113 protein-coding genes, 4 tRNA genes and 1 riboswitch (2 of these 118 running past the window's edge) are annotated in these 111,120 nt (G+C 70.5%); of the genes, 53 read left to right on the top strand and 64 right to left on the bottom strand.

Features of this window, described 5'->3' with window-relative positions; translation table 11 throughout:
• The 3 genes in view from ACQPZ4_RS49890 to cax are tightly spaced (at most 21 nt apart) and all read left to right on the top strand, a layout consistent with a single transcriptional unit that may run on beyond the window.
• Positions 1-42, top strand: partial view of a hypothetical protein gene (locus tag ACQPZ4_RS49890; RefSeq protein ID WP_433053487.1) — the 3' end only. 192 nt of this gene lie to the left of the window's left edge; 42 of the gene's 234 nt are visible here — the last part of the coding sequence; its start codon lies beyond the left edge, outside the window; it ends in the stop codon at positions 40-42.
• Positions 39-905, top strand: coding sequence for a reverse transcriptase family protein (locus tag ACQPZ4_RS49895; RefSeq protein ID WP_433053490.1), 867 nt, complete (start codon positions 39-41; stop codon positions 903-905). The genes ACQPZ4_RS49890 and ACQPZ4_RS49895 overlap by 4 nt, the downstream gene beginning before the upstream one ends.
• Positions 906-926: 21 nt before the next feature.
• Positions 927-2,006, top strand: coding sequence for a calcium/proton exchanger (gene cax / locus ACQPZ4_RS49900; protein WP_433053498.1), 1,080 nt, complete (start codon positions 927-929; stop codon positions 2,004-2,006).
• Between the two features lie 17 nt (positions 2,007-2,023).
• Here the strand turns inward: cax and ACQPZ4_RS49905 are convergent, their stop codons facing one another.
• The gene (locus ACQPZ4_RS49905) at positions 2,024-3,070 is read right to left on the bottom strand and encodes a glycoside hydrolase family 43 protein (protein WP_433053501.1); all 1,047 of its coding nucleotides are present in this window, start codon (positions 3,068-3,070) and stop codon (positions 2,024-2,026) included.
• A 181-nt stretch (positions 3,071-3,251) separates the two neighbouring features.
• On the opposite strand from ACQPZ4_RS49905, the gene ACQPZ4_RS49910 reads away from it, so the two are divergent.
• The gene (locus tag ACQPZ4_RS49910; RefSeq protein WP_433053504.1) at positions 3,252-5,279 is read left to right on the top strand and encodes a beta-propeller fold lactonase family protein; all 2,028 of its coding nucleotides are present in this window, start codon (positions 3,252-3,254) and stop codon (positions 5,277-5,279) included.
• Positions 5,280-5,328: 49 nt separating this feature from the next.
• On the opposite strand, the gene ACQPZ4_RS49915 is transcribed toward ACQPZ4_RS49910, so the two are convergent.
• Together ACQPZ4_RS49915 and ACQPZ4_RS49920 are read right to left on the bottom strand one after the other, a co-directional pair.
• Entirely contained in the window at positions 5,329-8,823 is a 3,495-nt protein-coding gene (locus ACQPZ4_RS49915; protein WP_433053507.1) for a beta strand repeat-containing protein, read from the bottom strand.
• Between the two features lie 126 nt (positions 8,824-8,949).
• A complete protein-coding gene (locus ACQPZ4_RS49920) occupies positions 8,950-9,345 on the bottom strand; it encodes a peptidoglycan-binding domain-containing protein (RefSeq protein ID WP_433053510.1) in 396 nt (131 codons plus the stop codon).
• A gap of 149 nt (positions 9,346-9,494) precedes the next feature.
• Between ACQPZ4_RS49920 and ACQPZ4_RS49925 the strand changes: the two genes are divergently transcribed.
• Complete coding sequence (locus ACQPZ4_RS49925; protein WP_433053514.1) at positions 9,495-10,040, top strand: AAA family ATPase; 546 nt, start codon at positions 9,495-9,497, stop codon at positions 10,038-10,040.
• A 231-nt stretch (positions 10,041-10,271) separates the two neighbouring features.
• On the opposite strand, the gene ACQPZ4_RS49930 is transcribed toward ACQPZ4_RS49925, so the two are convergent.
• Positions 10,272-11,882 carry an alpha/beta hydrolase gene (locus ACQPZ4_RS49930; RefSeq protein ID WP_433053517.1) on the bottom strand — a complete coding sequence of 537 codons (1,611 nt, stop codon included), beginning with the start codon at positions 11,880-11,882 and terminating at the stop codon, positions 10,272-10,274.
• Positions 11,883-12,052: 170 nt separating this feature from the next.
• Here ACQPZ4_RS49930 and ACQPZ4_RS49935 point away from each other — a divergent pair, with 170 nt between their 5' ends.
• On the top strand, positions 12,053-12,814 hold the full coding sequence (locus ACQPZ4_RS49935) for an RNA ligase family protein (protein ID WP_433053520.1): 762 nt from the start codon (positions 12,053-12,055) through the stop codon (positions 12,812-12,814).
• Positions 12,811-13,713, top strand: coding sequence for an AAA family ATPase (locus tag ACQPZ4_RS49940; protein WP_433053523.1), 903 nt, complete (start codon positions 12,811-12,813; stop codon positions 13,711-13,713). The genes ACQPZ4_RS49935 and ACQPZ4_RS49940 overlap by 4 nt, the downstream gene beginning before the upstream one ends.
• On the opposite strand, the gene ACQPZ4_RS49945 is transcribed toward ACQPZ4_RS49940, so the two are convergent.
• The 3 genes from ACQPZ4_RS49945 to ACQPZ4_RS49955 all read right to left on the bottom strand — a co-directional run bounded on the left by ACQPZ4_RS49945 (position 13,710) and on the right by ACQPZ4_RS49955 (position 15,097).
• The gene (locus ACQPZ4_RS49945) at positions 13,710-14,435 is read right to left on the bottom strand and encodes a hypothetical protein (RefSeq protein WP_433053525.1); all 726 of its coding nucleotides are present in this window, start codon (positions 14,433-14,435) and stop codon (positions 13,710-13,712) included. The two genes, ACQPZ4_RS49940 and ACQPZ4_RS49945, sit on opposite strands and share 4 nt — an antisense overlap.
• A gap of 68 nt (positions 14,436-14,503) precedes the next feature.
• Positions 14,504-14,776, bottom strand: coding sequence for a hypothetical protein (locus tag ACQPZ4_RS49950; protein ID WP_433053528.1), 273 nt, complete (start codon positions 14,774-14,776; stop codon positions 14,504-14,506).
• Positions 14,777-14,812: 36 nt separating this feature from the next.
• Positions 14,813-15,097 (bottom strand): hypothetical protein, encoded by a 285-nt coding sequence (locus ACQPZ4_RS49955; RefSeq protein ID WP_433053531.1) that lies wholly within the window; start codon positions 15,095-15,097, stop codon positions 14,813-14,815.
• Between the two features lie 171 nt (positions 15,098-15,268).
• Here ACQPZ4_RS49955 and ACQPZ4_RS49960 point away from each other — a divergent pair, with 171 nt between their 5' ends.
• Positions 15,269-16,342 (top strand): App1 family protein, encoded by a 1,074-nt coding sequence (locus ACQPZ4_RS49960; protein ID WP_433067089.1) that lies wholly within the window; start codon positions 15,269-15,271, stop codon positions 16,340-16,342.
• Here the strand turns inward: ACQPZ4_RS49960 and ACQPZ4_RS49965 are convergent.
• The 5 genes from ACQPZ4_RS49965 to ACQPZ4_RS49985 form a co-directional block, all read right to left on the bottom strand.
• Positions 16,339-17,115 carry an oxidoreductase gene (locus ACQPZ4_RS49965; protein ID WP_433053534.1) on the bottom strand — a complete coding sequence of 259 codons (777 nt, stop codon included), beginning with the start codon at positions 17,113-17,115 and terminating at the stop codon, positions 16,339-16,341. The two genes, ACQPZ4_RS49960 and ACQPZ4_RS49965, sit on opposite strands and share 4 nt — an antisense overlap.
• A complete protein-coding gene (locus ACQPZ4_RS49970) occupies positions 17,112-17,903 on the bottom strand; it encodes an alpha/beta hydrolase (RefSeq protein ID WP_433053537.1) in 792 nt (263 codons plus the stop codon). Before ACQPZ4_RS49970 ends, ACQPZ4_RS49965 begins: the two co-directional genes overlap by 4 nt.
• 57 nt (positions 17,904-17,960) lie before the next feature.
• Positions 17,961-20,693 carry an ATP-binding protein gene (locus ACQPZ4_RS49975; protein WP_433053540.1) on the bottom strand — a complete coding sequence of 911 codons (2,733 nt, stop codon included), beginning with the start codon at positions 20,691-20,693 and terminating at the stop codon, positions 17,961-17,963.
• A gap of 27 nt (positions 20,694-20,720) precedes the next feature.
• Positions 20,721-21,683 (bottom strand): exopolyphosphatase, encoded by a 963-nt coding sequence (locus tag ACQPZ4_RS49980; RefSeq protein ID WP_433053543.1) that lies wholly within the window; start codon positions 21,681-21,683, stop codon positions 20,721-20,723.
• Positions 21,684-21,757: 74 nt separating this feature from the next.
• On the bottom strand, positions 21,758-22,726 hold the full coding sequence (locus ACQPZ4_RS49985) for a coiled-coil domain-containing protein (protein WP_433053546.1): 969 nt from the start codon (positions 22,724-22,726) through the stop codon (positions 21,758-21,760).
• 63 nt (positions 22,727-22,789) lie between these two features.
• A riboswitch (cyclic di-AMP (ydaO/yuaA leader) is annotated at positions 22,790-22,936 on the bottom strand.
• A gap of 247 nt (positions 22,937-23,183) precedes the next feature.
• Here ACQPZ4_RS49985 and ACQPZ4_RS49990 point away from each other — a divergent pair.
• Both ACQPZ4_RS49990 and ACQPZ4_RS49995 read left to right on the top strand, forming a co-directional pair.
• Positions 23,184-24,287 (top strand): glycoside hydrolase family 19 protein, encoded by a 1,104-nt coding sequence (locus tag ACQPZ4_RS49990; RefSeq protein ID WP_433053549.1) that lies wholly within the window; start codon positions 23,184-23,186, stop codon positions 24,285-24,287.
• A 118-nt stretch (positions 24,288-24,405) separates the two neighbouring features.
• Positions 24,406-24,477: transfer RNA gene (locus tag ACQPZ4_RS49995), tRNA-Lys, on the top strand.
• A 182-nt stretch (positions 24,478-24,659) separates the two neighbouring features.
• On the opposite strand, the gene ACQPZ4_RS50000 is transcribed toward ACQPZ4_RS49995, so the two are convergent.
• The 3 genes from ACQPZ4_RS50000 to ACQPZ4_RS50010 form a co-directional block, all read right to left on the bottom strand.
• Positions 24,660-24,914 carry a Txe/YoeB family addiction module toxin gene (locus tag ACQPZ4_RS50000; RefSeq protein ID WP_433053552.1) on the bottom strand — a complete coding sequence of 85 codons (255 nt, stop codon included), beginning with the start codon at positions 24,912-24,914 and terminating at the stop codon, positions 24,660-24,662.
• Positions 24,911-25,186, bottom strand: a complete 276-nt coding sequence (locus ACQPZ4_RS50005) for a type II toxin-antitoxin system Phd/YefM family antitoxin (protein ID WP_433053555.1) — start codon at positions 25,184-25,186, stop codon at positions 24,911-24,913. The genes ACQPZ4_RS50000 and ACQPZ4_RS50005 overlap by 4 nt, the downstream gene beginning before the upstream one ends.
• Before the next feature lie 84 nt (positions 25,187-25,270).
• Positions 25,271-26,137 (bottom strand): LysR family transcriptional regulator, encoded by an 867-nt coding sequence (locus ACQPZ4_RS50010; RefSeq protein ID WP_433053558.1) that lies wholly within the window; start codon positions 26,135-26,137, stop codon positions 25,271-25,273.
• A 129-nt stretch (positions 26,138-26,266) separates the two neighbouring features.
• Here ACQPZ4_RS50010 and ACQPZ4_RS50015 point away from each other — a divergent pair, with 129 nt between their 5' ends.
• Complete coding sequence (locus tag ACQPZ4_RS50015; protein ID WP_433053561.1) at positions 26,267-27,466, top strand: serine hydrolase domain-containing protein; 1,200 nt, start codon at positions 26,267-26,269, stop codon at positions 27,464-27,466.
• 37 nt (positions 27,467-27,503) lie between these two features.
• Here ACQPZ4_RS50015 and ACQPZ4_RS50020 read toward each other — a convergent pair whose 3' ends face one another.
• Positions 27,504-28,580, bottom strand: a complete 1,077-nt coding sequence (locus tag ACQPZ4_RS50020; RefSeq protein WP_433053564.1) for an OmpA family protein — start codon at positions 28,578-28,580, stop codon at positions 27,504-27,506.
• Positions 28,580-29,899: a helix-hairpin-helix domain-containing protein gene (locus ACQPZ4_RS50025; protein WP_433053567.1), complete on the bottom strand. Its 1,320-nt coding sequence runs from the start codon at positions 29,897-29,899 to the stop codon at positions 28,580-28,582. Before ACQPZ4_RS50025 ends, ACQPZ4_RS50020 begins: the two co-directional genes overlap by 1 nt.
• A 267-nt stretch (positions 29,900-30,166) precedes the next feature.
• Between ACQPZ4_RS50025 and ACQPZ4_RS50030 the strand changes: the two genes are divergently transcribed.
• The 3 genes from ACQPZ4_RS50030 (at position 30,167) to ACQPZ4_RS50040 (ending at position 32,683) form a co-directional block, all read left to right on the top strand.
• Positions 30,167-31,279: an MBL fold metallo-hydrolase gene (locus ACQPZ4_RS50030; protein ID WP_433053570.1), complete on the top strand. Its 1,113-nt coding sequence runs from the start codon at positions 30,167-30,169 to the stop codon at positions 31,277-31,279.
• A 142-nt stretch (positions 31,280-31,421) separates the two neighbouring features.
• The gene (locus tag ACQPZ4_RS50035) at positions 31,422-32,492 is read left to right on the top strand and encodes a LacI family DNA-binding transcriptional regulator (RefSeq protein ID WP_433053573.1); all 1,071 of its coding nucleotides are present in this window, start codon (positions 31,422-31,424) and stop codon (positions 32,490-32,492) included.
• Positions 32,489-32,683 (top strand): hypothetical protein, encoded by a 195-nt coding sequence (locus ACQPZ4_RS50040; protein ID WP_433053576.1) that lies wholly within the window; start codon positions 32,489-32,491, stop codon positions 32,681-32,683. Before ACQPZ4_RS50035 ends, ACQPZ4_RS50040 begins: the two co-directional genes overlap by 4 nt.
• Positions 32,684-32,736: 53 nt before the next feature.
• On the opposite strand, the gene ACQPZ4_RS50045 is transcribed toward ACQPZ4_RS50040, so the two are convergent.
• From ACQPZ4_RS50045 to ACQPZ4_RS50075, 7 genes are all read right to left on the bottom strand, one after another.
• The gene (locus tag ACQPZ4_RS50045; RefSeq protein ID WP_433053579.1) at positions 32,737-34,245 is read right to left on the bottom strand and encodes an APC family permease; all 1,509 of its coding nucleotides are present in this window, start codon (positions 34,243-34,245) and stop codon (positions 32,737-32,739) included.
• Positions 34,246-34,304: 59 nt separating this feature from the next.
• On the bottom strand, positions 34,305-34,931 hold the full coding sequence (locus ACQPZ4_RS50050; protein ID WP_433053582.1) for a GOLPH3/VPS74 family protein: 627 nt from the start codon (positions 34,929-34,931) through the stop codon (positions 34,305-34,307).
• A gap of 368 nt (positions 34,932-35,299) precedes the next feature.
• Positions 35,300-35,881 (bottom strand): DsbA family protein, encoded by a 582-nt coding sequence (locus ACQPZ4_RS50055; protein ID WP_433053585.1) that lies wholly within the window; start codon positions 35,879-35,881, stop codon positions 35,300-35,302.
• Positions 35,882-35,915: 34 nt separating this feature from the next.
• Positions 35,916-36,329, bottom strand: coding sequence for a hypothetical protein (locus tag ACQPZ4_RS50060; protein WP_433053587.1), 414 nt, complete (start codon positions 36,327-36,329; stop codon positions 35,916-35,918).
• Between the two features lie 50 nt (positions 36,330-36,379).
• A complete protein-coding gene (locus ACQPZ4_RS50065; protein ID WP_433053590.1) occupies positions 36,380-38,743 on the bottom strand; it encodes an immune inhibitor A domain-containing protein in 2,364 nt (787 codons plus the stop codon).
• Between the two features lie 150 nt (positions 38,744-38,893).
• Positions 38,894-39,550 (bottom strand): Crp/Fnr family transcriptional regulator, encoded by a 657-nt coding sequence (locus ACQPZ4_RS50070; RefSeq protein ID WP_433053594.1) that lies wholly within the window; start codon positions 39,548-39,550, stop codon positions 38,894-38,896.
• Positions 39,547-41,451 carry an adenylate/guanylate cyclase domain-containing protein gene (locus ACQPZ4_RS50075; RefSeq protein WP_433053597.1) on the bottom strand — a complete coding sequence of 635 codons (1,905 nt, stop codon included), beginning with the start codon at positions 41,449-41,451 and terminating at the stop codon, positions 39,547-39,549. Before ACQPZ4_RS50075 ends, ACQPZ4_RS50070 begins: the two co-directional genes overlap by 4 nt.
• Positions 41,452-41,698: 247 nt before the next feature.
• Between ACQPZ4_RS50075 and ACQPZ4_RS50080 the strand changes: the two genes are divergently transcribed.
• From ACQPZ4_RS50080 to ACQPZ4_RS50090, 3 genes are all read left to right on the top strand, one after another.
• A complete protein-coding gene (locus tag ACQPZ4_RS50080; protein ID WP_433053600.1) occupies positions 41,699-42,385 on the top strand; it encodes a hypothetical protein in 687 nt (228 codons plus the stop codon).
• Between the two features lie 421 nt (positions 42,386-42,806).
• Positions 42,807-43,397: a DUF6529 family protein gene (locus ACQPZ4_RS50085; RefSeq protein WP_433053603.1), complete on the top strand. Its 591-nt coding sequence runs from the start codon at positions 42,807-42,809 to the stop codon at positions 43,395-43,397.
• Positions 43,398-43,414: 17 nt separating this feature from the next.
• Positions 43,415-43,843, top strand: coding sequence for a Rieske (2Fe-2S) protein (locus ACQPZ4_RS50090; protein ID WP_433053606.1), 429 nt, complete (start codon positions 43,415-43,417; stop codon positions 43,841-43,843).
• A 212-nt stretch (positions 43,844-44,055) separates the two neighbouring features.
• Here the strand turns inward: ACQPZ4_RS50090 and ACQPZ4_RS50095 are convergent, their stop codons facing one another.
• Positions 44,056-46,953, bottom strand: coding sequence for an FtsX-like permease family protein (locus ACQPZ4_RS50095; RefSeq protein WP_433053609.1), 2,898 nt, complete (start codon positions 46,951-46,953; stop codon positions 44,056-44,058).
• A gap of 505 nt (positions 46,954-47,458) precedes the next feature.
• Positions 47,459-48,196 (bottom strand): ABC transporter ATP-binding protein, encoded by a 738-nt coding sequence (locus ACQPZ4_RS50100; RefSeq protein ID WP_433053612.1) that lies wholly within the window; start codon positions 48,194-48,196, stop codon positions 47,459-47,461.
• A 169-nt stretch (positions 48,197-48,365) separates the two neighbouring features.
• On the opposite strand from ACQPZ4_RS50100, the gene ACQPZ4_RS50105 reads away from it, so the two are divergent.
• From ACQPZ4_RS50105 to ACQPZ4_RS50115, 3 genes are all read left to right on the top strand, one after another.
• The gene (locus tag ACQPZ4_RS50105) at positions 48,366-49,550 is read left to right on the top strand and encodes a sensor histidine kinase (protein ID WP_433053615.1); all 1,185 of its coding nucleotides are present in this window, start codon (positions 48,366-48,368) and stop codon (positions 49,548-49,550) included.
• A 314-nt stretch (positions 49,551-49,864) separates the two neighbouring features.
• Positions 49,865-50,476, top strand: coding sequence for a hypothetical protein (locus ACQPZ4_RS50110; protein ID WP_433053618.1), 612 nt, complete (start codon positions 49,865-49,867; stop codon positions 50,474-50,476).
• Positions 50,473-51,135: a response regulator gene (locus tag ACQPZ4_RS50115; protein ID WP_433053621.1), complete on the top strand. Its 663-nt coding sequence runs from the start codon at positions 50,473-50,475 to the stop codon at positions 51,133-51,135. Before ACQPZ4_RS50110 ends, ACQPZ4_RS50115 begins: the two co-directional genes overlap by 4 nt.
• A 31-nt stretch (positions 51,136-51,166) precedes the next feature.
• Here the strand turns inward: ACQPZ4_RS50115 and ACQPZ4_RS50120 are convergent, their stop codons facing one another.
• Genes ACQPZ4_RS50120 through ACQPZ4_RS50130 form a run of 3 tightly spaced genes read right to left on the bottom strand, consistent with a single transcriptional unit; the run spans position 51,167 to position 54,290 of the window.
• Entirely contained in the window at positions 51,167-52,609 is a 1,443-nt protein-coding gene (locus tag ACQPZ4_RS50120) for a sensor histidine kinase (RefSeq protein WP_433053625.1), read from the bottom strand.
• Between the two features lie 35 nt (positions 52,610-52,644).
• Positions 52,645-53,340, bottom strand: coding sequence for a response regulator transcription factor (locus ACQPZ4_RS50125; RefSeq protein ID WP_433053628.1), 696 nt, complete (start codon positions 53,338-53,340; stop codon positions 52,645-52,647).
• A gap of 50 nt (positions 53,341-53,390) precedes the next feature.
• Complete coding sequence (locus ACQPZ4_RS50130) at positions 53,391-54,290, bottom strand: hypothetical protein (protein WP_433053631.1); 900 nt, start codon at positions 54,288-54,290, stop codon at positions 53,391-53,393.
• A 24-nt stretch (positions 54,291-54,314) separates the two neighbouring features.
• On the opposite strand from ACQPZ4_RS50130, the gene ACQPZ4_RS50135 reads away from it, so the two are divergent.
• Positions 54,315-54,623: a hypothetical protein gene (locus ACQPZ4_RS50135; RefSeq protein ID WP_433053634.1), complete on the top strand. Its 309-nt coding sequence runs from the start codon at positions 54,315-54,317 to the stop codon at positions 54,621-54,623.
• Here ACQPZ4_RS50135 and ACQPZ4_RS50140 read toward each other — a convergent pair.
• The 6 genes from ACQPZ4_RS50140 to ACQPZ4_RS50165 all read right to left on the bottom strand — a co-directional run bounded on the left by ACQPZ4_RS50140 (position 54,601) and on the right by ACQPZ4_RS50165 (position 60,525).
• A complete protein-coding gene (locus ACQPZ4_RS50140) occupies positions 54,601-54,744 on the bottom strand; it encodes a hypothetical protein (protein WP_433053637.1) in 144 nt (47 codons plus the stop codon). The genes ACQPZ4_RS50135 and ACQPZ4_RS50140 overlap by 23 nt on opposite strands.
• A 36-nt stretch (positions 54,745-54,780) precedes the next feature.
• Positions 54,781-55,053: a hypothetical protein gene (locus ACQPZ4_RS50145; protein ID WP_433053640.1), complete on the bottom strand. Its 273-nt coding sequence runs from the start codon at positions 55,051-55,053 to the stop codon at positions 54,781-54,783.
• Between the two features lie 15 nt (positions 55,054-55,068).
• The gene (locus ACQPZ4_RS50150; RefSeq protein ID WP_433067091.1) at positions 55,069-56,706 is read right to left on the bottom strand and encodes a sodium:solute symporter family protein; all 1,638 of its coding nucleotides are present in this window, start codon (positions 56,704-56,706) and stop codon (positions 55,069-55,071) included.
• Positions 56,707-56,816: 110 nt separating this feature from the next.
• Positions 56,817-57,191, bottom strand: coding sequence for a response regulator (locus ACQPZ4_RS50155; protein WP_433053643.1), 375 nt, complete (start codon positions 57,189-57,191; stop codon positions 56,817-56,819).
• A complete protein-coding gene (locus tag ACQPZ4_RS50160) occupies positions 57,188-59,920 on the bottom strand; it encodes an ATP-binding response regulator (RefSeq protein WP_433053646.1) in 2,733 nt (910 codons plus the stop codon). The genes ACQPZ4_RS50155 and ACQPZ4_RS50160 overlap by 4 nt, the downstream gene beginning before the upstream one ends.
• A 239-nt stretch (positions 59,921-60,159) precedes the next feature.
• On the bottom strand, positions 60,160-60,525 hold the full coding sequence (locus ACQPZ4_RS50165) for a TraR/DksA family transcriptional regulator (protein WP_433053649.1): 366 nt from the start codon (positions 60,523-60,525) through the stop codon (positions 60,160-60,162).
• A gap of 108 nt (positions 60,526-60,633) precedes the next feature.
• On the opposite strand from ACQPZ4_RS50165, the gene ACQPZ4_RS50170 reads away from it, so the two are divergent.
• On the top strand, positions 60,634-61,017 hold the full coding sequence (locus ACQPZ4_RS50170; RefSeq protein WP_433053652.1) for an ATP-binding protein: 384 nt from the start codon (positions 60,634-60,636) through the stop codon (positions 61,015-61,017).
• Here ACQPZ4_RS50170 and ACQPZ4_RS50175 read toward each other — a convergent pair.
• From ACQPZ4_RS50175 to ACQPZ4_RS50185, 3 genes are all read right to left on the bottom strand, one after another.
• Positions 61,007-61,348 (bottom strand): STAS domain-containing protein, encoded by a 342-nt coding sequence (locus ACQPZ4_RS50175; RefSeq protein WP_433053655.1) that lies wholly within the window; start codon positions 61,346-61,348, stop codon positions 61,007-61,009. The two genes, ACQPZ4_RS50170 and ACQPZ4_RS50175, sit on opposite strands and share 11 nt — an antisense overlap.
• A gap of 114 nt (positions 61,349-61,462) precedes the next feature.
• Positions 61,463-61,795 carry a hypothetical protein gene (locus ACQPZ4_RS50180; protein WP_433053658.1) on the bottom strand — a complete coding sequence of 111 codons (333 nt, stop codon included), beginning with the start codon at positions 61,793-61,795 and terminating at the stop codon, positions 61,463-61,465.
• A 9-nt stretch (positions 61,796-61,804) separates the two neighbouring features.
• Positions 61,805-62,491 (bottom strand): HAD family hydrolase, encoded by a 687-nt coding sequence (locus tag ACQPZ4_RS50185; protein ID WP_433053661.1) that lies wholly within the window; start codon positions 62,489-62,491, stop codon positions 61,805-61,807.
• Between the two features lie 42 nt (positions 62,492-62,533).
• Here ACQPZ4_RS50185 and ACQPZ4_RS50190 point away from each other — a divergent pair, with 42 nt between their 5' ends.
• The 4 genes from ACQPZ4_RS50190 to ACQPZ4_RS50205 all read left to right on the top strand — a co-directional run bounded on the left by ACQPZ4_RS50190 (position 62,534) and on the right by ACQPZ4_RS50205 (position 67,706).
• Positions 62,534-62,713, top strand: coding sequence for a hypothetical protein (locus ACQPZ4_RS50190; protein WP_433053664.1), 180 nt, complete (start codon positions 62,534-62,536; stop codon positions 62,711-62,713).
• A gap of 31 nt (positions 62,714-62,744) precedes the next feature.
• Positions 62,745-63,683, top strand: coding sequence for a mechanosensitive ion channel family protein (locus tag ACQPZ4_RS50195; RefSeq protein WP_433053667.1), 939 nt, complete (start codon positions 62,745-62,747; stop codon positions 63,681-63,683).
• 334 nt (positions 63,684-64,017) lie between these two features.
• Positions 64,018-67,188 carry a S8 family serine peptidase gene (locus tag ACQPZ4_RS50200; RefSeq protein ID WP_433053670.1) on the top strand — a complete coding sequence of 1,057 codons (3,171 nt, stop codon included), beginning with the start codon at positions 64,018-64,020 and terminating at the stop codon, positions 67,186-67,188.
• A 62-nt stretch (positions 67,189-67,250) separates the two neighbouring features.
• Positions 67,251-67,706, top strand: coding sequence for a MaoC family dehydratase (locus ACQPZ4_RS50205; protein ID WP_433053673.1), 456 nt, complete (start codon positions 67,251-67,253; stop codon positions 67,704-67,706).
• On the opposite strand, the gene ACQPZ4_RS50210 is transcribed toward ACQPZ4_RS50205, so the two are convergent.
• Genes ACQPZ4_RS50210 through fabG form a run of 3 tightly spaced genes read right to left on the bottom strand, consistent with a single transcriptional unit; the run spans position 67,703 to position 70,678 of the window.
• Positions 67,703-68,752 (bottom strand): acyl-CoA dehydrogenase family protein, encoded by a 1,050-nt coding sequence (locus ACQPZ4_RS50210; RefSeq protein ID WP_433053676.1) that lies wholly within the window; start codon positions 68,750-68,752, stop codon positions 67,703-67,705. The two genes, ACQPZ4_RS50205 and ACQPZ4_RS50210, sit on opposite strands and share 4 nt — an antisense overlap.
• Positions 68,749-69,918, bottom strand: coding sequence for an acyl-CoA dehydrogenase family protein (locus ACQPZ4_RS50215; protein ID WP_433053679.1), 1,170 nt, complete (start codon positions 69,916-69,918; stop codon positions 68,749-68,751). The genes ACQPZ4_RS50210 and ACQPZ4_RS50215 overlap by 4 nt, the downstream gene beginning before the upstream one ends.
• Before the next feature lie 10 nt (positions 69,919-69,928).
• A complete protein-coding gene (fabG, locus tag ACQPZ4_RS50220) occupies positions 69,929-70,678 on the bottom strand; it encodes a 3-oxoacyl-ACP reductase FabG (protein ID WP_433067093.1) in 750 nt (249 codons plus the stop codon).
• A 196-nt stretch (positions 70,679-70,874) separates the two neighbouring features.
• On the opposite strand from fabG, the gene ACQPZ4_RS50225 reads away from it, so the two are divergent.
• From ACQPZ4_RS50225 to ACQPZ4_RS50240, 4 genes are all read left to right on the top strand, one after another.
• Complete coding sequence (locus ACQPZ4_RS50225; protein ID WP_433053682.1) at positions 70,875-71,825, top strand: TolB family protein; 951 nt, start codon at positions 70,875-70,877, stop codon at positions 71,823-71,825.
• Between the two features lie 349 nt (positions 71,826-72,174).
• Positions 72,175-72,807, top strand: coding sequence for a hypothetical protein (locus ACQPZ4_RS50230; RefSeq protein WP_433053685.1), 633 nt, complete (start codon positions 72,175-72,177; stop codon positions 72,805-72,807).
• 4 nt (positions 72,808-72,811) lie between these two features.
• Entirely contained in the window at positions 72,812-73,621 is an 810-nt protein-coding gene (locus tag ACQPZ4_RS50235; RefSeq protein WP_433053688.1) for an endonuclease/exonuclease/phosphatase family protein, read from the top strand.
• A 192-nt stretch (positions 73,622-73,813) separates the two neighbouring features.
• Positions 73,814-75,556 carry a VWA domain-containing protein gene (locus ACQPZ4_RS50240; RefSeq protein ID WP_433053691.1) on the top strand — a complete coding sequence of 581 codons (1,743 nt, stop codon included), beginning with the start codon at positions 73,814-73,816 and terminating at the stop codon, positions 75,554-75,556.
• On the opposite strand, the gene ACQPZ4_RS50245 is transcribed toward ACQPZ4_RS50240, so the two are convergent.
• From ACQPZ4_RS50245 to ACQPZ4_RS50255, 3 genes are read right to left on the bottom strand one after another with little or no spacing between them, the layout of a single operon-like run.
• The gene (locus tag ACQPZ4_RS50245; RefSeq protein ID WP_433067096.1) at positions 75,557-76,363 is read right to left on the bottom strand and encodes a TrmH family RNA methyltransferase; all 807 of its coding nucleotides are present in this window, start codon (positions 76,361-76,363) and stop codon (positions 75,557-75,559) included.
• Positions 76,363-78,849 carry a valine--tRNA ligase gene (valS, locus tag ACQPZ4_RS50250; protein WP_433053694.1) on the bottom strand — a complete coding sequence of 829 codons (2,487 nt, stop codon included), beginning with the start codon at positions 78,847-78,849 and terminating at the stop codon, positions 76,363-76,365. The genes ACQPZ4_RS50245 and valS overlap by 1 nt, the downstream gene beginning before the upstream one ends.
• 26 nt (positions 78,850-78,875) lie before the next feature.
• Complete coding sequence (locus ACQPZ4_RS50255; protein ID WP_433053697.1) at positions 78,876-79,667, bottom strand: SDR family oxidoreductase; 792 nt, start codon at positions 79,665-79,667, stop codon at positions 78,876-78,878.
• Between the two features lie 55 nt (positions 79,668-79,722).
• Here ACQPZ4_RS50255 and ACQPZ4_RS50260 point away from each other — a divergent pair, with 55 nt between their 5' ends.
• From ACQPZ4_RS50260 to ACQPZ4_RS50270, 3 genes are all read left to right on the top strand, one after another.
• Complete coding sequence (locus ACQPZ4_RS50260) at positions 79,723-80,004, top strand: hypothetical protein (RefSeq protein WP_433053700.1); 282 nt, start codon at positions 79,723-79,725, stop codon at positions 80,002-80,004.
• Positions 79,991-80,296: a CopG family transcriptional regulator gene (locus ACQPZ4_RS50265; protein ID WP_433053703.1), complete on the top strand. Its 306-nt coding sequence runs from the start codon at positions 79,991-79,993 to the stop codon at positions 80,294-80,296. The genes ACQPZ4_RS50260 and ACQPZ4_RS50265 overlap by 14 nt, the downstream gene beginning before the upstream one ends.
• 443 nt (positions 80,297-80,739) lie before the next feature.
• Positions 80,740-81,078: a hypothetical protein gene (locus tag ACQPZ4_RS50270; protein WP_433053706.1), complete on the top strand. Its 339-nt coding sequence runs from the start codon at positions 80,740-80,742 to the stop codon at positions 81,076-81,078.
• On the opposite strand, the gene ACQPZ4_RS50275 is transcribed toward ACQPZ4_RS50270, so the two are convergent.
• Positions 81,051-82,322 carry a cryptochrome/photolyase family protein gene (locus ACQPZ4_RS50275; protein WP_433053709.1) on the bottom strand — a complete coding sequence of 424 codons (1,272 nt, stop codon included), beginning with the start codon at positions 82,320-82,322 and terminating at the stop codon, positions 81,051-81,053. The two genes, ACQPZ4_RS50270 and ACQPZ4_RS50275, sit on opposite strands and share 28 nt — an antisense overlap.
• Positions 82,319-83,287 carry a phytoene/squalene synthase family protein gene (locus ACQPZ4_RS50280; RefSeq protein ID WP_433053713.1) on the bottom strand — a complete coding sequence of 323 codons (969 nt, stop codon included), beginning with the start codon at positions 83,285-83,287 and terminating at the stop codon, positions 82,319-82,321. The genes ACQPZ4_RS50275 and ACQPZ4_RS50280 overlap by 4 nt, the downstream gene beginning before the upstream one ends.
• Positions 83,288-83,388: 101 nt before the next feature.
• Between ACQPZ4_RS50280 and crtI the strand changes: the two genes are divergently transcribed.
• From crtI to ACQPZ4_RS50325, 9 genes are all read left to right on the top strand, one after another.
• A complete protein-coding gene (gene crtI, locus ACQPZ4_RS50285; protein WP_433053716.1) occupies positions 83,389-84,882 on the top strand; it encodes a phytoene desaturase family protein in 1,494 nt (497 codons plus the stop codon).
• 3 nt (positions 84,883-84,885) lie between these two features.
• Complete coding sequence (gene idi / locus ACQPZ4_RS50290) at positions 84,886-85,413, top strand: isopentenyl-diphosphate Delta-isomerase (protein WP_433053719.1); 528 nt, start codon at positions 84,886-84,888, stop codon at positions 85,411-85,413.
• Entirely contained in the window at positions 85,410-86,285 is an 876-nt protein-coding gene (locus ACQPZ4_RS50295) for a MerR family transcriptional regulator (RefSeq protein ID WP_433053722.1), read from the top strand. Before idi ends, ACQPZ4_RS50295 begins: the two co-directional genes overlap by 4 nt.
• Before the next feature lie 162 nt (positions 86,286-86,447).
• On the top strand, positions 86,448-87,272 hold the full coding sequence (locus tag ACQPZ4_RS50300; RefSeq protein WP_433053725.1) for a polysaccharide deacetylase family protein: 825 nt from the start codon (positions 86,448-86,450) through the stop codon (positions 87,270-87,272).
• Between the two features lie 132 nt (positions 87,273-87,404).
• Positions 87,405-87,477, top strand: a tRNA-Glu gene (locus tag ACQPZ4_RS50305).
• Between the two features lie 24 nt (positions 87,478-87,501).
• A tRNA-Asp gene (locus ACQPZ4_RS50310) sits at positions 87,502-87,575 on the top strand.
• A 26-nt stretch (positions 87,576-87,601) separates the two neighbouring features.
• A tRNA-Phe gene (locus tag ACQPZ4_RS50315) sits at positions 87,602-87,675 on the top strand.
• 156 nt (positions 87,676-87,831) lie between these two features.
• Positions 87,832-88,197, top strand: coding sequence for a type II toxin-antitoxin system RelE/ParE family toxin (locus ACQPZ4_RS50320; RefSeq protein WP_433053728.1), 366 nt, complete (start codon positions 87,832-87,834; stop codon positions 88,195-88,197).
• The gene (locus ACQPZ4_RS50325; RefSeq protein WP_433053732.1) at positions 88,194-88,511 is read left to right on the top strand and encodes a helix-turn-helix domain-containing protein; all 318 of its coding nucleotides are present in this window, start codon (positions 88,194-88,196) and stop codon (positions 88,509-88,511) included. Before ACQPZ4_RS50320 ends, ACQPZ4_RS50325 begins: the two co-directional genes overlap by 4 nt.
• A gap of 245 nt (positions 88,512-88,756) precedes the next feature.
• Here ACQPZ4_RS50325 and ACQPZ4_RS50330 read toward each other — a convergent pair whose 3' ends face one another.
• Positions 88,757-89,149 (bottom strand): hypothetical protein, encoded by a 393-nt coding sequence (locus tag ACQPZ4_RS50330; protein ID WP_433053735.1) that lies wholly within the window; start codon positions 89,147-89,149, stop codon positions 88,757-88,759.
• 173 nt (positions 89,150-89,322) lie between these two features.
• On the opposite strand from ACQPZ4_RS50330, the gene ACQPZ4_RS50335 reads away from it, so the two are divergent.
• Positions 89,323-89,616 (top strand): helix-turn-helix domain-containing protein, encoded by a 294-nt coding sequence (locus ACQPZ4_RS50335; RefSeq protein WP_433053738.1) that lies wholly within the window; start codon positions 89,323-89,325, stop codon positions 89,614-89,616.
• Between the two features lie 35 nt (positions 89,617-89,651).
• Positions 89,652-89,954: a hypothetical protein gene (locus tag ACQPZ4_RS50340; RefSeq protein ID WP_433053741.1), complete on the top strand. Its 303-nt coding sequence runs from the start codon at positions 89,652-89,654 to the stop codon at positions 89,952-89,954.
• A 110-nt stretch (positions 89,955-90,064) separates the two neighbouring features.
• Here ACQPZ4_RS50340 and ACQPZ4_RS50345 read toward each other — a convergent pair whose 3' ends face one another.
• On the bottom strand, positions 90,065-91,198 hold the full coding sequence (locus ACQPZ4_RS50345; RefSeq protein WP_433053744.1) for a PKD domain-containing protein: 1,134 nt from the start codon (positions 91,196-91,198) through the stop codon (positions 90,065-90,067).
• Positions 91,199-91,305: 107 nt separating this feature from the next.
• Between ACQPZ4_RS50345 and ACQPZ4_RS50350 the strand changes: the two genes are divergently transcribed.
• Positions 91,306-92,745 carry a hypothetical protein gene (locus ACQPZ4_RS50350; protein ID WP_433053747.1) on the top strand — a complete coding sequence of 480 codons (1,440 nt, stop codon included), beginning with the start codon at positions 91,306-91,308 and terminating at the stop codon, positions 92,743-92,745.
• Positions 92,746-92,779: 34 nt separating this feature from the next.
• Here ACQPZ4_RS50350 and ACQPZ4_RS50355 read toward each other — a convergent pair whose 3' ends face one another.
• Together ACQPZ4_RS50355 and ACQPZ4_RS50360 are read right to left on the bottom strand one after the other, a co-directional pair.
• Positions 92,780-93,028, bottom strand: a complete 249-nt coding sequence (locus ACQPZ4_RS50355; protein WP_433053750.1) for a hypothetical protein — start codon at positions 93,026-93,028, stop codon at positions 92,780-92,782.
• A 101-nt stretch (positions 93,029-93,129) separates the two neighbouring features.
• Positions 93,130-94,485: an ABC transporter substrate-binding protein gene (locus ACQPZ4_RS50360; RefSeq protein ID WP_433053753.1), complete on the bottom strand. Its 1,356-nt coding sequence runs from the start codon at positions 94,483-94,485 to the stop codon at positions 93,130-93,132.
• A 96-nt stretch (positions 94,486-94,581) separates the two neighbouring features.
• On the opposite strand from ACQPZ4_RS50360, the gene ACQPZ4_RS50365 reads away from it, so the two are divergent.
• Both ACQPZ4_RS50365 and ACQPZ4_RS50370 read left to right on the top strand, forming a co-directional pair.
• Complete coding sequence (locus tag ACQPZ4_RS50365; protein WP_433053756.1) at positions 94,582-95,007, top strand: PaaI family thioesterase; 426 nt, start codon at positions 94,582-94,584, stop codon at positions 95,005-95,007.
• A 69-nt stretch (positions 95,008-95,076) separates the two neighbouring features.
• Positions 95,077-95,469: a hypothetical protein gene (locus ACQPZ4_RS50370; protein WP_433053759.1), complete on the top strand. Its 393-nt coding sequence runs from the start codon at positions 95,077-95,079 to the stop codon at positions 95,467-95,469.
• 3 nt (positions 95,470-95,472) lie between these two features.
• Here ACQPZ4_RS50370 and ACQPZ4_RS50375 read toward each other — a convergent pair whose 3' ends face one another.
• Positions 95,473-96,684, bottom strand: coding sequence for an ABC transporter substrate-binding protein (locus ACQPZ4_RS50375; protein WP_433053762.1), 1,212 nt, complete (start codon positions 96,682-96,684; stop codon positions 95,473-95,475).
• A gap of 109 nt (positions 96,685-96,793) precedes the next feature.
• On the bottom strand, positions 96,794-97,612 hold the full coding sequence (locus ACQPZ4_RS50380) for an alpha/beta hydrolase family protein (protein ID WP_433053765.1): 819 nt from the start codon (positions 97,610-97,612) through the stop codon (positions 96,794-96,796).
• A gap of 95 nt (positions 97,613-97,707) precedes the next feature.
• On the opposite strand from ACQPZ4_RS50380, the gene ACQPZ4_RS50385 reads away from it, so the two are divergent.
• A complete protein-coding gene (locus ACQPZ4_RS50385) occupies positions 97,708-98,247 on the top strand; it encodes a bacterial proteasome activator family protein (protein ID WP_433053768.1) in 540 nt (179 codons plus the stop codon).
• Between the two features lie 40 nt (positions 98,248-98,287).
• Here ACQPZ4_RS50385 and ACQPZ4_RS50390 read toward each other — a convergent pair whose 3' ends face one another.
• From ACQPZ4_RS50390 to ACQPZ4_RS50405, 4 genes are all read right to left on the bottom strand, one after another.
• Positions 98,288-99,088 (bottom strand): HAD family hydrolase, encoded by an 801-nt coding sequence (locus ACQPZ4_RS50390; protein ID WP_433053773.1) that lies wholly within the window; start codon positions 99,086-99,088, stop codon positions 98,288-98,290.
• Positions 99,085-99,903 (bottom strand): HAD family hydrolase, encoded by an 819-nt coding sequence (locus ACQPZ4_RS50395; RefSeq protein ID WP_433053777.1) that lies wholly within the window; start codon positions 99,901-99,903, stop codon positions 99,085-99,087. Before ACQPZ4_RS50395 ends, ACQPZ4_RS50390 begins: the two co-directional genes overlap by 4 nt.
• Before the next feature lie 90 nt (positions 99,904-99,993).
• Positions 99,994-100,680 (bottom strand): hypothetical protein, encoded by a 687-nt coding sequence (locus ACQPZ4_RS50400; protein WP_433053780.1) that lies wholly within the window; start codon positions 100,678-100,680, stop codon positions 99,994-99,996.
• Positions 100,673-101,092, bottom strand: coding sequence for a hypothetical protein (locus ACQPZ4_RS50405; protein ID WP_433053782.1), 420 nt, complete (start codon positions 101,090-101,092; stop codon positions 100,673-100,675). The genes ACQPZ4_RS50400 and ACQPZ4_RS50405 overlap by 8 nt, the downstream gene beginning before the upstream one ends.
• A 62-nt stretch (positions 101,093-101,154) precedes the next feature.
• Between ACQPZ4_RS50405 and ACQPZ4_RS50410 the strand changes: the two genes are divergently transcribed.
• The 4 genes from ACQPZ4_RS50410 to ACQPZ4_RS50425 all read left to right on the top strand — a co-directional run bounded on the left by ACQPZ4_RS50410 (position 101,155) and on the right by ACQPZ4_RS50425 (position 103,602).
• On the top strand, positions 101,155-101,580 hold the full coding sequence (locus ACQPZ4_RS50410; protein WP_433053785.1) for an OsmC family protein: 426 nt from the start codon (positions 101,155-101,157) through the stop codon (positions 101,578-101,580).
• A gap of 66 nt (positions 101,581-101,646) precedes the next feature.
• Complete coding sequence (locus ACQPZ4_RS50415) at positions 101,647-101,994, top strand: metallopeptidase family protein (RefSeq protein ID WP_433067099.1); 348 nt, start codon at positions 101,647-101,649, stop codon at positions 101,992-101,994.
• 103 nt (positions 101,995-102,097) lie between these two features.
• Positions 102,098-102,823: an AIM24 family protein gene (locus ACQPZ4_RS50420; protein ID WP_433053788.1), complete on the top strand. Its 726-nt coding sequence runs from the start codon at positions 102,098-102,100 to the stop codon at positions 102,821-102,823.
• Positions 102,824-102,891: 68 nt separating this feature from the next.
• Positions 102,892-103,602, top strand: a complete 711-nt coding sequence (locus ACQPZ4_RS50425) for an AIM24 family protein (protein WP_433053791.1) — start codon at positions 102,892-102,894, stop codon at positions 103,600-103,602.
• A 53-nt stretch (positions 103,603-103,655) separates the two neighbouring features.
• Here ACQPZ4_RS50425 and pheA read toward each other — a convergent pair whose 3' ends face one another.
• From pheA to ACQPZ4_RS50450, 5 genes are all read right to left on the bottom strand, one after another.
• Positions 103,656-104,600, bottom strand: coding sequence for a prephenate dehydratase (gene pheA, locus ACQPZ4_RS50430; RefSeq protein ID WP_433053794.1), 945 nt, complete (start codon positions 104,598-104,600; stop codon positions 103,656-103,658).
• Positions 104,601-104,635: 35 nt separating this feature from the next.
• Positions 104,636-105,148, bottom strand: coding sequence for a hypothetical protein (locus ACQPZ4_RS50435; protein ID WP_433053797.1), 513 nt, complete (start codon positions 105,146-105,148; stop codon positions 104,636-104,638).
• 36 nt (positions 105,149-105,184) lie between these two features.
• Positions 105,185-105,577 (bottom strand): ACT domain-containing protein, encoded by a 393-nt coding sequence (locus ACQPZ4_RS50440; protein WP_433053800.1) that lies wholly within the window; start codon positions 105,575-105,577, stop codon positions 105,185-105,187.
• Positions 105,578-105,661: 84 nt separating this feature from the next.
• Positions 105,662-106,090, bottom strand: coding sequence for a hypothetical protein (locus ACQPZ4_RS50445; RefSeq protein ID WP_433053803.1), 429 nt, complete (start codon positions 106,088-106,090; stop codon positions 105,662-105,664).
• A gap of 79 nt (positions 106,091-106,169) precedes the next feature.
• Positions 106,170-106,871: a hypothetical protein gene (locus tag ACQPZ4_RS50450; protein ID WP_433053806.1), complete on the bottom strand. Its 702-nt coding sequence runs from the start codon at positions 106,869-106,871 to the stop codon at positions 106,170-106,172.
• Positions 106,872-107,063: 192 nt separating this feature from the next.
• On the opposite strand from ACQPZ4_RS50450, the gene ACQPZ4_RS50455 reads away from it, so the two are divergent.
• On the top strand, positions 107,064-108,236 hold the full coding sequence (locus tag ACQPZ4_RS50455; protein WP_433053809.1) for an arginine deiminase: 1,173 nt from the start codon (positions 107,064-107,066) through the stop codon (positions 108,234-108,236).
• Here the strand turns inward: ACQPZ4_RS50455 and ACQPZ4_RS50460 are convergent.
• The 3 genes from ACQPZ4_RS50460 to ACQPZ4_RS50470 all read right to left on the bottom strand — a co-directional run.
• Complete coding sequence (locus ACQPZ4_RS50460; protein ID WP_433053811.1) at positions 108,233-109,117, bottom strand: DUF5926 family protein; 885 nt, start codon at positions 109,115-109,117, stop codon at positions 108,233-108,235. The two genes, ACQPZ4_RS50455 and ACQPZ4_RS50460, sit on opposite strands and share 4 nt — an antisense overlap.
• A 142-nt stretch (positions 109,118-109,259) precedes the next feature.
• On the bottom strand, positions 109,260-109,661 hold the full coding sequence (locus tag ACQPZ4_RS50465) for an ATP-binding protein (protein ID WP_433053813.1): 402 nt from the start codon (positions 109,659-109,661) through the stop codon (positions 109,260-109,262).
• 4 nt (positions 109,662-109,665) lie between these two features.
• A protein-coding gene (locus ACQPZ4_RS50470; protein ID WP_433053816.1) for an ATP-binding protein crosses the window boundary here: on the bottom strand, positions 109,666-111,120 show its 3' portion. The gene runs 36 nt beyond the window's last position; the window shows 1,455 of its 1,491 coding nt (coding positions 37-1,491); its start codon lies off the right edge, out of view; it ends in the stop codon at positions 109,666-109,668.

The raw sequence follows: 111,120 nt of genomic DNA on the forward strand, positions 1-111,120 counted from the left end.
GACATCGACCGGCTCGACTGGTTCGCGGACCGGCGGGAATGAACAGGAAGAGCACGGGCGAACGGCTGCGGCACTACCGGTACACGTGGATCGGTGCGCGTTTGATCGAAGCGCCCAAACCCGCGCTGCGCGCTTTGCAACGGCGGCTGCTCGACGAGGTGCTCGGGCGCGTTCCGGTGCACGAGAACGCGCACGGATTCGTGCCCGGTCGCTCGGTGCACACGTTCGCGGCGCCGCACGCGGGCCGGGCCGTCGTCGTGCGCATCGACCTCGCCGCGTTCTTTCCGAGCATTTCGGTGCAGCGGGTGTACGGCCTGTTCCGCGCGATGGGCTACCCCGAGCCCGTCGCGCACACGCTCACCGCGTTGTGCACGACGAGCACACCGTTCGCCGTCGCGCGCAGTCCGGTGTTGCGCGCTCCGCACCTGCCGCAGGGTGCGCCGACGTCGCCCGCGCTGGCGAATCTGTGCACGTTTCGGCTCGATCGGCGGCTTCACGGGCTGGCTCGTTCGTTTGGCGCGCGGTACACGCGCTACGCCGATGATTTGGCGTTCTCTGGTTCATTCGCTCCGGCTGGATTGCTCGATGCCGCGCGCCGGGTGATCGCCGACGAGGGTTTCCGCGTGAATGCGGCCAAGACCCGGGTGCGCGGCCGCGGCGACCGCCAGCACCTGGCCGGCCTCGTGGTGAACGAATCGCCGGCCGCGGCGCGCGCCGAGTACGACCGTTTGCGCGCGATCCTGCACGGCGCCGCGCACACCGGACTGCACGCGGCGAACAGAACCGGACATCCGGACTTCGCGGCGCATCTGCGCGGCCGGATCGAGTGGGTCGGCGCCGGTCGCCCGGCCCGGGCCGCGAAACTGCGGGAACTGTACAGGGCGGCTGTCGCGACAGACTTGTGATCGGGTGCGATATTCGATCTCGTGACTGTGGACGCCGCTCCCGCCCGGATGTTCATCCGCTCCGACTTCACCGTGTTCGGCCTGTGCGCCGTGGCCGTCGGGCTGGCGGCGGTGACCCGATATGCCGGCGTGTCGTCCGTGCTCGCCTTCGTCGTCGCCGGAGCCGCCGTGGCCTGCCTGGCCTCGTTGGTCGGCCGCAGCGTCGAGCAACTCGGCGACCGCTTCGGCGCGGGCGCGACCGGCGTGCTGCAGGGCGCGCTGGGCAACCTGCCCGAGCTGTTCATCGGCTTCTTCGCGCTCAAGGCCGGCCTGGTCTCGGTCGTCCAGTCGGCCATCATCGGCTCGATCCTGTCGAACATCCTGCTCGTGCTCGGGCTGGCGTTCGTGGCGGGCGGGCTGAAGCACGGTACGCAGAAGTTCAACTCCGAGCGCGCCCGCACGACGATGGTGCTCATGGTGCTCGCCACGGGCGCCCTGGTGCTGCCCAGCCTGGCGTCCTATGTGCACACGCCGGCCGAGCCGCACGAGAAGACGCTGTCCATTTTCGTGGCCGTCATCCTGCTCATCGTGTTCGCGCTGTCGCTCCCGGCCAGCCTGAAGCGCTCGGCCTCGGCCGGCCCGGACGTGCACATGGAGCCGCCGCGCTGGCCGATCTGGGTCGCCGTCGGCCTGCTCGCGGTGGCCAGCGGCTGCGCGGCCCTGGTCTCGGACTGGTTCGTCTACGCGCTCGAACCGGCCATCGACGCGCTGGGCATCTCGCAGGCGTTCGCCGGCCTGGTCATCGTGGCCATCGCCGGCAACGCGATCGAGAACGTGATCGGCATCAAGCTGGCCTGGAAGAACCAGTCCGACTACGCGCTGAGTGTGATCATCAACAGCCCGCTGCAGATTGCGCTGGTCCTGGCCCCGGCCCTGGTCCTGCTCTCGCTGCTCACCGCGACCACGCTCACGCTGGTGTTCGCCCCGATGCTCATCATGGCCGTGGCGATCACGGTGATCGCCGTGGCCTTCATCGTCTTCGACGGCGAGTCGACCTGGCTGGAGGGCGCCTGCCTGGTCGCCCTCTACGCCATCATCGGTGCCGTCTTCTGGTGGGGCTGAGCTCTACTCTTCTGGGGTCACTCGAAGAACTTCAGCCCGAATCCCGTGTCGGCGGTAGGACCGGGGACATTCGCCCGCCGGTACGTCACGTTCCCCCACCACACCGCCGAGCCGATGTACCAGTAGCGGGCCGACCACGAGTACGGCGTCCCCTTCGCGACCGCGTGGAACATCGTCGGGAACCGGTTGCCCGACGGCGGGCTGGTCGCGATGTCGCCCCGCTCGAGCACGAACGTGTGGTGCCCCGGCCCGTCGACGTACAGCGTGGCGTCCCACCCGGCCATCATGTTCGGCTGGTACGACCCGAACAGGCAGCCGTTGCTCTTGTACCAGTCCCACACGTACGTCGGATCGCCGCCGGCCCGCAGCCGCAGGTCGGCGATGCAGTACTTGCTGCTCCAGCTGCCGTTCGCGGAGTACGTGATGTGCAACTGCCCGTTCGGGTCGAGCACCGGCTCGGGCCCCTCGTTGATGAACGGGTTCCCGACCGTCCGCTCCCACGCCTCGCGCGGCTGCGAGATGACGAACCGCGCACCCGTGGCCGCGGTCGGACTGCTCATGCGCGCGATGTACAGGTTCTGCTCGACGTTCGTGTCACCCGCCCACCCGGACCAGACGAACCACCGCTGCCCCTGGAACGTGAACGGCGCCCCGTCGATGGCCCACTTGTCGTTGGGCAGCGCGACCTTCGCGGCCGCCGAATAGCCGGTGTCCGGACTGGTCGAGCTGATGTGGTACATCCTGTGCGCGGCCCCGGTCCCCGCCGAGAAATACACCCGGTAGCGCCCGTCGTAGTACACGATCTCGGGCGCCCAGACCTCGCCGAGCCCGGTGTCCTTCCAGACCTGCTTCTTGGGCGCACTCGCGATGCCGGCGAGCGTCGTGGCCGTACGGATGGCGATGCCCCCGTCGACGGACTTGGCCGCGACGTAGAGCCCGTTCACCTTGATCACGCTGGGATCGGCCCCACCGAGCGCGGTCGCGCCGGCATTGGCGGTGCCAACCGCGGCAAGCGATCCAACCAGGACGAGGGCGGCCAGCCCATAACGCCAGAAGCGACCCATACCCCCGAGTTGACCCGGAGGCACAGGCCGCTGTCAATAGACTCTCACCAATTAGTAAGGACTGCTTAAAGTTCTAGTACAACTATGGGAAATCGTTGTCCCGCCGGGCAAACGGGGTCGCGGGGACCAAGACCGCGGACGATAATCGCGAGCGCCATTTCCCCTCGTTCTAAGGAAGAGTGTGCGCAAGTCCCTCTTGGGCGGCATCACGGCGGCGGCGGTCGGGGCGGCCTCGGCCCTCGCCATGGTGAGCAGCCCGGCGGCCGCCGCGAGCACGACCCGGCAGGTCGTCTACTTCGCCTCAGCCGGTGATACCACCATGGGCGTGTTCGATCCGAACACCCTGCAGTACCTCACCTTCGCCGTCCTCGACGCCGGCCCGAAGGCGATGGTGGCGTCGCCGGACGGCAGCCGGCTCTACATCTCCTCCAGCGTCAGCGTTTCGATGTCCATTTTCGACACCGCAACCAGCACGGTCACGGGGCATGTGCCGGTCGGGATCGGTGCCGGGGGCATCGGTGTCAGGCCGGACGGCCGGTACGTGTACGTCGCGGCCGGCGCCACCAACCAGGTGAAGGTCGTCGACACGATGTCGAACGCGGTCATCGCGACCGTCGGCGTCGGCTCGGCGCCGGACGGGCTGGCCGTCAGCCGCGACGGCGGCCACGTGTACGTGCTCAACACCGGCTCGAACAGTCTGTCGGTGATCGAAACCGGCACCAACACCGTCACGGCGACCGTCGCCGTGGGTGAGGCTCCGCAGGCCGTCGCGGTGGCGCCGGACGGGCGGCGGGCGTACGTGCTGAACGCGGCCAGTACCGGCGGCTCGGTCTCGGTCGTGGACACGGTGAACAACGCGGTCACGGCGACGATCCCGGTCGGCGGGCACCCGTCCGGCATCGCGATCACGCCGAACGGCGCTCGTGCGTACGTCACCAACAGCGCCGACGACACGGTGTCGGTGATCGCCACCGCCAAGAACAAGGTGGAGGCGACGATCCCGGTCGGCGACGCTCCCCGTGCGGTCGGCGTGACGCCGGACGGCACGCACGTCATCGTCAGCAACGCCGGCGACGAGGACAACGCGAGCCTGATCGACGTCGCGACCAACACGGTCACCGTGAACTCGGACAGTGTCGCCTGGGACCCGAGCTTTCTGGCGATCGCCACCGTCCACCCGGCGCCACCCAAGGCGGACTTCACGGTCACCACGCAGTCCGACTACGGCTCCGTCCAGGTCAATTCCAGGGACCACAGCACGCACGGGTTCGCGTGGATCAGCCGCTACACCGTCAACTGGGGCGACGGGAGCCCGGTCACCGACCTTCCGTACGACGGCAACCACACCTACCAGCGCGCCGGCAACTACACCATCACCGTGACGGCGGTCGACGAGATCGGGAACACGGGCAGCGCGACCAAGCAGGTCGCGGTGTACCCGCGCACCAACACGTTCGGGCTGCTGTCGCGCAGCAACCTGCGGTACGCCACGACGGACAGCACCGGCGCCGGCCCGCTGGTCGCCAACCGCACCGCGATCGACTACCCGGACATGTTCGATCAGCTGGACCTCGGCAACGGCGAGATCGCCCTGCGGTCGCGCATCACCCAGCGGTACTTCACGATCGACTCCGCCAACCGCCTGGTCGCCTCGGGAGCAACGGTTGCCGACGCGGCTCACTTCCGGATCGTCCAGGGCGCCGACGGCGTCCTCAGCCTGCTGGCCGTCGCGACGAACCGGTACGTCAGCAGCAACGCCGGCACAGGCGCCCTCACCGCCGACCGTACCGAGATCGGCCCGTGGGAGCAGTTCTACGCCACCGTCCTCGTGAACCGGCACATCACCGCCAAGGTCAACAACCGGTACGTCACCGCGGACAACGGCGGTAATTCGCCGCTGATCGCCAACCGCACGACCGTCGGCCAGTGGGAGACCTTCGACGAGATCGACGCCGGCAACGGCTACGTCGCGCTGTTCTCGCACGCCGACAACCGCTTCGTCACGGCCGAGAACGGCGGCAACGCGGCCCTGATCGCCAACCGCACCACCGTCGGTTCCTGGGAGAAGTTCAAGTTCTCCGACACTTTCGGCGGCTCCATCCAGGCGAACGCCAACGGCCGCTTCGTCACGGCCGAGAACGGTGGCAACGCGCCGCTCATCGCCAACCGCACCGCGGTCGGCGCCTGGGAACAGTTCGACGTGTACTGACGCTCGCCCGCCCGCCCTCGTCGAACGTGAGGGCGGGCGAGCAACCGCGTTACCGAGTTCGCGGCCGGCGGGCGCCGAAGGCGACCAGCCCGACGCCTGCCGCCGTGACCAGCCCGGCCCAGATCGCCAGGATCGCCACCGGCGCCCCCGTGACCGGCAGCCCACCGCTCCCGCCGGACGACGTGGCGGCCGCCGTGGTGACGGGCATGCGGATCTGGTGCGTGTTGCCGCTGCTGTCCACCCCGGACGCCACCAGGTTGTGCGAACCCGCCGGAATCGAGGCCGGAATCGTCACCTGCTTCGTGAAGGAGCCGTTCGCGTCGGTCGTGGCCGTGCCGAGCACCACCGGCGAGCTGTACAGCACGACGGTCGCGGTCGAGTAGGGCGCGAATCCCGTACCGACGACCGTGATCTGCTGGGACGGCGCGACCTTCGACAGCGTCCCCTCCGTCGTGGTCAGCGTGGTCGGCGCCGCAGCCGGGGCGGCCGCCGGCACGTCCGGGGACGCGGCGGTGACCGGGCCGGACGCGAGCGAATCGGCCGAGTCGCCCGACGGGCTGTGGGCCACCACGGTGTACGTGTACGACGAACCGCTCACCGCCCCGATCACGCACGACGTCGCGGTGCGCGCGTTCGTGGTGCACGTGGCCGGCCCGGGATGCGCGTAAACCGTGTACCCGGTGACCGTGCTGCTGGCCGCCTGCGTCCAGGTGACCGTCACCGACGCCGTCCCCGCGGTGGCCGTTGGCGCCGCCGGGGCGACGGGAACCGTGCTCAGTGCGGCGCTGGTGCTCGCCGGACCGGTACCGACGGCGTTGATGGCTCTGACCTGCACCTGATAGGACGTCTCCGCGATCAGGCCCGGGATCGTGCGGTTCGCGTCGAGCGGGTTCCAGGTCTGTCCGCCGTCGGTCGAGACCTCGTAGCCCGTGATGGGCGAGCCGCCGTTCGCCGGGTCGGCGAAGGAGACGACCGCCGAGGTGGCCGCCGGGGTGAAGGCCAGCGTGGCCGGAGCGGACGGCACGGTCGCCGGGGTGATCGCCGTGGACGCGCTCGATTCGGCCGAGTCGCCCGTGCCGTTCGTGGCGTGCACCGTGAACGTGTACGCCGTGCCGTTCGTCAAGCCGCTGATCGTGCACGGGCTGGACGCGCAGGTCGCGGTCAGGCCGCCCGGGGTCGACGTCACGGTGTACGACGTGATCGAGGCGCCGCCCGTGCTGCCCGGCGCGGTGAACGTCACCGAGGCCGAGGCGTTGCCGCGCGTGGCGCTCACGGCCGTCGGCGCACCGGGCACGGCGGCCGGGGTGATGGACTGGTTGGTGGACGGATGGCCGTCGCCCTTGGCGTTGACCGCGCGAACGCGCACGCCGTACTGCGTGCCGTTGGTCAGGCCGGTGACCGTCCCGCTCAACGTGGCGCCGGTGACCGTGGTCGGCAGCGTCGCCCAGTTGGTGCCGCCGTCGGTCGAGATCTCGTACCGCGTGATCGCCGAGCCCTCGTTGCTCGGCGCGGCGAACTGGACGCGCACGCCGCCGTCGAGGGCCGTGGCGGTGACCGCCGGCGCGGCGGGAACGTCCGACGGGGTGACCGCGTTGGACGCGGCGGACTCACCCGAGCTGCCGATCGCGTTCGTGGCGTGCACCGTGAACGTGTAGGCCGTGCCGTTCACGAGCGACGAAACCGTGCACGGGCTGGACGCGCAGGTGTTGCTGATGCCGCCGGGATTCGAGGTCACGGTGTACCCCGTGATGCTCGAACCGCCATCGCTCCCCGGCGCCGTGAACGTCACCGACGCCTGTCCCGCGCCGGCCGTGGCCGTGCCGATCGTCGGCGTGCCCGGTAGCGAGGCCGGCGTGACGGCGCTCGATGCGGACGAGGCGGCCGAGTCGCCGATCGCGTTGGTGGCGCGAACCGTGAACTGATAGGCCGTACCGTTGGAAAGCCCTGTCACCGTGCACGGACTCGCCGCGCAGGTCTTGACGATCGCGCCCGGGCTCGACGTGACCGTGTAACCGGTGATCGCCGAGCCGCCGTTGCTGACGGGCGCGGTGAACGACACCGCCGCCTGCGTGTCGCCCGGCGCCGCCGACACCTGCGTGGGCGCACCCGGAACGTCGGCCGGCGTGACCGAGTTGGACGCGCCGGACTCGCCGGAACTGCCCGCGGCGTTCGTGGCGTGCACCGTGAACGTGTAGGCCGTGCCGTTCGCCAGTCCCGTGACCGTGCACGGGCTGGACGGGCAGTTCTTGGTGATCGCGCCGGGATTCGAGGTCACCGTGTACCCCGTGATCGTCGAACCGCCGTCGCTTCCGGGCGCGGTGAACGTGACCGACGCCTGTCCCGCCCCGCGCGTGGCCGTGCCGATCGTGGGGATGCCCGGCGGAAGGGCCGGCGTCACGCTCACCGACGGGTCGGACTCCGGCGAGTCGCCGTTGGCGTTCGTGGCGTGGACGGTGAACGTGTAGCCCGTACCGTTCGTCAGTCCGGTCACGACGCACGGGCTGGACGCGCAGCTCTTGACGATCGCGCCCGGATTCGAGGTCACCGTGTACCCGGTGATCGCCGAGCCGCCGTCGCTGCTCGAAGCCGTCCACGACACCGTCGCCTGCGTGTCCCCGGGCGTCGCGGCCACCTGCGTGGGCGCGCTCGGCACCGCCGGCCCGTTGAACGTCAGCGTGACCGAGCCGTTCAGGCCGTCGCCGGCGACCAGCCCGGGCAGTTGGACGCCGCCAGTACCGCTCTTCACCCCGATGACGCCCGCTGGCAGATAGGTCGGGTGCGCGTACGAGGAGCCGCCCCCGCCACCGGCCTCGTAGATGTTCAGGATGCCCTGGTTGCCGGTGGCGCCGCCGCCACCGCCCGCGTAGCCGCCACCGCCGGTGCCGCCAGCGCTCTGGTTGGGGTACGTGCCGCCCGTGCCACCGGCGGCCAGCGTCGGCAAGGCCGGGTTGTCGCTGCCGCCGGTGCCACCGGCGCTGTAGTTCCCGGCCCCGCCCGCGCCCCCGGTGGCCCCGTTGCCGGCCGCGCCGGGTGCCGCGAGGCCCGAGTTCTCCGACGTGCCGGGCGAGCCCGCGTCGCCGCCGTCGCCGTTGTACGAGCCGCCCCCGCCGGCTCCCGCGACCGCGATCTTCGCCAGCAGCGCGCTGCCGGCCCCGAGCGCGAACACGCCCGAACCGGTGCCGCCGTAGCCGTAGCCGTGGTTGTCGCCGCTGCCGCCGGTACCGACGAGGACGTAAACCGACGTCGTGCCCGGTGGAAGCGTCGCGGTGCCGGTGACCTCGGCCCCGTGCCCGCCGATGTGCTGCCGCGCGGGATAGCCGGCCCCGCCCCCGGCCCCGACGACGTCGAGGTCGATCGACGTCGTCCCGGCCGGCACCGCGAGCGTGAACGCGCCCGCCGTCGTGCACGAGACCGTGCTGCGCGCCGCCGGCGCCGAGGCGTCCGTGCACGGCGAGGTCACCGCCCACGCCCCGGTGGCGGGCACCAGCACCGATCCCGCCACCGCCATCAGCCCACCGATCGCCGCCGCGACCCGCCGCCCCATCGACCCCATGTGATTCCCCGGCTTCCGAGCCCCAGCCGCCCGAAATGCGGCATATCAGCAGATTGTGCCGAGGGTATCACTAAGCGTGACGGAACGCTCACCACCACTTCATGTGCACGGGCCGCGCTACAACTTCGAGCACCCGCCCGAGCTGACGTCCGGGTGGAAGATGTTCAGCGCCGTCTGCGGCCCGTACGACCCGTCGGCGGAGATGTGCTCCCGCCCCTGCGCGCGCACCAGCGCCGCCTTCGTCTTGTCGCCGAAGATGCCGTCCTGCTTCACGCCGGTCTCGCTGTAGCAGTGCACGAGCGTCCACTGCAGCTGAATGACGTCGTCGCCGCGGTCGCCGTAGTAGACGCCGCAGAGCACCGTGTCGCTCGACCCGGTCCGGTACACCGGCAGGTCGAGCAGGCCGCCCTTGAGGTTCGGGATGAGCCCCACCGCATTGCACTTGGGCGTCGCCGCCTGCGCCGCCGTACCGGTGGCGACAACCCCGACCCCGGCCGCGACCAGCGCGGCCACCGCACCAACGGCACCGCGGACCAACGCCCTCTTCAGGCTGAGCACAGTCAATACCCCCGTCTCGCACACATCAGCGTCCGTCGACGCCGTGGGCGGGCAGTCTAACAACTTTCGATCTTTTGTCCCGTCCCCGTAGTAAGAAGGGTGATGTGCCCCAACCGACCCTGTTCCTGACCGTTGGCCTCCCCTGCACCGGCAAGACCACCGCGGCCCGGCGCCTCGAGACCGAGCACCGGGCCCTGCGCCTCACCAAGGACGAGTGGGTCAAGGCGCTGTACGGCGACGAGAACCCGCCCGCGGCCCAGGACGTCATCGAGGGCCGGCTCATCGCGATCGGCCTGCGCACCCTGGAGCTCGGCACCAACGTCATCGTCGACTACGGCCTGTGGAGCCGCGACGAGCGCTCGTCCCTCCGCCAGGCCGCGGCGGACCTCGGCGCGGCGGTGGACATGCGGTACTTCACGCTGGAACCGGCCGAGCAGCGGCGCCGCCTCGACCGGCGGCAGGCCGAGGCGCCCCACACGACGTGGCCCATGTCCGACGCGGAGCTCAGCGAGTGGGCGGCCTTCTTCCAAACCCCGACCCCGGGCGAGCTCGACGGCAGCGAACCCATCGACGCCCCACCGCCCGGCTTCGCCACCTGGACCGCCTGGCGCACCCACCGCTGGCCGCCGACGGTCTCCGGCACCAGCTAGCAGTCGGCGGGAAGTGCGTCCTCACCAACGGCGCGCCCCGGAAGCGACCTGACCGCTGACACCGGCAGCCCGTGAGGCACGTGCTGGGGCCGCAGCTCAGCCCCATGCGGCCCCGCGCTCGAGCCGTAGCTCGTGAGGGGGTTCGGGTGGAGGCGAAGCCTCCCCCGGCCTTTCGGAAACACAGCGGGGCGCGGCCGCAATGGCCGCGCCCCGCCTGCGTTGCTGACGTGCTTAGTGGTGCACCGGGTACAGCGGCTCGCGGGCGGCCGTCACGCTGCTGTCGGCGCGGAGGGTCTGCGCCTTGGCGAGCGAAGCGGTCGGGTCCGGCTGCGGCAGGGCGTCGCAGCTCTTGTCGGGGCGGTCGCCCGACTTGCGCTGCGGGAGCTTGCCGGTGGCCAGGTAGTCCGCGATCGTGTTGTCCACGCACTCGTTGCCGTTGAGCGAGTTGGCGTGCGTGGTCTGGCCGACCTCGGCGAGGAGCGCGCCGTGCGGGAAGCGGCGGCGGGCCTCCAGGCTGCCCTCGAACGGGGTGGCCGCGTCGAGGGTGGTGCCGACGAACAGGACGCTCTTGACCTTCGAGCCGTCGACCTTGACCGGCTTCTGGGCCTTGCCGGGCCAGTAGAGGCACGGGGCGTTGAACCAGGCGTTCGACCAGGTCATGAACGGGGCCTTCAGGAACGTGAGCCAGTTGTCGCGCTCCCACTGGTTCCAGCTCTGCGGCCACTGGACGTCGGTGCACTGCACCGCGTTGTAGACCGCGAAGCCGTTGTCGTCGCCGGGGCCGATGTAGTTCTCGTAGGCCGCGACGATGATGTCGGTGTCGTGGTTGTTGGCCCAGCCCGCGAACGCGTCGGCCAGCTCCGTCCACGTCGACTGGTAGTAGCCGGCGTACAGGAAGATGTCCGTCCACTCGCTCGCGCCGACCACGCCGCCGGCCGGGGCCGCGCGGAGTTTCTGCTGCTCGGCGTACCAGCGGAGTTCGACCTGCTTGGCGGTCTTGCCCAGGTGGTAGACGCTGTCGTACTTGGCCAGCCAGCCGAACCAGATTTCCTCGTTGCGCTGGAAGTTGGTGTCCTGGTCCAGGTTGGCCTGGTACCACACCTTGCGCACGTCGACGTTGCCGTCGAGGACCATGCGGCGCACCTTGTCCGGGTGCAGGGTGCCGTAGACCTGGCCGAGGTACGTGCCGTACGAGAAGCCGTAGTAGTTGATCTGCTTGGCGCCGAGCGCCTTGCGGATCGACTCCATGTCGTTGACCGAGTCCACCGTGGTCATGTGGTTGAGCAGCTCGCCGCCGGCCTTGCCGCAGGCCTTGGCGTAGCCCTTGGACTTGTCGAGCCAGAGGTTCTCGAGGTTCTTGTTCCACGGGATGTACTCGGGGCGCGGCCCGGCGAAGTAGTCGTCGTCGCAGTGCAGCGCCGGAACGCTGGAGCCCACGCCGCGGGGGTCGAAGCCGATCCAGTCGTAGGCCTCGCCCGCGCCGTTCGGCACGTACTCGCCCAGGACCGACAGGGTCAGGCCGGAGCCGCCGGGGCCGCCCGGGTTGACCAGCATGACGCCCTGGTAGTCCTTGTCGGCGACCTTGTGCTTGATGCGCGAGACGGCGATCTGGATCTTCTTGCCGTTGGGCTTGTTGTAGTCCAGGGGCACGTCGAGCAGGCCGCACTCGGCGCCGCGGGAGCGCAGGCCGGCGCTCGCGCACTGGCCCCAGGGAACCGAGGCCGAGTAGCCGTCCGCGTTCGGCGCGGCGGGAGCGGCCAGGGCGCTCGCCGCCGGCGCGAGGGCCACGGCCATCGCCGTGGCGGTGAAGAGGACCAGCCCCTTCACGGTTCTGTTCGTCAAGACAACCCTCCCAAATCTGCCCAAATCTGTGCAGTGGCCAGCTGATTCGGGTCAAACAATGTCACGCCGATGCTTTCGGCCCGGCCCGCCGCGCGGAACCCGTAGCACCCTTTCCTCCACCCGCGAAAAACCGATGTCGGGCGGCAATCGCACTCCGGTACAACGGTGGGATGCTGCGCAAGTACCCTCGGACACCGCACCTGCAGGGCTCGCGCCTGCAGCCCGGGGACCACGACCTCGCCCAGGTCCCGTTCGCCGAGCTGGCCGGGCGGACGCTGGTCGTGGAGGAGAAGCTCGACGGGGCCAACGCCGCCATCAGCTTCGATGAAGACGGCACGCTGCGGCTGCAGTCGCGCGGTCACTATCTGGCGGGCGGCCCGCGCGAGAAACAGTTCGCCCCGTTCAAGGCGTGGGCCGCCGGGCTTCAATACCAGATGTGGCCCGTGTTGCGCGAGCGATTCATCCTGTACGGCGAATGGCTGTACGCGAAGCACACCGTCTTCTACGATGCGCTGCCCCATCACTTCTGCGAGTTCGACGTGTACGACCGTCAATCAGAAACATTTCTGTCGACGCCGCGCCGGCGCGAGCTGCTCGACGGGCTCGGCATCGCGACCGTGCCGGTGCTGGCGGAGGAGGCGTTCCCGGATCTGGCCGCGCTGACCAAGCTCGTCGGCCCGTCGACCTGCCGCACGAGCGGCTGGCGGGGCGCGCTGCGCGAGGCCGCGCTCGCCGGGGGCGCCGACCCGGACCAGGTCGCGCGCGAGACCGACCTGGCCGAGGAGATGGAGGGCCTCTACCTCAAGCTCGAGGACACCGGCACGGTGCTGGGCCGCTACAAGTGGGTCCGGCCGAGCTTCCACACCGCGATCCTGGACTCCGGCAGCCACTGGCAGGACCGGCCCATCGTGGCCAACCGGGTCCGCCCGTGAGCGAGCTCGCGGCGGCGCTGGCGGGCCTCGAGGGGTTCCGGCTGCGGCCTTCAGAGGAACAGCAGCGGGTGTACTCCGCAGCCCTGCTCCTCCCGGAGGGCGAGCTCGGGGCGCGGCGCATCCTGTGGGAGCGCGGGGTGCCGATCGCCTGGCGGGAGCACGTGGCCGCGCTGGTCCGCCACCACCGCCTGCCCTTCGGCGCGCTGGACCGCCCCGACCTCGACCGGGTCGCGTTCCGGGTCGGCCTGCTCGCCCGCAACGACGACCTGGCGCTGCTGGCGGAGGCGGACGCGGCGGCCGCCGGGGACGAGGACCTTCGGGCGGAGGTTGCGCTCTTCAGGCAGTACACGAGCGAAATGGGTTGTTTGGACAAGGCCCGGGAGTTCGCCTCGGATCATGCGCGGTTCGAGTATTTCCGGACGCCGGGGCGGGATCCGGGCTATGCCGCGTTCGACGCGACGACCTTCACCGTGACCGTGATGTCCGGGCTCCCGGGCGCCGGCAAGGACCACTGGATCGCGGCCAACCGGCCGGGGGTGCCCGTGGTCAGCCTCGACGGCCTGCGCGCGGAGCTGAAGGTCCGCCCGACCGACGACCAGGGCCCGGTGATCGCGGCGGCCTATGCGCGGGCGCGCGAGCTGCTGCGCGCGGGCACGGCCTACGTCTGGAACGCCACGAACACGACCCGCGCGCTGCGGTCGCGGTCCATCGGGCTGGCCGCGGACTACGGCGCGCGGGTCGAGGTGGTGAGCGTGGAGGCCCCGCCGGACGTGGTGCACCGGCGCAACCGCGAGCGGGCGCGCACCGTGCCGCCGGCCGTCATCGACCGGATGGCCCGGCGCTGGGAGCCGCCGGACCCGACCGAGGCGCACGCGGTGCGCTGGGTGTCGAACGCCTAGCGGGCGGAGGTCGTGATGCGCTGGCGCTGCATCGCGAGCGCCTGCAGGGCTGACGAGCGGATCAGCAGCAGCGGGCTGAGCGGCTCGTTGGCCGCGATCGGCCGCGCGTACGGGCGGTTGTCGCAGGCCCAGCCGTTGTGGATGTCGTACTCGACGGACAGCGAGCCGTTGTTGGTCATCTGGTAGTCCAGCAGCACGCCGGGGCCGAGCGAGCGGGTGGCGATCTCACCGGCCATGTGCGGGATCGGCGAGAAGAAGAACGCCACCTTGGGCACCGGCTGGAACAGGTCGACGTCGATCAGGTCGAAGACGCCCATCGGCTGGTACATCCCGTGGGCATCGTGGATGCACATCCCGGCGCCGAGCTCGGTCCGGCCGGTGTTGTCGATCTCCATGTGGCCGGCCGGGCCGCCCGGTGTGACGATGCCGGCGCCGTCGTTGCCGGAGACGGTCAGCACGCTGCCCAGCGGGGCCGGGTAGTTGTGCGTGGCCACCACCTTGGTGCTGGGCGCGTGCGCGGTGTGGCGGGTGGTGAACATCGAGTACGTCTCGGTCCACGCGATCTCCATGTGGCGCTCGAGATAGTGGGCCGAGAGCCAGATCGTCGGAGCGCCGCTCGCCGAGGTCGCGATCGCGTGGAGGCCGAAGAGCGCGAAGTGGTGGTCGCGCAGCTGGTCGATCGTGGCGTCGTTCATGTCGATCGTGAGTTTGTGCTGCTCCACGCTGTCCTCCAGGGTTCGTGCGGGCTCTGGGGAACAGTGTGGAGCGGGCAGGTTGCACGACCGGGCAATCAGTGAAAATCGTTCACGATCGCCTCGGCGGCCTGGCGCAGCTCGTGTTCGTCGGGCAGCCAGGCGTTGGCGATGTCCGGGTGGAGGCTCTCCCGGGCGAGCTCGATGAGCCGGTGGCTCACCTCGTCCACGGACTCGCCGTGGTAGTCGTGGGCGATGACCTCCGCGGCGCGCTGCAGCGCGGAGGTCAGCTGGGCCTCCAGCGGCTCCTGGAGTCGCTGGACGGCGGGGTCGGCGTGGTCGGCGTCAATCGAGACGTGCAGCTCCTGCATGGCCCTGATGATGCCCGCTCGGGCGAGGTTTCATGCTTAGGCGGCGACGGAGCGGCGCGCCCTGATTGCCTGAATTGTCCGGGAGGCCCCGGGGTAGGTCGCGCGGACCTGGGCCAGCGCCCACGCCATGCGCGCCACCGCGGTCTCCGGGTGGTCGCCGAACTCGCCGGCGACCCGCGCCGCGCAGCCCCGCACGCCCATCCGCCGCAGCGTGGCCGCGACGGCCGCGCGGATCTCGCCGCGGGCCGGGGACTGCGAGCACTGCAGGTCCGAGGCGAACAGCGCCTCGGCCCGAACGGCCTCGAAAGTGGTGGTAGCCATCTCGCACCTCCTGTGCGCCTCGTTTTGAGGTTCCCTGATGACAATCACGCTAAGGACACGCGGACGGTTCGGGCTCACGGTTTCATGCCAGCGTCGTCTGTTGGTCACCATGGGTTGATCCACTAGCAGGGTGCATGGGTGGCGGGGCTGTGGCAGGGTGAGACAGTGTCCCTGACGCCCAGCACTCCACCTGGGACGCCCACCAGCGCGCCGCTGCCGCTGCACCGGGCGGCCCGCATCGAGGACGCGTTCCACGCGGTGCTGGAGCGTCGCCTGCGCCGGCGGGGCTGGAGCGTGGCCGTCACGGCGTACACGGGCTACGGCTCGGCGGCGACGCCCGACCGGCCCGGCTGGGTCCGCGTGCTCGGCCGGGTGCTGCTGGCCCGGCTGGACCCGAAGCCCGGCAAGCGGCTCAAGAAGCTGCGCGGCTGGCGCTCCTTCACCGCCGTGTCGGTCAGCAACGCGCTGGTGAAGATCGAGGCGGGCGGCCGTACCTCCGAGGTGCGCTGCGACCGCGGCGGCTTCATCGACGTCGTGGTCGAGGCCGACCTGGCCCCCGGCTGGGGCACGGTCACGCTGCAGTGCGAGAACAGCGAGCCGGTCGAGGCGCCGATCCGGATCATCGACCCGACTGCCACCCGGCTCGGCATCATCTCCGACGTCGACGACACGGTCATGATCACCACGCTGCCGCGGCCGCTGCTGGCCGCCTGGAACACCTTCGTCCTCGACGAACATGCCCGCGCTTCGGTACCGGGAATGGCCGTGCTCTACGAGCGCCTGGTCAACGCCAACCCGGGCGCGCCGGTGTTCTACCTCTCGACCGGCGCCTGGAACGTGGCCGCGACGCTGACCCGGTTCCTGTCCCGCCACCTGTACCCGGCCGGGCCGCTGCTGCTCACCGACTGGGGCCCGCAGCCGGACCGGTTCTTCCGCAGCGGCCAGGCCCACAAGCGGGCCTCGCTGTCCCGGCTGGCCCAGGAGTTCCCGGACATCCGCTGGCTGCTCATCGGCGACGACGGCCAGCACGACCCGGAGATCTACGCCGAGTTCGCGGCCGAGCACCCGGACAGCATCGCCGCCGTGGCCATCCGCCACCTGTCCCCCGCCCAGGCGGTCCTGGCCGGCGCGTTCCCGGGTGTGGCGGGGAGCCCAAGGCGCTTCCCGCCCAACGACCGCAGATGGCTCAGCGCCCCGGACGGCGCCGGCCTGTGGCGCCTGCTCCGGGACACTGAGATCCTCTAGATCGTGGTGACGAGGCCGCCGTCGATCACGATGTCGGCGCCGGTGATGTTGCCGGCCGTCTCCGCGGCGAGCAGCAGGACGACCTGAGCCACCTCGCTCGGGCGGCTGAACCGGCCGGTCGGGGTGCCGGCGACCGCGGCCGCCTGGACCGCGGCCGGGTCCAGGCCCTGCGCCTGCGCGATGGTCTCGGCCACGCCGCCGGCCCCCAGCCACAGCGGGGTCTCCACCGGGCCCGGGCTGACCGTGTTGACCCGGACCCCGGCCGGGCCGAGCTCCTTCGACAGCGACTTGCAGAAGCTGCGCAGCGCCGCCTTGGCCGCGCTGTAGTCGATCACCCCGGGGTCCGGCAGCGCGGCGTTGACCGAGCAGACGGTGACGATCGCCGACGGGGCGCTCCGCAGCAGGTGGGGCACGGCGGCCCGGGTCGCGCGGATGGCCGAGAACAGGTTGGCCTCCAGCGCCCCCTGCCAGTCCTCGTCGGTGACCGACAGGAAGCCGCCGGTCCGCGGCCGGACCGCGCCGACGTTGTTGACGAGCACGTCGATGCCGCCGAAGCGGTCCACCGCCGCGTCGGCGAGGGCCTGGCAGCCGGCCGCCGTCGTCAGATCCCCGAGGACCACGTGCGCGCCGAGGGCGTCGAGCTCGGGCGAGCCATGGCGGGCACCGGCGGTGACGTGGGCACCCTCCTGTACAAGCGCGCTCGCAATCGCGAGACCGATGCCCTTGCCGGCGCCCGTCACCACCGCGCGGCGGCCCGCGAGGCCGAGGTTCACAGCGACTGTTCCTTGAGCCAGGTCAGGCAGGTGTCGGCCACCTCGCGCCAGCCGGAGTCGATGGTCAGCGAGTGGGCCCGGTCCGGGAACGTGATGATGTCGGTGACCGCCTCCGAGTGCCGGTACTGCTTCAGCGTCGCCCGGGTCACCGACTCCGGCACGGTGTGGTCCTTGCCGCTGGCGATGAGCAGCAGCGGCCCGCGGTTCTGGTTGTCGGTGGCCACCTTGGCCGGCGAGTGCGGGTCGAAGTTCGCGGTCGCCGCCTCGAACAGCGGCTTGCCCGGCGCGGGGATCGTCCAGCGCTCGAACAGCTCCTCCGACTCCTGCTCCGAGACCTCGTTGGTGAACGCGAACCGGAACTGCTCCGGGGTCAGCGAGACCGCGCGGTGCCGGTTGGCCGGGTTCTTGAACACCGGGAGGGTGGCGCGGAGGGCCGAGAGGGGCACGGGGAGTACCCCCTTGATCTGGGCGGCGTCGATGGCGATGGCGGCCAGCGCGCGGTCCTGGCCGAGCAGCTTCTGCGCGATCATGCCGCCGAACGAGTGCCCGATCAGGATCGGGGCGCTCGGGAGCCGCTCGATGATGCCGGCGAAATGGGCCACCACGTCGTCGATGCCGTGGTCGCCGATCGCGTCGGGGTTCGCGCGCGAGGCCTCGACCGTCTCGCCGTCGCCGGGCCAGCCGGGGGCCATCGGCTCGTAGCCGGCCTCCCGGAACAGCTGGACCCACGGGTCCCACGAGGTGGCGTGCAGCCAGAGGCCATGGATGAAGAGCACGGGGGTTGTCACAGGAGTTCTCCGCTCGTCGGGCGCCGTCATTGGCACCGTAGGAGCGCTTCCACGGGGTCAGCTAGCGTCAGGTGACTGCATCAGGACGGCGGCCAGCTGGGCGCGGGACGTGATGCCGAGCTTGGGGAACATGCGGTACAGGTGCGAGCTGACCGTCCGGTGCGAGAGGAACAGCCGCTGGCCGATCTCGCGGTTGGACAGGCCCTGCGCGGCGAGCTCGGCGATCTGCGCCTCCTGCGGGGAGAGCCGCTCCCGCGGGTTCGACGTCGGCTGCCACCCGCGCTCGCCGGTCGCGCTCAGCTCCTGGTCGGCCCGCTGGGCCCAGGTCCGCGCGCCGACCGCCTCGAACGTGGCCCGGGCCGCCCGCAGCGGCTCGCGCGACTCGACGACCCGGCGCCGGCGGCGCAGCCAGGAGCCGAACGCGAGCTCGGCCCGCGCCCGGTGCCAGGGCAGCCCGCTGCTGGCGCCGTGCATGGCCGCCTTGAACAGCGGCTCGGCCGACTCGTCGTCGGCGAGCACGGCCCGGGTGTACTCCAGCGCGATGATCGACCCGGTCGCCGGTGAGCCGCCCGCGATCCGCTCGATGCCCGCCAGCAGCGCGCGGCCCTCGTCCCGCCGCCCGGTGCGCACGGCCGCCTCGGCCAGGTAGCCGAGCGTCCAGACCTGCTGAATGCGCTGGTACGCCGGGTCCGTCGGCTCGAACACCCGGCGCATCTCGCCATAGGCCTGCTCGTGCCGGTTCGCGCCGAGCTCGGCGATCCCGCGGGCCAGCTGCACGCCGGCCAGAAGCGAAGAGGCGGCGTTCGGGGTGCGCACCGCCGTGTGCTCGGCCTCCGCCAGCAGGTCGTGCCGGGTGTCCCAGCCCCGCCCGACGCCGTCGATCAGCGCCACCGCGATGCGCGCGGTCGCGGCCCACAGCGACTGCCCGGTCTCGTCGGCCAGCCGCATCGCCTCGTCGGCCGAGCTCGCCGCGTCGAACGTGCCCAGGTAGATCTCGCCCCAGGAGCGGATCGCCAGCGCCTCCGCGAGCAGGCTCATCCGGCCCTGCGCGCGCAGCTCCTGGATCGGCGTGGACAGGAACGCGACCGCGCGGCGGAAGTCGCCGGTGCAGAACGCCGCGATGCCCAGCAGGCCCGCCGCGTCCGGCTGCCCGCCGGCGTCCGCGGGCCAGTGCGCGAGCTGCTCGATCACCGCCGGCCCCTGCTCGAGCGGCTCGGACAGCGCGTTGATGGCCAGCAGCCGCGGGTCGTCGGCGGCCACCCCCAGGTGGTGCGCGGCCAGCACGATCTCGTGGCGCAGCGCCGCGCCCGGGTCGCGCCACCAGACCCGCCGGGCCGCGCCGACCAGCAGCTGCATGGCGAGCTCGACATCCGTGCCCTCGATGGCCTGGCGGGCGAGGTGGACCAGGTGGCGTACCTCGGCCGGCTCGCCCGTGGACCCGTCGTGGAAGACGCCCTCCAGCCAGATCAGCCGCGAGCGGTCGCGCGGGCGCAGCGACACCCCGGCGACCTGGGCCTTGATCTGCTCGACCTGCCCGAACCGGCCCAGCTGGAAGCCGAGCTCGGCCGCGCTGAGCAGCCGGCCGGCCTGGGCCTGCGGGTCGGGGCTGAGCGCGGCCGCCCGCTCCAGCCACGCCACGGCGGAGGCGATCGCGCCGCGGCGCTGGGCGTTGCCGGCCGCCCGCTCCAGCTCGGCCGCGATCCCCTCGTCCCGCCCGGACATGGCCGACGCCCGGTGCCACACCGCGCGGTCCGGGTGGGTCTCCAGGACGCGGGCCAGCGCCTCGTGGGCCTGCTGCCGCGTCGCGGGCGGCATGGCCCGCAGCAGCGCCGATCCGATGAGGGGATGCGCCATCTGGTACCGCTCACCGCTCGCCGTCAGCAGCCCGTTGTCGAAGGCCGGCTGCGCGGCCCCGCGGTCGAGCGGCGCGCCGTGCAGCAGCTGCGCGGCCGCGAGCACGTCCCCGAGGTCGTCGCCGTCGTCGACCGCCGCGACCGTCAGGATGGCGCCCACCGCCGGCCCGAGGTGCTCGGCCCGGGCCGCGAACGCCTGCTCCAGCCGCGTGGTCATCGGCAGGTCGTCGTCGATTTCCGCGTACCGCCCCGGCTCCAGCGCGATCGCGAACTCCCGGAGGGCGAGCGGGTTGCCCCGGGCCTGGTGCAGGACGCGCTCGCGCACCGCGGGCGGCAGGCCGGGCGCCCGGGCGTCGAGCAGCGCGGCCGCCGCGGCCCCGTCGATGCCGCGAAGTTCCACCCACTCGACCGTGTGCGCGTCGGTGAACGGCAGCGGCGCCGGCCGCGAGGTGCACAGCACCACCACCCGCTCGCTCTCGATCCGCCGCGCCACGAAGGCCAGCGCGTCGATCGAGGGCTGGTCCATCCAGTGCAGGTCGTCGAGGCAGACGAGCACCGGTGTACGCCGGGCCAGGTCGACGAGCAGCTCCAGCACCGCGAGGAACGCGAAGAACGGGTTCACCTCGACCGAGTCGCCCATCGCGAAGCAGGCGAGCAGGGCGTCGCGCTGCATGGCCGGAAGCCGGTCGGCCCTCGGCAGCAGCGGGCGCAGGACCTGGTGCAGGCAGGCGAACGGCAGGTGCGTCTCGGACTGGCTGCCGCGCGCGCTGAGCACGGTGAAGCCCTTGCCGCGCGCGTGCTCCACGGCCTCGGCCAGCAGCGCGCTCTTGCCGACGCCGGGCTCGCCGCGCAGGCCGATCGCGCTGCCGCGGTCGTCGACGTCGTCGAGGTGGCCGGAGAGGGAACGCAGCTCGTCGTCACGCCCCAGGAGTCGCACGCCTACGAGCATGCCACCCGGGGATCATCAGTGTCGCGGGGCCGCCGTCGAGGTCATCGGGGCGCCGACCTTGGCGATCAACTGGTGCAGCACGCGGTCGGACTGGTCGTGCGGGACCTGGCAGGTGCCGGCGGCGAGGTGGCCGCCGCCGCCGTACTGCAGCATCACCTGTCCGATGTCCGTGGGCGACGTGCGGTCGAGGATCGACTTGCCCACCGCGAAGACCGTGTTGAGCTTCTGCTTGCCCCAGATCACGTGGATCGAGACGCGGGCTTCGGGGAACAGGGCGTACACCATGAAGCGGTTTCCGGCGTAGATCGTCTCCTCGTCGCGCAGGTCGACCACGACCACGTCGCCGTGCATGGTCGACACCCGCCGCAACTGCTCGACGAACAGGTCCTGCTGCTCCCGGAACAGCTCGGCGCGCTCGGCCACGTCGGGCAGGCCGAGGATCTCCTCGACGTCCTGGTGGTCGATGCAGGCGTCGATGAGCTGCATCATGAGCTGGTAGTTGGAGATCCGGAACTGCCGGAAACGGCCCAGCCCGGTGCGGCTGTCCATGAGGAAGTTCAGCAGCGTCCAGCCCGTCGGCTGCAGGATTTCGGTGATGTCGTACTGCGCCGAATCCGCCCGGTCCACCGCCACCATCAACTCGTCGGAGACGTGCGGGAAGCGCTCGGCCCCGCCGAAGTGGTCATAGATGACCCGGGCCGCCGACGGGGCATCCGCGTCGATGACGTGATTCGTCGCCTGGCCCTGGTTGTTCTTGGCGGCCCGCAGGGTCTCCGAGTGATGGTGGTCGAAGACCATGTGGGCCCCGGGCGCGTACGGCAGGTTGGTGAGAATGTCCGTCGGCCCGACCTCGACCTGGCCGTCCTGCACGTCCTTGGGGTGCACGAACGTGATGTCACCGATGAGGTCGAGATGGCGCAGCAGCACCGCGCAGACCAGTCCGTCGAAGTCGCTGCGGGTCACGAGACGGTACTTCACTGCACATCCCCTAAGCGCGAAACGGCCGGTCGACGGTTTCCCCATCGGCCGGCCGCCCGCGTTTGTGAGGCTTTTTAGAGAATCGAGAGGTGCACGTGGTTCGTGTGATCACTGGAGGGATCACCGGCGACGCCGCTGTAATGGTGCCAGCCGACCGCGGGTGTCCAGATCTCCTTGAACCAGATCACGTACATCACGCCGAGTTGCTGGGCGTTCTTGACGAAGTACGCGGCCAGCGTGCTGCCGTAGACGAAGTCACCGCCTGAGGCGACCCCGCCGAATCCGGACTTCGTCTGCACCGAGAAGTCACACGCGCGCCCCTTGGGGTGCTCGTACGGCCCGCTCGGCCGGAAGCAGGACACGAACCGCTTGAAGCCGTCCTTCTGCGCCTGCTGCATGGCGTGGAGCATGCGCGGGGTGATGCAGCCGGTGGTCGTGGGGTCGTTGACGTTGCACGACTCCTTCGGCAGCCCCCCGCTGGCCGTGCGCGGGACGGCCTCGGCGGTGGGCAGGTTCGCGGAGACGAAGCCCTTGCTCGGCCCGCCGGCCAGCTTCAGGGCGTTCTCCGCGTCCTTCTTCTTCTGTTCCATGGTCTGGACCTGCTGCTGCTGCGCGGCGACCTCGTCCTCGAGGGCCTTCTTCTGCGCGGCCTGGCTCTCCTTGAGCTGCTTGAGCTCGTGCAGCAGGTTGTCGTTGTGGTGGGCGATCTGGTTGATCGACCCGGCCCGCTCGGCGAAGCTGTCCGGGCTGCCCGAGTCCATCAGCGCGGCGAACGTGGTGAGGGGCCCGGTGCGGTACGCCGCGACGGCGATCGCGGCCACCTGCTCCTGGACCGTGGCCAGCTGGGCCTCGGTCTTCTGCAGCTGCGCGGTGAGCTCGCCCTGGCGCTTGACCGAGGCGTCGAACTTCTCCTTGGCCTCGGACCAGGCGCGGGTGCTGTCCTCGAGCACTGAGCCGAGGGTCGGGTTCGCGCTGGAACCCTCGTCGCCGGTGTCCCCGCCCGGCTCGGCCGCGGCGGGCGTGGCGGCGAGCCCCCCGAGCACGAATGCCGCCAGTAGCGCTACGATTACACGCCGGTAGGGATGTCGCGATGACATCTGGTTCGTTGTTCCTTCCGTCGGCCGCCGACCGAGTTAGCTGACGGGTTCGGGACGGAACGACCCCTACCACCCTCCCGGGAGAGGGTTGGATTCACCCCAACGTTACGGTGGGTCCCCGGCTCGCCACGGGTGGCGATTGGGCGGCAGCCACGCCCGGCACCGGGGGCGGTGCCCGCATGGACGTGACCGTGGGTCACTGTACCCAGGGCGCCTCCTTTGCGCACCGCACCGTTTGTGCGGAGATCGCTCGACCTTGGGTTGAGTGACTCACATCACTCCGTTTGGGCCTGCCTCAACGCAACCGTAAATATTCTTCATAAAACGATGACGTTCGCTCTCCTCCGCGTCGCGGGCTGGTCCTATGGGCCGGTCAGACGACGTGCGAAGGAGTTGATCGACGGTGTCGAGAGTGCGGGTGCTGGCCATGCTCGCCGCGGTGACCCTGGTGGGCGGGGTGGTCGCGGTCTTCAACATGCTGCCCGCGTCGGCCGCCTCATGCTCACCCGCGTGGTCCGCAACAGCGGTCTACACCGGGGGCGCCACGGTCTCCCGCAATGGCCACAACTACCTCGCCAAGTGGTGGACCCAGAACGAGGCCCCGCCCGGCAACACCGGCGTGTGGCAGGACCAGGGCTCGTGCGGCGGCTCCTCGCCCCAGCCCCCGACCCAGACGGGTTCCGCGGGCGGCTGCAGCTTCCCGGCGTGGGTCCAGGGCCGCAACTACGTGACGGGCGACATCGTCAAGTTCACGGACGGCAAGTTCTACATCGCCGAGCACGAGAACCCCGGATACAGCCCGGTCATCTCCACTTGGTACTGGGACCCGTACACCTGCTCCGGCTCCGGCTCCGGTGGTGGGACCACGCCTCCGCCCTCCAGCGGCTCCTTCGTGGTGAGCGAGGCGCAGTTCAACCAGATGTTCCCGGGCCGGAACTCGTTCTACACGTACTCGGGCCTGGTGGCGGCGCTCTCGGCGTACCCCGGCTTCGCCAAGACCGGCTCGGACGACCAGCGCAAGCAGGAGGCCGCGGCGTTCCTGGCCAACGTGAACCACGAGACCGGCGGCCTGGTCTACGTCGTGGAGCAGAACACGGCCAACTACCCCCACTACTGCGACACGAGCCAGTCCTACGGCTGCCCGGCCGGCCAGGCGGCGTACTACGGCCGCGGCCCGATCCAGCTGTCGTGGAACTTCAACTACAAGGCCGCGGGCGACGCGCTGGGCATCGACCTGCTGCACAACCCGAACCTGGTCCAGACCGATTCCGCCGTGGCCTGGAAGACCGCCCTCTGGTACTGGAATACCCAGAGCGGCCCGGGCACCATGACCCCGCACAACGCCATGGTCAACGGCGCCGGCTTCGGCGAGACCATCCGCAGCATCAACGGCAGCCTGGAGTGCGGCGGCCGCAACCCGGCCCAGGTCCAGAGCCGCGTGCAGGCTTACCAGCGCTTCGTGGGCATCCTCGGCACCGGCGTGGGGGCAGGCTCGCTGTCCTGCTGATGCTCACCTGTTCGTTTTCCTTGGCGGCGGCCTCCCTGGGGTGTGGGGGGCCGCCGCCGCATGTCGCGGGGAAACACGCGCGAGTTGGCGGGGCGGGACAGGGTACCCTGTTGGGCGCGGGCTGCTAGCTCAATGGCAGAGCTGCGGACTTTTAATCCGTAGGTTCAGGGTTCGAGTCCCTGGCGGCCCACTGGTTCCCTGGAAAGGCGGGGGAGGCTTCGCCTCCACCCGCACCCCCTCACGATCTGCGACTTGAGCGCCGGGCCGCGCGGGGCTGAGCAGCCCGGGCAGATCGCCGATCGAGAGCCCGTCGTCCAGGCAACGCCAACAGGCGAATGGACGACGGCATACGGAGGGCCCGAAGGGGTCGAGCTACTCGTAGTGGTAGCGGCACTGCGCGATCTGGACTACATCGTCAACGATGCGATAGACCAGCCGGTGTTCCTGGTCGATGCGCCGGGACCAGAAGCCGGCCCAGTTGCCGCGCAGCTGCTCGGGCTTGCCGATGCCCTCGTGGCCGTTGCGGCGGATGTCCTCGATCAGCTGGTTGACCCGGCGGAGCATCTGGCGGTTCTGCTGCCAGCTCACATAGTCCTCCCAGCCACGGGAGGCGAACTGGACCTTCACGCCGCTTCCGTGCTGCCGTCCGGATCGACCAGGTCGCGGATCTCGCCGCCGCCGGCGCGGAGCTCCTCGACGGCCTCGTTGAGGCGGCGGGCGTTCGCGGGGCTCGCCATCAGGTACGCCGTCGCCTTCAGGGACTCGTACTCGCGCAAGGAGATGATGACCGCAGCCTCATGCCCGGAGCGGGTCACCACGACCTCTTCGGCGTCGTCGACGACCTGGTCGAGGACCTTGGCCAGGTTCTGCCGGACCTCTGAATAACTGACGGTGCGCATGAGCCCCCCAAATCGAACGTACAAGAAATTGTACAACCGATCGCGCCGGACGGCGCGGGACTGAGCGGACCCGGAGCGCGCGCGTCAGGCGGCGGCTGCGGCCAGGGCCTGGATCGCGGGGGAATCCTTCGCGGTGCGCCACGCCAGGGTCCACTCGCACGGGGCGGCGTCGCGGATCGGCAGGTACGCGATGCCCGGCCACGGATAGAAGCGCTCGGCCTCCGCAACCACGGCGCACACGAACCGCCCGTCGGCCACCGTGGTGAGCTGCTCATGCCACCCCGAGACCGCCGGCCCCCGGGCGATCGGGCGCCCGGCCGGGGTACGGCGCGGGTGGAAGGTCTCCTCCATCGAGGGCGGCACGGAAGTTCCGCTCAGCACCGTGCAGTCGCCCAGGTCCTCCCAGCCGATCGTCGCTCGGCCGGCCAGCGGGTGAGTCGCGCCGACCATCAGGACGATCGAAGAGGTGTGGGTGACCGGGCCGACCGTGATGTCCGGCTCGCGCACGGGGCGCCACACCAGCGCCACGTCCACCGCGTCCGCGCGGAGCTCGGCCAAGGGAGCGGTGGCCTGGATGTCGCGGACCCGCAGTTCCAGCGCCGGGTGGCGGGACTGCAGCAGCGCGCGGACGGGGCGGAGGCGCAGTGCCTGGGGGCCCATGGCGCCGATGGTCAGAACGCCGTGCACGCCGGCGACCGAGGCGGTCACGGTGCGGATGCCGTCGATGATCTGGCGGTACCCGGGAGCCAGCTCCTCCAGCAGCCGCCGGCCCGCCGGAGTCAGGCGCACGGTGCGGGTGGTGCGTTCGAAGAGCGGGGCGCCGATGTACCGCTCCTGCTTCTTCACGGCCTGGCTCACCCTGGCCGGGGTGACGTGGAGCTTCTCCGCCGTGCGACCGAAGTGGAGTTCCTCGGCCAGGGTCAGGAAGATCTCGATGTCCCGGAGCTCCACGCAGCGGCCCCCATTCTTCATCGCTGGGTTAACAGACTCTACCGATCTTGCTCCTTGGTCCCGTCGCTGGTGGCGGCCATGCTCGTGGGCAGCTCGGCGGAGGTCGGGCGGTACCCGAGGGGGTTGGGCATGGTGGGACGCGGGCTGCGCGAGGTGCTTGGGCGGCATGTCGAGTCGGGACGGATTCCAGGGCTGGTCGCGCTGGTGAGCCGGGGGGACGAGACGCACGTCGAGGTGCTCGGGACCATGGCGCACGGCGGGGGTGCGCCGATGCGGCGGGACGCGATCTTCCGGATGGCGTCCACGTCCAAGCCGGTCACGGTGGCGGCGGCGATGGTGTTGCTCGACGAGTGCCGGCTGCGGCTGGACGACACGGTCGAGCGGTGGCTGCCGGAGCTGGCCGGGCGGCGGGTGCTGAGCCGGATCGACGCTCCGCTGGACGACACGGTGCCGGCGCGGCGGCCGATCACCGTGCGGGACGTGCTGACGTCGACGTTCGGGCTCGGGATGGACATGACGGCGCTCGGTACGCCGATCATGGGGGCCGTGTTCGAGCAGGGGCTCACGCCGAACCTGCCGACGCCGATGCCCGCGCCGGACGAGTGGATGCGGCGGCTCGGGGAGTTGCCGCTGATGTATCAGCCGGGGGAGCGGTGGCAGTACCACATCGCCAGTGATCTGCTCGGGGTGCTGGTGGCCCGGGTGTCGGGGCGGCCGTTCGAGACGTTCCTGCGGGAGCGCGTCTTCGAGCCGCTGGGGATGCGGGACACCGGGTTCGACGTGCCGGGCGACAAGATGGATCGGCTGCCGCCGCTGTACGCGCCCGATCCGCAGAGCGGGGAGTTTCACGTGTGGGATCCGGCCGAGGGCGGGCGGCACAGCGCTCCCCCGGCGTTTCCGGGCGGCGGCGGGGGGCTGGTGTCGACCGCCGACGACTATCTCGCGTACTTCCGGATGCTGCTCAACCACGGCCGGCACGGCGGCGAGCGGATCCTGTCGCGGGCGGCGGTCGAGCTGATGACCACCAACCGGCTGGCGCCCGGTCCGCAGGCCGCGCGGGACGAGCTGGCCCGCGACAACGTGCACATCTCGTTCGGGCAGGGGCAGCACGGGGGCTGGGGCTTCGGCATGGCGGTGCGCACGTACCGCGGCGACTACGCGCCCGTCGGACAGTTCGGCTGGGACGGCGGCAGCGGGACCTCGACCTACGCCGATCCCGCGAACCAGCTCGTCGGCATCCTGTTGACGCAGGTGGGAGCCTCGGTGCCGGACTCGATCCAGGCGATGCACGACTTCTGGACGACGGTGTACCGCAGCCTCGACGACTGAAGCAGGGCCCGGTCGCGAAGGACCGGGCCCCACTCGTCTACTGCTGGACGATGAACTCGACCCGGCGGTTCACGGCGTTGGCGGTGGCGTCGGTGCCCTGGACCTTCGGGCGGCTCTCGCCGAAGCCCTTCGAGGACAGCCGGTCCGCCGAGATGCCGAGCGAGACCAGCGTGTCCAGGACGGTGCGCGCGCGGTTCTCGCTCAGCGTCTGGTTGCGCTCGGCCGTGCCGGTGAGGTCGGTGTGGCCCTCGATGCTCACCTTGATGTTCGGGTTGGCCTTCAGGATCGAGGCCGCGTTCTCGACCACGGCCCGGCCCTGTGCGGTGAGCGTCGCGCTGTTGTTCTCGAACTCGACCGTCGGCAGCGCGACCAGCTGGGTCTGCACCTGCTCCGGCGCGGCCGCCTGGCCCACGACCAGCTCGTTGCGCACGGTGCCCGACTTGGCCGCCGCCTTCGCAGCGGTTTCGGCCTTGTCCTTGACTTCCTGAGACGCGACGGTACCCGTAAGCGTGACCACATGATCGGTCAAGTCCACGACGCCCGCCTTGGCGTCCTTGCCCAACGCCGCCGCCACCGCGCCGAGGCCGGCCAGGTCGGTGTCGTCGGCCGCCCGCGCGGCGTCGACGGTCAGGTTGTCCTGCACGTTCTCGGCCCCGAAGGCCTGCTTGGCCGCGTCGCCGAGCTTGGCCCGGTCGCCCTCGGCCGGCACGGTGCCGGTGAGCGTCACCTTGCCGTTGTCGACGAGCAGCTTCACCGAGATCGACTGCTGCTGGACGACCGCCGGGGTCTCGACCTTGGGCGGGGCCTGGACCTCGACCACGCGGACGCCCTCGACGCCCAGCGCGACGTCGCGGGCCTTGTCCTTCTCGTCGGCCGAGCCCACCTTGACGGTGCCGTCCCGCCCGACGAACTTCACCTCGGCATCGATCCCGGCGTCGCTGAGCGCGACCTTGGTGCGGTCGGTCAGCTTGTCCTCGACCGCATGCCGATGTGGTACCTCGAACGTCACCACCAGCGCCGCCAGCCCCACGACGGCGACGCCGATCGGGATCCACGGGCTGCGCTTGCGGATCTCCCAGCCACTCGTCGATGTCGTACGGGTGGTGCCCGCCATCACGCCCGCCCGGTGTCGCGGCCGGCGACGAGGCGGCGCGTCAGATCGGCGAAGCCCTCCTCGTCCCCGTCGGCGAGGTGGGCGGCCTGGCGGGCCCAGGTGAAGATGCTGGGCGCGAAGCGGAGGCCGGCCGCCTCGATCGCGGTGCGGAGGGTGTCGACATCCGCGTCCGCCAGCTGCCGGTACGTCCTGATGCCCGCCGCGATCAGCGCCTTCGACATCTTGGGCCCGATGCCCTCGATGCGCTGCAGGTTGTCGGGCTCGACGTCCTCGACCGGCTCGGCCTGCGCGGGAACGGCCACGACGGGCTCTTCCACGACGGGCTCGGGCTCGGCCGCGACCGGCTCTTCCACGACGGGCTCGGGCTCCACCGCGACGGGCTCTTCGACGACCGGCTCAGGCTCGGCCGCGATGGGCTCGGCCGCGATGGGCTCGGCCGCGATGGGCTCCTCGACCACGACGGCCGCCGGCTCCTCGACGACCGGCTCCTCGACGGCGACGGCCGCGGGCTCCTCGACGAGCGGCTCGGTCTTCGCGGTGACCTCGCGGCCCGCGATCAGGCGGTCGGTGAGGGCCTTGAAGCCGGCCTCGTCCCCGTCGGCGAGCAGCCGGGCCTGCTGCGACCACGTCCCGAGGCTCGGCGCGAACCGCAGGTTGGCCTTGTCCAGCGCGTCTTCCACAGTGGACCGGTCGGCCGCCGCGAGCTGCTCGTACGTCGAGATGCCGGCCGCCCGCAGCGCCGCCGCGATCTTCGGGCCGATGCCCTCGATCCGCTCGAGCTCGTCCTGGGGCGACGGCGGCGCCGCGAACGCGGACTCCACGTCGGCCACGAGGTCCGCGTCGACGGCCTCCGGCTCCTCAGCCGCGACAGGCTCCTCGACAGCCGGGTCCTCAGTCACGACGACCGGCTCGGGCTCGGCGAGAGGCTCGGCGAGCGGCTCGGCGAGCGGCTCGGCGAGCGGCTCGGCGAGCGGCTCGGCCGTGGCGGAGGGCTCTACAGTGGCGACGGGCTCGGACTGGAAGGCGGCGACCGGTTCGGGTTGCGCGGTGGGTGCGGGCTCAGCCGGTACCGGCGAAGGGGCTGGTTCTGCGATGGGCTCCGGATCGGCCACCGCCGCCGCGATGGGCGCGGCCGAAGCCGGTGCCGGGGATTCGGACGAGACGGCGCGCGCGGGCGGCGCCGCTGTGGTGGACTCGGTGACGGATTCGGACGACCGGACCCGGCGCAGGCGCAGGCCCCACCAGAGGTAGCCGACCAGCAGACCGAGCAGGAACGCGAGCAGGATCAACAGGAGTGACTGGTTGGTGTACCAGACCACGACAGGCCTCCGGGGGAAAGTGACCTACGCGTGCATGCGCGCGAAGTGGGAGTTCGCGGGCAGCCTTGCACACCTGGACATCTGGCAACAGGGCCAAGCGGATGCCGTACACCCGCCCGTTATCACCGCTCAAGGGCCTGTTGATCGACGTTTCCGCAGATCGGGGGCTTTCGAAGGGGCTCTGCCGGTGCCCGGCCGACCGGAGGGCCGAGAGAAAATCGAAACGGACGGGTGCTGAACCTCACCACAACTGGAGGCGACGGAGCAATGGGGAAGACGACTCGGGTGCTCGCCTGGGCCGCGGTGGCAGCGGCCGCCGGCGGCGTCGCGTGGGCGCTGCGTGATCTCCCGGCGCAGCTCGGAGCGGTTCCGGGCGGGACGCGGGCGGACCGGATGCGGCGCTCACCGCAGTACGGCGGCGACCGGTTCGTGAACACGGTGCCGCCCGACATCCTGCCGCCGCACGCGATGCGGGACGCGTTCGTCGAGCTGGTCACGGGCAAGCAGCGGCGCAAGCCGCTCGGGGTGATCCCGGTGCGGCGGCCGGACCTCGGCGGCCGGCTGGCCCCGGACGGGCTGCACGTGACCTGGCTGGGCCACTCGACCGCGCTGGTGGAGATCGAGGGCGTGCGGGTGCTGTTCGACCCGGTGTGGAGCGAGCGCTGCTCGCCGACCTCGTTCCTCGGGCCGAAGCGGCTGCACCCGATGCCGCTGCCGATCGAGGAGCTGCCGCGCATCGACGCCGTGGTCATCTCGCACGACCACTACGACCACCTCGACCTGGCCTCGATCCGGGCGTTGCAGCGCACCCAGCAGGCGCCGTTCCTGGTGCCGCTGGGCGTGGGTGCACATCTGGAGCGGTGGGGCGTACCGGAGGATCGCCTGGTCGAACTGGACTGGGACGAGCAGGTGGACATCCGCGGGGTCACGCTGACCGCGACCGCCGCGCGGCACTTCTCGGGCCGCCGGTTCACCCGCGACGGCACGCTCTGGGCGTCGTGGGCGGTCAAGGGGGCGCACCGGAGCCTGTTCTACACGGGCGATTCCGGCTATTTCGACGGGTACAAGCGGATCGGTGAAAACCTCGGCCCGTTCGACGTCTCGCTGATCCAGGTCGGCGCCTACAACGACGCCTGGCCGGACATCCACATGAAGCCGGAGGACGGCGCCAGCGCCCACCTGGACGTGCGCGCGGGGGTGCTCATCCCGCTGCACTGGTGCACGTTCAACCTCGCGCTGCACGCGTGGTCGGAGCCGGTCGACCGGCTGGCCGAGGAGGCCCGCGCGCGGGACATCGAGCTCGTGGTGCCCCGCCCAGGTGACCGGATCGACATCGACGCGTTACCGGCTCTTGAACCGTGGTGGCGCTCTGTTGCGTGAGCTTTAAAAGCCCAGCTCAGAGCACGTGTTGCGGCCCACATGCCAGGACCCGGCAAACCCCTGGCAGGCCCCGGGCCGACCGGCGTACTGTATCGATACAGAAGGTTCTGGATCGATACAGCGGAGGGGAGGGATCCCGATCGTGGCGGCCACCTTGCAGACCATCGCCGACGAGCTGGGCGTGTCGCGGAGCACCGTCTCCAACGCGTACAGCCGGCCGGATCAGCTCTCCCCCGACCTGCGATCCCGCATCCTCGCGGCGGCCGAGCGGCTGGGCTACTCGGGTCCCAACCCGACGGCCCGGTCGCTGCGCCGCGGCAAGGTCAACGCGATCGGGGTGCTGCTCACCGACAACCTGTCGATGGCGTTCACCGACCCCTACGCGGTGGCCTACCTGCGCGGGCTGGCCGAGGCGGCCTCGGCCCGGGAGACGTCGCTGCTGCTGCTGAACCTGCCCAAGGACCCCGAGGCGGGCCGCCGGGTGATCAGCAACGCGGCGGTCGACGCCTTCTGCCTGTACTGCGTGCCGGACTGGCACATCGCGCTGGAGCTGATCCGCGCCCGCAACGTGCCGATCGTGATCGGCGAGGACCCGGACGCGTTCGGCCCCGACGCCGGCTACGTCGGCATCGACGAGCGCGCGGCCGCGCACCGGCTGGGCGAGCACATCGCCCGGCTGGGGCACCGGGACATCGCGGTGGTCGCGCACTGGATCGTCGACGCGGGCGTGACCGGGCCGGTGGACGCCGATCCGGACGCGCTGCGCTACTACGTCACCGGCCAGCGGGTCCGCGGCTTCCGCGACGCGTTCGCCGAGGCCGGGATCGCCTGGGGCCGGGTGCTGCTCATCAACGCGGCGGACAACAGCCGCGACGAGGGGGCGGCCGCGGCGGCCCAGGCGCTGGACCGGCTCGACCGGGCCACGGCCATCCTGACCACGTCCGACGTCCTGGCGCTCGGCGTGCTCGACGCGCTGCGCGTGCGGGGCCTGCGGCCCGGCCGGGACGTCTCGGTCACCGGCTTCGACGACATCGACGAGGCCGAGCCGGCCGGGCTCACCACCATCCGCCAGCCCAGCGTCGAGCGCGGGCGGCTCGCGGGCGAGCTCCTGCTCGACCCGCCCGAGGACCCGGCGCGGCGTCGCCTGACGCTGCCCGTATCGCTGGTGGTCAGGGCGACCACCGGTCCCAATACCACCAAGGAGCAGTCATGATCCCGATCGCCATGATCATCTCACTCGAGGCCGTGCACTCGGAGGCCCGCTCGGCCCTGCCGAACGCCCCGGTCGTCGACGACCGCCGCCCCGAGTCGGTCACGATGCAGAAGGTGCGCGGCTTCGCGGCCCGCACGCTGCGCGCGGCGGCCGACCGAGTCGAGCCCACGCCGGCGCTGACGTACGGCTAACGCGGTTGAAAAAAGGGGGCAGGCCACGCGGCCTGCCCCCTCCTTTTTGGTGCTTAACGAACCTCGACCGACTCCGTGGACTCGACCCGGGCCGTGTTGGCCCGGGCGCCGAGCCCGATGGCGTCGTAGTCGGCCTTGTTGAGGCCGCGCAGGATGAGCGCCCAGATGATGCCGATGACCGCGGCCACGCCGTACGCCGTCGGGAACGCCCAGACGGCGACGTTGTCCGTGCCCGGCGGGATGCCGAGCAACAGGCCGAAGTTGTCGAACACCTGCCACATCACATAGCCGAGGGCGATGGTGGCCAGGATCGGGGCGATCAGCCGCGACCACGGGTTCTCACCGCGGCCGTCCCGCGCGAAGTAGAAGATCACCGAGAGGGACGTGGCCGCGACGAGCAGCAGCACGCCGACGCCGCCCGAGGTGCCCAGCCAGAAGAACAGGTTCACCATCGGGTCCCAGCCGGCCACCGCGAACAGCACGATGGTGGCCGCGGCGATGATCGTCTGGAACAGCGAGCCGGCCATCGGGGCGCCCGAGCGGGCCCGGGTGCGGCCGAAGAACGACGGGAGGACCCGCTCACGGCCCAGCGCGAAGGCGTACCGCGCGGTCGTGTTGTGGTAGCTCAGGGCGGCCGCCGCGATGCTCGTGATGAGCAGGACGGTGCCGACGTCGCCGGTCCAGTCGCCGCCCTTCTCCACCAGCGTGATGAAGAACGGACCGCCCTGGTCGAGGGTCTGCTGGGCCTTGGTCACGGTGTCGCCGACGCCCATGCTGGCGGAGGCGGCCCAGCTCGTCAGGGAGTACGACAGCAGCATGACCCCGAGGCCCAGGAAGGTGGCCACGGCGACCGTGCGGTTCTTGCTGCGGGCCTCCTCGGAGAAGACCGGCGCGGCCTCGAAGCCGACGAACGCCGTGGTCGCGACCGCGAAGGCCGGGCCGGCGGAGTCCTTCAGCGCGCCCCAGGTCCACGGCTCGAAGCTCAGCGAGCCGCCGGCCGGGTGGCTGAAGAAGATCACGTCGAAGATGGTCACCACGATCAGCTCGGCGCCGAGCAGGATCATGAGGACCTTGCTGTTGACGTCGACCCGCAGCAGGCCCAGGACCGCGATGAACAGCCACAGGACCAGGGCCAGGATCCACCAGTCGACCTTGAGGTCCGCCTTCTGCTCGAGCAGGCCCGAGAGGAAGAAGCCGAACGCGCCGTACAGGCCGACCTGCAGCAGGTTGTAGGCGACCAGGGCCACCATGGCCCCGCCGACGCCCAGCGGCCGGCCGAGGCCCTGCGCGATGTACGAGTAGAACGCGCCCGCGTTGGTGATGTGCCGCGACATCGCGACGTAGCCGAAGCTGAACAGCGCGAGGATCACCGCGATGATCAGGAAGGCGAGGGGGAAGCCGGTCGTGCCGACGACGCCCCAGCCGGTCGAGACGAGTGCGCCCACGACCATCAGCGGCGCTGCCGCGGTCAGGGCGAACATGATGACGGACGGCACGCCCAGCCGGTCGCGGGCGAGTGCCTGTGATACCACGCTCGGTCGCGTAGGCGACGTTGCGGACATCGGTCCTCCAGGGGGTTTTGTGAGGGGGGAAGGGGAGAGGAAAGTCCGAAACCGCGCCGTCACCCGCGTTGCGACAGCACCGCGTCGCCGACCGCCGACTCGACCTGGAGGATCAGGTCGCGCAGCGGTGGCGGCAGGGCGCCGATCGCGTATTGAATCCGTCGTCCGCCCGCCGGGTCGCCGTCCCAGAGGATGTGACCGGTCAGCCCGGTCGCCTCGGCGAGGCCGGCGAGCGTCGTGTCCGCCACCCGCATGGGCTCGAAGCCGGTGAGCAGGCGGCGCAGGCGCACCACCCGCCCGGCCGGAAGGTTCACGTCGGTGGGCAGCCAGCGGGTCGAGGACCGCAGCAGCCGCCGCACCTGGGTCTGCTCCACCAGTCCGGCCCGGGCCAGGCGGGTGCCGACGTCGTCGACCGCCGTGCGCCCGAGGAACTGCAGCCAGGTGCGCACTTCGCGGTGCTGCACCTCGGCGATCATGGTGGCCAGGTTGGTGTGGGCCAGGGGGTCGCCCGGCGGCTCGCCGCTGAGCACCCGCATGCGCGGCCCCTCGACGGTGATCCGCTGCTCGAGCACCAGCTCGCCGAGCAGCGCACCGGCCAGCCCGAGCTCCATCGCGCGCGCGGAAATGCGGGACCGTCCGTCCCGGTCGTCGTGCGCTATCAAGAAGAAGTCATCGGCCAGCAGCATCGGAGCGCGTACCCGTCACCCATCGTCGCCCTCGCCGACGGGGCCCGCACCCCGTTCGGCTCACGGTCCCCAAAACCCGTGATCAGAACACTTAGGGCCCGAAAGACCGTGCGACCCAACGCGAAAGCATGCACTGTGCATTGACCGACCGCAACCGTACGGGCGCAAAATCGGATTAACGCGGTCCACCAATGCCGAATAGACGGATGTCGCCCGCCGCTATTTCACACACCGTGATGTCCGTAATTTCCACAGTCGAGCGCGGTCGATTACCGTACGAATTCGCCGGGCAATGCCGGCACACGTCTGATCGGCGGGCGGTGATGTCACCGCCCGCCGAACGAATGCGCTGCGTAATGTGCGACGAACTACGTTCGGTAGTCGCCCCGGCGCTCGGCGGACTCGGCCGCCTGGTCCACCGCCTCGAGAAGATCGTCCAGCGCGTAGCCGCCGTCGTGGCGGATGCCGTTGACGAAGAACGTGGGGGTGCCGGCCACGCCGCTGCGCACCCCGCCGACCAGGTCGCGGCGGACCCGGTCCAGGTAGAGGTGGGCCCCGACCTCGTCGCCGACCTCGGCCGAGGGCAGGCCGAGCCGCTCGACGCCGACCATGAGGCGCCGCGGGTTGATCCCCGACTGGTTGGCGAACAGCCAGTCCCGCATCGGCCAGAAGGCCTCACGCACGGCGGCGGCCTCGGCGACCTCCGCGGCGAGATCGGCATAGGGATGCACGTTCGTCAGAGGAAAGTGCCGCCACGTGTACCGCACGGTCTCCCGCCGAAGCCGCATGAGGTCCTGCAGGATCGCGTGGGCCATTCCGCAGTACGGGCACTGGAAGTCGCCGTATTCGACCAGCGACACGGGGGCGTTCGCCGGGCCGGCGGTGTGGTCGTCGGCGGTCACCGGCACCGTGAGCCGGGGCACCGAGACCTGGAAGGGAGTGGTGGTCATTCTTCAACGGTTCGCCCGCGCCGCCGCGGGCACATCACCCCGGCTGGACGGCGGAGACCAGCAGCGGGCTGCCGTTGCACCCGGTCTCGCGGTTCGGGTTCGGCACGCCGGTGACCTTGACCTGCTGGCCGTCGCGGAGTTGCGCCACCGGGGGGCCGATGAGGACCCAGTGCAGTTGGTCGGTGATCAGCTCGATGCACGTACCGGCGACCCTGATTTTGCCTGTTGCGACCACTTGCTGGAAATCGTCGGTCGGGGGCTCGACCTTGGTCGTTTTCGGCGCGCCGGGCGGAATGCTGATCGTATCTTCGGCGGCGCTCGGCGCGGTGCTCGGCGCATTGCTCGTTGCCGCGCTCGGCGGCGATGCGGGCTCGGCGGCGTTCTGTCCGGATTTATCGGATCCATCAGCACAACTCGCCAACATCAAAACCGCCAAGAGGAGGCCCAAGGGAGCTTTCATACCCACTTGGACCTCCTCCCGGTTCAATCGGTTCCCGCTCAGCCGGTGACGAGGACCGCCATCGACGTGCCGTTCTCCAGCAGCGCGAAGATCTTCACGCCGTTCTTCGGAACCTTCACGCCGTAGTAGGTGCTGGTCGCCGGGTCCTCACGGTAGTAGCTCCTGCTGTCGTCGAACAGCGGGTTGCCCCACTGGCCGCCGAGCCGGCTCGGCGCGTTGTTCGCGCCCGAGTGCAGGGTGAACGAGTCCGTCTTCGCGAACGAGAACGGCGCGTCGAAGCCCTGGACCCGCGGGCGCCACGGCGTCCCGTCGGCCTTGAGCATGAGGTCGGGGTGCGAGTCGATCGGCAGGATCAGACCCTCACCGTGGTGCTGGCTGGTGTTGTTGTCGCTGTACGAGGTGTCCCAGTAGGTGACCAGGAGACCCTGCTCGTACGGGAAGTGCTCGACGTACTGCGGCCGGTCGGCGAAGCCGAAGTTGTACGGGCCGGTCTTCATGTACTTGTCGAACGACTCGTACGTGCGGTGCGAGGCGATGTAGTAGTTGTCGTACTCCGTCGTCAGCGAGTTGCCGACGGCGGAGAAGCCGACCGCGGTCCAGCCGTTGAGGCCGTTCTCGGCCCCGTCGGCGAACACCGTGGAACCGCCGTTGGTGATGGCGATGTTGTCGGCGAAGAAGCCCTGGCCGCCCGCGGCCGGGTCGGTGAAGTACCGGAAGCGCAGCCCGACCGTCTTGCCGGCGAACGCCGACAGGTCGAACGTCGCCGGCACCCAGCCGGCACTGGTGCCGTCGATGCCGTTGCCCTCGGCCGCGGTGGTGATCGAGCCGGGGATGGCCTTGAAGCCGGTGCCGTCGTCGACCTCGACGTACGCGTAGTCACACGCGTCCGGGCCGCAGTCCTCGATGTCCCAGTTGGCCTGCAGCGACAGCGTCGTGGTGCCGGCCGGAATCGAGACGTTGCGGGTCAGCGAGTTGTCGAGGTCGTTGCCCGAGCCGCTCCACCAGGACTTGGTGCCCTCCGGTGGGGTCGGCAGCGGGGTGGAGACCTTCTTCTTCGGCAGGACGACGACGACCGCCTGCGGCTTCTTGCTGTTGTACTCGTGCGGGCCGAGGTCGATCAGCTTCGTCTTGCCGGCGTTGACCGACGTGTAGTCCAGCCAGCCGAGCTGCAGCTTGTCCCAGGCGCCGAGGTCGGCCGCGCGGGCCGCGATCCCGTTGTCGCTGGGCAGGCTCACCCGGCTCTGCGCCATGATCGTCCACCAGCTCACCGGGTTTTCGGCGTTGCCGCCGGCGCCCGAGGTGTCGTAGTGGTCCGGCAGGCCGAGGTCGTGGCCGTACTCGTGCGCGAACACGCTCAGGCCGCCGTTCTCCGGCTGGATCGTGTAGTCGCGCACCCACAGGCCGGTGTTGCCGATCTGGGTGCCACCGAGCTTGTTGAAGTCCGGCCCGCTGGTGAAGTTCTGGAACGCCGCCCAGCGGTGGCTCCAGATCGCGTCCTCGCCCTGCTGGAGGTCACCGTCGGCCTGGTCGCCGCCCGAGTGCACGATCTGGAAGTGGTCGATGTAGCCGTCGGGCTCGTTGAAGTTGCCGTCGCCGTCGTAGTCGAAGCGGTCCCACTGGTCGTAGGAGGCCAGCGTCGCCTTGATGTCGGCGTCGGACTTGCCCTGGGCCTGCTGCCCGGCGACCCAGGCGTTGATCGCGTCCTGGATCAGGTTCCAGGTGTTGCTGCAGACGTTGCCGGCGCACGGGTAGCCGTTGCTGCGGCCGTACCGGGCCTCGTTGTACGGCACCTTCACCCAGTCGGTGACCATGCCCTCGACGCTGTACCGGCCGGAGGACTGCTTCTCGTAGTACGTCTTGAGCGACTCCGCCCCGTTGCCGGAGGCGAAGTACATGTTCTCGAAGTACTGCTTGCTGAAGTCCTGCTTCCAGATGGTCGAGTTGTCGCGGCTGCGGTCCGGCTGCGGGATCGCGTTGTGCAGCGGGCCGTTGAACGTCGCCGGGCCGGCGATGGCCGGGGCCGTGTCCTGGTCCGGGTAGTTCGGGTGGCGCTGGTCGCCGAACTCGGCGAGCACCACGAAGATCTTGTCGGTCTTCTCGCGGCTCAGCTCGACGTACTTGTCGACGTGCCCCTTGCCCTTGTTGCCGTTGCCGATCTTCACGACCGTGCTCGCGCCGCGCTTCTCGGTCTGCGCCTGGCCGTTGAGGACCTGCGAGAGAGCGACCTCACGAGAGTCGCGCCGCTTGTCCTCCAACGGGTTGGGCAACTCGTCGGACGGGGCCGCGGCGTCGACGGAGGGCGACTGCTGCGCCGGCACGGCAAAGGCCGCGCCACCTCCGACGAACACCCCCATCCCCGACGCGAGCGTGAGACTGAGCAGTCCCACGGTCAACTTACGCACAGGTACCTCCCTGGTGGGGCTTCAGCACCGAGGCCCTGTGTCGATGCCTCGATGCACCTGACGCGGAAGACTAGGTGCTCACCGAGGCCCTCGAAGATCAACAGCGGGGTATGCGCATAGTTGCAAGGGTCAAAACAAGGGTCCGCCCGTCTATTGAGCCCGGTCTCTGAGCGCATCGAGATCATGGACGATCACGTGGAGTCGTCCGGTCTGGATGAGCCCCTCCTCACGCAGCGTGCGCAGGGCCTTCGTGACCGCCTCGCGCGACGAGCCGGTCCAGCCGGCCAGCTCGTCCTGTGACAGCGGCAGGCTGATCCGCAGCCCCTCCGGGGTCCGCTCGCCGAACCGCTCGGACAGCTCGACGAGCCGCGCCGCGACCCGGCCCGTGGTGTCGTACGCGCCGAACTCGATGCGCTTGCGGTCGGCGTCGCGCAGCCGGCGGGTCAGCTCGCGCATCAGCAGGAACGACACGCGCGCGTGCCCGAGCAGGTAGCGCTCGAAGTCCGGCGACGGCACCGACAGCGCGGTCACCGGCTCCAGCGCGGTCACGGTCGCCGACATGAGGCCGCCGTCGATCGCCGAGAGCTCGCCGAGCAGCGCGCCCGGGCCGCGCACGGCCAGTACAACCTCGGTCCCTGAAGCGGTGTCGGAGGAGACCTTGACCCGCCCGGAGCGCAGGATGACCACCGCCTCGGACGGGCTCGCCTCGCGGAAGATCACCGCCGCCCGCCGCCACTGCTTGCGATGCCCGGCGGCCTCCAGTGCGGCCTGCTCGTCGGCGTGCAGAAGATCGAAGAACTCGGTCACGCCAAAGTCTCCACCACATATGCCCGGACTGTCTGTCGGCGACCTTTCACTTCCAGCTCGCCCAGCGGCGTCGCGGCGACCCGTTCGGCGATCGCGTCGAACGTGACCCCGCCGATCACCACCTGCCCGGGCTCGGCGACCGTCTGCAGCCGCGCGGCCACGTTCACCGCGTCGCCCATCGCGTTGAACCCGCGCAGCAACTCGCTGCCGATGTTGCCCACCAGCGCGGGCCCGGTGTTCGCCCCGACGCGGAACCGCGGCCAGTCGGGGTGCCCCTCGGCGATCCCGCGCACCGCCTCCTGCATCTGCAGCGCCGCCCGCACCGCGCGCGCCTCGTGGTCCTCCTGCCGCGCGGGCGCGTTGAACAGCGCCAGCAGCGCGTCCCCGACGAACTGCACAATGGTCCCGCCGTTGTCGAGAATGCAAGGAACCGCGACGCCGTGGTACCGGTTGAGCATCTCCACGATGTCGCCCGGCTCGACGGCCTCGGAGAACGTCGTGAAGCCGCGCAGATCCGCGAACAGTGCGGTCACGTCGACCAGCCGTCCGCCCAGCGCCGCCTGATCCGGATCGGCGAGCAGCGCGGCGGCGACGTCCGGGGACATGTACTGGCGGAACAGGGTGGAGAGTTCGCCGTACAAGCGCGCGTTTTCCAGTCCGATCGACAGTTGATGCGCGAGCGTCTGGCGCAGCTCATCCCGCGTGGTCGTCGGAATCGCGACGGCACCGGCCTTGATGTTCTTCACCGTCAGTGGCAAGGCGTCTGGCTGGTCCTCGATCTTGCCGTCAGCGATCAGGTTCACTTTGACCTCGCCGAATGACCCGCGCACCGCCGCGACAGCATTTTCGAGGAACTCCTGCTCGCCGGCCCCGACCCGCGCCTGCTCGCCCACCGCGACCAGGGCGCCGAGCCGCTCCGACAGTTCCCGCTCGGCCACCAGCGCCGCGGCCGCCCGGTCCAGCACCTCGGCCTGCTTCTCGGTCAGCCCGAACCGCTCGGCCATCCGCGCCGCCAGCCGCTCGGGCGCCGCACCCTGCTCGGACTCCTGCAGCGCGGCCACCAGCTCTTCCAGCGCGGCCGCATACTGCTCGCGGATCCGCCGGTTGGTCGCGGCCATCGCGATCCCGTCGAAGAGCCCCGATGCCGTTCCTTCGCGGCGGTACTGCACGTAGGCGCTGTACGCCACGAACAGGAACGCCGCCGTCAGGATGAGGTGCCACTCCCACCACGACAGCCGCCACTTGTCGGCCAGCGTGACGGTGACCATCGCCTCGGCCAGCAGCGCGAACGCGGTCACGACCGAAATCAGCACGGCCCCGGGATTTCTCCGGTACAGCAGGAAGAAGCGCACCGCCGCCCCCACGTACAGCGCCACGGCGACCCACGACACCCAGACCAGCGGCCCCTCGACGTCGCGAATCTGGTCCTGCCGGGACAGCGGCGGCAGGTCCGACAGCGACCACACGATCCAGACGAACAACAGGATTCCGAGCGCGACCCGCAGCGCGAGCTGCCAGCCGGTGATGCCCGCCTTCAACGGCAGCGACGACAACACCGCGAGCACCGACCCGACGATGAGCCCGACGGCCATCGACTGATCGAACCCGGCGTTGGGATGCCCGATCAGCACGCCCGGCGTGGCCAGCGCATGCGCGAAGAGAAACCCGGCCGCGGCGAGAAACACCAGCGAGACCAGGAACAGCCGCCCGTCGGCCCGCCGCTTCGCCGCGATGCTCATGGCCACCCCGACGACGACATTGATCGCCGCCACGATGAGCACGAGCCAGAAATGCGCCTCGTGATGCTGCCAGATCACGTCGGTGCCGGGCCGGCTGAGCAGGAGCCAGAGCCCGGCGAGCGGCAGCGCGAGATGCGCCGCCCAAACGATGACGCGTGGCATCTGCGCCTCCTTGGGTTTTTGTTGCGCTGTTGGGTTTTGGTGCGCTCTTGGGTTTGGTGCGCTGCTGGGTTTTTTGTTGCGCCGTGGCAGCGATAAGGGTCGCACCTTCCGGGCGGATCCGGCCCGTCTCGTTCTGGACATTCGCGGCGTCTCCGTTGTGCGTCTTTCGACGCAGACAGGCCCGGCGATCCTCGGTTCCATAAGTCACCGGCACCTTTGCGGGTGCCGCCAACCTGTGGGAGTCATCATGAAATTCAAGGCACCGCTTCTGACCTTGGGCGCCGGCGTCCTGGTGGCCGGCGTGCTGTACGGCATGAATGTCAGCGTCGGCAACGACTTGTCGCGCAACAACGCCGCGGAGACCCAGCCCCCGCCGGCCGCTTCGGCTGCTCCTTCGCCCACCCCGACCCCCGCCGCGGCCTCATCGGCCCCGGGCGACGGCTCCGGGAAGGCGGCGCAGACCGGCACCATCACATACGCGGGCGCCGTGGACGGCGGCGCGGCGTCGCTCGGCGTGGTCGTCCACAACGGCAAGGCGATCGCCTACGTCTGCGACGGCAAGGCCGCCGAGTCCTGGATGGACGGCGACATGGCCAACGGCGAGGCGCAGCTCAACAGCGCCAAGCTCACCGGGAAGCTCGTCGCCACCTACACCCCGGGCCAGATCAAGGGCACCGTGACCGCGGGCGCGAAGACCTACACCTTCACGCTCAAGGCGGTCGCTCCTCCCTCCGGCCTGTACCGCTCGCAGACCAGCCTCCGCAAGAAGCTCGACGCGAGCTGGATCGTCCTGCCGGACGGCACCCAGGTGGGCGTGCAGAACCGCAACGGCGTCCTCCAGCCGGCCCCGCCCTTCGACGTGAACAACAAGACTGCCGTGGTCGACGGCACGAACGTGACCATCGAGCCGACCAGCCCCGCGTCCGGATACTGAGCCCAGGAGCCCCGACATGTCCGCCCCGACCAACCCTCCGGACGACTCGCCACGCAAGCGGGTGGAGTTCCCTCCCATCCCCGACCCGTCCCCGCTCCCCCCGTCGTCGGGGCAGGCACCTTTCGCCCTGCCACCGCAGTCCTTCACGGTCGACCCGTTGCCCTCCTTGGGCGCACAGCCCTACTCGGCGCCGACGGGTCTGCCTTCCTACACCGGCCCGATCCCGTCTCCTGTCCCCTCTTCTCCCATCTCCCCTTTCCCGGTCTCCTCTCCTCCGGTCTCCACTTCGGCCGTCTCCCCCGCGTCGGCGCCTGCTGACCGCGTGGTGGCTTCGGCATCGGTCTTCGCTCCGGCCCCGGCGCCCGCTTCTTCTTTGCCGGTCTCCCCTTCCGCTGCCCCTCCTTCTTTCCCGGCCACCGCTTTGCCTGCCCCTGGCGCTTCGGCGGACACGCCGGCGGCGGTCTTTGCCCCGACGAGCCCGAAAACCGCGGCCACTCTGATCGTCCCGTTCCTGGTCGCCTGCCTGATCGCCGCCGGCATCGGCGTCTACGGCAAGCTCCACGAACCAACGGGCGTAGCCGTCAACCTCGCCGGCTTCTCAAGCCCGGCAACGGTCAAGGTCTGGCTGGCTACCCTCGCCTTCCTGCTGGCCCTGGTCCAGCTGTTCACCGCCCTCGTCATGTACGGCAAGCTCCACCTCTTCAAGGACGCCCCCTGGCTGGGCCCCGTCCACCGCTGGTCGGGTCGCCTGGCCTTCATCGCCTCCATTCCCGTGGCCCTGCACTGCCTGTACGCGCTCGGCTTCGACGACTACAACACCCGCGTCCTCCTGCACTCCCTCCTCGGCTGCTTCTTCTACGGCGCCTTCGCGGCCAAGATGCTGATCCTCACCAGGAAGGGCGTCCCCGGCTGGGCCCTCCCGGTCCTGGGCGGCCTCGTCTTCACCGCGCTGTCCGGCCTGTTCGTCACCTCCGCCCTGTGGTTCTTCACCACCTTCGGCGTCAAGCTCTGAAAGGGACTGGAAGAACCATGCGCACCTCCACCCGCCGCACCCTGCTGGCCGGCGCCGGCGCGATCGGCGTAGCGACCACCCTCTCGGGCTGCGCCGCGTACGGCCTGGACACCGCCAACGCCCAACCCGCCACTCCCACGAAGTCGGATCCCCAGCCAGGCACCCCCTTGGCCAAACCCACCGACATCCCGGTAGGCGGCGGCAAGATCTTCCCGGACCAAGAACTCGTCATAACCCAACCCACCGCCGGCACCTTCCGCTGCTTCACCGCCATCTGCACCCACGCCGGCTGCGTAGTCGGCGAAGTCGCGGAAGGCACCATCAACTGCCCCTGCCACGGCAGCCGCTTCAAGCTCACCGACGGCGCGGTAGCCGCCGGCCCCGCCAAGAAGCCCCTGGCCACCATCCCCATCAAGGTGACGGACGACGCCATCTCCAAAGCCTGACTCCCACAGGATCGAGCGCCCGCCAACCGTCCACACAGGACCTTTGGCGGGCGCTCGCCTGTCGTCGCCCACCCACCCACTGACTCCGAGCCGCCCCGCCACACATCCGCCCCGGCATCCGAGTTCCTCCACTCCTCAGCAACTTTTCCGACCTTCCCGCACGCGCCCCAGCCACCCCGCGCCTTCTGCCGCCGAGCCCTGACGCCCGGGACTCACGACGACATCCGAATCGCCCGCTCTCGCAACATCCGCCGAGTCGGCAGCACCCCGGCCAGCAGCGCGAGCACCAGGCAAAGCCCAACGACCCCCGCGATCACCGACCACGGCACCACCAGCGCGACCGCCGCCCCCACCTGCTGACTGAGCCCGGCCCGAATGCTGATCAGCGCCCCGAACGCCACCGCCCCGCCGAGCACCGCCCCGATCAGCACCACCAACGCCGACTCCGCCGCGACATACCCCGCCACCTGCCGCCGCGTAGCCCCGGCCAGCCGCATCACCCGCAGGTCAGCCGCGCGCCCCTGCGCCGCCATCAGCAGCGTGTTCGCGACCGCGATCGCCCCGTACCCGCCCGACACCCCGATCAGCATCAGCGTGAACAGCCACACCAGCCGATCCTCGGCACTGTCGGCCTCCGCGGCCCACGTCGCCACGTCAATAACCCGGGCCCCAGCCCCGACCGGCACAACGACCCGCGCCTCCGCCCCAGGCGACGCACCCGACCCCGCTCCGGGCGACGCACCCGCCCCCGTTCCGGGCGACGCACCCGACCCCGTTCCGGGCGACGCACTCGCCCCCGAATCCTTCACGCCGGGCAGATAAACGGCCGAAGTCAACGCCGACGGATCATGCCGCCGAACCACTACGCGACTCAGCAACAGATCCGCTCGTACCGATCGATCCGCGACCACCGCCACCACCCGCAACGAAACCCGCTCGCCGTCGGCAAACACCACCGGATACACGTCCCCAACGCCACGCCGCACCGACTCGGTAACCACCACCGGGTACTCGTCCCCCACCCCACGCCGCTCCGGCCCTGTCTCCGCCGCAGGGTCCTCACCACCGACGCCGGGCTGCCCCGCCGCAGCGTCCTCACCACCGATACCAGGCGGCCCCGCCGCAGCGTCCTCACCACCGACACCGGGCTGCCCCGCCGCAGCGTCCTCACCACCGATACCAGGCGGCCCCGCCCCAGCGTCCTCACCACCGACACCGGGCTGCCCCGCCGCAGCGTCCTCACCACCGATACCAGGCGGCCCCGCCCCAGCGTCCTCACCACCGACACCGGGCTGCCCCGCCCCAGGCACCCCCACCGCGCCGTCGCCTTCCGCACCGCTCTGGTTTGCCCCCGTCTCCGCTGGCGAGTCCTGACCCTGGAGGTCCCCGAGCGAGCCAGCCAGCACCCTCGCCCCCCGATCGACCTCGGCAAACGCGGCCGGGTCGACGCCGAGCACGTTCCACGCCCGCCGATCGGCTCCCGCGGCGTCGTCCCGCCCGAACGCCGTGGTCGGCAGCATCGCCGAACCGGGGACCGCGGCCACCGCGGCGTCGGACAACCCCGGCGTACGGTCCGGTACCATCACCTGCCCGGCATCGACATCCGCAGCCCGCCCCGCCGCATAGGCCGCCGTCGTCGTCTGCACCATCCCCGCCACCAGCACGGCGAACGCCACGGTCAGCAGCACGGGCGCGGCCGTGGAGGCCGTCCGTCGCGCCGCGGTCAGCGCGCCCTCCCGCACCAGCAGCCCGATCGCACCGCCACCTCGCCGGAACGGCAGGCGCCACAGCCCCACGATCGGCGGTACGGCCGCCGGTGCCAGCCCCACCATCCCGGTCACCAGGGCCATCGCGCTGTACAAGGCAAGCGTGGCCCCATCCTGCGCGTCATCCGCCGTCGCGGTGCCGATGGCGAACCCGACGCCGAGCAACACCAGCGAGCCGCCGACGATCCAGCGCAGCCGCCCCATCGGCCGCCGCTCGACGGCCGCCTCGCGCAGTGCCTCCAGCGGCCGCACCCGTGCCGCCCGCCGCGCCGCCGACCAGGCCCCGAGCAGCGCGACCACCGGCCCCAGCGCAAGCGCGACCAGGAAGGGCACCGGCCCGTACCGCACCTCGTACGTCGCCGGCTCCAGCCCCGCCCCGATCAGCGCTCGCCCAACCAGCGGAGCCAGCGCTGCCCCGACGACCACCCCGAGGACCGCGCCGGTGCATCCGACGAGAAGCGCCTCGCCGTACACCATGCGCCGCACTTGCCGAGGTGTCGCCCCGACCGCTCGCAGCAGCCCGAGCTCACGCCGCCGCTGAGCAACGGTGAACGCAAACGTGGACGCGACCACGAACACCGTGACGAACCCGGCCAGCGTCGCCACCCCGGTGAGCGCCTGCATGCCGATCCACCGGGCCCGCGCATCGTCCCGCGGCTCCAGCGCGCCCCGCTCGTCCCCGGTCAGCACCCGGCCGTCGCTCCCGACCACCCCGCGCGCGGCCGCCGCCACCGTCCCCGGGTCCGCGTCGGGCTCGAGCACCAGCCCGATCGCCCGAACTCCCGGCGCCAGTCGGGCCGCAACGTCATCCGCCACCAGATAGCCGGGCGCATCGACCAGCCCCGTCACGGTGTACGGCACGGGCCCCGTCGCCATCAACAACGTCACCGCACTCCCGGGCCGCAACCCGAGCGCCCGATCGACGACAACCTCACCCGCACGGCGCGGCGGCTCACCGGCCACGAGCGCCAGCCCTCCGAGCCGGGCCGACGACCACCCATGCCCCTCGTACGTGTCCTGCCGCTGCCCCTCCACCGCAGGCGGCCGCCCACCGACGAGCGCCTGCACGTAGAAGGTTCGATCGGCGACGACGGCTTCGACGCCGGGCAGCCCCCCGAGGTCCCGGCTCAACTCCTCCGCCCTCGCCGAGGACCACGGCACCGTAGGCGTGAACGACTCGGCCGGACTGTGGCTGTCGAGCGCATCGACAACTACCGCGGCCGCCGCAAGCCGCTCGGGGACGATCGGCCGCCCCGCGAGGAGCAACAGCAGGGCCAGCATCACCAGCGCGATCCCGATCGCCACGGCAACGAGCGCGCCCACCATCCGTCGGAGCTTCACCATGACGTCCCCTCCAACCGTCGGAGCTTCACCACGAAGCTCCCTCCAACCGCACCACCAGGCCCGCGACGAGCACGACGACACACTCCGCCCGCAATCCGTCGGAGCCTCACCGTGATGTCCGCTCCAACCGCACCACCCAGCCCGCGGCCACCACGGCCACACCCGCCGACCACCCGCCGAAGCCTCACCACGACGTCCGCACCACCCAGCCCGCGGCCACCACGGCCCAACCCGCCAACCACCCGTCGGAGCTTCACCACGACGCCCCCTCCAACCGCACCGTCCGACCCGCAGCCACCACGACGACCACCCGCCGGAGCGTCAACATGGCGCCCCCTTTCAGCTGCACCACTCGGCCCACGGCCACCGCGACGACGAACCCGCCCGCCATCCGCCGACGGCGCAACATGACCCGTCCGGCCGAGTCGTGCGGGCCGCGATCTCCTTCGCCGCAAGCGGAACCCGGACGTCGCTGGCAACCCGGCCGGCGGCCCGAAACCGGCGCTCACGATGCCTTCTCCAACTGCGTCGTGCGGGCCGCGATCTCCTCCGCGGCAAGCGGTCCCCGGATGTCGTCGACGATTCGGCCGTCGGCCAGGAACACGATGCGATCGGCGCGGGCAGCGGCGACCGGATCGTGGGTCACCATCACCACGGTCTGCGCGTGCTCGTCGACCAGCGTCCGCAGGAGGTCGAGGACGTGACGCGAGGTCACGCTGTCCAGCGCGCCCGTCGGCTCGTCCGCGAACACGACCGCCGGCCGGCTGATCAGCGCCCGGGCGACGGCGACCCGCTGCTGCTCGCCGCCGGAGAGCTCGCTGGGACGATGTCGGAGCCGGTCCGCGAGCCCGACTGCGGTCAACGCCGCCACCACGTCCGCGGGCGGTGGGCGGTGTCCGGCTAGGCGCATCGGCAGCGACACGTTCTGCTCCGCGGTGAGCGCCGAGACCAGGTTGAAGGCCTGGAACACGAACCCGATCCGGTCGCGCCGCAGCCGGGTGAGGTCGTCCTCCGAGAGCTCGTCGAGCACGACCCCGTCGACGGTGACCGAACCGCCGATCGGGCGGTCGAGGCCGGCCGCACAATGCAGCAGTGTCGACTTGCCCGAGCCGCTCGGGCCCATCACCGCCGTGAACGTGCCGCGCTCGAATGCCACCGAGACGCCGTCAAGCGCGATGAGCTGCCGAGGTCCGTCACCGTAGGCGGCTCTGACGTTCTCCAGGATCACCGTTTGCGTCGTCATGGGCGGTAACGATGCCGCCTCGGGGCGTGATCGCGCATCGGACCGTGATGGACACTTTTCGTTCGGCCCAGGGTCGTACGCCGGGCCGTAAATCGCCCGATTCTCATACCTGGGTATGACGGCTCCCAGGCCGACGCGCAAACCCCCGCCGACCGCTACGGTCGAGCCCATGGAGCTACCACCAGTCCTAACCCGGAGGCTCGGTCCAAGAGGTCTGTACATGCTCGACGCGTTCTCCGCGGCGGGCACCACACTGGTGTGCTTCTTCGCGGCGCTCGCGGTGCCGCAAGGCGGTTGGAGTGAGCCGCTCTGGCTCTCGGCCCTGGTGGCTTTGGCGCTCGGAGTGCCCGTCGCCTTCAGACGGCGCTGGCCCTTCCGCTCCGCATTCGTCGTCGTCGCCGCATCAATGCTCGCCCTGGGCGCGCAGATCGTCCCGACCTTCGCGGCCGCCGGCCCGGCCATCGCACTCGCGCTCGTCTACTACACCTTCGGCACGGTCGCGCGCGACTGGAAGGGCATCGCCGGCGTCGTGGTCGGCGGCCTGCTGATCAGCGCATGCATGGTCATCCCGATGCTCATGTCGGACAAGCCGCCGTCGGGCGACAGCCCCTCGCTGATCATGGCCAGCTTCTTCGGCCTCTTCGCCACCTCCCCGGCGCAGACCCTCGGCTTCGCGATCGGCGAGCGCCGGGCCCAGACCGCCGCACGCAACGAACAGGCGATCCAGAAGGCGGCGGTCGAGGAGCGCCTCCGGGTGGCCCGCGAGCTGCACGACGTCATCGCCCACACGATGACGCTCATCGTGGTGAAGGCCGCGGTCGGCAACCACGTCGCCGACGCCAGCCCCGCCGAGGCACGCGACGCGCTCCAGGTGATCGAGAAGACGGGCCGCGCGGCGATGCTCGAGGTGCGCCGAGTGCTCGACATGCTTCGCGAGGACACGCCGTACGCGCCGACACCCGGCCTGAACGACCTGCCCGGCCTGGTCGAGATGGCCTCGTTCGGCGGCGTCCGCGTCCAGCTCGACGTGGCCCCACCGGACAAGACCACAATCGAGGAAGTGCCCGAGTCGGTGGGCTTGGCGGTGTACCGCATCGTGCAGGAAGCCATCACCAACGTCGTCAAGCACGCGGCGCCGGCCGAGTGCCGGGTCAGCATCGTCGTCAACCCGGCCGAGATCCGCATCGAGGTGAACGACGACGGCAAACGCCCACCGCGCCCCAACGCCACCGGCCACGGCCTGATCGGCATGCGCGAACGCGTCGCCCTCCACGGCGGCACCTTCACCGCCGGCCCCCGAGCCGAGGGCGGCTTCTCCGTCCGCGCCCTACTCCCAGCCGGCGGCATCGCATGACCCGCCCACTGCACGCAGACGTCCGCGCCCAGGCAGACGTCCGCGCCCAGGCAGACGTCCGCGCCCAGGCAGACGTCCGCGCCCAGGCAGACGTCCGCGCCCAGGCAGACGTCCGCGCCCAGGCAGACGTCCGCGCCCAGGCAGACGTCCGCGCCCAGGCAGACGTCCGCGCACACAGAGACGGCCGCACGCACGGGCAGTCCGGAGCGGGGCAGCCAGCGGACGGCAGCGGATGGCCAAACCCAGAGAAACCAGCGACCGATAGCAGGCGATCCCGGGCCGGGCAAAGGACAACAGACAGCGAACAGGACCAGATGGAGCACGCGACTGCCGACAGCAAGCGGACTGAGGCGGGACACGCGACAGCCGACAGCAAGCGAACCGAGGCGGCACACGCCACTGCCGACAGCAAGCGAACCGAGGCGGCACACGCGACTGCCGACAGCAAGCGAACCGAGGCGGCACACGCCACTGCCGACAGCAAGCGAACCGAGGCGGCACACGCCACTGCCGACAGCAAGCGGACTGAGGCGGCACACGCGACTGCCGACAGCAAGCGAACCGAGGCGGCACACGCCACTGCCGACAGCAAGCGAACCGAGGCGGCACACGCGACTGCCGACAGCAAGCGAACCGAGGCGGCACACGCGACTGCCGACAGCAAGCGAACCGAGGCGGCACACGCGACTGCCGACAGCAAGCGAACCGAGGCGGCACACGCGACTGCCGACAGCAAGCGAACCGAGGCGGCACACGCGACTGCCGACAGCAAGCGAACCGAGGCGGCACACGCGACTGCCGACAGCAAGCGAACCGAGGCGGCACACGCGACTGCCGACAGCAAGCGAACCGAGGCGGCACACGCGACTGCCGACGGCGGGCGAGGGATGGCGGGGCGAGTGGTGGTCGGAGGTGGGGCGGCGTGATTCGGGTGTTGATTGCTGACGATCAGGCTTTGCTGCGGGGAAGTTTCCGGGCGCTGCTTGATTTGAGTGGGGATTGCAGCACGGTTGGGGAGGCCGGTACCGGCGATGAGGCGGTGCGGCTGGCGGGTGAGTTGCGGCCGGATGTGGTGCTCATGGATGTGCGGATGCCGTCGATGGACGGGATTGAGGCCACGCGGCGGATTTGTGAAGATGCGGAGTTGGGTGGGGTTCGGGTGTTGATGTTGACGACGTTTGACTTGGATGAGTACGTGTATGGGGCGCTGCGGGCTGGGGCCAGTGGGTTCCTGCTCAAGGACACGCCACCGGCGGAGTTGCTTCATGGGGTTCGGGTTGTGGCCGGTGGGGAGGCGTTGCTGTCGCCTTCGGTCACTCGGAGGCTGATTTTTGAGTTTGTTCGGCGGCCGCAGCCTGAGCGGGCTATTCCGCGGGAGCTTGAGGGCGTTACCGAGCGGGAGCGGGAGGTGCTCGTGCTGGTGGCGCGGGGGTTGTCGAACACCGAGATTGCTCGACATCTTGGGCTGAGTCTGGCCACGGTGAAGACGCACGTCGGGCGGATTTTGGCGAAGCTTGAGGTGCGGGATCGGGCGCAGATGGTGATTGTTGCGTACGAGACTGGGTTGATTTCGGTCGCCCGCTAAGGAGGGAACCTCAGTGGTTAAGTAGGGAACCTCAGTGGTCGGGGTGCAGCAGGGGGATCGTCACGCGGAAGGTGGCGCCCTCGCCTGGGGAGGTCTTTAGGGTTACCTCGCCGTTGTGGGCCTTGACCAAAGCGGCCACGATTGACAGGCCCAGGCCGCTGCCGCCCAGGGCTCGGGTTCGGCTTGGGTCGGTGCGGTAGAAGCGTTCGAAGACTCTTGCGGCGTCGTCCGCGCTCATGCCGGGGCCGTTGTCCGCGACCTCCAGGATGGCCTTGTCCGCATCTGTGCCTACGAAGACGGTTACCTCTGTGCCGGCCGGCGTGTGGTTCAGGGCGTTGGACAGGAGGTTTTGCAGGACTTGGCGCAGGCGGGCCTCGTCGCCCAGGACGATGGGGGCATCGGTGTCGGCGTCGTCGTCCTCGCTGTTCGGGGTGCGCAGGCGTAGGCGGTGGTCCGTGGCCGTTACCCGGGCGTCGATCAGCGCGTCCGTGGCCAAGGAGAGCAAGTCCACCGGGCGCTTTTCGAGTGGGCGTTGTTGGTCCATTCGGGCCAGCAGCAACAGGTCGTCGACCAGGAGGCCCATGCGCGTGGCGTGGTGTTCGATTCGGCGGATGTTGTCCTCGGTGTTGCCGGACTGGCGGTACAGCTCGGCGAAGCCTCGGATCGAAGTGAGCGGCGTGCGCAGTTCGTGGGAGGCGTCCGCTACGAAGCGGCGCATTCGGCCTTCCGACGCCAGGGCGGCTTCCTCTGAGGCTCGGCGTTCGTCGAAGGCGGTCTCAATCTGGCCCAGCATGGTGTTCAGGGCCTGCGCCAGGCCGCCTACCTCGGTGCGTGGGTCGGACTCGGGGACGCGGCGGCTCAGGTCGCCGGCGGCGATGGCCTCGGCCGTCTGTTCCACCTCTACCAGGGGGCGGAGGCTTGAGCGGACCATGACGTACGCGACCACTGCCAGGACCAGCAGGACGAAACCGCCGATGGTGGCGCTCATGACGATTTGGCGCGTGACGGTGTTGTCCACCTCGTCGAGGCTGATGGCGATCACCAGCGACGAGTGCAGGCCCCGCCCGTCGGCCTTGCGGGCGTAGAGGACGCGCCAATCGTGGCCTTGGCCGCTCACGGGTTCGACGGTGGTGTACAGGCCGAAGGTGGTCCCGGACAGGCGCGGGATTTCGCCGATCGCGCTGGCGGTGGAGGGCAGCTTCGGGCGGCTTTGGTTGGCGTCGCTGGGGTTCGGGTTGAACGTCTTCTCGACCAGGCTGCCGTCCGCCTGGTTGATGCAGGCCACGTAGTACCCGCTGCGCTGCACCGGGGCACCGCCGGGGCCGTACTTGTCGCCGGGGTGGTCGCACGACGGCGTCTCTTGGTCGACCGTCTCGAGGAGTTGGGCGTCGACCCGGTCCAAGAGGTAGTCGCGCGTGCTGACGACGCCGGCTATGCCGGTTGTCGTGAGGGCCGCCGCGAGCAGGACGAGCATGAGTACGACTAGCTTGACGCGGAGCGGCCAGGATTTCATGTCCGGGGCAACCGCAGGGAGTATCCGACGCCGCGCAGGGTGTGGAGCAGGCGGGGCTCGGACGTGTCGATCTTCTTGCGCAGGTAGGAGACGTAGGACTCCACGACGCCCGCGTCGCCGCCGAAGTCGTACTGCCACACGTGGTCCAGGATCTGGGCCTTGGACAGGACTCGGCCGGGGTTCGTCATGAAGTACCGCAGCAGCTTGAACTCGGTCGGCGAGAGCTGGACCTCCTGGCCCGCCTTGAACACCTCGTGCGTGTCCTCGTCGAGCTCGATGTCGGCGAAGGTCAGGCGCGAGGTCTGGGCCGCGGAGCCGCCGGCCGGGTCGGCGACGCGCCGGAGGACGGCCTGGATGCGGGCCAGGATCTCGGACAGGCTGAAGGGCTTCGTGACGTAGTCGTCGCCGCCCAGGGTGAGGCCCTTGATCTTGTCCTCGGTGGCGTCGCGGGCGGTCAGGAAGAGCACGGGCACACGGGTGCCCTCGCCGCGGAGTTTGCGCAGGACCTCGAAGCCGTCGAGCTCGGGCATCATGACGTCGAGCAGGATCATGTCGGGCCGGAAGCGGCGGGCCTCCTCCATCGCCTGGCGGCCACTGGTGGCGCTGGCGACGTCGTAGCCGTGGTACTTCAGGCTCGCGGAGAGCAGTTCGACGATGTCGGGCTCGTCGTCGACCACAAGCAGCCGCGTCATGATTCGCTCCAAGTTGCGTCAGGGTTCCCTGGTCTGTTCCCTTGTCACCATCAGACTGCCGCCGGTACCTGACGGTCCGATGCGGTTTCCCTGAAAACGAGCTGTGAACCGCCTGCGACGGCCGCGAGCAGCACCGGGAACTCCAGGTACGCGTGGTACGAGGCGAACGCGGCGTACAGCGCGCGCCCGCTGGCGAAGTCGATGGCGAACGGAATCGCGAGCAGCGCCGCCAGTCCGAGCCCGAGCAGCCAGGCGCGCCGGCCGAGCAGGAACTTGGGCGCCTCCGGGGCGTACCGCGGCAGGAAATAGACCCACACGAAATAGTGCATGGTCTGCAGGAAGGCGAACACGACCAGGAATCGCGTCCCGATGAGCTCGTTGGAGCCGGGCGGCGCGATGCCGAAGCGCGCAAAGGCGCCGGACGACGACAGCGCGAAATCGAACGCGCCGAGCAGCACGAGCACCGGCACCACGAGAATCCACGCGACCTGCGTCCACCGAAACAGCCCCGGCCGCCGCAGCCGCCCCGCCCATTCCCACAGGAAAAACAGCGGGACGAGATTATGCAAATGCGCCAAAATCACGAAATGGTACTGTGAAAACGTCAACGACCCCGCTAGCGCCACGAACACGGTGAAAAGCGCCGCAGCCAACCGCCACCCGCGAAGTCCATGGACACAGGCGGCCGCAAGCACCCCGTAGCCGATGACGATCTCCGCGTACCGCGCCGGATTCCCCACCACGAGCGCCGCCAGCCGGCACAGCACGATCGCCGTGATCAGCCCGAGCAGCACGGCCAGAAACCGCCCGGTGAGCAGCGACGAGAACCGCCCCGCCACGTACCGCAGCTCGAGCACATTGTGCAGCGCCCCGAACGCGATCAGCCCGCCCACGGTCACGACCAACGGCGAGCGCAAGGCGAGACCGAGCGCGGCGGTCGCGGCCAGCACGAACAGCAGGCTTATCTTCATCCCGTGCTCCGCGCCCTGCTGCTGACCCTGGCGGTCGAGGTCCCGCTGTACACGGCCGCGCTGGTCGCCCTCAAGCTCGCAAAACCGGCAAAAGCCGCGGCGCTCGGCGTGGCCGTCAACCTCGCCACCCATCCGGCCCTCTGGCTGTACCTCAGCAGGAACCCGGACCAACTGTGGCCCGCGGAAGCAATGGCAACCGCGGTGGAAGCGCTCATCCTGATAATCGCCATAAAAACCGACAAAATGGCAATCATCGCCATGGCAATAGGAGCCAACGCAGCGTCGCTGCTCATCGGGATCGCCGCCGGATGAGCCAGACGATCAGCACCACCAGAGCGGCCAGAAACAGCAGACAGCCAAGCCCGATGACAACCAGAGCCGAGCCAGGAGCAACAGACGGCTGCGGCGCCACATCCGCCAGCACGATTTCCATGCCGAGCAGTCTGCAGCGCCGCATCGTCAAGAAGTACTAGTCAACCGGAGGAGAATCCGGGGAAGAGGGAGCCTCGGCCGGCCGCAGCCACTGCCACAACAGGAACAGCAGCCCCAGCACGAGCATCCCCAACCCGATCCACAGGTTGATCCGCACCCCCGCCGCCTTGTCGATCTCCTCCTGCGAGTCGAAGATCCCCAGGATCGTCACGATCACGCCATAGACGGTGAAGAGCCCGCCGATCACCCGCCGGACGTCGAACAGCCGAGCCGCCCGAGCGGTGTCCACCTTCTGCTCTTGGTCACTCATGAGAACCTCCAGGGCCTACAGGAACGGCAGGTAGAAAGCGAAGGCCAGCACGAGCGCCCCCGTGCCCAGCAGCACCGGCGAGCGGTACCAGGCGGTGTCCCCGGCGATCGCGTCCGCGCGCAGATCGTGCTTGCCCACGCCGAACACCAGCCCGTCGAGCTCGGCGTCCTCCTTGGGCCGGGTCAGCGGCGTCACGACGATCGCCACGATCATGACGGTGACGAAGGCGATGCCGGCGCCCCAGAAGGACTCGTCGAGGTCCGAGCCGAAGGTGAACCAGCCGAACCACTTGTACCCGGCGTACGTGATGAACGCGGCCAGCGTCCCCAGCAGCAGCCCCCAGAAGCCCGCCCAGGCCGACATCCGCTTCCAGAACATGCCGATGATGAAGGCGGCGAACAGCGGCGCGTTGAACAGGGCGAACAGCGCCTGGATGTAGTCCATGATGTTGCTGTAGCCCGAGGCGATGAACGCGGTGCCGATGCCGATCACGACGCCGACGACCGTGATGAGCCGCCCGACCCGCAGGTAGTAGCCGTCGGGCTTGTCCTTGGCGACGTACTCCTGCCAGATGTCGTACGTGAACACCGTGTTGAAGCCGGACACGTTGGCCGCCATTCCCGCCATGAACGACGCCAGCAGACCGGTGACGGCGATGCCGAGCACGCCGTTGGGCAGGAACTCGCGCATGAGCAGCGGGACCGCGTTGTTGTACTGCAGATCGCCCGTGTCCGCGCCCAGTCCCTTGACGGTGACGAGGGCGACCAGGCCGGGGATGACGGTGACGAACGGGATGAGCAGCTTCGGGTACGCCGCGATGATCGGCGTCCGCCGCGCCGCGCTCATGTTGCGGGCCGACAGACCGCGCTGCACCTCGGCGAAGTTGGTCGTCCAGTAGCCGAAGGAGAGCACGAACCCGAGCCCGAAGACGATGCCCCACCAGGCGGCCCCCAGCGGGTTGTCGGTGCCGCCGGTGTTGGACCAGGTGTGCAGGCCGGCGTCGCCGAGCTTGGTGCTGTTGCGCACCGCGTCGAAGAGCCCGTCGATGCCGCCCAGCTTGACCAGGCCGACGATGGCGATGGGCAGCAGGCCCGCGATGATCACGAAGAACTGCAGCACCTCGTTGTAGATGGCGCTGGAGAGGCCGCCCAGCGTGATGTACACGAGGACGATCGCGGCTCCCACGACGATCGCGACCCACAGCGGCCAGCCGAGCAGGGCCTGCATGATGAGCGCGAGGGCGTACAGGTTGACGCCCGCGATCAGCACCTGGGCCAGCGCGAACGACAGCGCGTTGAGCAGGTGGGCGGGGCGGTTGAAGCGCCGGCGCATGTACTCCGGGACGCTGCGCACCTTCGAGCCGTAGTAGAAGGGCATCATCACGATGCCCAGGAAGACCATGGCCGGCACGGCGCCGATCCAGTAGTAGTGCAAGGTCATCAGCCCGTACTTGGCGCCGTTGGCGGCCATGCCCAGGATCTCCAGGGCGCCCAGGTTGGCCGAGACGAACGCGAGGCCGGTCACCCAGGCGGGGAGTGAGCGGCCGGACAGGAAGAAGTCCTCGCTGTTGCGGATGGATCGGCGGGCGGCGAGGCCCACCCCCAGGACGGTGATGAAATAGAGCGCCAGCAGGACGTAGTCCAATGCGTCCATCTGCAGGCGCAGCCCATCGGCGAGAGTCTGCACCCGTTCCTCCCCTTTGCCGGTACGAGTGGAGCGTCGAGGCTCCTACCCAGCGAAGGCCGAGGATCAAACCACCGATGTCAACTTAGGCGACTTGCCAGCATTTGCACCAGATCGGCGGCGGCGTACGGTTTGTCCAGGAAGGCATCGCACCCCGCCTCGATCGCCGCCGCCCGCTCGTGGGGCAGCACCGAAGCGGTCAGGGCGATGACGGTCGGGTGCTCGGGCACGTCCCGCAGCTCGGCCGCAAGCTCCAGGCCGTTGCCGTCGGGCAGGTTGACGTCCAGCAGCACCAGGTCGACGTCGTTGGCGGCGAGCGCGACCCGGGCGTCGGCGAGGGAGCCGGCTTCAAGAAGATCCGCATCTCGTACTGCCGGTGCGTCCGCCCGCGCCAGAATCGCCCGCACCAGGACCCGGTTGAGCTCCTCGTCCTCCACCAGCAGCACGCGGCTCATCCCGGCACCCCCTCCGGCCGGACCCCGGCACGCGAGTCCGCGCGAACCCCGGCGCGCGAATCGGCGCCCGAGTCAGTGCGCGAGTCGGCGCGCGAGTCAGCGCGGACTTCGCCGCGGGAACCAGCGCGGGAATCGGCGTCGGAGTCGATGCGCGAATCGCCGATGGCGGCCAGGTCGATCCACTCGCGCACGCCGTCGGCGGCCGAACCCCGCGGTACCGTGCCGATGACCTTCCCGGTCAGGCGCAGGCGATCGGCGTCGGAGAGATCCGGCTCGGTGAGCGCGAGCACCGGAATGCCCTGCGTGGACGGCTCCCGCTCGAGCCCGGCGAGCAGCGCGAACCCGTCCACGCCCGGCATCTGCAGGTCGCAGATGATCAGGTCGAAGTGCCGGTCCCGGGACAGCCGCAGCCCCTCCGCGCCGTCGTCACAGGTCACGACGTCGATCCCGGCGTCGGTGAGGCGCCGCTCGACCACCGCGCGGGTGGTGTCGTCGCGGTCGACGACCAGTACCGATGCGGGCTCTGTCGTGGGCGCGATGTGCCGGGCCAGCTGGGCCAGGAGGGCGTCGTGGTCGACCGGCTTGACGAAGAAGTCGGCCGCGCCGAGGGCCAGGCCGGCCCGCTTGTCGTCGACGATCGTGGCGAAGAAGACCGGGATGCCGCGCAGCGCCTCGTCGTGCTTGAGCAGCCGGATCACATCCCAGCCGTCGAGGCCCGGCATGATCACGTCGAGCAGGATCGCGTCCGGGCGCCACTCGCCGGCCACGGCCAGCCCGGCCTCCCCGCTGGGCGCGGTGCGGACCTGGTAGCCGGCCCCGGCCAGGTAGGCCTCGAGCAGCTCGGCGGCCCGCGCGTCGTCGTCGATCACGAGCACCCGCCCGCGGCCCGGGCCGTGCGCGGCCTCCGCGGCGGTCTCGGGCCCGGGAAGCTCGGCGGCGGGCAGCCGCACCGTGAACCGGCTCCCGATCCCGAGCTCGGACTCCACCGCGATCTCCCCGCCGTGCGCCTCGACGAGCCGGCGGGTGAGCGCGAGGCCCAGCCCGGTGCCGGCCTTGCGCTGGGCCGCGGTGCCGAGCTGCTGAAACTCCTCGAAGACCCGCTCCTGGTCCTCGGGGGCGATGCCGATCCCGCTGTCGGCGACCGTGATCGCCACCGTGTCGATCGCGGGCGAGACGGTGATCGCGATCAGCCCGCCGTCCGGGGTGAACTTGATCGCGTTGGACAGCAGGTTGTCGAGGATCTGGCGCAGGCGCAGCGGGTCGGCGGACACCGCGGCGGACGGGGGCACATCGAGGTACACCTGCAGGCCCTTGCGATCGGTGAGGGGCCGCAGCGTGGTGATCACCTCGCCCACGGCCGCGTCCAGCGCGATCGGCTCCGGGTTGAGCTCCAACCGGCCGGACTCGACCTTGGCCAGGTCCAGGATGTCGTTGATCAGCCCGAGCAGGTGCCGGCCGCTGCTGTGCACGTGGTCGACCCACTCGGCCGGGACGTTGCGCCGGTCGCCGTCGGGGTGCTCGGCGCGCATGAGGTCGCTGAAGCCGATGATCGCGTTGAGCGGGGTGCGCAGCTCGTGGCTCATGCCGGCCAGGAAGTCGCTCTTGGCCTGGCTGGCGTGGGTGAGCGCGCCGACCGAGTCGGCCAGGGCGGCGGCGAGCTCGCGCTGCTCGGCCAGCACGGCGCTGCGCTCGGCGAGCACCTTGGCCTGGCCGCCGAGCACGGTCGTGAGGCGCAGGTCGTCGTGGCTGAACAGCGCGCGGTACCGGTCCAGCAGCAGCACCGTGCCCGCCCCCGGCAGCGCCAGCGCGGTGACCAGCCGGGTGGCGGTGGCCAGGGCGAGCGGGTGATCCTTCGGGAGGCGGACCGGCTGGCTCGCGGCGAGGAGCCGGTCCACGTCGAAGTCGATGCGCTCGTGCGGCAGGTGCGTGCCGGAGCGGCAGACCGCGGCCAGCCGTTCGAGGCCCGAATTCAGGACCAGGACCGCGTCGGTACCGGTTGTGTCGTGCACGACGTGCGCGAAGCGCCGCCACACCTGGCCCGTGCCCACGTCCGCGGGCAGGCGCTGGAGGTCCTCGGTCGCCTCGTACCAGACCGTGGCCGACATCATCCGGCGCAGGAACGCGGGCGGGATGAAGGCGAGCAGGTACAGCACGGCCGCGACCAGCCCGACGACCCGCCCGGCCGGCTGCCACCAGACCTGCTGGCCCGGGTACCGCCCGGCCGCGGTGAACAGCATCAGCATCATCACCGGGTACAGGTACGTGGCCAGGGCGGCCAGCCGCAGGCGCATCCGCCCGGCGCCGGAGCGGTGCCGGCTCACCCGCAGCAGGATGGTGCCGGCGATCGCCTCGGTGACCGTGAAGGTGGCCGTGACCAGGCTCAGGTAGGCCAGGCTCAGCGGCCGCGGGGCCATGGTGGTCGCGGCGATGCTGCCGAGCAGGAGCACCAGGAGGGAGATGTCCAGCCAGCGCGGGACCCGGCCGAGGCGGGCGGCGAGGCGCAGCGTGAGGTACGGCTGGATCAGCAGGAGCGCGGTCGCCAGGGCGCTGGCCGCGATGGGCACCGGCCGCTGGGAGTGCTCGCGCACGGCGGCGTTGACGCAGACGGCCAGGGTCGGCAGGAAGAGCAGGGCGACGTCGAGCTGCAGCACGTCCCGGCCGCGGAACCAGGCTCCGAACGCCCGCAAGAACACGGCCGCCACCAGGACGGCTGTGACCAGAGTTACCATGTGACTACGCCCCGTTACGTTCGCGAACGGGACTCACTTTAATCACACGAGGCGAGCCGGGGGGCCGGATGAGCGAGGAAGCGCTGCGCGCCACAGTCGCCACGGCCACCCACGACCTGTCCAACGTCCTCGGCGCGGTCCTGAACTACACGACCTTCCTCGCCGAGGACCTGGCTCGCACCGGCGGCGCGCCGGAGTACCTACCCCATCTCCAGAGCGCCGCCGAGCGCGCCTTGACGCTAGTAACGGGACTCGCTGCGGCTCTTGCAGGAGACGCAGAGCGTGACTGACGGGAACGCCGCCAGCCGGGCCACCGGGATCTCCCCGGCGCAGGTCTCGCAGGTGCCGTAGTGCCCCGCGTCCAGCCGCTCCAGCGCCCGCACCACCTGGTCCAGGCGGGTGCGCAGGGACTGCGCGAGCGCGAACTCCTGCTCGCGGTTGAAGGCCTTCGTGCCGAGGTCAGCCACGTCGTCGCCGGAGTCGACCACACCGGCGAGCGTCGACTCGGCGACCGCGGCGGTGTACTCCGCGTCCAGTTCCTCCCGCCGCTCCTGCAGAGCGATGCGGATGTCCTGGGTGCGGGTCTCTGGGTACACGAGCGTCATTCGGGCCCCCCGGGCTCTACGGCGACTAAGTGACTCCGGGGTTGCCCATCCGAGTGGCGGCGCAAACCTGACTGTTTTTTGCGACCGGCACAGGGCACCATGAACACCGTGGAGGGGGATTCGATCCAGGTCGACGTGCCCGCGGGTCAGGCCCGCCGGGCGCGCCGCGTGATCACCCAGGCCCTGGAGGCCTGGAACATGCCCCACCTCACCCGCGGCGCGGTCATGGTCGGCCACGAGCTGGTCGCCAACGCGCTGCGGCACGGGCTGCCGCCGGCCGTCCTGCGCCTGCTGCGCCGGGGCGAGACGGTCGTCATCGAGGTGGGCGACTGCAGCGAGCAGGTCCCCCGGATCGCCGAGATCGACAATCTGACCAGTACCTCGGGCCGCGGCATGCAGATCGTCGACACGATCGCGCTGGCCTGGGGCGTGCGGCCCCACCAGGGCGGCAAAACGGTCTGGGCGGAGATCGCCCCGAAAGTCAGTTACTGACCGGCTCGTTGGTGATCGGCAGGATCTGATCCAGCCCGGTGATCTCCAGCGTGACCCGGACGTCCTCGTTCGGGTTGGCCACCACCAGCTTCGCGCCCGCGGCCTTCGCGCGCCGCCAGCATCCGACCAGCGTGCCGAGGCCGCTGGAGTCGATGAACGACAGCTCCGTGAGATCCACCACGATCCCGTCGGCGCCGGCGTCCAGTTCGGCCACGACCGCCGCGAGCAGGCTCGGAGCCGAGTCCAGGTCGAGCTCCCCGGCCAGCACCAGGTGCGCGCGGCCGTCGTGCCGGAGCGTTTCCAGCTCCCAGATCGCCTCGTCTTCCACCACCGGGCTTCCTTCCTGACTCGCTGGTCAACAGTGTGGGGTACCCAATCGGTGGAGTTCAAACGCTCACGCAGGTTGCCGCCGTGCAAACCGCGCGGAGGACTCGGGCATCGCTCCTCACCCCGACATTTCGGATTTATACCCTGGCAGGCGATATGTCGGCTTGATTACCCCCAAACCGTCGCCGGGAGACGGCACACCGGCGCCGATGCGAAACGCCCGCGCGATCGTCGACAACCCACCGCCCAACGTCACACCGACGCCGATGCGAAACCCGCACGACCAGCGCCGCCACCGACGCGAAACGCCCGCACGACCAGCGCCGCCACCGACGCGAAACGCCCGCACGACCAGCGCCGCCACCGTGCCGAAACGCCCGCGATCGGCAACGGCGCCGGCGCGAAACGCGATCGCCCGCGAGGCGCCGCCGGTCGGCGAGGTCCGCGCCAATGCCAGGCGCTACGCCAGCGCCATCCGGAAGGCCGTGGTCAGCGCCTCGTCCAGGTGGTCGAGCAGATCCTGCGGGTCCGCGTAGATGCCGGCCGCCCCGTGGTCCAGCAACTCCGCCGCGCAAAGCCCGCCCGACGTCAGCCCCAGGCAGGGAATCGCCAGCTTCCCCGCCGCGTGCACGTCCCACACCGAGTCGCCCACGAACACCGCCTCGTCCGCCGACAGGCCCGAGCGGGACAGCGCCACCTCCAGGATGTCCGGCGCCGGCTTGCTCTGCGAGGCGTCGTCCGCGCTCGTCACCGCCGTCAGCGACGCGTCCGCGTCGAGGCAGCGCAGCAGCGCGTCCAACTCCGGCCGGGACGCCGAAGTGGCCAGGACGACCTTGAGGCCCCGGTCCGCGCAGGCGTCCAGCAGCTTGCGCGCCCCCGGGAGCGGCCGCAGCGCGGGCCAGTGCGGCGCGTACAACGCCGAGTGCGCGGCCCGGATCTCGGAGTCGGCGGACGCATCGCGGCCGGGCCCGAGCAATTCGTCGAGGATCTTGTCGGATCCCATGCCGATCGCGCGGTGGATGCGGGCCATGGGCACGTCGTGGTCGTGCTGACGCAGCGCCTGCCACCAGGCGACGGCGTGCAGGTACACGCTGTCGACGAGGGTGCCGTCCACATCAAAGAGCACACCGGTCACGGGTTTGGTCATGTGCGGGGTGATACCCACCACGGCCGGGGTATCACTGGATCCATGACCGAGCCCGATCGCACGGTCGCCGTCGCGGAGCCGTTTCCGGGCTTCGAACCGGACGACCTCGGCGACTTCGCCACCGAACACTGCAGCCTCACGCTGGCCGAACAGCTGGCCGGCGGCCCCGAACACGCCCGGGAGCCGGAGAGTCCCCACGGCCTGGCGGGGATGGATGAATAAACACGCCTGAATCTGGGCATGTCCTGGGGGCATGGAGTCAGTCCGCGACGCCCTGGGCGACATCGTACGGTTCGTCCCGTCCTTCCTGCTGTTCGTCGTCATCCTGCTCGTCGGATGGCTCATCGCGACGCTTGCCCGCACGGCGGTACACAAGCTGCTTGATCGGATCGGTTTTCAACGGCTGGCCGAGCGCGGGGGGATCGGCAAGGCGCTGACCCACGGCAAGCTGGACGCCGGCGACCTGCTCGCCAAGCTGGTGTACTACGCGCTGCTCCTCTTCACCCTGCAGATCGCGTTCGGCGTGTGGGGCCCCAACCCGGTCTCGGAACTCATCGACGCCGTGGTCCGCTGGCTGCCCCGGGCCGTCGTCGCGATCGTGATCGTCGTGGTCGCCGCGGCCATCGCGGCCGGCGTGCGCGACCTCGCCACCGGCGCCCTCGGCGGGCTCGCCTACGGCCGGGCGCTCGCCGCCGTCGCGTACTGGTTCATCCTCGGCCTCGGCCTGATCGCCGCGCTCAACCAGATCGGCATCGCGACCGCGGTCACCACGCCGGTCCTCATCGCCGTGCTGGCCACGGTGGCGGGCATCCTCATCGTCGGCGTCGGCGGCGGGCTCGTCCGCCCGATGCAGCAGCGCTGGGAGGGCTGGCTCGGCCGGCTCGAGCAGGAGGCCCCCGAGGTCTCGACCCGCCTGCAGGCCGCGGCCGCCACCCGCCGCGAGGAGCGCGAGGCCCAGCAGCGCCGCGAAGAAGAGGCCCGCCAGGCCGCCGCCCAGCGCGCCCGGCTGGAGGAGGAGGCGGCCCAGGCCCGGATCGTCCCCCCGACGCCGGGCCCCATCCCCGGCCTGGTCGACGCCCCGACGATGGTGGTCCCGCAGGTGCCGGCCCCGAACCACCCGCAGGTTCCGCAACAGCGCGACGACACCGTGGTGATCAACCCGCCGCCGGACGAGGATGAACGACGCGCATAAATGCCGAAATAGACCGCCGAATAGCCAATTCGGACTTACCCTCGTCGTTGCCCTATCGAGTCTGCACAATTCGCTGCCGCGGTGTTGTCCCCTCTTTCAAGTGCGCCCCGAAGCTGGCATGTTGAGGCATCACCTCCACCAGTGAGAGGGGGGCACGATGGGCCGACGGAGATGGGTGCACGCCGCGGTGGCGACCGCACTCGTTCCACCGATGCTCGTGATCGCATGGGCGAATCCGAGCGCAGCGGCACCAATCCCGGCAGGCAGCCTGAAGGCCGTCGAAAGCCTCAAACCGGCCAAGCAGACCTCGGCGGCGAAATCGCCGACGAGCCGCATGGCCAAGACCGACCCGTCCCTGCTCAACCGCTCCGACACGGCCAAGGTGCCGGTCGCGGTCAAGCTCGACTACGACGCCACGGCGACGTATTCCGGCGATATTGCCGGATATGCCGCCACCAGTCCATCCGTAACGGGGAAGGCGCTGTCCGGAGGCGCCGACGAAAAGCGGTACGAAAACCGAATTGCGGGAATCGAGGACAAGTTCCTCGCCGACCTCAAGAAACAGGTCCCGGACGCCAAGATCGGCCAGAAGCTGCGCACGGTCTACGGCGGCATCGCACTCATGGTGCCGGCCAACAAGATCAGCGCGATTCTGGCCATCGACAACGTCGTGGCAGTGCAGTCCGACACGGCCCGGCAGCCGCAGACCGACGCCTCGCCGGCATTCATCGGCGCGGACAAGGTCTACCCGCAGCTGGGCGGGGCCCCCAACGCCGGCAAGGGCGTGATCTTCGGCTCGCTGGACAGTGGCGTGTGGCCGGAGCACCCGTCCTTCGCCGACAACGGCAACCTCGGCACCCCGCCGGCGAAGACCGACGGCACCGCGCGCGCCTGCAACTTCGGCGACAACCCGCTGACCCCCGCGGCCGACCCGTTCGTCTGCAACAAGAAGCTCATCGGGGGCCAGGGCTTCCTGGACACCTACAACGCGCTGCAGCCGATGGAGGTCTACGGGTACACCGCCCGCGACTCCGACGGCCACGGCACGCACACCGCGTCGACGGCCGCCGGTGACCCGGTCGCGTCGGCCAAGATCTTCGACATCGAGCGCGGGCCGGTCAACGGCATCGCGCCCGGGGCGTGGGTCTCGGTCTACAAGGTCTGCGGCGCCACCGGTTGCTACGGCACCGACTCCGCCGCCGCGGTCGCCCAGGCGATCAAGGACGGCGTGAACGTCATCAACTTCTCGATCTCGGGTGGCGCGAGCCCGTACACCGACATCGTGGAGCTGGCGTTCTTCGACGCGTACAAGGCCGGCGTGTTCGTCGCCGCCTCGGCCGGCAACAGCGGCCCGGGTGCGAGCACGTCCGACCACCTGTCCCCGTGGGTGACCACGGTGGCCGCGTCCACCCAGAAGCGCTCGTTCAACAGCACGCTGACGGTCCGCTCCTCGGACGGCTCGTCGACGACGCTGACCGGCACTTCGATCACCCCGGGCATCTCCAGCCCGCTCCCGGTCGTTCTTGCCTCGGCAGCCCCGTACAGCGACGCGCTGTGCATCAAGCCCGTCCCGGCGGGCCTGTTCGACGGCAAGATCGTGGCCTGCCAGCGCGGACCCAACCGGGTCCTCAAGGGCGTCACGGTCAAGGCGGGCGGCGCGGCCGGCATGATCCTGTACAACAACCCGGCGGCCGAGACGCTGAGCGACAGCCACTGGCTGCCGACGGTGCACCTCGCCGACGGCGTGCCGTTCCTGAACTACGTCAACGCGCACCCGAACGTCACGGCGAGCTTCACGCAGGGCGAGAAGGGCACCCAGCCCTCCGACGTCATGGCGAGCTTCTCGTCGCGCGGCCCGGGTGGCAACTTCATCAAGCCCGACATCACCGCGCCGGGCACGCAGATCCTGGCCGGCAACACGCCGACCCCCGACGACGTCGCCGTCGGCCCGCCCGGGCAGTACTTCCAGGCGATCGCCGGCACGTCCATGTCCTCCCCGCACATCGCCGGCTCCGCGATCCTGGAGAAGGCGCTGCACCCGGGCTTCACCCCGGGTCAGATCAAGTCCTCGCTGATGACCACCGCGACGACGAAGGTGCTCAAGGAGGACGGGGTCACCCCGGCCGACCCGTTCGACCTCGGTGCCGGTCGCGTTCAGGTCAACCTGGCCGCGAACCCCGGTCTGACGTTCGACGAGACGGCCGACCGGATGTTCGCCCTGGGCAACGACCCGGTCAACGCGGTGCAGATCAACCTGCCGTCGGTGAACGCGCCGGTCATGCCCGGCAAGCTCACCGCCGTCCGCACGGCGAAGAACGTCACGAACAAGACCCTCGTGTACCGCGTTGAGACGACGTCGCCCAGCGGCTCGTCCATCACGGCCACGCCGGCCCTGTTCTCGGTCGGCGCCGGCAAGAGCCAGCAGATCAGCATCACGATCAAGTCCAACGCCACGCAGGGCCAGTACTTCGGCGAGGTCCGGCTCGTGCCGGTCACCGGCGGAGTGCCGACGCTGCACCTCCCGGTCGCGTTCGTGCCCAAGCAGGGCGACGTCCAGGTCACCCAGGCCTGCACGCCGACCGAGATCGGCCTGCTGCAGACCAGCAAGTGCACGGTCACCGCGACCAACGGCACCTTCAACGACACCACGGCGGACTTCACCACCACGACGTCGCTGAACCTCCCGGTCGCCGGGGCCGGCAACGCCAAGGTGGTCAACCCGTTCAAGGTGGAGAAGAAGGGCGCGCCGCTGGCCGGTGCGGTCCCGGGCACGCCGTCGCTGACGCCGGGCACCATCGCCGGGTACCTCCCGCTCGACATCTTCGGGATCACCCCGACGCCCATCGGCGACGAGGACCTGACGACGTTCAACGTCCCGCCGTTCGTCTACAACGGCGTCACGTACAACGCGGTCACGATCGACTCCAACGGGTACCTGTATCCGGGCAGTGATGACAGCAGGGAGAACAACAACTGCTGCAGCATCACCCCGATCCCGGACCCGGCGAAGCCGAACAACGTGCTCGCACCGTTCTGGACCGACCTGGACGGCACGGGCGCGAAGGGCCTGCAGGTGGCGTCGCTGACCGACGGCGTCGACAGCTGGCTCGTGGTCGAGTGGGGCGTCAACGACTTCGGGACCCTCAACGCCCGCCACTTCCAGGTCTGGATCGGCGTGAACGGGGTCCAGGACATCGTCTTCGCGTACGACCCGGCCACCATCGCCACCCTGCCCGCCGGGCAGAACATGGTCGTGGGGGCCGAGAACGTGACCGGCACGGGCGGTCAGGGCCTGCCCCTGAACACCCTGCCGACCGAGGACCTGCGGGTGGTGAGCACCGATCCGGTGCCCGGCGCGTCGCTGTCCTACACGGTGACGGTGTTCGGTCTCCTGCCCGGTAACGGCGAGGTGACCACCTCGGTCGTGTCCCCGGCGGTGCCGGGCACGACGGTCGTCAAGAGCACCATCAAGGTGAGCCCGAGGCTCAACCGCATCGGCACCTGACCTTCTCACAAAGCGGCCGGTCCCCTTGCACAACGGGGGCCGGCCGTTTGAGTATCGAGGTCATGCGGACCTTTGCAAGCGCGGGCGAACTGCTGGCCTCGGTGGGCGAGCACCTCGGCTACAGCGAGTGGCAGGAGGTCACGCAGGAGCGGGTGAACCTCTTCGCCGACGCGACCGGCGACCACCAATGGATTCACGTGGACCCGGAGCGCGCCAAGGCCGGCCCGTTCGGCACCACGATCGCCCACGGCTTCCTGACGCTCTCCCTGCTGCCGACCCTGGTTTCCCAGGTGTACCGCGTGGAGGGCATCCGCATGGGCATCAACTACGGCCTCGACCTGGTCCGCTTTCCCGCCCCGCTGCCGACCGGCTCGAAGGTGCGGGCGGGCGTCGAGCTCCTCGTCGCCGACGACAAGGGCGAGGGCTGGGTCCAGCTCAAGAACCGGGTCACGATCGAGCGTGAGGGCGGCGACAAGCCGGTCTGTGTCGCCGAATCCCTCACGCGTCTCCTGATCTAAGGCAGATTTACCAGGTCCGCCAAACGGGCTCGGTGCTGCGTCGCCGAGCCCAGGGCGACCGCGTTGGCGCGGGCCCGCTTGAGGTACCAATGCGCGGGGTGCTCCCAGGTGAACCCGATCCCGCCGTGCAGCTGCACGCACTCCTCCGCCGCCTTGACCGCGACCGGCGAGCAGAACGCCTGGGCCAGCGACGCCGCCACGGGCAGGTCCGGGTCGTCGTTGGCCAGGCAGTCGGCCGCGTAGCGGGCCACCGCGCGGGCCTGGGTGACCGAGACCCACAGGTCGGCCAGCCGGTGCTTGATCGCCTGGTACGAGCCGATCTGCCGGGCGAACTGGCGGCGCGTCCTGCCGTATTCGACCGTCGTCGCCAGGCACCACTCGGCGATCCCCAGCTGCTCGGAGGCGAGCAGCGCGGCCCCGGCCACGAGCGCCCGGGCGACCAGCGGCCCCGCGTCGGCGGCCACGAGCCGGCCCGCCGCACCGTCGAAGGCCAGGTCGGCGACCGGCCGGGTCAGGTCCAGCGAGACCACCGCCGTGCGGTCGACGTCGGCGGCCTCAACCGCGAACAGACCAGCCGCCGTCGGTACCAGAAAAACCTCCGCCGGCAGCGCATCCGCCACCGTCGTCACCGCGCCGGACAGCGCACCGCCCTCCGCGGTGACCGTCCACTGGGGACCGCCGGCGGACGAGAACGGCACGGCCAGGGTCGCGGTGCGGGTGCCCGCGGCCAGCTCGGCCAGCAGCGGGTCGTCCGCCGGCAGGGCCGCCGTGGCCAGCACCGCGCTGCCCAGGAACGGCACCGGCGCGGCGAAGCGGCCCAGCTCCTCCATCACCACGGCCGTCTCCCGCCAGCTCGCCCCGGCGCCGCCCGCCGACTCGGGGATCGGCAGGCCGGCGCAGCCCAGGTCGGCCGCCAGCCGCCGCCACAGCTTCAGGTCGACGGGCTCCGGGCCCTCCAGTCGGGACAGGTCGGTGCGGTCGGCGAGCAGGGAGCGGACCGACGCGCGGAGCTCTTCCTCGACCTCGGAGTACAACAGGTCGGTCATTTCGGCAGGTCCTTCCACGCCACGTCCTTGTCCGCCCGCTGCTCCTGCGGCAGCCCCAGGACCCGCTCGGCCACGATGTTGCGCAGGATCTCCGAGGTGCCACCCTCGATCGAGTTGCCCTTCGCGCGCAGGTAGCGGTAGCCGGCGGTACGCCCGGCGAAGTCCACCAGCGTCGGCCGGCGCAGCGTCCACTCGTCGTGGCGCAGGCCCTCCTCGCCCAGCAGGTCCAGCTCCAGCGCGGAGATCTCCTGGTTGAGCCGCGCGAAGAGCAGCTTCGAGGCCGAGCCCTCCGGCCCGGGCTGGCCGGCCGCGAGCTGCTGGCGCAACCGCACCCCGGTCAGCCGGGCCGCCTCGGCGTCGACCCACAGCCGCATGAGGGCGTCGTGCAGGCCGGGCGAGCGGATCTCCGGGCGCTTGCGCCACAGGTCGGCCACGATGCCGATCGCGCCGCCCTCGCGCGGGATGGCCTGCCCGCCGATCGAGACGCGCTCGTTCATCAGGGTCGTCTGCGCCACCGCCCAGCCCTCGCCGACCGCGCCCAGGCGGTCGGTGTCGGGGATCCGGACGCCGGTGATGAAGACCTCGTTGAACTCCGCCTCGCCGGTGATCTGCCGCAGTGGCCGCACTTCGACGCCCGGTGCCGTCATGTCCAGCACGAAGTACGAGAGGCCCTGGTGTTTGGGCAGGCCCGGGTCGGTGCGCGCGATGAGGATCGCCCAGCGGGCCTCGTGGGCCATCGACGTCCACACCTTCTGCCCGTCGACGACCCAGTCCTCGCCGTCGCGGACCGCGCGGGTGCCGAGGCCGGCGAGGTCCGATCCGGCGCCGGGCTCGCTGAACAGCTGGCACCACACCTCCTCGCCGGTCCACAGCGGCCGCAGCCAGCGCTGCCGCTGCTCGTCGGTGCCGTGCCGGAGGATGGTCGGGGCGGCCATGCCCAGCCCGATGCCGATGCGGCGCGGGTTGTTGTCCGGCGCGCCGGCGTCGATGAAGACCTGGTCGACTTCCGGCTGCTCGGCGCGGGGCAGGCCGAGGCCGCCCAGCCCCGGCGGGTACTGCACCCACGCCAGCCCCGCATCGAACCGCGCCCGCAGGAATTCCAGCGGGTCAGTGCGTGCGGGATCGTGACCCGCCAGGAATTCGCGAGCGAGATCCGCTGTACTCAAACGCAGCTCCTTAGTTCAGTGGCCCGCCGGCCACGTAGATCACCTGGCCGGAGACGAACCCAGCGCCGTCGCTGACCAGGAACGAGATGGTGTGGGCGATGTCATCGGGCCTGCCGACCCGGCGGACCGGGATCTGCTCGGCCGCGCCCTTCTGGAAGGTCTCGAAGTCGATCTTCATGCGGGCCGCCGTCGCCGCGGTCATGTCGGTGGCGATGAACCCGGGCGCCACGGCGTTGGCGGTCACCCCGAACGGCCCCAGCTCGATCGCGAGGGTCTTCGTGAAGCCCTGGAGTCCGGCCTTGGCCGCGGAGTAGTTCACCTGACCCCGGTTACCCAGCGCGGACGAGGAGGAAAGGTTCACGATCCGGCCGAACTTGGCCGCGGTCATGTGGACCTGGGCCGCGCGGGTCATGAGGAAGGCGCCCCGCAGGTGTACGCCGATGACGGTGTCCCAGTCGCCGTCCGTCATCTTGAACAGCAGGTTGTCGCGGATGACCCCGGCGTTGTTCACCAGCACGACCGGCGGCCCGAGCTCGGCGGCGGTGCGCTCGACGGCCGCGGCGACCTGCTCGGCGTCGGCGACGTCGGCGCCCACGGCGAGCGCGCGCCCACCGGCGCCGGTGATCTGCTCGACGGTGTCCTTGCAGGCGTTCTCGTCGAGGTCCAGGACGGCGACGGCGTGTCCGTCGGCGGCGAGGCGGATGGCGGTGGCGGCTCCGATGCCGCGGGCCGCGCCGGTGACGATGGCGACGCGGTTCAGGTCAGCAGTGGTTTCTGAAGTGGTCACGACAACGATCCTCGCGCGTGAGACGGGGTCTCGAAAAGTATGCACTATGAGTGCATGTTTTTGCACGGCTGAAAATCCCAAGTTCCGGCCCGGGATTCGTTCAGGTGCGGCACGGTTGCGCCGATGGTCTCAGCGTCACACGGATGAGACAGCACAGCGGGGGGCAAGGATGAACGGCAAGACGATCACCAAGGCGCTGACCATCGCCGGCCTGACCGGCACCGCCGGCCTGACGGCGCTGCTGGGTGCGGCCCCCGCCCACGCCACCACCACCGAGTCCGTCGCCTACGTGCGGGCCGGCGTGATCTACCGCAGCGCGGGCGCCACCGAGACGCGGCTGACCGAGGACGCGCTCAACGCCCGCCCCCGGTTCTCCCCGGACGGCACCGAGCTGGCCTACCTGCACGACGGCAAGGTCTGGGTGATGGACGCCGACGGCGCCAACAAGCACCAGGTCAGCGACCGCCCGGCCGGCGGCCCGGCCTGGTCTCCCGACGGCCGGTCGATCGCCTTCGCCGCGCTGTCCTGCACCGGCGGCCCGGGCGTCTTCCGCGTCCCCGCCGCCGGCGGCACCACCGAGGCGCTCTTCCCGGCGTCCTGCCGCGACCAGGAGCTGCCGCAGGTCGCCGCCGCCGAGTCCGTTTCTTCTCCGGCCGCCACCCTGGTCGACCGCCTGCGCACCGACGACGCCGTGGCCTGGTCCCCGGACGGCACCCAGATCGCCTTCCGCGGCGGCGAGTGCGAGAGCATCGCCGACAACTGCCTCAGCATCGGTACCGTCACCACCGGCCGCGAGCGCGCCATCGACGTCTACGGCGGCGGCGGCAACGGCACCAGCGGCTTCGGCGTGGTCCCGGCCTGGCGGGCGGACGGCAAGAAGGTCGCCTGGACGACGTACGCGGCCGACGGCACCGCGGTCGCGGTCACCGAGGCCAACAGCGACGGCTCGGGCCGCCACGCGGTCGGCAAGGCGGACGACCGCGAGCTGGTCTACACCGGCACCTCGACGGCCGTGCTGACGGGCGCGCTGAACGGGCACTCCTGGGTCACCGCGGTCGACCTGAGCACCGGCAAGCGCACCCCGCTCCACCAGGGCTCGCAGCCGACGGTCGCGCCGTAACCCGCACACGCGGCGCTGCCCCGGCCCCGCCCCGCGCGGACAGCGCCACCACCGCACCACCCCGCGCGGACAGCGCACCACCGCACCGCCCCGCGCGGACAGCGCCACCACCGCCCCGCCCCGCGCGGACAGCGCCACCACCGCCCCGCGCGGACACCGCACCACCGCCCCGCCCCGCGCGGACAGCGCCACCACCGCCCCGCGCGGACAGCGGTCGTGATCTCCCCCCGCGGCGCGATTCGCGAAAACTCCCATACCCGAAAAATCCGGATAAGTCGTGACGCGCCAGCGTCATGAGTTATCCGGATTTTTCGCTATTCGGACGGCGTAACAGCGCATGATGGCCCCTATGAGCCACCGGTCGTTGCCCGCCGCCACATTTTGTGCAGCCGCAATCATGCTCGGCGCCTGCGGCAGCGACGCGAAGCCGGCCACCAGCCCGAGCGCGGCCGCGGCCCACCCGACCGGGGACGTGCTGCTCGAAGTGCAAGACCTGCCCGACGGGTACGAGACCAGCCCGCCCGACGCCACCCCCGAGGTCAGCACGGCCGGCTCCCCCAGCGTCGAGGGCTGCGAGACGCTCCTCGACCTGTTCCGGGGCGGCGGGCCCACCGAGGCGCGGTTCGAGGCCGGCGCCACCGGGCCGTTCCTGGCCGAGAGCCTGGCCGACATCAACGACCTCGACGCCCTGGCCGCGAGGTGTCAGGCCTTCACGGACACCGACGGCGACGGGACCACGACCAGCGTGCTCGTCGAGAAGGTCGGGGACTTCCCGAAGGTCGGCGACAGCGAGCGGGTGTTCCGGATGGCGGCTCAGGGCGGTACCGGAGACGATGCCTTTGCTTTCAGCGGCTATCTCGTGCAACTCGGCGTCGGGCGTCTGACCTGCACGATCGTGCATTTCGGGCAGCCTGGCGTGGACCGGGGCGAAACCGAGTCGATCGCTCGGGCGGCGGTAACGAAGATCAGGCGACAACAATGAGGACATGCGGCTCGGCACCTTCAACCTCATGCACGGACGCTCGCTGACCGACGGGCTGGTCGAGACCGGCCGGATCGGCACGGCGATCGGGGAGCTCGACGCGGACGTGCTGGGGCTGCAGGAGGTGGATCGCGCCCAGCCGCGCAGCGGGCACGCCGACCTGGCCACGATCGCGGCCGAGGCGCTCGGCGCCCGGCACGCGATGTTCGTGCCGGCGGTGGTGGGCACACCCGGGGAGGCCTTCCGCGCCGCCACCGACGACGACTCCGACGGCGTCGACCCGCACTACGGCGTGGCCCTGGTCAGCCGCTATCCGGTGCTCTCGTGGCACATCACCCGGCTGCCCGCGGCTCCCCTGCGCGCCCCGATCATGATTCCCGGGCCGAAGCGCATGAACATCCTGCTGCTCGACGACGAGCCCCGGGTCCTGCTCGCGGCGGTGGTCGCGACGCCGCTCGGGCGCGTGACAATCGCCACCACCCACCTGTCGTTCGTGCCCGGCTGGAACGTCCGGCAGCTGCACCTGGTCCGGCGGGCACTGCGCCGGCTGCCCGCGCCGCGGATCCTGCTGGCAGACCTGAATCTTCCGGGCGGCCTGCCGCGACTGTTTTCCGGATGGCATCGATTGGCGGGGGTACCGACCTATCCCTCACCGGCCCCGCAGGTGCAGTTCGATCACGTTCTGGCCGATTCGCGGGGGATCGAGCGCCTGCCCCGGGTGCTCGGCGTCGACAGCCCCCGCCTGCCGTTCTCCGACCACCGACCTCTGGTTGTCACGTTGCGTGATCGGCCGGGCACGCTGCAAATCGATTAGGGCAGATTTAAATCCGAGCAAATTGCCAGGTTGCGACCGTTTGTCCGGTCGTGATTGCGAAGCGTGCTCGGATAACTACGATTCTTCGGCGCCTTGTAGATTAGGCGTTCGTTTGTTGGGATGCGTACCGTCAGTGATTTCCAACCGAAGGTACAAGGCCACTGAGGCCGCCGGGTCCGGAGGATTAGAGCCGTGAAAGGTCGCCACCGCCCAGCTGGGTCGTCGGGCGGAGCGCTGAAGCTGGGCGCTGCCGCCGTCGCCGTGCTCGTCGTCCTCGCCGGCAGCTGGTACGCGTTCAACAAGTACTCCAAGCCAGCCTGCGGCAACGCCGCCAAGCTCAGCATCGGCGCCACGGCCGACATCTCGCCCGCCCTGAAGCTGCAGGCGGCCGAGTGGTCCGAGCAGGCCAAGGACAACGGCAACTGCGTCGACATCGAGGTCTTCGACGAGGACCCGGCCGACGTGGCCGCGGCCCTGGCCGGCAAGGCCGACAAGTCGCTGACCGGCGTGGGCCAGGCCAACGGCAAGACCCGCATCCCGGACGTGTGGGTCGCCGACTCCTCGCTGTGGCTGCAGCGCATCCGCGCCGTCAACCCGGACAGCGTCAAGGCCGGCGCGCACTCGATCGCGCTGAGCCCCGTGGTGCTCGCGATGCCCGAGCCGGCCGCGACGAAGTTCGGCTGGCCGCAGAAGAACATCACGTACGCGGACCTGATCGCGAGCGTCGCCACCAACCAGGGCACCAAGATCGGCATCACCGAGCCGAGCCGGGACGCCACCGGCCTCGCCGGGCTGCTGACCCTGGCCAGCGTGGCCAAGCAGGCCGGCGGCGGCAACGCCACGCAGGCCACCCAGGTCGCCACCACCGCGCTGCGGGCCCTCGCGGCCGGCCGCTCGTCGGTGCGCTCGGACCTGATCCAGAAGTTCCCGCGGGGCAGCGACCAGCAGGCGATCAGCACCAGCCTGACCGTGGCCCCGCTGTCCGAGCAGGCGATCATCCAGTACAACGGGCAGCAGCCCCCGGTCCGGCTCGCCGCGATCTACGCGGAGCCGGCGGCGCCGCCGCTGGACTACCCGTACGTCGTGCTGAGCGCGGACAAGGCCAGCATGGCCGACGAGCTGCTCAAGTCGCTGCAGACCCAGGACTTCCGCGACAAGCTCGGCGCGGTCGGCCTGCGCGGCGCGGACGGCGCGCCCGGCAAGGGCTTCCAGACCCCGGCCAACGCGCCCGGCGCCCTCGCCGCCGCGGCCCCGCAGCTGCCCGACGCCGTCACGGTCGAGACGCTGCTGCAGCAGTGGCAGGCGATCACGCTGCCGGCCCGCATGCTGGCCGTGCTCGACGTCTCCGGCTCGATGCTGGAGCCGGTGCCGACGGCCGGCAACGCGACCCGCATGCAGGTGACGCTGGAGGCGGCCCGCAAGGGCATGGCGCTCTTCGACGACTCCTGGTCGCTGGGCGTGTGGACGTTCTCGACGCTGCTCGACGGCCAGAAGGACTACAAGCAGCTGGTCCCGATCGGTCCGCTGGTATCGCAGCGGGCCCAGCTCCTGCAGGCCCTGGGCACCGTCCAGCCGAAGCGCAACGGTGACACCGGCCTCTACGACACCATTCTGGCGGCGTACAAGGCGGTCCAGAACGGGTACGAGAGCGGCCGGGTCAACTCGATCATCGTGATGACCGACGGCGAGAACGACGACCCCGCCGGCGGCCTGAAGCTCGAGGAGCTCATCGCCCAGCTCAAGGCGGCGGCCGACCCGGCCAAGCCGATCCAGATCATCCTGATCGGCATCGGCGACAAGGTCGGCGAGGCGGCCATGCGCCAGATCACCGACGCGGTCGGCGGCGGCACCTTCGTCGCGCCGGACCCGTCGAAGATCGGCGACATCTTCCTGCAGGCCATCTCGCTGCGCGGGCAGCTCGCCCAGAAGAAGTAGCTACCAGCGCGCCTTTCGCGCCTGCGCCTCGTACAGCAGGATCGAGGCCGAGACGGAAACGTTCAGCGAGTCGCCGGACCCGAGCATGGGGACGGCGACTCGCTGGTATCCGCGGCCGTACCAGCCCTTGGCGATGCCGTACCGCTCGCTGCCCACGACCAGCGCCGTGCGCCCCGAGTAGTCGGCCTGCCGGTAGTTGACCGCGTCGTCGGTGTCGGCCAGCAGCACGGTGAAGCGCCGCGATTCCAGCCACGCGACGGCCTCGTCCACGGTTTCGAACTCCAGCGTCGGTACCGTCAGAATCGTGCCCTGACTCGCCCGGATCACCTTCGGATGGGTGAGCCGCGTCTTGCGGTTCGTCAGCACCAGGCAGTCGGCCCCGCACGCGTCGAGCGAGCGGATCAGCGTGCCCAGGTTGCCCGGGATCTCCAGCCCGTCGGCCACCAGGACCAGGCCCGTCCTGCCCAGGCGCAGGTCGCGCTCGTCCCAGCGGGGCAGCGCGGCCAGCGACAGCAGCCCGTCGGGCTTGTCCCGCTCGGAGATCTTCTCCAGCGTGCGCAGGGAGATGCGGAACGAGCGCTCGGCTCGCTCCGCGATCTCCTCGGCCCGCTTGTGGGCCTCGTCGGCGTAGATCGCCTCCGGGCACCAGAAGAACGTGTCGATCGGGGCTCCGGCCTCCAGCAGCATGTTGTGCGCCCAGAGCCCCTCGGCGACAAACAGCTTGTAGCGGTTCGGCGCGGTGTTGTTCTGGATGTGCTGCACCTGGCGGACGGCCGGATGCTGGAGCCCGACGGCCTGTACTTCCATCACAAACTGACGGTAGCCGACAGCTCCTCCGCCTCGGAGATGGACCAGTCGCGCACGTTGCCGGCCGCCGTGAGGTCGGCCCGCACGTCCTGCAGCGTGCCCACCGGCCCGGCCACCTCCAGCTTGGCCACCTCGGCCTTCATCGACTGCTGGGCGGCCGACTTGGCCCGCCGGATCGCCCCCAGCACCGCCGCCGCGACCAGGAACGGCGCGGTGTCGGCCGCGGCCGGCGGCGTCGGCCAGGCCGCCCGGTGGATCGAGCCCTCCTGCCACCACGACCAGACCTCTTCGGCCACATAGGGCAAGAACGGAGCAAGCAGCCGTTGTACCGCCGACAGCGCGATCGCCAGCGCCGCTCGCGCCGACTCCACTTCGGACGGTGCCGCCTCGCCGTACGCGCGCGCCTTCACCAGCTCCACGTAGTCGTCGCAGAACGTCCAGAAGAACTGCTCGGTCACCTCGAGCGCCCGCGCGTAGTCGAACTGCTCGAACGCGGTCGTCGCCTCGGCCACCACAGTGGACAGTGCGCCGAGCAGCGCCCGGTCCACCGGCTCGGTCACCTTCGCCGGATCGGGGCTCTCCTGTCCGAAGCCCAGCACGAACCGGCTGGCGTTGAGCAGCTTCACGGCCAGCCGCCGGCCCACCTTGAACACGTTGGTGTCCAGCGCGGTGTCCACCCCGCGGCGGGCGCTGCCGGCCCAGTACCGGATCGCGTCGGAGCCGAACTGCGCCACCAGCTCCTCGGGCGAGTCCTTGGCGTTGTCTTTCGACTTCGACAGCTTCTTGCGGTCCGGGTCGAGAATCCAGCCGGCGATGGCCGCGTGCTTCCACGGCAGCACCCCGTGCTCGAACTGCGCCCGCAGCACCGTGGTGAACAGCCAGGTCCGGATGATCTCGTGCGCCTGCGGCCGCATGGCCATCGGGAACACCAGCGCGAACAGTTCCGGGTCGTCCAGCCAGGCCCCGGCGATCTGCGGGGTGAGCGAGGACGTGGCCCAGGTGTCCATCACGTCCGGGTCGCCGACGAACCCGCCGGGCATCCCCCGGTCGATCTCCTCGTACCCCGGCGGCGTGTCACTGCTCGGGTCCATCGGGAGGGACTCCGGCACGATCGGGTCGTCGTACATGGGGTTGGCGTCGGCGTCCAGGCGGTACCAGAGCGGAATCGGAACGCCGAAGAACCGCTGCCGGCTGATCACCCAGTCGCCGGTCAGCCCCTCGACCCAGTGCTCGTAGCGGGTCCGCATGTGCGCCGGCTCCCACTCGAGCTCCCGCCCGCGCCGCAGCATGATCTCGCGCAGCTCCGGCGTCCGCGCGCCGTTGCGGATGTACCACTGCCGGGTCGCCACGATCTCGACCGGCCGGTCGCCCTTCTCGTAGAACTTCACCGCGTGCGTGATCGGCTTCGGCTCCCCGTCGAGCTCGCCGGAGGAGCGCAGCAGGGCCACGATCTTCTCCCGCGCCTGGTTCACCGTCAGCCCGGCCACCGGCGCGTAGAGCTCCTCGTCCACCCCGTCCGGCGGCTGCAGCCCGAGCCGCCCGTTGCGCTGCATCACGGTGCGGGTCGGCAGGTCGAGCTCCCGCCACCAGGTCACGTCGGTCAGGTCGCCGAACGTGCACACCATCACCAGCCCGCTGCCCTTCTCGGGGTCGGCCAGGTGGTGGGCCAGCAGCGGAACCTCCACATTGAACAGTGGAGTCCGCACGGTACTGCCGAAATGCTCCTTGTACCGCGCGTCCGTCGGGTGCGCCACCAGCGCCACGCACGCCGGCAACAGCTCGGGCCGGGTGGTCTCGATGAAGAACTCGCCGAACTTGATCCGGTGGTAGGCGCCGGGCCGCTCGCGGTCCTCCAGCTCGGCCTGGGCCACCGCGGTCCCGAAGGACACGTCCCAGAGCGTCGGCCCGTCCAGCGGGTACGCCTCGCCGCGCTTCAGGCTGTTGAGGAATCCGCGCTGCGCGGTGGCGCGGGCTCGGTCGCCGATCGTGGTGTACAGATGCGTCCAGTCGACGGAGAGCCCGACCAGCTTCCAGAGCCGCTCGTAGGACTGCTCGTCCATCTCCGTCTGCCGCTGACACAGCTCGATGAAATTCCGCCGGCTGACCAGCACGCGTTCCTTGCCGGGCTTTTTCGGCGGTTCGAATTCCGCGTCGTACGGCAGCGTCGGATCGCACTGCACCCCGAACGTGAGCTGCACCCGGCGCTCGGTCGGCAGCCCGTTGTCGTCCCACCCCATCGGGTAGAACACGTCCCGCCCGCGCATACGCTGATACCGGGCGATGATGTCGGTCTGCGTGTACGAGAACACGTGCCCGATGTGCAACGCTCCGCTCACGGTCGGCGGCGGCGTGTCAATGGAGAACACGTTCTCGCGCGCGGCCGTGCGATCGAACCGGTACGTGCCCTCTACCTCCCATACGCCCGCCCACTTCTCCTCGAGGCCGTCGAGACTGGGACGCTGCGGAATACGGTCGGTTTCAGACATGCATCCGATGCTATGACCGCCGCCGGTCAGGCACCTCTCAATTCCTGTAGCGATCGCGGCTTTTGTCCGGTTAGCGCCTCGACGTCGCCGGTGACCTCTTCGAGCTCGCCGTTGGCGATCGCCTCGTACGACGTCACCCACCCGGCGACCTCGAACGCGGGCGCGTTGTAGTGCGCCCGGGAGGCGTACGCCTCTTCCACGGTCTCGGGCACGTACCGCAGATGCAGGACCTCGGCCGCTTCCTGCAGGCTGAACGCTTCCGGCCCGGTGAGGGTGAACGTCTCCCCGTCTCTGGGGTTCTCCAGCACGGCCACAGCGGCGGCCGCGACGTCGTCGTAGGAGACCGCGGCAAGCCGCCCGGTTCCGCCGGGCCCCTTGATCACGCCGAGCTCGTCGGCGAGCCGCGGAATCATCTCCATGTAGAGGTTGTCGCGAAGAAAGGTGAACTTGAGCCCGGTCTCGCGAATGTACTGCTCCGTGTACCAGTGATCCCGCCCGAACGTGAACGTACAGTCGGGCGCGGCCCCGGCGAAGCTGAGGTAGACGATGCGCTGAACGCCGGCCTGCACCGCGGCGTCCACGGCCGTCTCGTGCGTCTTCCGCCGGTTCGCATCCTCCCGCCCGGACACCAGGAACAGCGTGTCTGCTCCTTCCAGCGCCTTCGCCATGCCCGTTTTATCGGCATATTCTGCGAACTTGACCGTTTTATCGGTTTCTGGCGCCTTCTTGGGTTCTCTCACCAGCAGTGTGTGCGGTTTCTGCAGGAGCTTGGCGACCCGACCCCCGACCTGCCCGGATGCTCCGGTAACGACGATCATGCCGACAGTATGCGCCTGCCTGGACGGCGTATGACGGACGTCGTACATTGGGGTTGTGCCTTACCGATGGTGGCCGGCGACCCTGGCGGCTCTCACCGGGATAGAACCAGCCGAGGCCCTCCAGGCCCTCAACGCCGACCGCCGCCTGCCAAGGTCCGGCATCGCGTTGGGCCTTCCGGTCCTCAGCGTCTGGGCACGCACCGAGGCGGGACGTCCCCTGATCGTCGTCCTGCGTCACGAAGGCGGCCTGGAGTGGATGATTGTCGGAGCCTTGGACATGACACCAGCCCAGTTGGCCGAGTACGAGGCATGGGAGGCCAGTCATGCGACCAAGTGACGACCAGCTGGACCAGCTGGCCTTGGCAGTAGCCGCGGGCAACATCACCTACACGGACGAGCCGGTCGCCCTACCCCCCAAGCCGGACGGCGAGACGATGGCCGTGTATTCGGTACGGCTCCCTACGGACACGGCGGAGCAACTGGCCTCGGTCGCCGCCTCGAAGGGCGTGAAGCCCTCTACCTTGATGCGCCAGATGATCGAGCAGTGCCTGGCCACGGAGGCCAACGACCACCCGATCTCATTGGCGGACGCCTTGCGCGCCCTGACCACCCTCCGCCCAGCCGCCTGACTCAACGCAGCATCAAGTCCTGCATGTCGATCCGGATCGCGCACGGGACCGGGGGACGTGGGGGCCTGCGACGGCGGGGCCGTCGTGTCGGTCACCTCGACCGACGGGGAGCCGCGGTGCAGCCAGGACTTGACCGTGCCCTCGGCGGCGCCCTCCTGGCGGGCGATTTCGGCGATCGGCAGGTCGGCCAGGTTTGCAGCCGGACGACAGCCGCGGAGAGGAAAAGGAAAGTTGATTCACCTGCGGTGAATTGTGTGAAGCAAGTTGTATTGCGGTAGCGGGGAATTGAACCACGCGGAATGCAGGCAAAATGCGTCACTCGAATGGGTGGTTCGGCACCGGTCGATCGATATCAGGGCCATGGTGCTTTGCTTTGTGCACGTGCACGCCCGAGAATTCTGGTGTTCGTTGAGGCCCCACCGCGAAAGGTGGTTCAACCAACCGTGGGCTACTCGCAGGCCGGCGTGGTCGCCGCGCAGCAGGTCGTGTCCCATCACCTTCCGTCCCTCGACGGCGAGCGCTGCTCTGCCTGCGGGGACGCCTTCCCGTGTGCGTTTCGGCGGCACGCCGACGACACGCTCAACGCGTACGGGCTGCTGCCCCGTCGCCTTCCCGGAGCGGCGCTGCGGGCGGCCGGGGTGCCGGTACACAATGAGCAACCAGCCGAACGGAAGCGCTTCTGGGCGACCAGAAATCAGCGTGGCTGGTTCGACGCCGTGATCAATCCCGCGGTCGGGCGGGCGCAGGTTCCGAGTTACTTCAGGGCGAGCGGGGAGGGGTAGCCCCGCCACTCGGCGGCCGGGCGCTTCCACGGCTCGTGCACCGCTTTGCCCGCGATGCCGGCGAGCTCGGGGACATAGCGGCGCACGTAGTCGCCGGTCGGGTCGAAGCGCTCGGCCTGGCGCAGTGGACTGAATCGCCGGTACGGCTTCGTGTCGTTGCCCGTGCCGGCGACCCACTGCCAGTTGCCGTAATTGTTGGCCACGTCGCCGTCGAGCAGTAGGTCGAAGAAGTGGTCGCCGCCGGCTCGCCAGTCCTGGGCGAGGTGCTTGGTGAGGTACGACGCGGTAATCAGCCGCGCGCGGTTGTGCATCCAGCCCTCGGCGAGCAGCTGGCGCATTCCGGCGTCGACGATCGGAACGCCGGTGTGGCCCTCGCGCCAGGCCTGCAGCGCGTCCTTCTCGTCGCGCCAGCTGTCCTCGGCGTTCGGGCGGTACGGCTTGTGCCGCAGCTCCGGAAACGCCCACAACACCTGGTGATAGAAGTCCCGCCAGCACAGCTGCCGGATGAACGGCTCCGCGCCCTCGCGATCGCGCGCCCGTTCCACGAGCTCGCGCGGCGACAGGCAGCCGAAGTGCAGGTACGGGCTCAGCCGCGAAGTCCCGTCGCCGGCGAGGTCGTCGTGCATGTCGCCGTACGACGGGAGCTCGGAAAGCCAGGAGGACAGGCGCTTGCGGGCCGCGGTCTCGCCCTCCGCGCCGGTGGACGCCGAGAACCAGGAGCGGGGCAGGTCGGGCGGCAATGCGATCGAACGCGGCGCGCCCAGCACGTCCCGCCACGAGGCGGCCTGCCACGCGCGGTAGTACGGGGTGAACACCTTGTAGTGCGAGCCGCCGCCGCCCGGGCGCACCTCCGACGGCGGCAGGACCGTCACGCCGGGGAAGGTCTTGAACGCCAGACGTTCATCTGCGCACGCCTCGGCCAGCCGGGTCTCGCGGGAACGCGCATAGCCGCTCACGTCGGCCGTCACCGCGATCGCCGTGGCGCCGACCTTCTTGGCCACTCGAACGGCCTCGCGCACCGGATCGCCGCGCAGTTCGGCCAGGTCGCCGCCGCGCTCGCGCAGCGCGTTGCGCAGGTCGGCCAGCGCCCCGGCCAGGAACTTCCGCCGGTTGTCGCCCGAAGCGAGCGCCGGATCGTGCACGAACAGGGGCAGCACGTGCTCGAATGCGCGCACCGACGAGGCGAGTGCGGGGTTGTCGTGCACGCGCAGGTCGCGCGTGAAGAGCACGACGCACGTGCTCATGCGACGGTACCGCGCAGATCGAGCACCGCCGACCCGTCCCGCTGCTGCGGAATCTCCACTGTGGACGGCGCCGGCACCGGGGTGCCCGGGCGGGCCAGCACGCAGGCGAGCGCGACCGCCAGCCGCTTGGCCTTCGGCACCGTGGCCCGCCGCGCGAAGACGTCGGCGTCCTGCGCCTCGACCTCGTCCAGGATTCCGCCGTACAGCCGATACGCCGCCCGCATGCACGCCTGCGAGGCGGGCGCGAGCATCGGGATGCCCGGCGCGGCGAGTGCGTAGTGTCGGCGGGCGCGGCTCATCTGGTACCGGATGAGGCTCTTGATCTTCTCCGAACTTCGCTTGGTGGCGAGCGCCTCCTGCAGGTCGGCGCGGGTGACGCCGAACTGCGCGAGGTCCTGCTGGGGCAGGTAGATGCGCCCGCGCTCGAGGTCCTCGGCCACGTCCCGGATGAAGTTGGTGAGCTGGAAGGCCAGGCCGAGCTGCCGGGCGGGCTCGCGGGCGGCCGCGCGGTCGGACGACTCGAGGATCGGCAGCATCATGGTGCCGATCACCGCCGCCGAGCCCTCCATGTAGTCGAGGAGGTCCTCATAGGTCTCGTACTGCGTGACGGTGAGGTCCATCGCCATGCTGTCGAGGAACTTGCGGAAGTCCTCGAGGTCGATGTCGAAGACCTGGATGGTGTGCAGGACGGCCGGCAGCAGCGGGTCGTCGGTGTGCCCGCCGCGCAGCCCGCGCAGGAACTCGGCCGACCACGCGGACAGCTCGGCGGCGCGCTCCTCCGGCGTGCGGCCGGGGCCCTCGGTGCGGTCCACGATCTCGTCGGCGTACCGGGTGAATCCGTACAACGCGTGCACATGCCGGCGTTTCCAGGCGGGCAGGAGCCGGGTGGCGAGGTAGTACGTGCGACCGTGGAAGCGATGCAACGCCCGGCACCGCTCGTAGGCGGCGGCTAGTGACGCATCCATCTGACCTCCAGGTCTACCGCAAATCGACGCACGAATCGACGCAAGGTTGAGCCTACGCTACGCTTGTCAAGGCAGCTACCCGAAACGCACAGGGGGACACCATGCGAACCGTTGAAGGCCGGACGGATCGCGTGATCGTCGTCGGTGCCGGCCTGGGGGGACTCGCCGCGGCGATCCGCCTCGCGGCCGCCGGGCGCAGCGTCACCCTGCTCGAGCGGGAGGACCAGCCCGGCGGCCGCGCAGGGCGGCTCGTCCTGGACGGCTACGAGTTCGACACCGGGCCGACCGTGCTCACCATGCCGGAGCTGCTCGCCGACCTGCTCGGCACCGTCGGCGAGGACCTGGCCGCCTGGCTGCCGATGGAGAAGCTGGATCCGGCGTACCGCGCCCACTTCCCCGACGGCTCCACGCTGGACGTCATCGCGGACACCGCGCGGATGGCCGGCGAGGTGGCGCGGGTGTGCGGATCGCGGGAGGCCGACGGGTACCTCCGCTTCGTCGACCACGCCCGCGAGCTCTGGGCCCTGGAGCGCGACGACTTCATCGACCGCAACCTCGACCGGCCGCGCGACCTGGTCACCGCCAACCTGTGGAAGCTGGCCCGCCGCGGCGGGTTCGGCCGGCTGCAGTCCAAGGTGGACTCCTACTTCAAGGACCCGCGGACCCGGCGCATCTTCTCGTTCCAGGCGATGTATGCCGGCGTGGCGCCGCACCAGGCCCTCGCGCTCTATGCGGTCATCGCCTATCTCGATTCAGTCGCCGGGGTGTACTTCCCCCGCGGCGGCATCCACGCCGTGTCCCGCGCGCTCGCGGGGGTGGCCGAGAAGCACGGCGTCGACATCGTCTACGGCGCCGAGGTGAGCCGCGTCGAGACCGCCAACGGCCGCGCGACCGGCGTGACGACGGCGGACGGCCGCCGGTTCGACGCGGACGTCGTGGTGCTCAATCCCGACCTTCCCGTCGCGTACCGTGACCTGCTCCCGCCCACCCGCTGGCGCAACCCGCTGCTGGGCGAGCTGCGGTACTCCCCGTCGTGCGTGGTGCTGCACGTCGGCTCCAGCCAGGCGTACGGCGCGATCGCGCACCACAACATCCACTTCGGACGGTCGTGGCGCGAGACCTTCGACGAGGTCATCAACCAGGGCCGGCTGATGAGCGACCCGTCGATTCTGGTCACCAACCCCACGCGCACCGACCCGTCGCTCGCGCCCGAGGGCCGCCAGACCTACTACGTGCTCGCACCGACGCCCAACCTGACCGCGAAGCTGCTGGACTGGCGGGGCTCGCTCGCCGGGACGTACCGCAGCGAGCTGGTCGACACGCTGGAGCAGCGGGGGTACCTCGGGTTCGGCGCCGGCATCGAGGTGTCGAAGTTCATCACCCCGGCCGACTGGGCCGATCAGGGCATGGCCGCCGGCACCCCGTTCGCGGCCGCGCACACCCTGCGCCAGACCGGCCCCTTCCGGCCGGGCAACCTCCACCCCACACTGTCCAATGTGGTCTTCGTCGGTTCGGGCACCCAGCCCGGCGTCGGAGTGCCCATGGTGCTCATCTCCGGCCGCCTCGCGGCGAGCCGTGTCACGGGGGAGTCCTAGCACTTGTCACGCGAACAACAGCTGGTCGAGCTCGTCGCCACCGACGGCCGCGCCGCGGGCAGCGCGACCGTCGAGGCCGCCCACCAGGCTCCGGGCCGGCTCCACCGCGCCTTCTCGGTGCTGCTGGTGGCGCCCGACGGCCGGCTCCTGCTCCAGCAGCGCGCCGCGGCCAAGACCCGGTTCGCGCTGCGCTGGGCCAACACCTGCTGCGGTCACCCGGCCCCCGGCGAGCCCGTCGTCGCCGCGGCCGCCCGCCGGCTGGGCGAGGAGCTGGGGGTCTCCGCACCGCTGACCGAGGTTGGCGTGTACCTCTACCAAGCCGAGGATCCGGATTCCGGCCGGGTCGAGTACGAGTACGACCACGTGCTCACCGGCCCGTTCGAGGGTCCCGTCGACGCGGACCCGGCCGAGGTGGCCGAGACCGACTGGGTGACGCCGGACGAGCTCGCCGCCCGGATCCGCCGGTTCCCCGACTTCTACGCGCCCTGGCTGGCCGGGGTGCTCGACGCCTGGCGGTCAGCCCGGTCATGAACGGCGCCGCCTACTCGGCCGGAGCCGTGGCACGCCGGCTCGGCGTCGCCGTGACCACCCTGCGCACGTGGCATCAGCGCTACGGGATGGGTCCGTCGCTGCACGAGCCGGGGCATCATCGCCGGTACACCGAGCAGGACATCCAGCGCCTCGAGCTGATGCAGCGCCTGATCGTCGAGGGGGTCGCCCCGGCCGAAGCGGCCCGCTGGGCGCGGCGCCCGGCCGCCTCCTTCGTGGCCGAACCGGTGCCGAACCTGACCGCGGCCGTCCGCGGGCTGAGCCGGGCCGCGCTGCGCCTGGACGCCCCGGCTGTGCGGCAGCGCATCGCCGAGGCCGTCCGCGAGCACGGGGTGGTCACGGCCTGGGACGGCGTGCTGCGGCCCGTGCTGGCCGGGATCGGCGAGCGGTACGCCGCGACGGGTGAACTGATCGAGGTCGAGCACATGATCTCGGGGAGCATCTCGGCGGTGCTGGGGGCGGTGCCGCGGCCGCCTCTGGGGGTACCGGTGCAGATCCTTCTGTCCTGTGCGGACGAGGAGCAGCACAGCCTGCCGATAGAGGCGGTCGCGGCGGCCCTGGCGGCCGACGGGGTGCCGAGCCGCTCGCTGGGGGCGCGGGTGCCGCCGGCCGCGCTGCTGGCCGCGGTGCGCCGGACCGGCCCCGACGCCGTCCTGCTCTGGTCGCACTCGCCGGGCACCGGGGCGCCCGAACAGCTCGAGGCGCTCCTGGCCGAGCGGACCCGCCCCGTTGTGGTCGCCGCGGGCGGCCCCGGATGGCCTCGTCCGTTCGTACCATCTGGGGTCGTCTGTCCGGACAGCCTGGGCGAGGCGTTGGCGACGCTGACTTCGGTACTCGACCAAACCTCTGCGTAAAACGGCCTTGCGCGTCCACTCCCGGGTTCGTGCCACGGCCTGAACGCCGGAGGACGTCGACGGTCTCGAATCAGTAACGTGTGGCTCCGTCAGCGAATCCTCAGGAATCCCTCGGAGCCTCACATGCCTCGTCTACGACTCGCAGCGGTGGGAGCAGTGATCATGGCCGCTCTGGCTTTTGCCGCCGGCTGTTCTCACGAAACGCACCCGACCGCGGCCTCGTGGCATGCGTCCTCCGGGTCCGGTTCCTACCCGGGCATCACGCCCAGCGCCGGCCCCTCTGCTTCGTCGGGCCGCCCGGTCTCCCGCCCGGTTTCTTCGCCGCCGCCCTCTTCGCCGGCGCCCGCGTCTCCGTCGGCGTCCGCGTCGTCCTCTTCTCCGGCTCCCGCCATCATCCGCTCCACCGGTGGCGCCACGGTCGCGCTGACGTTCGACGACGGCCCGGGCCCGGACACCCCGACGATCCTGAAGATGCTCCGCGAGCAGGGCGTCAAGGCGACCTTCTGCCTGATCGGGGTGAACGTCCAGGAGTACCCGCAGTACGTCCAGGAGATCGTCAAGGACGGCCACACCCTGTGCAACCACACCTGGAAGCACGACGAAGCCCTGGGCAAGAAGTCGGCCGACGTCATCCGAGCCGACCTGCAGAAGACCAACGACGAGATCCACAAGGCCGTGCCGGACGCCCAGATCAAGTACTTCCGCCACCCCGGCGGCAACTTCACCCCCGCGGCGGTCCAGATCGCAGCGGACCTGGGGATGAAATCGCTGGGCTGGAGCGTCGACCCGTCCGACTGGAACATCAAGAAGTGGTCGGGCCAGCAGATGACCAGCCACATCTGCTCGAACGTGAGGAACAACACGAAGCCGGGCTCGATCGTCCTGTCCCACGACGGCGGCGGCGATCGCAGCGCCACGGTGGCCGCGTACAAGACCCTCCTCCCGGAGCTGGCGAACAAGTTCACCCTGGTCGCGATGCCTGTCTGACCCTTCGGCGCGCCGCTGGTGGATACCCATTTGGAGAACGCGCGAGGGGTCACGTATGCTCTGAAAGCCTCCGGCGGGGCCGGATGGGAGCAACACCGCACGACTCGCGCGATATGCGATGATTGCGGGGCCGCCCTCATCGTCTAGCGGCCCAGGACGCCGCCCTTTCAAGGCGGTAGCACGGGTTCGAATCCCGTTGGGGGCACGTGGTACCACATGTTCATAGCTAGGTCCTGTGGAGCAGTTGGAGTGCTCGCCGCCCTGTCAAGGCGGAGGTCGCGGGTTCAAGTCCCGTCAGGACCGCTTCGCCCCTGTTGTTGTGGGGCTCTGGGCAGGTAGCTCAGTCGGTACGAGCGTCCGCCTGAAAAGCGGAAGGTCGGCGGTTCGACCCCGCCCCTGCCCACAAAGCTCTTCGCCGGGCTTTACAAACCCCGACCAGCGGCAACGCGGTCGGGGTCTTTGTATGTGCGCATGCTGCCATCACGACCATCCGTGTAGCAACGACGACCCCGCGGCGGCGGACGGTCGGATCTGTATAGCGTTCGCTATACTGGCATCCGTGACCACACCGGAGTGGGACATCTACGTCGTGAACGAAGTCAGCGCGTGGATCGACGCACTGGACGATACGACTCATGACCGAGTTACCCAGGCACTCGACGCCCTTGCGGAGGGAGGCCCGAGCCTCGGCCGGCCGCTCGTCGACCGCATCGCCCACTCGACGATCGCCAACCTCAAAGAGCTCCGTCCTGGCACTGTGCGCATCCTGTTCGTCTTCGATCCGTGGCGCTCCAGCATCCTGCTGGTTGCCGGCGACAAGGCCGGACAGTGGAACGCCTGGTACGAGGAAGCCATCCCACTTGCCGAGCAACGTTACGAGACTTACCTGAAGGAACGGGCACAAGAGGAAGGTGACCAGCGATGAGCAGCTACGTGCGCTGGAGTGACATTCGGGCCGAACACGTCGAACGTGCAGGCGGCGAGGAAGCCGTCGCGGCCGGCAAGCAGCAGCTCCTCGCCGAGGTGCTCGGGCATCGGCTGGCCGAAGTCCGCAAGCAACGTGGCCTCACCCAGCAGGAGGTCGCCGACCGCATGGGAGTCACCAAGGGACGCGTGTCTCAGATCGAGCAGGGCCAGGTGTCAGGTCAGGACGTGATCTCCCGTTTCGCCGCGGCTCTCGGAGGACGCCTCCACCAGGCGATCTACTTCGACGATGGCAACATCGCGGCTATCGCCTGACCCACGCGCCGTGTAGCGACGCGTGTAGCAACGGCCGCACACAACCGCGCTCAGCGCCGATCCATGCCGGACCAGATCGCGGCTCCAGATCGCCAGCAATACAGGGCTGCGCAGACCTGAAAAGCGGAAGGTCGGCGGTTCGAGCCCGCCCCTGCCCACAAAGCTCTTCGCCGGGCTTTACAGACCCCGACCAGCGGAAACGCGGGTCGGGGTCTTTGTCGCTCGCCACCGTCCACGGCTTTTTTTCAGGACGGCTTCCGCTCATACCCGCACTCGTCGTGAATCCAGCGATCGAGGTAGGCCGCTCTGCCGTGCTGCGTCTCCACGGCTGCCAGCCACTCGGCGGCTGCCTGCTTCATGTGGCGGACCGCGGCGGCGTCCTGCTCCGGCGAACCCCTGCCCGGAGCGTCCATCTCATCTGTCAGAGCTCCCCAGATGAGATGGAGAGACGCTGGCACCTCGGCGATGTACCCGCCTTCAGGCGTCTCGGACATCGCGCTCATGGTCAAGCCCAGGAACCCGATACCCGCATCGTAGGTTGGCTGACCCTCGTCCGCCTCCCGCACGAGGCACGCCTGGTTCGCGGTCGCTGCGAGGAAGTCCTCTGGCCCGGCTTCCGGGTGCCATCTACCTGCCACGGCGCACAGTATGCGCTCAAGCCTGACGGCGTTTAGTGTGCGACGACGGCGACATCGCAGCTATCGCCTGACGACATCGCGCCGTAGCAACGCGTGTAGCGACGGCGCTGTACGGCGACGAGCAGCGATACGAGACTGACCCGAAGGAACGGCGCAGGAAGGGTGGCCGGCGGTTGAGCAGCTATGTGCGCTGGAGTGACATCCGGGCCGAGCACGTGGAAAGTGCGGGCGGCGAGGAAGCGGTCGCGGCCGGCAAGCAACAGCTCCTCGCTGAGGCCCTCGGGCATCGGCCGGCCGAGGTTCGCAAGCAGCGTGGTTTTACCCAGCAGGAGGTCGCCGACCGCATGGGCGTCACCGAGGGCCGCGTGTCGGGCCAGGACGTGGTTGCCCGGTTCGCGGCGGCGCTCGGTGGGCGCCGCCATCAGGCGATCTCCTTCGACGACGGCGACATCGCGGCGATCGCGTGATCCTCTCCGCTCGGTGGCAACGCGCGTGGCGGGCCGTGAAGCGCTTCGTCGGGCTTTCAAAAACCCCGACCCGCTCGTCGAGCCCGTTGGGCCCGGCGCTGCCCAACGGGCTTGTCATCAAGGTCCAAGCCGCCGCCGACGCGCCGTTCACGGTGATGTTCGAGCCGACCGGGATGTCGTATGACCTGGCCGGTGGGGAGTCCATGACGGCCGTCGTGGAGAACGCGGCCGACAACGCGATCGAGATCTTCAACTGGAACGGCGGCATTTCGATTGTCCCGCCGGGCAATGTCACGACCTATGACGCCGCCGGCAACGAACTGAACTTCCTGAACTGAACCCGGCTAGGTACGGCGATGAGCAGCCACGTGCGGTGATTGCATCAGGGGTCCACCGAGGCGGGTGCCCCGGACCGGTGCGAAAGGGCGCCGGTCCGGGGCATCGACGTTCAGGCCAGGACGGTGAAGCGTTCCCAGTCGCCGACCTCGGTGCGGTTGGCGATCAGCGTGCCGCCGTTGGTGAGGTCGGCGGTCACGTACTTGCCGTTCGCGTTGGCGCGCAGGGATTGCAAGCCGTCCGCGTAGCCGATTTTGAACAGTTCCCAGTCGCCGACCGAGGTGCGGTTGGCGATCAGGGGCTGGTTGCCGCCCGCCTCCGCGGTGACGAAGCGGTTGTTGGCGTGGGAGAGCAGGGCGATCCAGCCCTTGCCGGCGTCGATCTGGTCGTACGTCTCCCACTGCCCCGGGCTGCGCCGGTTCGCGATCAGCGGGCGGCCGCCGGCCGACTCCGCGGAGATGTACTTGACGTAGCCGTTGGAGGCCGAGAAGGGATGCTTGTTCAGGCCGGACTCGCTCGTCGGCCGGTAGAACTGCTCCCACGCGCCGACGGCCGGGCGGTCCGCGGTCAGTGGGGAGCCGCCGTTGTTGCTGCTGAGGTACTTCCCGGTCGTGGTCGAGCGCAGGGCGAACGCTCCATTGAGGGTGTCGACTCGCTGGAAGCGCTCGGCAGCCGAACCGTTGGCGGTCAGGCGGGTCGTGGCCGGGTCGACCGTGACGTACTTGCCGTTGGCCTGCGAACGGAAGCCGATGTCGCCGCCCACGTCCACCAGGTCCAGGCGCTCCCAGGTGCCGCCTACCGAAGCGCGGTTGGCGATCAGGGGCTGGCCGCCGCCGGCCTCGGCGGTCACGTACCGCAGGTTGCTGCCCAGCAGCGCCGTCGTCGAGAGCTTCGGGAACGCGGAGACCTGCCTTGTGGTGCTGTCGGTCAGGCCGGCGGCATCCGTGACGGTCAGCTTGACCGTGTAGACACCGCCGTGGCCGTAGACCTTGCCGTTCTGCGGGCCCGCCGTGGTCACGACGTCGCCGTCGAAGTCGCCGAAGTCCCAGGTGTACGAGGTGATGGGGGTCTGGCCGGGAACCGAGGACGACGCGTCGGCGTTGAAGGCGCCCAGGTCCACGAGGAGGGAGACGGTGAAGCTCGCCGTCGGTCCGGTCGCGGCGGCCGCCGGTAGCGCGCCCGCCGTGACCGCCAGGCCGACCGCGGCGACCGTGGTCGCCAGGCCGGTCCAGAGTCGGATATGCACGGCCGAAAGTATGCAAGATCCAAGGCGCCTGCGCAGCCCCCGAAGCTCGACAATGCGTGGGGGCTGTCAGAGGATGTGGTTCCGCTCTCCGAACGCCGGTAGGTGCCGTGACGATCCCCGAACCGGCCGCTGCGACCATTCCGCAGCAGCGTCCGCCGGACGAGCGCGCCCCCGAGCCGGTGGAGCGGCCGATCGCGGCCGTCTGGTATCCGCCGCTGGAGCTTCCGGTCGCACCCCGGCGGAGCTATCTGTGGCCGATTCTCGCCGTGCTGGCGGTGGCCAGCATGCTGATCACCGTCGGCGGTGGGGCGGCCGCTGCGGTCATGCTGCGGGGGTACGGCAACGCCCCCACCAACGTCGCCTGGGTCAGCGGCGACGTCAAGGCCATCGACGCCGTCCTCCAGCGCCGCGGCGATGCCGTGCGGCGCAAGGATCAGGCCGAGTGGATGGCCGACGTGGACGGTACCGACGCGGGCTTTGTCAAAAAGCAGCAGCAGCTCTTCGAGAACCTGACCCGGCTGCCGTTCGCCGAGCTGGGGTTCGAGCGGGCGCAGGTCTCAGCGCCCAAGGCGGCCGCGTTTCTGCCCGACGAGCTGTTCCGGCGGTTCCACGCCGCCGTGCGGATCGTGCCGGTGACCGTGCGGCATCGCATCGACGGGGTGGACAGCAAGCCCGTGGCGACGCCGTGGCTGGCCGTTTTCGCGTACGGCGGCGGCAAGTGGCGCATCGTCGGCGACGGGGCCGGCAAAGACCTGCCCACCGGGGAGGCCGGCCAGCCCTGGGACGCCAAGGGGCCGATCACCGTCGTGCGCAGCGACCGGGTCGTGGCCGTGCTGTCAGCCAACGCGGACGGAAAAGCCAACGCGGGCGGGGACGGCGGGCGGGGGCTGCTGGAGCTGGCGGAGACGGGGCTGAAGCAGGTCGCCGCGGTACGCCCCGGCGGCTGGGACGGCAAGGTCCTGATCACGGCCGTCGGCGACCGGCAGATCTTCGACACGTACTTCGCGGAGTCGCAGGACCGGGTGGCGCAGGTGGCCGCGATCGCCGTGCCGTACTACTCGTCGGTGGCGGAGTGGACGAACCGGCCCACGTACGCGACCACGCGCATCGTGTTCAACCCCAGCGAGCTCTCCGCGGCCAAAAGCGAGCTGCAGCACGACCTGACCCACGAGTTCACGCACGCCGCCATGGGTCCCGTCACCGGGCCGTACACGCCGCGCTGGGTCGTCGAGGGCTTCGCCGAATACGTGGCCTATCGCGACGGCCGCTTCAACCCGGCGGGCATCCGGGAGGCGCTCGGGAACCTGGTGCCGGCCTCGTTCCCGGACGACAAGCAGTTCTACGAGGAGCCGCGCAACTACGTGACCGGGTGGCTGGCGTGCCGGATGATCGCGGACACGTACGGACAGGACAAGCTCATCGCCTTTTATGAGGGCTTCATGCGCATGTCCGAGGTCGACTCGGTGGCCCGGGACGTGCTCGGCGTCGGGCGGGACCGGCTCGAGCAGCAGTGGCGGGACTACGTGGAACAGCAACGGCGCGGGTGATCGGACCACCCGCGCCGCTCGTACCGAAAAAGCCTTACGCCGTCGCCGGGGGCATGCCGCCGTCGCCGTCGACGACCGCTTCCGGCGTGCCGTCCTGGTCGAGGTCGCTCATCGTGATGTCGACCTTGCCGTCGCCGTTGGTGTCGAACTGGAACAGGTCCGCCTTGCCGTCCCCGTCGGTGTCGACCGCCCAGAGGTCGGGCTTGCCGTCGTTGTTCGTGTCCCCGACAAGAAGCTCCACGCGCTCGTCGCCGCGGGTCTCGACGGTCTCGTTGTCGGTCATCTGGTGGTCCTCTCACCTGACTAGGGGTAATCGGGGTTCACGGTAGGCCCTGGGGCGGCAACGCGCGAGCCCAGAAGGTCGACACTGCCAGACCTTGACGGTCAGACCTTGACGCCCGAGGTCACCAGGGACTTGATCGCCATCGCGGACTCGTCGAAGCCGATCACCAGGATGCCGGTCGCGCCGAAGCCCTTGATCTCCCCGGCGATCGGGTCGAAGAGCTTCGGGCCCTCGGCCTTCTCGTACTTGTCCTTGGCCTCGTACTTCTTGACCAGGATGTTCTCGGGCCGGATGCCGGCCGCCTGCAGGTCCTTCTGCACGCCCTCGGCCAGGCCGCTGCCGTAGTTGTCGTCGCGGGCGATGATGGCCACCTTGGTGTGCCCGTCCCGCATGATGATGTCGGCGACCGCCTTGGCCTGCAGGTTGTCCGGCGGCGAGGTACGGAAGAAGAAGCCCTTGTCGTCGACCTTGGTGAGCGCGTCCGAGGTCGCGGACGGCGAGATCATGATCCGGCCGGCCTGGGCGATCGCGGGGATCACGGCCGCGCTGACGCCCGAGGCCCCCGCGCCGATGATGACGCCGACGCCCTGGGCGATGAACTGCGCGGCGGCCGCCTTGGCGACCTCCGGGTTCGTGCCGTCGTCGCCCTCCACGACCTGCACCGGCTGGCCGAGCACGCCGCCGGCCTCGTTGATCTCCTTGATGGCCAACTTGGCCGCGGCGAACATCGGCGGACCCTGGAACGCGAGCGCGCCGGTCTTGGGCAGCAGCAGGCCGTACTTCAGCGGCGGTTTCTGGTTCTTGTTGCCCCCGGTCGTCGCGGCCGGCGCGGGCGGAGCGGTCTTGTCCTCGCTCTGCTGGTCGCCGGCGCCGACGAACTCGGTCTTGGCGTCGTCGATCTTGTTGCTGGTGCCGAAGTTCAGCACGCCGTACATGGCCGCCGAGGGCTCGCCGACGGACGTGAAGCCGCTGCTGCGCATCGAGATGCCGCGGTACTTGAAGTCCTTGCCCGACTTCGCCGCGGTCAGGCAGGCCGACACGGTGTCGCAGGTGTTGTCACCGGTCGTCACGCCGACGATCTGCTTGGCGATGACGGCCGGGTCGGAGGACTTGCCGGTCTCGGCGGCCAGCGCGGCGATCACGACGGCGTCGTAGGACTCGCCGGAGTAGTTGAAGTCGGTGAGCGTCGGATCGATGCTCTTCACGCGCCGTTTGAAGTCGTCGCTGAGCGGCGTGAGCGGGGTTGTACCTTTCATGCCGTTCAGGACCGCCGGGGAGTCCTTGAGCGCGTCGCCGAACGAGTTGGCCATGTTGCCGTCGGTGCCGTACAGGCGGATGTCGGCCGAAGGGACCGCATCCTCGTCACTCTTCGTGCCGGAGGCGCAGCCGGATGCGGCCAGCAACACTCCGATCGCCGTGATCGCAGCACCGATGGCGGTGGCCGATCGTGCACGCATGGGCTTCTCCTCCCCAAAGGCCTCCGCAAAGGTCCGTGCGCACCTTAGCGCGGGCACGGCCCGGGTTTCAGCGGGGGCGCGGGTACTCTCCTCGCTATGCCAGATCAAGAGTCCGAGGCCCAGAGCCAAGCGCCGGGTGGCCTTTCGATGGAGGGCCATCTACCCGAGCGGATGGGGATCGTGATCCTGGAAGCCTCGCCCGAGCGGGTCGTCGCCACCATGCCGGTCGAGGGGAACACCCAGCCGTACGGTCTGCTCCACGGTGGCGCCTCGGTCGTGCTCGCCGAGACGCTCGGCTCGATCGGCGCGGCCCTGCACGCCGGCCGGCTCTACAACGGCATCGCCGTCGGCATCGAGGTCAACGCGACGCATCACAAGTCGGCCAAGAGCGGTCTGGTGACCGGTGTGGCCACGCCGCTGCGGCTCGGGGGCATGATCGCGAGCTACGAGATCGTGGTCACGGACGAGGACGGCGAGCGCGTCTGCACCGCGCGGCTGACCTGCGCGCTGCGGCGCGGGTGAGCCGCGGGTCACCCGCGCAATACCCGAATGTGCACAGCCGGGCTTGACGTCGCGACATACGGTTGCGGCGTGGATGACCCGGGAGACGAGACATATCAGGACGCCGCCCAGGTCCTGGCCTCCGCGCTCGCGGGCGACGAGGACGGCGTGGCCCACACCTTCGACGAGGTGGTGGGCCGGCGCGGCATGAGCGCCGCGTACGACGTCGCGTGGCGCCTCGCCGGCGAGATGGTCGGCGACAACCTGGCCCGCGGCCCGTGGCGCCTGGACTTCCCGGACATCGACGACGCCAACTACGACAAGCGCTGGGTGGCCCGGTTCGTCAGCGCGTACGTCAACGAGGACGTCCCGAGCGCCACGGCGCTGTTCACCGTGGCGCTGGTCGACGGCAAGCTGCCGGAGTGCCTGCTGACCCTGGCCGGGTCCGCGGTGGCGACCCTCAAGCGGCGCGGAGCCGCCTGAGCGCTAACCGCGGGTCGACAACTCCGCGGTCAGCACGTTCGACAGTACGGCGCCGTCGTTGCGCACCTGCCGCAGGTACCAGCGCTGCAGCGGCGTGCGGGTCTGGGTGAACTGCCAGCCGCCGCGCGGGCTGTCGATCTGCCCCAGCCGGCCGATCGCCGCGTTGAGCTGGAACGAGTCGAGGTTGCGCGTGGCGTCCGTGATCGCCTTGTCCAGCACCGCGGCCGCGTCGTACGACGACATCGCGAACGTCGACGGCACCGTGCCGTAGGCCTTCTGGTAGTCGGCGATGAACCGGCGGTTGGCCACGTTGTCCAGGTCCGGCGAGTAGTTCAGCGCCGTGTAGATGTCCTTGGCCGCGTCGCCCTGCTGCTTGAGCACGTAGCCCTCGGTGAGGGCGCCGGTGCCGAAGAGCTTGAAGTCGCCGGGGAACTTCGCGTTGCGGTAGGCCTTCACGAACTCGATCGCCGAGGCGCCGCTGAAGAGGGCGTACATGGCCTTCGCGTTGGACGACTTGACCTGGTTGAGCATGGCCGTGAAGTCCTTGCTGCCGTACGCCACGGTGCGCGCCTGCCCGGCGACCGTGCCCCCGGCGCTGCGGTAGCTCTCCACGAAGCTGGCCACGTCATCGTCGTCGCCACCGGGGCCGGTCTGGCCGACGATGGCGAGCGGCCCGCCGGCGTTGCCCGCGGCCCAGCGCGCGATGGCGGTGCCCGGCTCGTCCGAGACAAAGGAGGTGCGCCAGATGTACTTCGGCCCGAGCGCCTGCAGCGCCTTGGGCGCCGCGTTGGAGCCGATCAGCGGGATCTTGCCGTTCTCGACGTCCTCGCGCATCGCGAGCATCGCGGCGGGGTTGGCGACGCCGGTCATGGCGAGCACCTTCTCGTCCTTCATGAGCTTGTTCGCCGCGGCCTTGCCGCTGTCGGCGGTCTCGCCCTCGTCGGCCTTGACCAGGGTCACCTGGCGGCCACCGAGCCGGCCGTCGTGCTGGCTCAGATAGAGCGAGAAGCCGTTGTCGAGCTCGTTGCCGAAGTCCTTGAACATGCCCGTCTGCGGGACGATCATGCCAATTTTGATCGGGGGCCCGCTCGGGACGGCCGTGCTGTCGGACGAGTCGTCGGAGCTGCTGCATGCGGACAGGATCGGCGCGGTCAGGCCCGCCGCACCCGCGGCCGCGAACAGCCGGAGTGCCTGACGGCGGTTCAGGTGGGACACGTGCTTTTCCTCCCCGGGACCCCGCAAGACGCGGGCGTCGACTGCCCGCGCTCTCGCGAGCCACGAGCCTACAACCCACGGTGCGTTCTACCGCCATCGCGCCGGACAGTCAATCGGTGTCCGCGGCCTCGCCCCTGGTCAGTGTGCCGAATGCGGCGAGCACGGCGGGCCACGCGCGCGACCCGGGATCGATGACCCCGAAATGCTCGACGTCGGCCAGCTCGACCAGCGTGGCGTCGTCCCCGGCCCGGCGCGCCGACCGGCAGTAGTCGCGGCTCAACTCCACCGGCACGATGTCGTCGAGCGCGCCGTGCACGATCACGGTCCGTACACCGGACGGCAGGTTCCGCATCGGATCCGCCGACCGATAGGCGTCCGGCACGGTGTCGGGGCCGCCGCCGAGCAGGTCGGCCACCGCGCCCTCGTCGAGGTCGAGCTGGTAGGCGCGGGCCAGATCGGCCACCGGGGCCAGCGCGACCACCCCGCCGACGGCGTCGGGCGCGACCGCGGCGTACCAGAGCGCGAGGTGCCCGCCCGCCGAATGGCCCGCCAGGATCGGCCGATCGACCGACACCGGCAACAGCCCGCGGTGCGCGACCTCCTTGGCCAGTTGATCCGGCACCGCCACGGCCGCCGCGGCCACGTCCGAGAACGTCCCCGGCCAGCCGCCGCCGGGCTGCCCGGTGCGCCGGAACTCGATCGTCGCGACGGCGTACCCGCGGGCCGCAAGGTCGGCGGCGAGCGGCCCCGCGTGCGCCCGATCCCACTGATGGCGCCAGAACCCGCCATGCACAAAAAGCACGAGCGGCGCATCCGGTACTGCGGGCAGGCGCACGTCAGCGACATGATCCGGATGTTCGCCGTACCGCAGCGTGAAGTCCGGCGGCGGGGCCGGACGACTCAGTACGTCCCGCGGATCACTCGTCACCGGCAGACGTTATCGCGTCACGAAGGGTGGCAACAGGGGCCGGATCGGCACCCCTTCGTGGTTGTCGGCGGGAGGCGTGGGTAAGACTTGGAGGCATGGCAGAAGAGGCGCAGGACGAGTCGCGCACCGTGCTGGTCGTCGGCCCCGACGGGCGGCCGCTGGGGACGATGTCCACCGGCGACGACGAGAACGCGGAAGACCCGAGCAAGCTGATCGAGCAGCCGGCCAAGGTGATGCGCATCGGCAGCATGATCAAGCAGCTGCTCGAGGAGGTCCGCGCCGCCCCGCTCGACGACGCCGGCCGGAAGCGGCTCAAGGAGATCCACCGCCGCTCGATCACCGAGCTGGAGGACGGCCTCGCCCCGGAGCTGCGCGACGAGCTGGAGCGGCTGTCGCTGCCCTTCGACGGCGACAGCACCCCGAGCGAGGCGGAGCTGCGCATCGCCCAGGCCCAGCTGGTCGGCTGGCTGGAGGGCCTCTTCCACGGCATCCAGGCGGCCCTGGTGGCCCAGCAGATGGCCGCGCGCGTGCAGCTCGAGCAGATGCGGGGCCGACCGGCGCTCATGGGCGGCCCGGGCGGCACCCCCGGCCAGCCAGGCGGCCCGACGCCGTCCGGCACCGGCCAGTACCTGTAACCACCCGGCGAGGCGGGTCCGATCGGTGGATCGGGCCCGCTCAGAAGCCGAAGAGGCGCTCGAGGTACTCGGCGACGCCGTCGTCCTCGTGGCTGTAGGCGGTCACGTCGTCCGCCGCCGCCCGGACCGCCGGATGGCCGTTCGACATGGCGACGCCGCGGCCCGCCCAGGTCAGCATCGGCAGGTCGTTCGGCATGTCGCCGAAGGCCACCACCTCCGCGGCCGCGACCGAGTGCGTCCGGGCCACGCGGGCCAGGGCCGAGGCCTTCGTGACGCCCGCCGCCGAGACCTCCACCATCCCGCTCGACGACGAGTTCGTGGCCTCCGCGATGCCGGTCAGGCAGGCGCCCACCCGGGCCGTGAACTCGTCCGGGGCCTGCACGCCCGCCCGCACCAGGAGCTTCGCCGCCGGGCGGGTCAGGATCTCCTCCAGCGTCGCCGGGCCCACCGACTTGTGGTCCGCCTCCCACGGGCCGACCGGGAAGTCGGGCTCGTGGCGCATCTGGCGGCCCCCGTCGCGCTCCACCGCGAAGACCACCTCCGGCACCTCGGCGCGCAGCCGGGCACAGGCCTCCGCCAGGACGGAAGCCTCCAGCGGCGCGCTGTGCACGATGGTGTCGGTGGCCGGGTCGTACGTGGCCGCCCCGTTGGCGCAGATGGCCAGCGCGGGGATGCCCAGCTGGGAGTACACGGGAAAGATCCACCGAATCGGGCGGCCGGTCACCAGGACGAAGACCACGCCGGCCTCGTGCAGGCGCCGGAAGACCTTGACCGTGCGGGGGCTCACGGTGCGGTCGCTGCGGACCAGGGTTCCGTCGAGGTCCGTAGCTACCAGTTTCACAACTTCAACATAGCGTCGAGGTACGTCGCCACGCCGTCCTCGTCGTTGGTGAGCGTGGTCTCGTCGGCCAGGGCGCGCAGCTGCGGGTGGGCGTTGGCCACCGCGACGCGGCCGAAGCCGGCCCAGCGGAACATCGGGATGTCGTTGGGCATGTCGCCGAAGACCAGGACGTCGCCCGGGTCGATGCCGAGGGCCGTCGCGACCACCATCAGGCCGGTGGCCTTGTCGACGCCGGGCGGGCAGATCTCGATGTACCCGAGGCCGGCCTGCGTGACGGTGGCCATCTCGGCCGGGATGATCCGCTGCGCGGTGGCCAGCAGTTCGTCGACGTCGCAGGCGGGGTGGCGGGCGAAGCCCTTGATGACCGGGCCGGTCAGGCACTCGGCGCGGACGCGGGCCTCGACGGCGTCGTAGCGCCAGTTGGGGTCGGCGTCGCCCCAGAGCGGGGCCTCGTGGTGGTCGCCGGCCTCGATGAGGACGGACAGGGGGCCCATCTCCCGTTCCAGGCGGGCCAGCACGTCGGCGAGCACGGCGCCGGGGAGCCGCTCGTCGCGCAGGACGACCGGGTGCTCGGGCTCGCGCATGTCGAGGACCCGGCTGCCGCCGCCCATGACGAGGAAGTCGGCCGCGGGGATGTCGTGGCGGACGAGCCCGGTGAGGCGCGGGCCGCGGCCGGTCGCGCCGACCACGTGGATGCCGGCCGCTCTGACCCGCTCGAGGACCTCGCGCGTGTATGCGCTCACCGTCTCGTCGCTTCGCACGAGCGTGCCGTCGAGGTCGGTGGCGATCAGCTTGGGGAGGCCTGAGATTCGCATCGTTGCTGCTCCTTCCGCACGAGCGGGGCAGCAACCGTACCTCTCGGATCTCGACCGGTGACAGGCTGCGAATAAAACTCGACCGAACGTTTACTGGAACGTCGGCGGTACGGGGGTCACCGTGAGCTCCAGCGGCTCGCCCGTCGGCGGCTCGTCGACGGCGCGGCGCGGGCCGAACAACAGCCCGCCCGCCGACGGCACGCGCACGGCCACCACCAGGGCGGCGGCGAGCACAAGGGCCGTGGCGTAGGCCAGCAGATACCCGGGACCGGTCTCGGACTGCGGATTCACCATCAGCAGGAACGAGAAGTCGCCGTTGCCCATGTGGTCGATGACGCTCTTGAGCCCGACCAGCACGAGCACGTTCGCGGCGAGCAGGCCGCCCGCGACGCCGCCGCCGATGCGCCGCGCGGCCGGGCCGGCGACCGCCAGCACGACGGCGATGGCGGTCAGCGCGCCCGCGAGTGTGAGCAGGTAGACAGTGACGTGGGCGCCGCTCAGGTACGTCAGCGGCACATCGACCGACCGCTGGACCGTCGCGTCCGGGGCGAGCACCGCGTCCTCGTCGGCCAGCGCCGAGCGCCCGCCGAGGGCGAAGGAGCCCCAGGGCAGGTACTGCGCGGCGATCGCGAGCCCGAACCCCACCGCCAGCAGCGAGAGGGCGAGGATGTTCGGGCGTCGGCGCACAGACGGTACCGAATCAGGATCTTCTGCTCTTGGCACCTCGACCGGTGCGGGAGCGAGGATCTCCGGCATGGATGCGGGCTGCTCAGGCATGCCCCGCATCGTAGAGCCCGGACGTGCCGGACGGGGCCTGCGCACGGGCGCGGCCGATCGCGATCAGCCCGCACGCGAAGCCCAGCGGTGGCAGGGACGCGAGGCCGAGCCAGCCGCCCGCGGCCGCCCGGCCCTCGGAGGTCGTGATCAATCCGACGACCACGAAGGCGGTGAGGACCGACAGGATCGGGCCCGCCACCCCGGCGAACTTGCGGCCGCGGCCGACGCCCATCGCCGCGGTGCCCAGTAAGGCCCAGAGCGAACAGAGGAACAACACGTACCAAAGTCCGTGTGGCAGGTTGAGGATCGTGGTCGCCCCCATCCACGGCACCACGATGGAGGCACCCCCTCCGAGCAGGCCGAACAGCGCCAGCCAGCCGCCGATCAGCACCAGTTTGCGCTGCATCGCCATTACTCCCATCCGTTCGCCGGGCTCATCCCACGGCAGACACGGAATGGACTAGCGTCTGGTTCATGCCTACTCGCACTTCATCCGCCCGCTGGGAGGGAGACCTCCGGTCCGGCAACGGCACGGTCTCCACCGGCTCGGGCACGTTCCAGGGCAACTACTCGTTCCCGTCCCGTTTCGAAGAGGGCAAGGGCACCAACCCCGAGGAGCTCGTGGCGGCCGCGCACGCCGCCTGCTACTCGATGGCGCTCTCCAACGGCCTCGCCAAGGCCGGCTTCACCCCGACCTCGGTCGAGACCTCCGCCGCGGTGCACCTCGGCCAGGTCGACGGCGGCTTCGCCATCACGCGCATCGACCTGACGACCCGCGGTGACGTGCCGGGCATCGACGCCGCCGAGTTCGAGAAGCAGGCCCAGGACGCCAAGGCCGGCTGCCCGATCTCCAAGGCCCTCGCCGCCGTCGAGATCACGCTGGACGCTCAGCTCGTGTGATCTTCTGATCTTTCGCCATTCGTTGTTGAGAGGGTTCCCGTTTTCGGGGACCCTCTTCGCATGCCGGTGCGGATGAGCAAGGAGCGCTTCGAGGAACTCGTCGGGGAGGCCCTCGACGAGGTGCCCGAGGAACTCCTCGACCTCATGGACAACGTAGTGATCCTGGTCGTCGACGACGCGCCCCCGGAGGATCCGGACCTCCTGGGGCTCTATGAGGGGCACGCGCTCACCGAGCGCGGCTGGGACTACGCCGGCGTCCTGCCGGACCGGATCTCGATTTACCGTAAACCGATCCTCGCCATCTGTGACGATGAGGACGACGTGGTGGAGGAGGTGGCGATCACGGTGGTACACGAGATCGCCCACCATTTCGGCATCTCCGACGAGCGCCTGCACGCGTTGGGCTGGGACTGATAGCCGACTTTTGGGGTCCCGACCTCAGTGACCGATGGTCGGACTTGCGTCAACCATCTACCGTCACTGTGCGGTTCAAAGTGCGTCTTCGAGAGGACTACCCATGCGCAGTGCGCTGTTCGCCGCCGAAAACATGGAGAAGGAGTCGCAACAGCCCGGGCTGCGGTTGCAGAACTCCAAGCTGCTCAAGGCCGAGCTCAACGGCGAGATCATGGCTCGCCAGGGCTCGATGGTCGCGTACCAGGGTCAGGTCCAGTTCCAGGCGCTCGGCTCGGGCGGCATGGGCAAGTGGCTCAAGTCCAAGCTGACCGGCGAGGGCGTGCCGCTGATGAAGTGCAGCGGCCGCGGCGACGTCTTCTTCGCCGACCGGGCCGCCGACGTGCACCTCATCGACCTCGAGCAGGGCGACGCCATCTCGATCAACGGCGCGAACGTGCTCGCGTTCGAGTCGACGCTGCAGTACGACATCAAGATGGTCCAGGGCATGGGCATGATGTCCTCGGCCGGCCTGTTCAACTGCGTCTTCACCGGCCGCGGCCGGCTCGCGATCACGACCAAGGGCACCCCGGTCGTGCTGACCGTCGACCAGCCCACGTTCGTCGACCCGCAGGCCGCGATCTGCTGGTCGGCGACGCTGCAGACCGGCTACCACCGCGCCGACCAGATCGGCCTGGGCACGCTCATCGGCCGTTCCACCGGTGAGGCTTTCACGATGAGCTTCGCCGGCCAGGGCTTCGTGGTCGTGCAGCCGTCGGAGGAGCCCCCGCCCGGCGCGGCGAGCGGCCAGCAGCAGCAGGGCGGCGTCCTCGGCGGCCTGCTCGGCGGCTGATTCCCATCAGGTAACGGCCCCGCCACCAGGAGGTGGTGGGGCCGTTCACGTTCGCTACGCTGCCGGGCGTGCGAGGTGACATCTTCAAGGCCGAGAACATGGCCCAAGCTCCGACCCAGGCAGGCATGAGCCTGCAACACTCCAAGTGCGTCAAGTACGCCGTCAACGGCGAGGTCCTGGCCCGCCAGGGCGCAATGGTCGCGTTCCGTGGCAACCTCGGGTTCGAGGTCAAGAGCCAGGGCGTCGGCAACTTCCTCAAGCGCGCGGTCACCGGCGAGGGCGTGTCCCTCATGGCCGTGCGCGGCCAGGGCGAGGTCTGGTTCGCCTCCGGCGCGGCCGACTGCTTCATCCTGGACATCGAGCCCAACGACGCCCTCTCCATCAACGGGCGCAACGTGCTGTGCTTCGATCCGTCGCTGCGGTACGACATCCAGATGGTCAAGGGCGCCGGCATGTTCGGCGGCGGCCTGTTCAACTGCGTGTTCACCGGTCAGGGCCGGCTCGCCATCGTCTCCGAGGGCGCGCCGATCGTGATCCCGGTCAGCCCGCAGGCCCCGGTCATGGTCGACACGGACGCCATCGTCGGCTGGTCCAGCAGCCTGCAGACGAGCATCCAGAAGAACCAGAGCCTCAAGTCGATGCTGCGCGGCGGCTCGGGCGAGCTCTTCCAGCTGGCGCTGCACGGCCAGGGCTTCGTGATCGTCCAGCCCAGCGAGGGCAAGCCGGCCCCGGCCCAGCAGAGCAGCGGCGGCATCCTGGGCAGCGTCCTCAGCGGCTGACCGTCACGCGCCTCGCACCACGCCCCGGTGAGACCTCCGATGAATGCGGTACCTCAGGCGGTCTCACCGAGGCGGATGCGGGACAGCCACGCCGCCGCGTCGGCGAAGTCGGCGTCCGCCAGGCCCGGAGCCGGAGGCGGCGGCGGGTCGCTGTGCGGCGCCCGCGGGTAGGAGCCCAGGAAGCGCACGTCGGCGCAGATCCGGCGCAGCGCCTGCAGCGCCTCACCCATCTGCAGGTCGGCCACGTGCCCGCCGCAGTCGAGGAAGAACACGTAGCGCCCCAGCCGCTCCCCCGTCGGGCGCGACTCGATCCGGGTCATGTTGATCCCGCGCACCGACAGCTCGGTCAGCACCGCGAGCAGCGCGCCGACCCGGTCGTGGGCGATGTACACCGCCAGCGTCGTCAGATCGTCGCCGGTCGGCGGGGGCGGCGTCCCGGGCCGGGACACCAGCGCGAACCGGGTCATCGCGTCCGGGTTGTCGGCGATGTCCCTGGCCAGCACGTGCAGCCGGTAGCGCTCGGCCCCGATCTGGGCGCAGATCGCCGCGTCGAACTCGCCCTCGGCCGCCCCGATCGCCGCCGCCGCGTTGGACAGCACGTCGACCACGGCCGCCCCGGGCGCGTGGGTGCGCAGCCAGGTGCGGCACTGGGTGCCGGCCTGCGGGTGGGCGGCGACCGAGCGGATCTCCGCCAGCGGGCGGGCCTCCCGCGACGCGAGCACGAACTGCACGGGCAGGATCACCTCGCGGGTGATCATGAGCGGCTCGCCGTTGGCCAGCTCGTCGAGGGTCACCCCGACCTGGCCGCCGATGGAGTTCTCCAGCGGCACGAGCGCGGCGTCGGCGTCGCCGTTGCGCAGCGCGTCGAGGCACTCGGGGACGCTGCGGGCGGCCGTCAGCGCGCCGCGGGCGGCCGCCGGGATGGTCTTGAGCGCCTGCTCGGAGAAGGTGCCCTCCGGACCCAGGAACACGAACCGCGTGGGTGGCACACCAGGCATGGTTCCCAGCCTAGTGACCGCCCCGGCGGGCCGGATCACTGGTCGGCGCAGTCCACCGCATCGAGGAAGGCGGCGGGGGCGGTCGCGCGCACCTCGACGGTGCAGGGGGCGGTGCCGGCGGTCACCACGGTGAGCGCGTTCGGGCTGCCCTTGGTGATCACCTGGAGCGGCTCACTGCCCGTCACGTTCAGCACGGTGTACTGCCACACCCCCGAGCACACCGGCTCCTTCTGCACGGACACGCCGTTGCCGGCGGGCAGGTTCGCGCGCACCTTGCGCACCGCCGCGATCACCTGCGCCGAAGTCGGACGGCCGGCGCAATAGGTCACGTACTGCTCGGAGAACCCGCTCGGGCTGGGGCTGGCCGTGGCGCTCGGGACCGGGGCGGTGGTCGTCTCCGGGAGCGGCGGCAGCACGGGCACGAGCGGCTCCTGGCTGAGCAGGCTCGGCTTCACCTGGGGCGGCGCGGTCTGGGCGGTGTCGTTCCGGCACGCGGACAGCAGGAATCCAAGGCTGACGATGGCCAGCACGGCGGCCCCGGTTCGCATGCGCCCATCGTAGGAGCGCCGGAACGGCCTTGGAAGTCAGGTCGTGACGCGATGGCCGGCGGCGCTCAACGCGGCCAGGGCCTCGTTCATCCGCACCGCCGGGACCAGCAGATAGTCGGTGTCGAAGGTCGAGAAGGCGAAGATGTTCACCCGCGCGTCGGCCAGCGGCGAGACGATCGAGGCAAGGATGCCCGTCAATGCCAGCTGCACCGGCCCGGCCACCCGCAGGCAGCGCCACGGGGTCTCGACGGTCGCCCCGGCCGGCGCCCGCTCGGCCGGGCAGAGGATGGAGACCTCCTCCGGGGTCCACGTCACCGAGATGACGCCCTCCCCGGACGCGCCGGCCTCGGCCAGGCCCGCGGGCACGGCGGATCCGGCCGGCAGACGGCAGATCGCGTAGTCGCCCGGCAGGAGCGCAAGGTCCAGCATGACAAGGAGATTACGGTCTGAACGCGCTCCGTGGCGGCATGCGTGACGACAGTAACTCGGTATTGACCGATCAATCGAGAAGGATCAGTTGATAAGGGAGAAGAACGTCAGCGAGCCGACGGTCCGGCCGTCCTCGGTGAGCGGCGTGGCGATGGCGTCGAACGTGCGCGGGTCGTCGCCGCACTGGATGCGGACCAGCCCGCGCGCCAGCCGGCCCGAGGTCAGCGCCAGCACCGGGGCGAGCCGGGCGACCTCGTTCTGCTCCAGCGGCATGCCGTCGGCGAAGTCGAGCACCGCGAGCGCGCCGCCGTCCTCCTCCAGCAGGGGCTTGCCCACGGGCGAGACGGGCAGGCCCAGCAACTCCTCGAGCGACACGGACATCGCCACCACGGTCTGCTCGGCGTCGATCACCAGGCAGGCCTCGGCCGCGCCGTTCACGGTCGAGGCCCAGCGCTCCAGTGCCGTCGCGGCGGGGGGCAGGTCGGGGATGGTGAATTCGACGTGCTGCGGCACAGCGCCTCCTCAGGCACCGGACGTGCGAAAAGCGAAGGGGCGCCGGACGTGGGAAGAGCGTCCGGCCACCTCGAAGAGGCTACTCCGCGTGACCCCGCTTGTCAGTGCCCACCTGCTCGCCGTCGCGGTACCAGCGGTAGCCCTCGGCCAGCTGCCCGTAATCCGCCTGGTACCAGGTCGCGGGGTGCATGGCGAGGTGGAAGACCTTGTCCACGGTCTCCGCGGCGAGCCGCTGGCCGCGGGCGTTGAGCACGCGCGGGAGCTCGTGGTAGGCGGTGACCAGGCAGCCCTTGGGCACGCCGTAGAAGCTGATCTTGCCGCTCCCGGCGAACGCCAGCACGGGCATCACGGGGATGGAGACGCCGCCACTGCGGGAGAGCGCCTCGGAGGCGGCGCGCGCCTCGCGGCGGGCCTCCTCGACGTAGCGCGGCCGCCGGCCGTCGATCTGGACCACGTCTCCGGCGAACGCGACCCGGCTGCGCCCGTGGTCCTTGACCGTCACGGCGAACACGCCGCCCGGTCCGACCGCCAGGAAGCTGGTGCGCTCGGTCCCGCCGAGCTCGCGGAGGTCCAGCACGTGCCACTCTTCGCCGAGGTGGCCGATGAGGGTGCCGACGCGCCGGTACAGCCTGCTGTGGGCCGCCTCCTCCCGCCGTGTCTCGCGCTCTGCCCTCCTGGTCCGGACCCAGTCGATGGGGGTCGACCGGCCCGCGTCGCCAATGACGCGATCTTCGAACCCTTCGGGCTGCGAATCTTGACCGCGGTACAGGACGTCGGTCATCTCGCACACCTCCGATGTCGCCGCTTCGGTTGCGTGTGTGTCCAAACACCGTACGTGACCACGTACACGGTCGGCATCCTTGAGTGGTGAGAATGACATGGAGTGACTGGGATGAATGCCACATTCACGGCGCCTCATGAATTTCACATAGCGCCAACCAGACGATATCGGATCGACCGTTAGGGTGACCCTATGAGTGTCGACACAGAGGTCGGACGCCTGGTCACGGTGCTTCTGCACCGTCCGGGAGCGGAGCTGGCGCGACTGACTCCGCGCAACAACGACTCGCTGCTCTTTGACGGTATTCCATGGGTCGGCCGGGCCCAAGAGGAACACGACGCCTTCGCCGCCGCACTGCGTTCGCACGGCGTCGAGGTGCTCTATGTGGCGACCCTGCTGGCCGAGACGCTGACCATCGCGGCGGCCCGGGCCGAGGTGAGCGCGGCCGTCCTCGCCGACTTCCGGCTCGGTGACACCCTGCGGGAGCGGGTGGCCGCCCATCTGGACGCGCTGGCGCCCGCGGAACTGGCCACGACGCTGGTGGCCGGGCTGAGCCGGGCCGAAATGGGCCTGGAGGGCGGCCGGGCCGGGCTGGTGCACGCGCTCATGGCGCCCGGCGACTTCGTGATCGACCCGCTGCCCAACCTGCTGTTCACGCGGGACTCATCCGTGTGGATCGGACCTCAGGTGGCCGTCACGAGCCTCGCGATGCACGCCCGGGCCCGCGAGACCACCCTCACGCACGCGATCTACCGGCACCATCCCCGTTTCGCCGGTACCGCCCTGCTGTACGACCCCTCGCTGGAGCACCTGGAGGGCGGCGACGTCCTCCTGCTCGCCCCCGGCGTGGTGGCGGTGGGCGTCGGCGAGCGGACCCGTCCCTCGGGCGCCGAGCGGCTCGCGCGGCGCTGCTTCGCGGCCGGGCTGGCGCACACCGTCCTGGTCGTGCCGATCGCCCAGGAGCGGGCCACGATGCACCTCGACACCGTCTGCACCATGGTCGACGTCGACGCGGTCGTGATGTACCCCAACGTCGCCAGCACCCTGCAGGCCTGGACGCTCACGGCGGAGTCGTGCACCGGCCCGGCGCCGTTCCTGACTGCCGCCGCGGCCGCGATGGGCATCGACACCCTGCGGGTCATCGACACCGGCCTCGACCCGGTGACGGCCGAGCGGGAGCAGTGGGACGACGGCAACAACACCCTGGCCATCGCGCCGCGGCTCTGCGTGGCCTACGAGCGCAACGTGGAGACCAACGCGCAGCTGGAGCGGCACGGCATCGAGGTGATCCGGATCTCCGGGTCCGAGCTGGGCTCGGGCCGGGGCGGACCGCGCTGCATGTCCGCCCCGATCCAACGGGGTTAGCGCAGTGGCTGGAGCCGGCCGATCAGGCCCTGCTTGCTGCGCCGCTCGGTCGCGGTCAGCGGCTCGGTGACGGCGAGGGCCTCCTGGTACCGCCGCATGAAGTCGGCCACCGGCGTCTCCCAGTGCCCGGCCTCGATCTCCAGCGGCAGGTCCCAGACGGGCGCGATGAGCCCGTGGGCGCGGAACATGCCCGCGAACTTGGTGTTCTCGCCGAGCAGCAGCCCGCCGCCGGCCGAGAGCCGGGACAGGGCGTCCAGGGCCGGGTCCTCGTCGTCGCCGAGGACCAGCCGCACGTGGGAGCGGTCGGTGACCTGGCACCAGTACGTGGCCGGGGCGGCGGCCAGCTTCACGGTCGGGAAGATGCTCGCGTTGGCCCGCTCGAGCGAGGCGCGCACGTTCGGGTCGTCGGTGGCGTTGTCGTCGAGCCAGAACTCGAAGCCGTCGTGCACCGTGATCTCGAGCGGGGCGTTCTCGATCACGTCCTGCAGGCGGTCGCCGAGGCCGGGCAGGGCCGGGATGTCGACGGTCTGGCCGGTCGGCGTCTCCAGGCCGCACTGCAGGGCCACGGCCAGGTCCCGCGAGACGTCGCCGGACTGCACGTGCCGCTGCAGGCCGATCAGCACGCGCCCGTCGGGCTTGGTCATGGCGGGCCACGCCATCGGCAGGACGGTCGCGAGGGTGACCTCGCGGTCGCCGTACTTCTCGGCGAACGCGGGCGCCAGCTTCAGCGGGGCCGAGGCGGCCGGTACCAGCTCTCGCAGGGCGACCCACTCGGGCTCGTCGGCCAGGCCCTGGAACGGGCGGCCGACGTACACGTCGCGGATCTTCTCGCGCTTCTCGCCGCCGGCGCGGCCACGGGGGGTCTTCGCACGCTTGCTCACGGCGATCCACACTAGGCCTTCACGCACCGCGGCGCGCAGACACACCCGCCACTGGCGCCGCACTCACCCCGGAGCGGTCCCACAAATCGGGCAAATGTGGCTAAAGCATCTGGGTTACAGCATTTGAGTTACAGCATCTGAGTTACAGCACTGCCCAGACGCACTGGCCGAGGCCGTCGCGCTCGACGCCCCAGCCGGTCGAGAGTGCGGCGACGATGGTCAGGCCGCGGCCGTCGATGGAGTCCGGACCGGCCACCCGCATCTGCGGGCCGGCGGGCGAGCCGCCGTCGGTCACGCGGATCTCCAGCGTGCCGTCGCCGAGCAGCCGCCAGGCGACGCGGATGACGTCACCGGGCAGCGGGGCCGCGTGCCGCACCGCGTTGCCGACGAGCTCCGCCGCGATCGCGATGGCGTCGTCCAGGCGCTCGGCCGGGACCAGGGTGTCCAGCTCGTCCGCGAGCCGGTGCCGGGCGACGTGCGCGCCCCGGGCGTGATGGGGTACGACGACGCACCAGGCGCGCGGTTCCGCGACGGTTGTGGACACGCTCTCAAGCCTCCCCGGGGCCGTCGGCGTCAGCTCGGGGCAGTCGCACTTCGGCGACGGTCCCTCCCCCTCGACGTGGTCGCAATGATACCCATCCATGTTGACGCTCGACGATCCGGCGAACCAGGTACAGCCCCAGCCCCACACCGCCGCTCGAGCGCTGGTCGCCGGTCTCCAGTTGCCAGAACCGGTCGAAGGCGCGCTCGACGTGCTCGGGCCGGATGCCGATCCCGCGATCGGAGACGCGGAACCAGACGGTCTGCGGGTCGGCGCCCGCGGTCAGATCGATCTCTACCCAGTTCGGCGAGTATTTACCCGCATTCGTGACCAATTCCGCCAAAATCGTGGCGAGGCTGGCCCGGTCCCCCCGGGTCTTGGGCAGCGCGTCGGGCAGTTCCGCCCGCAGGTGCCGGCGCTGGTCGCCGCTGAGCTCCTCGACCGCGCCGGCCAGCGACTCGACCAGGTCGAAGGGCAGCAGGGTGGTCGACTCGATCGCCTGCCCGTCGTCGCCGACCGCGTTGAGCAGCCGGTCGACCAGGCGGCTGAGCTCGCGGGCGCGCTGCCCGACGATCTGGATGGCCTCGCGGCGGGAGGTCTCGGGGAGGGACTCCCAGTGGTCGACCAGCGTGTCGGTGTACCCCCGGATCACCGTCACCGGCGTGCGCAACTCGTGCCCGGTGAGCGCGATGAACAGGTCGCGCCCGTCCGACGGCTGCTCCGGGCGGGCCCGGAACGACACCGCGAGGTCCTCGGACCCCGGCACCCGGGCCGTGCGGATCTCGATCGAGACGCCCGAGGGCAGCTTGTGCGCGATCGTGGCGTCGCCGGCCGGCAGCGGGAACGGCCACGGCTCGCCGAGCACGGTCTCGGCCGGCCGCGAGGTCAGCAGGGCGGCCGGCGGGTTCCAGGAGCGGACCCGGTGCTCGGGGTCCAGCAGCGCGAACGGGCCATCGGCGGGGGTCACCGCCGGGCCGTCGGAGTAGACCGGAAGTCCGCGGCCCAGGCCGTACTGCAGACCGATGAACGAGGAGAGAAAGCCCAGCGCTGCCCGTTGCCGCTCGTCGGCGGCCCCGTCGCCGTCGCGGTAGCCGACCATGAGCACCCCGGCGCCGGTCCCGTTGGCGGTGACCTCGGAGGCCATCACCCGCTGCAGGCCGCGGTCGGTCAGCAGCTGGCCGCCGGCGGTGCCGATGAGGCTGCTGGGGAACTCGCGCACCCGCGTGCCGAACTGCAGCAGGCCGCGCACCGCGGGGTGGATGAGGTCGATGGGGCGCCCGAGGGCCCAGTCGAGCTCGCCGGCGGCCGCGACCACCCGGCCGTTGTCCACCGCGTACTCGATGAACGCCGCACCGCTCGCGCCCGTCACCGCGGCGGCCACCTCGACGGAGCGCTGCAGGCCGGGCAGTCCGCCGCCGCCGGAGTTCAGCGCCTCGGTGACCTCCGCGAGGCCGCCGAACAC

The organism is Dactylosporangium sp. CS-033363 (genome assembly GCF_050942475.1).
Taxonomy (GTDB): domain Bacteria; phylum Actinomycetota; class Actinomycetes; order Mycobacteriales; family Micromonosporaceae; genus Dactylosporangium.

Excerpts from the sequence above, each read along its gene's own strand:
- ACQPZ4_RS50205 (WP_433053673.1), top strand. The coding sequence starts at position 67,251 with ATGCGGACCTTTGCAAGCGCGGGCGAACTGCTGGCCTCGGTGGGCGAG.
- pheA (WP_433053794.1), bottom strand. The coding sequence starts at position 104,600 with ATGCCTGGTGTGCCACCCACGCGGTTCGTGTTCCTGGGTCCGGAGGGC.
- ACQPZ4_RS50235 (WP_433053688.1), top strand. The coding sequence starts at position 72,812 with ATGCGGCTCGGCACCTTCAACCTCATGCACGGACGCTCGCTGACCGAC.
- ACQPZ4_RS50005 (WP_433053555.1), bottom strand. The coding sequence starts at position 25,186 with ATGCGCACCGTCAGTTATTCAGAGGTCCGGCAGAACCTGGCCAAGGTC.
- ACQPZ4_RS49950 (WP_433053528.1), bottom strand. The coding sequence starts at position 14,776 with ATGCAGGAGCTGCACGTCTCGATTGACGCCGACCACGCCGACCCCGCC.
- ACQPZ4_RS50325 (WP_433053732.1), top strand. The coding sequence starts at position 88,194 with ATGAGCAGCTACGTGCGCTGGAGTGACATTCGGGCCGAACACGTCGAA.
- ACQPZ4_RS49895 (WP_433053490.1), top strand. The coding sequence starts at position 39 with ATGAACAGGAAGAGCACGGGCGAACGGCTGCGGCACTACCGGTACACG.
- ACQPZ4_RS50030 (WP_433053570.1), top strand. The coding sequence starts at position 30,167 with ATGGGGAAGACGACTCGGGTGCTCGCCTGGGCCGCGGTGGCAGCGGCC.
- ACQPZ4_RS50255 (WP_433053697.1), bottom strand. The coding sequence starts at position 79,667 with ATGATCGTCGTTACCGGAGCATCCGGGCAGGTCGGGGGTCGGGTCGCC.
- ACQPZ4_RS49955 (WP_433053531.1), bottom strand. The coding sequence starts at position 15,097 with ATGGCTACCACCACTTTCGAGGCCGTTCGGGCCGAGGCGCTGTTCGCC.
- crtI (WP_433053716.1), top strand. The coding sequence starts at position 83,389 with ATGCGAACCGTTGAAGGCCGGACGGATCGCGTGATCGTCGTCGGTGCC.
- ACQPZ4_RS50140 (WP_433053637.1), bottom strand. The coding sequence starts at position 54,744 with ATGGAAATCGTGCTGGCGGATGTGGCGCCGCAGCCGTCTGTTGCTCCT.
- ACQPZ4_RS50365 (WP_433053756.1), top strand. The coding sequence starts at position 94,582 with ATGCCAGATCAAGAGTCCGAGGCCCAGAGCCAAGCGCCGGGTGGCCTT.
- ACQPZ4_RS50050 (WP_433053582.1), bottom strand. The coding sequence starts at position 34,931 with ATGCTGCTGGCCGATGACTTCTTCTTGATAGCGCACGACGACCGGGAC.
- ACQPZ4_RS50055 (WP_433053585.1), bottom strand. The coding sequence starts at position 35,881 with ATGACCACCACTCCCTTCCAGGTCTCGGTGCCCCGGCTCACGGTGCCG.
- ACQPZ4_RS50405 (WP_433053782.1), bottom strand. The coding sequence starts at position 101,092 with ATGGCGATGCAGCGCAAACTGGTGCTGATCGGCGGCTGGCTGGCGCTG.
- ACQPZ4_RS50210 (WP_433053676.1), bottom strand. The coding sequence starts at position 68,752 with ATGACCGACCTGTTGTACTCCGAGGTCGAGGAAGAGCTCCGCGCGTCG.
- ACQPZ4_RS50245 (WP_433067096.1), bottom strand. The coding sequence starts at position 76,363 with ATGGAAGTACAGGCCGTCGGGCTCCAGCATCCGGCCGTCCGCCAGGTG.
- ACQPZ4_RS50435 (WP_433053797.1), bottom strand. The coding sequence starts at position 105,148 with ATGCGAACCGGGGCCGCCGTGCTGGCCATCGTCAGCCTTGGATTCCTG.
- ACQPZ4_RS50455 (WP_433053809.1), top strand. The coding sequence starts at position 107,064 with ATGAGTGTCGACACAGAGGTCGGACGCCTGGTCACGGTGCTTCTGCAC.
- ACQPZ4_RS50160 (WP_433053646.1), bottom strand. The coding sequence starts at position 59,920 with ATGGTAACTCTGGTCACAGCCGTCCTGGTGGCGGCCGTGTTCTTGCGG.
- ACQPZ4_RS50125 (WP_433053628.1), bottom strand. The coding sequence starts at position 53,340 with ATGACGCGGCTGCTTGTGGTCGACGACGAGCCCGACATCGTCGAACTG.
- ACQPZ4_RS50295 (WP_433053722.1), top strand. The coding sequence starts at position 85,410 with ATGAACGGCGCCGCCTACTCGGCCGGAGCCGTGGCACGCCGGCTCGGC.
- ACQPZ4_RS49935 (WP_433053520.1), top strand. The coding sequence starts at position 12,053 with ATGCTGCGCAAGTACCCTCGGACACCGCACCTGCAGGGCTCGCGCCTG.
- ACQPZ4_RS50185 (WP_433053661.1), bottom strand. The coding sequence starts at position 62,491 with ATGACCAAACCCGTGACCGGTGTGCTCTTTGATGTGGACGGCACCCTC.
- ACQPZ4_RS50110 (WP_433053618.1), top strand. The coding sequence starts at position 49,865 with ATGGAGCACGCGACTGCCGACAGCAAGCGGACTGAGGCGGGACACGCG.
- ACQPZ4_RS50045 (WP_433053579.1), bottom strand. The coding sequence starts at position 34,245 with ATGTCCGCAACGTCGCCTACGCGACCGAGCGTGGTATCACAGGCACTC.
- ACQPZ4_RS50230 (WP_433053685.1), top strand. The coding sequence starts at position 72,175 with ATGAGCCACCGGTCGTTGCCCGCCGCCACATTTTGTGCAGCCGCAATC.
- ACQPZ4_RS50195 (WP_433053667.1), top strand. The coding sequence starts at position 62,745 with ATGGAGTCAGTCCGCGACGCCCTGGGCGACATCGTACGGTTCGTCCCG.
- ACQPZ4_RS50015 (WP_433053561.1), top strand. The coding sequence starts at position 26,267 with ATGGTGGGACGCGGGCTGCGCGAGGTGCTTGGGCGGCATGTCGAGTCG.
- ACQPZ4_RS50190 (WP_433053664.1), top strand. The coding sequence starts at position 62,534 with ATGACCGAGCCCGATCGCACGGTCGCCGTCGCGGAGCCGTTTCCGGGC.
- ACQPZ4_RS50265 (WP_433053703.1), top strand. The coding sequence starts at position 79,991 with ATGCGACCAAGTGACGACCAGCTGGACCAGCTGGCCTTGGCAGTAGCC.
- ACQPZ4_RS50420 (WP_433053788.1), top strand. The coding sequence starts at position 102,098 with ATGCGCAGTGCGCTGTTCGCCGCCGAAAACATGGAGAAGGAGTCGCAA.
- ACQPZ4_RS50145 (WP_433053640.1), bottom strand. The coding sequence starts at position 55,053 with ATGAGTGACCAAGAGCAGAAGGTGGACACCGCTCGGGCGGCTCGGCTG.
- ACQPZ4_RS49915 (WP_433053507.1), bottom strand. The coding sequence starts at position 8,823 with ATGGGGCGGCGGGTCGCGGCGGCGATCGGTGGGCTGATGGCGGTGGCG.
- ACQPZ4_RS50080 (WP_433053600.1), top strand. The coding sequence starts at position 41,699 with ATGAAATTCAAGGCACCGCTTCTGACCTTGGGCGCCGGCGTCCTGGTG.
- ACQPZ4_RS50150 (WP_433067091.1), bottom strand. The coding sequence starts at position 56,706 with ATGGACGCATTGGACTACGTCCTGCTGGCGCTCTATTTCATCACCGTC.
- ACQPZ4_RS50395 (WP_433053777.1), bottom strand. The coding sequence starts at position 99,903 with ATGCGAATCTCAGGCCTCCCCAAGCTGATCGCCACCGACCTCGACGGC.
- ACQPZ4_RS50225 (WP_433053682.1), top strand. The coding sequence starts at position 70,875 with ATGAACGGCAAGACGATCACCAAGGCGCTGACCATCGCCGGCCTGACC.
- ACQPZ4_RS50275 (WP_433053709.1), bottom strand. The coding sequence starts at position 82,322 with ATGAGCACGTGCGTCGTGCTCTTCACGCGCGACCTGCGCGTGCACGAC.
- ACQPZ4_RS50040 (WP_433053576.1), top strand. The coding sequence starts at position 32,489 with ATGATCCCGATCGCCATGATCATCTCACTCGAGGCCGTGCACTCGGAG.
- ACQPZ4_RS50300 (WP_433053725.1), top strand. The coding sequence starts at position 86,448 with ATGGCCGCTCTGGCTTTTGCCGCCGGCTGTTCTCACGAAACGCACCCG.
- ACQPZ4_RS50400 (WP_433053780.1), bottom strand. The coding sequence starts at position 100,680 with ATGCCTGAGCAGCCCGCATCCATGCCGGAGATCCTCGCTCCCGCACCG.
- ACQPZ4_RS50410 (WP_433053785.1), top strand. The coding sequence starts at position 101,155 with ATGCCTACTCGCACTTCATCCGCCCGCTGGGAGGGAGACCTCCGGTCC.
- ACQPZ4_RS50100 (WP_433053612.1), bottom strand. The coding sequence starts at position 48,196 with ATGACGACGCAAACGGTGATCCTGGAGAACGTCAGAGCCGCCTACGGT.
- ACQPZ4_RS50280 (WP_433053713.1), bottom strand. The coding sequence starts at position 83,287 with ATGGATGCGTCACTAGCCGCCGCCTACGAGCGGTGCCGGGCGTTGCAT.
- ACQPZ4_RS50385 (WP_433053768.1), top strand. The coding sequence starts at position 97,708 with ATGGCAGAAGAGGCGCAGGACGAGTCGCGCACCGTGCTGGTCGTCGGC.
- ACQPZ4_RS50155 (WP_433053643.1), bottom strand. The coding sequence starts at position 57,191 with ATGAGCCGCGTGCTGCTGGTGGAGGACGAGGAGCTCAACCGGGTCCTG.
- ACQPZ4_RS50200 (WP_433053670.1), top strand. The coding sequence starts at position 64,018 with ATGGCCAAGACCGACCCGTCCCTGCTCAACCGCTCCGACACGGCCAAG.
- ACQPZ4_RS50095 (WP_433053609.1), bottom strand. The coding sequence starts at position 46,953 with ATGGTGAAGCTCCGACGGATGGTGGGCGCGCTCGTTGCCGTGGCGATC.
- ACQPZ4_RS50075 (WP_433053597.1), bottom strand. The coding sequence starts at position 41,451 with ATGCCACGCGTCATCGTTTGGGCGGCGCATCTCGCGCTGCCGCTCGCC.
- ACQPZ4_RS50105 (WP_433053615.1), top strand. The coding sequence starts at position 48,366 with ATGGAGCTACCACCAGTCCTAACCCGGAGGCTCGGTCCAAGAGGTCTG.
- valS (WP_433053694.1), bottom strand. The coding sequence starts at position 78,849 with ATGTCTGAAACCGACCGTATTCCGCAGCGTCCCAGTCTCGACGGCCTC.
- ACQPZ4_RS50355 (WP_433053750.1), bottom strand. The coding sequence starts at position 93,028 with ATGACCGACAACGAGACCGTCGAGACCCGCGGCGACGAGCGCGTGGAG.
- ACQPZ4_RS50090 (WP_433053606.1), top strand. The coding sequence starts at position 43,415 with ATGCGCACCTCCACCCGCCGCACCCTGCTGGCCGGCGCCGGCGCGATC.
- ACQPZ4_RS50450 (WP_433053806.1), bottom strand. The coding sequence starts at position 106,871 with ATGACCGACGTCCTGTACCGCGGTCAAGATTCGCAGCCCGAAGGGTTC.
- ACQPZ4_RS50120 (WP_433053625.1), bottom strand. The coding sequence starts at position 52,609 with ATGCTCGTCCTGCTCGCGGCGGCCCTCACGACAACCGGCATAGCCGGC.
- ACQPZ4_RS50165 (WP_433053649.1), bottom strand. The coding sequence starts at position 60,525 with ATGACGCTCGTGTACCCAGAGACCCGCACCCAGGACATCCGCATCGCT.
- ACQPZ4_RS50020 (WP_433053564.1), bottom strand. The coding sequence starts at position 28,580 with ATGGCGGGCACCACCCGTACGACATCGACGAGTGGCTGGGAGATCCGC.
- ACQPZ4_RS49905 (WP_433053501.1), bottom strand. The coding sequence starts at position 3,070 with ATGGGTCGCTTCTGGCGTTATGGGCTGGCCGCCCTCGTCCTGGTTGGA.
- ACQPZ4_RS50360 (WP_433053753.1), bottom strand. The coding sequence starts at position 94,485 with ATGCGTGCACGATCGGCCACCGCCATCGGTGCTGCGATCACGGCGATC.
- ACQPZ4_RS50440 (WP_433053800.1), bottom strand. The coding sequence starts at position 105,577 with ATGCTGGACCTTGCGCTCCTGCCGGGCGACTACGCGATCTGCCGTCTG.